The 114,711-nt window shown below is 65.5% G+C and carries 103 protein-coding genes, 1 other RNA gene, 4 pseudogenes and 1 riboswitch (1 of these 109 only partly in view); of the genes and pseudogenes, 49 read left to right on the plus strand and 59 right to left on the minus strand.

What is annotated here, in order from left to right; translation table 11 throughout:
- Nucleotides 1-197 precede the first annotated feature (197 nt).
- From OKW29_RS38895 to OKW29_RS38920, 6 genes are all read left to right on the plus strand, one after another.
- A complete protein-coding gene (locus OKW29_RS38895; RefSeq protein ID WP_429294626.1) occupies nt 198-329 on the plus strand; it encodes a hypothetical protein in 132 nt (43 codons plus the stop codon).
- The gene (locus OKW29_RS38900; protein WP_429294627.1) at nt 326-1,285 is read left to right on the plus strand and encodes an NAD-dependent epimerase/dehydratase family protein; all 960 of its coding nucleotides are present in this window, start codon (nt 326-328) and stop codon (nt 1,283-1,285) included. Before OKW29_RS38895 ends, OKW29_RS38900 begins: the two co-directional genes overlap by 4 nt.
- 49 nt (nt 1,286-1,334) lie before the next feature.
- A complete protein-coding gene (locus OKW29_RS38905) occupies nt 1,335-2,357 on the plus strand; it encodes an MraY family glycosyltransferase (protein ID WP_184065189.1) in 1,023 nt (340 codons plus the stop codon).
- Between the two features lie 11 nt (nt 2,358-2,368).
- Nucleotides 2,369-4,249: a polysaccharide biosynthesis protein gene (locus OKW29_RS38910; protein WP_090803332.1), complete on the plus strand. Its 1,881-nt coding sequence runs from the start codon at nt 2,369-2,371 to the stop codon at nt 4,247-4,249.
- A gap of 465 nt (nt 4,250-4,714) precedes the next feature.
- Nucleotides 4,715-5,242, plus strand: coding sequence for a DUF2778 domain-containing protein (locus OKW29_RS38915; RefSeq protein ID WP_429294628.1), 528 nt, complete (start codon nt 4,715-4,717; stop codon nt 5,240-5,242).
- A gap of 79 nt (nt 5,243-5,321) precedes the next feature.
- Nucleotides 5,322-5,471 (plus strand): hypothetical protein, encoded by a 150-nt coding sequence (locus tag OKW29_RS38920; RefSeq protein ID WP_311539619.1) that lies wholly within the window; start codon nt 5,322-5,324, stop codon nt 5,469-5,471.
- A 214-nt stretch (nt 5,472-5,685) separates the two neighbouring features.
- Here the strand turns inward: OKW29_RS38920 and OKW29_RS38925 are convergent, their stop codons facing one another.
- Nucleotides 5,686-6,786, minus strand: coding sequence for an MraY family glycosyltransferase (locus OKW29_RS38925; RefSeq protein WP_090803345.1), 1,101 nt, complete (start codon nt 6,784-6,786; stop codon nt 5,686-5,688).
- A 248-nt stretch (nt 6,787-7,034) separates the two neighbouring features.
- On the opposite strand from OKW29_RS38925, the gene OKW29_RS38930 reads away from it, so the two are divergent.
- Nucleotides 7,035-8,594 (plus strand): methyl-accepting chemotaxis protein, encoded by a 1,560-nt coding sequence (locus OKW29_RS38930; protein ID WP_429294629.1) that lies wholly within the window; start codon nt 7,035-7,037, stop codon nt 8,592-8,594.
- A 125-nt stretch (nt 8,595-8,719) separates the two neighbouring features.
- Here OKW29_RS38930 and galE read toward each other — a convergent pair whose 3' ends face one another.
- From galE to OKW29_RS38950, 4 genes are all read right to left on the minus strand, one after another.
- Nucleotides 8,720-9,742: a UDP-glucose 4-epimerase GalE gene (galE, locus tag OKW29_RS38935; protein WP_429294630.1), complete on the minus strand. Its 1,023-nt coding sequence runs from the start codon at nt 9,740-9,742 to the stop codon at nt 8,720-8,722.
- A 13-nt stretch (nt 9,743-9,755) separates the two neighbouring features.
- The gene (locus OKW29_RS38940; protein ID WP_429294631.1) at nt 9,756-10,904 is read right to left on the minus strand and encodes a glycosyltransferase family 4 protein; all 1,149 of its coding nucleotides are present in this window, start codon (nt 10,902-10,904) and stop codon (nt 9,756-9,758) included.
- A 161-nt stretch (nt 10,905-11,065) separates the two neighbouring features.
- A complete protein-coding gene (locus OKW29_RS38945) occupies nt 11,066-11,896 on the minus strand; it encodes a glycosyltransferase (RefSeq protein WP_429294632.1) in 831 nt (276 codons plus the stop codon).
- The gene (locus OKW29_RS38950) at nt 11,893-13,155 is read right to left on the minus strand and encodes an oligosaccharide flippase family protein (RefSeq protein WP_429294633.1); all 1,263 of its coding nucleotides are present in this window, start codon (nt 13,153-13,155) and stop codon (nt 11,893-11,895) included. The genes OKW29_RS38945 and OKW29_RS38950 overlap by 4 nt, the downstream gene beginning before the upstream one ends.
- Nucleotides 13,156-13,497: 342 nt before the next feature.
- On the opposite strand from OKW29_RS38950, the gene OKW29_RS38955 reads away from it, so the two are divergent.
- The 5 genes from OKW29_RS38955 (at nt 13,498) to OKW29_RS38975 (ending at nt 18,712) form a co-directional block, all read left to right on the plus strand.
- Nucleotides 13,498-14,892, plus strand: coding sequence for a phosphomannomutase/phosphoglucomutase (locus OKW29_RS38955; protein ID WP_187615958.1), 1,395 nt, complete (start codon nt 13,498-13,500; stop codon nt 14,890-14,892).
- Between the two features lie 175 nt (nt 14,893-15,067).
- Nucleotides 15,068-16,069 (plus strand): lipopolysaccharide heptosyltransferase I, encoded by a 1,002-nt coding sequence (gene waaC, locus OKW29_RS38960; protein WP_429294634.1) that lies wholly within the window; start codon nt 15,068-15,070, stop codon nt 16,067-16,069.
- Nucleotides 16,070-16,149: 80 nt separating this feature from the next.
- Entirely contained in the window at nt 16,150-17,034 is an 885-nt protein-coding gene (locus tag OKW29_RS38965) for a Kdo hydroxylase family protein (RefSeq protein WP_184020906.1), read from the plus strand.
- An 88-nt stretch (nt 17,035-17,122) separates the two neighbouring features.
- Nucleotides 17,123-18,436 (plus strand): lipid IV(A) 3-deoxy-D-manno-octulosonic acid transferase, encoded by a 1,314-nt coding sequence (gene waaA / locus OKW29_RS38970; protein WP_429294635.1) that lies wholly within the window; start codon nt 17,123-17,125, stop codon nt 18,434-18,436.
- A gap of 75 nt (nt 18,437-18,511) precedes the next feature.
- Nucleotides 18,512-18,712 carry a hypothetical protein gene (locus OKW29_RS38975; protein ID WP_429294636.1) on the plus strand — a complete coding sequence of 67 codons (201 nt, stop codon included), beginning with the start codon at nt 18,512-18,514 and terminating at the stop codon, nt 18,710-18,712.
- Between the two features lie 12 nt (nt 18,713-18,724).
- On the opposite strand, the gene ureG is transcribed toward OKW29_RS38975, so the two are convergent.
- From ureG to OKW29_RS39070, 19 genes and pseudogenes are all read right to left on the minus strand, one after another.
- Nucleotides 18,725-19,387, minus strand: a complete 663-nt coding sequence (gene ureG, locus OKW29_RS38980; RefSeq protein ID WP_184020910.1) for an urease accessory protein UreG — start codon at nt 19,385-19,387, stop codon at nt 18,725-18,727.
- Between the two features lie 20 nt (nt 19,388-19,407).
- Nucleotides 19,408-20,088 (minus strand): urease accessory protein UreF, encoded by a 681-nt coding sequence (locus OKW29_RS38985; RefSeq protein WP_429295009.1) that lies wholly within the window; start codon nt 20,086-20,088, stop codon nt 19,408-19,410.
- A pseudogene (gene ureE, locus OKW29_RS38990) lies at nt 20,075-20,711 on the minus strand (urease accessory protein UreE). Before ureE ends, OKW29_RS38985 begins: the two are co-directional and overlap by 14 nt.
- A gap of 2 nt (nt 20,712-20,713) precedes the next feature.
- The gene (gene ureC, locus OKW29_RS38995) at nt 20,714-22,420 is read right to left on the minus strand and encodes an urease subunit alpha (RefSeq protein ID WP_187611811.1); all 1,707 of its coding nucleotides are present in this window, start codon (nt 22,418-22,420) and stop codon (nt 20,714-20,716) included.
- Nucleotides 22,421-22,507: 87 nt separating this feature from the next.
- Nucleotides 22,508-22,813, minus strand: coding sequence for an urease subunit beta (locus OKW29_RS39000; protein WP_018419648.1), 306 nt, complete (start codon nt 22,811-22,813; stop codon nt 22,508-22,510).
- A gap of 25 nt (nt 22,814-22,838) precedes the next feature.
- Entirely contained in the window at nt 22,839-23,141 is a 303-nt protein-coding gene (ureA, locus tag OKW29_RS39005) for an urease subunit gamma (RefSeq protein ID WP_008923043.1), read from the minus strand.
- Nucleotides 23,142-23,302: 161 nt separating this feature from the next.
- The gene (locus tag OKW29_RS39010; RefSeq protein WP_429295010.1) at nt 23,303-24,115 is read right to left on the minus strand and encodes a transporter substrate-binding domain-containing protein; all 813 of its coding nucleotides are present in this window, start codon (nt 24,113-24,115) and stop codon (nt 23,303-23,305) included.
- Nucleotides 24,116-24,329: 214 nt separating this feature from the next.
- Nucleotides 24,330-25,199, minus strand: coding sequence for an urease accessory protein UreD (locus OKW29_RS39015; protein WP_429294637.1), 870 nt, complete (start codon nt 25,197-25,199; stop codon nt 24,330-24,332).
- Nucleotides 25,200-25,270: 71 nt separating this feature from the next.
- Nucleotides 25,271-25,468 carry a hypothetical protein gene (locus OKW29_RS39020; RefSeq protein WP_184059700.1) on the minus strand — a complete coding sequence of 66 codons (198 nt, stop codon included), beginning with the start codon at nt 25,466-25,468 and terminating at the stop codon, nt 25,271-25,273.
- A gap of 52 nt (nt 25,469-25,520) precedes the next feature.
- Nucleotides 25,521-25,880 carry a hypothetical protein gene (locus tag OKW29_RS39025; RefSeq protein WP_429294638.1) on the minus strand — a complete coding sequence of 120 codons (360 nt, stop codon included), beginning with the start codon at nt 25,878-25,880 and terminating at the stop codon, nt 25,521-25,523.
- Nucleotides 25,881-25,955: 75 nt separating this feature from the next.
- Complete coding sequence (gene urtE / locus OKW29_RS39030; protein ID WP_429294639.1) at nt 25,956-26,648, minus strand: urea ABC transporter ATP-binding subunit UrtE; 693 nt, start codon at nt 26,646-26,648, stop codon at nt 25,956-25,958.
- A gap of 50 nt (nt 26,649-26,698) precedes the next feature.
- Nucleotides 26,699-27,562 carry an urea ABC transporter ATP-binding protein UrtD gene (gene urtD / locus OKW29_RS39035; RefSeq protein WP_429294640.1) on the minus strand — a complete coding sequence of 288 codons (864 nt, stop codon included), beginning with the start codon at nt 27,560-27,562 and terminating at the stop codon, nt 26,699-26,701.
- Nucleotides 27,562-28,761 carry an urea ABC transporter permease subunit UrtC gene (gene urtC, locus OKW29_RS39040; RefSeq protein ID WP_429294641.1) on the minus strand — a complete coding sequence of 400 codons (1,200 nt, stop codon included), beginning with the start codon at nt 28,759-28,761 and terminating at the stop codon, nt 27,562-27,564. The genes urtD and urtC overlap by 1 nt, the downstream gene beginning before the upstream one ends.
- A 1-nt stretch (nt 28,762) precedes the next feature.
- On the minus strand, nt 28,763-30,397 hold the full coding sequence (urtB, locus tag OKW29_RS39045; protein ID WP_429294642.1) for an urea ABC transporter permease subunit UrtB: 1,635 nt from the start codon (nt 30,395-30,397) through the stop codon (nt 28,763-28,765).
- Nucleotides 30,398-30,677: 280 nt separating this feature from the next.
- Nucleotides 30,678-31,976: an urea ABC transporter substrate-binding protein gene (gene urtA / locus OKW29_RS39050; RefSeq protein WP_429294643.1), complete on the minus strand. Its 1,299-nt coding sequence runs from the start codon at nt 31,974-31,976 to the stop codon at nt 30,678-30,680.
- Nucleotides 31,977-32,448: 472 nt separating this feature from the next.
- Nucleotides 32,449-32,676, minus strand: coding sequence for a hypothetical protein (locus tag OKW29_RS39055; protein WP_184020941.1), 228 nt, complete (start codon nt 32,674-32,676; stop codon nt 32,449-32,451).
- A 108-nt stretch (nt 32,677-32,784) separates the two neighbouring features.
- The gene (locus tag OKW29_RS39060) at nt 32,785-33,567 is read right to left on the minus strand and encodes a hypothetical protein (protein WP_429294644.1); all 783 of its coding nucleotides are present in this window, start codon (nt 33,565-33,567) and stop codon (nt 32,785-32,787) included.
- Between the two features lie 334 nt (nt 33,568-33,901).
- Entirely contained in the window at nt 33,902-34,225 is a 324-nt protein-coding gene (locus OKW29_RS39065) for a rhodanese-like domain-containing protein (protein ID WP_018419659.1), read from the minus strand.
- Between the two features lie 89 nt (nt 34,226-34,314).
- Nucleotides 34,315-34,968 carry a protein-L-isoaspartate O-methyltransferase family protein gene (locus tag OKW29_RS39070; protein ID WP_429294645.1) on the minus strand — a complete coding sequence of 218 codons (654 nt, stop codon included), beginning with the start codon at nt 34,966-34,968 and terminating at the stop codon, nt 34,315-34,317.
- Between the two features lie 289 nt (nt 34,969-35,257).
- On the opposite strand from OKW29_RS39070, the gene OKW29_RS39075 reads away from it, so the two are divergent.
- The 6 genes from OKW29_RS39075 to OKW29_RS39100 all read left to right on the plus strand — a co-directional run bounded on the left by OKW29_RS39075 (nt 35,258) and on the right by OKW29_RS39100 (nt 42,255).
- Nucleotides 35,258-36,346, plus strand: coding sequence for a LacI family DNA-binding transcriptional regulator (locus tag OKW29_RS39075; protein WP_429294646.1), 1,089 nt, complete (start codon nt 35,258-35,260; stop codon nt 36,344-36,346).
- Nucleotides 36,347-36,349: 3 nt separating this feature from the next.
- On the plus strand, nt 36,350-37,837 hold the full coding sequence (locus OKW29_RS39080; protein ID WP_018419662.1) for a sugar ABC transporter ATP-binding protein: 1,488 nt from the start codon (nt 36,350-36,352) through the stop codon (nt 37,835-37,837).
- Nucleotides 37,818-38,831, plus strand: coding sequence for an ABC transporter permease (locus OKW29_RS39085; RefSeq protein WP_184045512.1), 1,014 nt, complete (start codon nt 37,818-37,820; stop codon nt 38,829-38,831). The genes OKW29_RS39080 and OKW29_RS39085 overlap by 20 nt, the downstream gene beginning before the upstream one ends.
- A gap of 148 nt (nt 38,832-38,979) precedes the next feature.
- Nucleotides 38,980-39,942 (plus strand): substrate-binding domain-containing protein, encoded by a 963-nt coding sequence (locus tag OKW29_RS39090; RefSeq protein ID WP_090803384.1) that lies wholly within the window; start codon nt 38,980-38,982, stop codon nt 39,940-39,942.
- A 67-nt stretch (nt 39,943-40,009) separates the two neighbouring features.
- Nucleotides 40,010-41,059: a sugar phosphate isomerase/epimerase family protein gene (locus OKW29_RS39095; protein ID WP_429294647.1), complete on the plus strand. Its 1,050-nt coding sequence runs from the start codon at nt 40,010-40,012 to the stop codon at nt 41,057-41,059.
- Between the two features lie 44 nt (nt 41,060-41,103).
- On the plus strand, nt 41,104-42,255 hold the full coding sequence (locus OKW29_RS39100) for a Gfo/Idh/MocA family protein (protein ID WP_429294648.1): 1,152 nt from the start codon (nt 41,104-41,106) through the stop codon (nt 42,253-42,255).
- Nucleotides 42,256-42,297: 42 nt separating this feature from the next.
- Here the strand turns inward: OKW29_RS39100 and OKW29_RS39105 are convergent, their stop codons facing one another.
- The 6 genes and pseudogenes from OKW29_RS39105 to OKW29_RS39130 form a co-directional block, all read right to left on the minus strand.
- Nucleotides 42,298-42,558 carry a hypothetical protein gene (locus tag OKW29_RS39105; protein ID WP_184045518.1) on the minus strand — a complete coding sequence of 87 codons (261 nt, stop codon included), beginning with the start codon at nt 42,556-42,558 and terminating at the stop codon, nt 42,298-42,300.
- Nucleotides 42,559-42,715: 157 nt separating this feature from the next.
- Nucleotides 42,716-43,481, minus strand: a pseudogene (locus OKW29_RS39110) (ParA family protein).
- Nucleotides 43,482-43,571: 90 nt separating this feature from the next.
- Nucleotides 43,572-44,570 (minus strand): zinc-dependent alcohol dehydrogenase family protein, encoded by a 999-nt coding sequence (locus OKW29_RS39115; RefSeq protein ID WP_429294649.1) that lies wholly within the window; start codon nt 44,568-44,570, stop codon nt 43,572-43,574.
- Between the two features lie 23 nt (nt 44,571-44,593).
- Nucleotides 44,594-45,100, minus strand: coding sequence for a DUF302 domain-containing protein (locus tag OKW29_RS39120; RefSeq protein ID WP_429294650.1), 507 nt, complete (start codon nt 45,098-45,100; stop codon nt 44,594-44,596).
- 202 nt (nt 45,101-45,302) lie between these two features.
- Entirely contained in the window at nt 45,303-46,472 is a 1,170-nt protein-coding gene (locus tag OKW29_RS39125) for an ABC transporter substrate-binding protein (RefSeq protein WP_187615978.1), read from the minus strand.
- A 39-nt stretch (nt 46,473-46,511) separates the two neighbouring features.
- Nucleotides 46,512-47,453, minus strand: coding sequence for a CysB family HTH-type transcriptional regulator (locus tag OKW29_RS39130; protein ID WP_184065266.1), 942 nt, complete (start codon nt 47,451-47,453; stop codon nt 46,512-46,514).
- 226 nt (nt 47,454-47,679) lie between these two features.
- Here OKW29_RS39130 and OKW29_RS39135 point away from each other — a divergent pair, with 226 nt between their 5' ends.
- From OKW29_RS39135 to cobA, 6 genes and pseudogenes are all read left to right on the plus strand, one after another.
- Nucleotides 47,680-49,359: a nitrite/sulfite reductase gene (locus OKW29_RS39135; RefSeq protein WP_429294651.1), complete on the plus strand. Its 1,680-nt coding sequence runs from the start codon at nt 47,680-47,682 to the stop codon at nt 49,357-49,359.
- 21 nt (nt 49,360-49,380) lie between these two features.
- Nucleotides 49,381-49,923: a DUF934 domain-containing protein gene (locus OKW29_RS39140; RefSeq protein WP_429294652.1), complete on the plus strand. Its 543-nt coding sequence runs from the start codon at nt 49,381-49,383 to the stop codon at nt 49,921-49,923.
- Nucleotides 49,920-50,666, plus strand: coding sequence for a phosphoadenylyl-sulfate reductase (locus OKW29_RS39145; RefSeq protein ID WP_429294653.1), 747 nt, complete (start codon nt 49,920-49,922; stop codon nt 50,664-50,666). The genes OKW29_RS39140 and OKW29_RS39145 overlap by 4 nt, the downstream gene beginning before the upstream one ends.
- A gap of 101 nt (nt 50,667-50,767) precedes the next feature.
- A pseudogene (cysD, locus tag OKW29_RS39150) lies at nt 50,768-51,735 on the plus strand (sulfate adenylyltransferase subunit CysD).
- 24 nt (nt 51,736-51,759) lie between these two features.
- Nucleotides 51,760-53,076, plus strand: a complete 1,317-nt coding sequence (locus OKW29_RS39155; protein ID WP_429294654.1) for a sulfate adenylyltransferase subunit 1 — start codon at nt 51,760-51,762, stop codon at nt 53,074-53,076.
- A gap of 86 nt (nt 53,077-53,162) precedes the next feature.
- Nucleotides 53,163-53,918 (plus strand): uroporphyrinogen-III C-methyltransferase, encoded by a 756-nt coding sequence (gene cobA / locus OKW29_RS39160; protein ID WP_090803404.1) that lies wholly within the window; start codon nt 53,163-53,165, stop codon nt 53,916-53,918.
- A gap of 57 nt (nt 53,919-53,975) precedes the next feature.
- Here cobA and OKW29_RS39165 read toward each other — a convergent pair whose 3' ends face one another.
- From OKW29_RS39165 to lptF, 3 genes are read right to left on the minus strand one after another with little or no spacing between them, the layout of a single operon-like run.
- Nucleotides 53,976-54,356, minus strand: a complete 381-nt coding sequence (locus tag OKW29_RS39165) for a sirohydrochlorin chelatase (RefSeq protein ID WP_429294655.1) — start codon at nt 54,354-54,356, stop codon at nt 53,976-53,978.
- Between the two features lie 38 nt (nt 54,357-54,394).
- A complete protein-coding gene (gene lptG / locus OKW29_RS39170; protein ID WP_429294656.1) occupies nt 54,395-55,543 on the minus strand; it encodes an LPS export ABC transporter permease LptG in 1,149 nt (382 codons plus the stop codon).
- Between the two features lie 3 nt (nt 55,544-55,546).
- On the minus strand, nt 55,547-56,644 hold the full coding sequence (gene lptF, locus OKW29_RS39175) for an LPS export ABC transporter permease LptF (protein ID WP_429294657.1): 1,098 nt from the start codon (nt 56,642-56,644) through the stop codon (nt 55,547-55,549).
- 139 nt (nt 56,645-56,783) lie between these two features.
- On the opposite strand from lptF, the gene OKW29_RS39180 reads away from it, so the two are divergent.
- From OKW29_RS39180 to OKW29_RS39190, 3 genes are all read left to right on the plus strand, one after another.
- Nucleotides 56,784-58,295 carry a leucyl aminopeptidase gene (locus OKW29_RS39180; protein ID WP_429294658.1) on the plus strand — a complete coding sequence of 504 codons (1,512 nt, stop codon included), beginning with the start codon at nt 56,784-56,786 and terminating at the stop codon, nt 58,293-58,295.
- 52 nt (nt 58,296-58,347) lie between these two features.
- On the plus strand, nt 58,348-58,764 hold the full coding sequence (locus tag OKW29_RS39185; protein WP_187628559.1) for a DNA polymerase III subunit chi: 417 nt from the start codon (nt 58,348-58,350) through the stop codon (nt 58,762-58,764).
- A gap of 84 nt (nt 58,765-58,848) precedes the next feature.
- Nucleotides 58,849-59,667 (plus strand): DUF2486 family protein, encoded by an 819-nt coding sequence (locus OKW29_RS39190; RefSeq protein ID WP_429294659.1) that lies wholly within the window; start codon nt 58,849-58,851, stop codon nt 59,665-59,667.
- Nucleotides 59,668-59,691: 24 nt separating this feature from the next.
- Here OKW29_RS39190 and OKW29_RS39195 read toward each other — a convergent pair whose 3' ends face one another.
- A complete protein-coding gene (locus tag OKW29_RS39195; RefSeq protein WP_184021035.1) occupies nt 59,692-60,030 on the minus strand; it encodes a c-type cytochrome in 339 nt (112 codons plus the stop codon).
- A 147-nt stretch (nt 60,031-60,177) separates the two neighbouring features.
- Complete coding sequence (ilvD, locus tag OKW29_RS39200; protein ID WP_184065298.1) at nt 60,178-61,851, minus strand: dihydroxy-acid dehydratase; 1,674 nt, start codon at nt 61,849-61,851, stop codon at nt 60,178-60,180.
- 158 nt (nt 61,852-62,009) lie between these two features.
- Between ilvD and OKW29_RS39205 the strand changes: the two genes are divergently transcribed.
- Together OKW29_RS39205 and lgt are read left to right on the plus strand one after the other, a co-directional pair.
- Nucleotides 62,010-62,996: a LysR family transcriptional regulator gene (locus OKW29_RS39205; RefSeq protein ID WP_090803415.1), complete on the plus strand. Its 987-nt coding sequence runs from the start codon at nt 62,010-62,012 to the stop codon at nt 62,994-62,996.
- Nucleotides 62,997-63,056: 60 nt separating this feature from the next.
- A complete protein-coding gene (lgt, locus tag OKW29_RS39210) occupies nt 63,057-63,962 on the plus strand; it encodes a prolipoprotein diacylglyceryl transferase (protein WP_429294660.1) in 906 nt (301 codons plus the stop codon).
- 94 nt (nt 63,963-64,056) lie between these two features.
- On the opposite strand, the gene OKW29_RS39215 is transcribed toward lgt, so the two are convergent.
- The 5 genes from OKW29_RS39215 to OKW29_RS39235 form a co-directional block, all read right to left on the minus strand.
- A complete protein-coding gene (locus tag OKW29_RS39215) occupies nt 64,057-64,782 on the minus strand; it encodes an SIMPL domain-containing protein (protein WP_429294661.1) in 726 nt (241 codons plus the stop codon).
- Between the two features lie 245 nt (nt 64,783-65,027).
- Nucleotides 65,028-65,486, minus strand: coding sequence for an EVE domain-containing protein (locus OKW29_RS39220; RefSeq protein ID WP_429294662.1), 459 nt, complete (start codon nt 65,484-65,486; stop codon nt 65,028-65,030).
- Between the two features lie 141 nt (nt 65,487-65,627).
- Nucleotides 65,628-65,809, minus strand: a non-coding RNA gene (ssrS, locus tag OKW29_RS39225) — 6S RNA.
- Between the two features lie 66 nt (nt 65,810-65,875).
- Nucleotides 65,876-66,190: a cell division protein ZapA gene (locus OKW29_RS39230; RefSeq protein ID WP_184021048.1), complete on the minus strand. Its 315-nt coding sequence runs from the start codon at nt 66,188-66,190 to the stop codon at nt 65,876-65,878.
- Nucleotides 66,187-66,546, minus strand: coding sequence for an ATPase (locus OKW29_RS39235; protein WP_184007785.1), 360 nt, complete (start codon nt 66,544-66,546; stop codon nt 66,187-66,189). The genes OKW29_RS39230 and OKW29_RS39235 overlap by 4 nt, the downstream gene beginning before the upstream one ends.
- 219 nt (nt 66,547-66,765) lie before the next feature.
- A riboswitch (cobalamin riboswitch) is annotated at nt 66,766-67,029 on the plus strand.
- 91 nt (nt 67,030-67,120) lie between these two features.
- On the opposite strand from OKW29_RS39235, the gene OKW29_RS39240 reads away from it, so the two are divergent.
- The 6 genes and pseudogenes from OKW29_RS39240 to cobC all read left to right on the plus strand — a co-directional run bounded on the left by OKW29_RS39240 (nt 67,121) and on the right by cobC (nt 73,502).
- A complete protein-coding gene (locus OKW29_RS39240) occupies nt 67,121-69,052 on the plus strand; it encodes a TonB-dependent receptor domain-containing protein (protein WP_429294663.1) in 1,932 nt (643 codons plus the stop codon).
- Nucleotides 69,053-69,091: 39 nt separating this feature from the next.
- Complete coding sequence (locus tag OKW29_RS39245) at nt 69,092-70,156, plus strand: FecCD family ABC transporter permease (protein WP_184045557.1); 1,065 nt, start codon at nt 69,092-69,094, stop codon at nt 70,154-70,156.
- Nucleotides 70,153-70,993: pseudogene (locus OKW29_RS39250) on the plus strand (ABC transporter ATP-binding protein). The gene OKW29_RS39245 and the pseudogene OKW29_RS39250 overlap by 4 nt, the downstream one beginning before the upstream one ends.
- A 22-nt stretch (nt 70,994-71,015) precedes the next feature.
- Nucleotides 71,016-72,077, plus strand: a complete 1,062-nt coding sequence (cobT, locus tag OKW29_RS39255; protein WP_429294664.1) for a nicotinate-nucleotide--dimethylbenzimidazole phosphoribosyltransferase — start codon at nt 71,016-71,018, stop codon at nt 72,075-72,077.
- A 73-nt stretch (nt 72,078-72,150) separates the two neighbouring features.
- Nucleotides 72,151-72,927 (plus strand): adenosylcobinamide-GDP ribazoletransferase, encoded by a 777-nt coding sequence (locus OKW29_RS39260; RefSeq protein ID WP_429294665.1) that lies wholly within the window; start codon nt 72,151-72,153, stop codon nt 72,925-72,927.
- Nucleotides 72,912-73,502: an alpha-ribazole phosphatase gene (gene cobC / locus OKW29_RS39265; protein WP_184021063.1), complete on the plus strand. Its 591-nt coding sequence runs from the start codon at nt 72,912-72,914 to the stop codon at nt 73,500-73,502. The genes OKW29_RS39260 and cobC overlap by 16 nt, the downstream gene beginning before the upstream one ends.
- Before the next feature lie 53 nt (nt 73,503-73,555).
- Here cobC and OKW29_RS39270 read toward each other — a convergent pair whose 3' ends face one another.
- The 4 genes from OKW29_RS39270 to cobU are packed head-to-tail and all read right to left on the minus strand — an operon-like array spanning nt 73,556 to nt 77,166.
- Nucleotides 73,556-74,506: a cobalamin-binding protein gene (locus tag OKW29_RS39270; RefSeq protein ID WP_429294666.1), complete on the minus strand. Its 951-nt coding sequence runs from the start codon at nt 74,504-74,506 to the stop codon at nt 73,556-73,558.
- A gap of 54 nt (nt 74,507-74,560) precedes the next feature.
- Nucleotides 74,561-75,637, minus strand: coding sequence for a threonine-phosphate decarboxylase CobD (gene cobD, locus OKW29_RS39275; RefSeq protein ID WP_429294667.1), 1,077 nt, complete (start codon nt 75,635-75,637; stop codon nt 74,561-74,563).
- 33 nt (nt 75,638-75,670) lie between these two features.
- Entirely contained in the window at nt 75,671-76,612 is a 942-nt protein-coding gene (gene cbiB / locus OKW29_RS39280; RefSeq protein ID WP_429294668.1) for an adenosylcobinamide-phosphate synthase CbiB, read from the minus strand.
- Entirely contained in the window at nt 76,612-77,166 is a 555-nt protein-coding gene (gene cobU / locus OKW29_RS39285) for a bifunctional adenosylcobinamide kinase/adenosylcobinamide-phosphate guanylyltransferase (RefSeq protein ID WP_187615999.1), read from the minus strand. Before cobU ends, cbiB begins: the two co-directional genes overlap by 1 nt.
- An 89-nt stretch (nt 77,167-77,255) precedes the next feature.
- Here cobU and OKW29_RS39290 point away from each other — a divergent pair, with 89 nt between their 5' ends.
- Entirely contained in the window at nt 77,256-78,782 is a 1,527-nt protein-coding gene (locus OKW29_RS39290; protein WP_429294669.1) for a cobyric acid synthase, read from the plus strand.
- Between the two features lie 57 nt (nt 78,783-78,839).
- Here the strand turns inward: OKW29_RS39290 and OKW29_RS39295 are convergent, their stop codons facing one another.
- Complete coding sequence (locus OKW29_RS39295; RefSeq protein WP_429294670.1) at nt 78,840-79,259, minus strand: PaaI family thioesterase; 420 nt, start codon at nt 79,257-79,259, stop codon at nt 78,840-78,842.
- Between the two features lie 243 nt (nt 79,260-79,502).
- Between OKW29_RS39295 and OKW29_RS39300 the strand changes: the two genes are divergently transcribed.
- Nucleotides 79,503-80,141, plus strand: a complete 639-nt coding sequence (locus OKW29_RS39300) for a ParA family protein (protein ID WP_184059634.1) — start codon at nt 79,503-79,505, stop codon at nt 80,139-80,141.
- Between the two features lie 52 nt (nt 80,142-80,193).
- Here the strand turns inward: OKW29_RS39300 and panD are convergent, their stop codons facing one another.
- The 4 genes from panD to OKW29_RS39320 form a co-directional block, all read right to left on the minus strand.
- On the minus strand, nt 80,194-80,580 hold the full coding sequence (panD, locus tag OKW29_RS39305) for an aspartate 1-decarboxylase (RefSeq protein ID WP_018431692.1): 387 nt from the start codon (nt 80,578-80,580) through the stop codon (nt 80,194-80,196).
- 60 nt (nt 80,581-80,640) lie between these two features.
- Nucleotides 80,641-81,474 (minus strand): pantoate--beta-alanine ligase, encoded by an 834-nt coding sequence (gene panC / locus OKW29_RS39310; protein WP_184022806.1) that lies wholly within the window; start codon nt 81,472-81,474, stop codon nt 80,641-80,643.
- A gap of 294 nt (nt 81,475-81,768) precedes the next feature.
- Complete coding sequence (locus OKW29_RS39315) at nt 81,769-82,692, minus strand: segregation and condensation protein A (protein ID WP_429294671.1); 924 nt, start codon at nt 82,690-82,692, stop codon at nt 81,769-81,771.
- Nucleotides 82,693-82,712: 20 nt separating this feature from the next.
- Entirely contained in the window at nt 82,713-82,898 is a 186-nt protein-coding gene (locus tag OKW29_RS39320; protein ID WP_429294672.1) for a DUF3460 family protein, read from the minus strand.
- 267 nt (nt 82,899-83,165) lie between these two features.
- Here OKW29_RS39320 and OKW29_RS39325 point away from each other — a divergent pair, with 267 nt between their 5' ends.
- Nucleotides 83,166-85,019 carry an autotransporter assembly complex protein TamA gene (locus OKW29_RS39325; protein ID WP_429294673.1) on the plus strand — a complete coding sequence of 618 codons (1,854 nt, stop codon included), beginning with the start codon at nt 83,166-83,168 and terminating at the stop codon, nt 85,017-85,019.
- 45 nt (nt 85,020-85,064) lie between these two features.
- Nucleotides 85,065-89,402, plus strand: coding sequence for a translocation/assembly module TamB domain-containing protein (locus OKW29_RS39330; protein ID WP_429294674.1), 4,338 nt, complete (start codon nt 85,065-85,067; stop codon nt 89,400-89,402).
- A gap of 97 nt (nt 89,403-89,499) precedes the next feature.
- On the opposite strand, the gene metG is transcribed toward OKW29_RS39330, so the two are convergent.
- Both metG and OKW29_RS39340 read right to left on the minus strand, forming a co-directional pair.
- On the minus strand, nt 89,500-91,632 hold the full coding sequence (metG, locus tag OKW29_RS39335) for a methionine--tRNA ligase (protein ID WP_429294675.1): 2,133 nt from the start codon (nt 91,630-91,632) through the stop codon (nt 89,500-89,502).
- A 408-nt stretch (nt 91,633-92,040) separates the two neighbouring features.
- A complete protein-coding gene (locus OKW29_RS39340; protein WP_429294676.1) occupies nt 92,041-92,694 on the minus strand; it encodes an OmpA family protein in 654 nt (217 codons plus the stop codon).
- 340 nt (nt 92,695-93,034) lie between these two features.
- Here OKW29_RS39340 and apbC point away from each other — a divergent pair, with 340 nt between their 5' ends.
- From apbC to OKW29_RS39365, 5 genes are all read left to right on the plus strand, one after another.
- Nucleotides 93,035-94,123, plus strand: coding sequence for an iron-sulfur cluster carrier protein ApbC (gene apbC, locus OKW29_RS39345; RefSeq protein WP_184021091.1), 1,089 nt, complete (start codon nt 93,035-93,037; stop codon nt 94,121-94,123).
- Nucleotides 94,124-94,253: 130 nt separating this feature from the next.
- Entirely contained in the window at nt 94,254-94,790 is a 537-nt protein-coding gene (locus OKW29_RS39350; RefSeq protein WP_090803451.1) for a superoxide dismutase family protein, read from the plus strand.
- Nucleotides 94,791-94,995: 205 nt separating this feature from the next.
- Nucleotides 94,996-95,565 (plus strand): dCTP deaminase, encoded by a 570-nt coding sequence (gene dcd, locus OKW29_RS39355; RefSeq protein ID WP_008924193.1) that lies wholly within the window; start codon nt 94,996-94,998, stop codon nt 95,563-95,565.
- 91 nt (nt 95,566-95,656) lie between these two features.
- Nucleotides 95,657-97,942: an arginine/lysine/ornithine decarboxylase gene (locus OKW29_RS39360; protein ID WP_184065359.1), complete on the plus strand. Its 2,286-nt coding sequence runs from the start codon at nt 95,657-95,659 to the stop codon at nt 97,940-97,942.
- Nucleotides 97,927-98,691, plus strand: coding sequence for a lysozyme inhibitor LprI family protein (locus OKW29_RS39365; protein ID WP_429294677.1), 765 nt, complete (start codon nt 97,927-97,929; stop codon nt 98,689-98,691). Before OKW29_RS39360 ends, OKW29_RS39365 begins: the two co-directional genes overlap by 16 nt.
- Before the next feature lie 31 nt (nt 98,692-98,722).
- On the opposite strand, the gene OKW29_RS39370 is transcribed toward OKW29_RS39365, so the two are convergent.
- The 4 genes from OKW29_RS39370 to zwf all read right to left on the minus strand — a co-directional run bounded on the left by OKW29_RS39370 (nt 98,723) and on the right by zwf (nt 104,068).
- The gene (locus OKW29_RS39370) at nt 98,723-99,649 is read right to left on the minus strand and encodes a bestrophin family protein (protein ID WP_429294678.1); all 927 of its coding nucleotides are present in this window, start codon (nt 99,647-99,649) and stop codon (nt 98,723-98,725) included.
- 151 nt (nt 99,650-99,800) lie between these two features.
- Entirely contained in the window at nt 99,801-101,717 is a 1,917-nt protein-coding gene (locus OKW29_RS39375; RefSeq protein WP_429294679.1) for a bifunctional transcriptional regulator/glucokinase, read from the minus strand.
- On the minus strand, nt 101,695-102,411 hold the full coding sequence (gene pgl / locus OKW29_RS39380) for a 6-phosphogluconolactonase (protein ID WP_090803460.1): 717 nt from the start codon (nt 102,409-102,411) through the stop codon (nt 101,695-101,697). Before pgl ends, OKW29_RS39375 begins: the two co-directional genes overlap by 23 nt.
- Before the next feature lie 193 nt (nt 102,412-102,604).
- Nucleotides 102,605-104,068 (minus strand): glucose-6-phosphate dehydrogenase, encoded by a 1,464-nt coding sequence (gene zwf, locus OKW29_RS39385; RefSeq protein WP_429294680.1) that lies wholly within the window; start codon nt 104,066-104,068, stop codon nt 102,605-102,607.
- Between the two features lie 597 nt (nt 104,069-104,665).
- Between zwf and OKW29_RS39390 the strand changes: the two genes are divergently transcribed.
- The 4 genes from OKW29_RS39390 to OKW29_RS39405 all read left to right on the plus strand — a co-directional run bounded on the left by OKW29_RS39390 (nt 104,666) and on the right by OKW29_RS39405 (nt 109,126).
- Nucleotides 104,666-105,913 (plus strand): ABC transporter substrate-binding protein, encoded by a 1,248-nt coding sequence (locus tag OKW29_RS39390; RefSeq protein WP_429294681.1) that lies wholly within the window; start codon nt 104,666-104,668, stop codon nt 105,911-105,913.
- A gap of 218 nt (nt 105,914-106,131) precedes the next feature.
- Nucleotides 106,132-107,070, plus strand: coding sequence for a carbohydrate ABC transporter permease (locus tag OKW29_RS39395; protein ID WP_184065377.1), 939 nt, complete (start codon nt 106,132-106,134; stop codon nt 107,068-107,070).
- Nucleotides 107,060-107,917: a carbohydrate ABC transporter permease gene (locus OKW29_RS39400; RefSeq protein ID WP_167368627.1), complete on the plus strand. Its 858-nt coding sequence runs from the start codon at nt 107,060-107,062 to the stop codon at nt 107,915-107,917. Before OKW29_RS39395 ends, OKW29_RS39400 begins: the two co-directional genes overlap by 11 nt.
- Before the next feature lie 93 nt (nt 107,918-108,010).
- A complete protein-coding gene (locus tag OKW29_RS39405) occupies nt 108,011-109,126 on the plus strand; it encodes an ABC transporter ATP-binding protein (protein WP_184065380.1) in 1,116 nt (371 codons plus the stop codon).
- An 84-nt stretch (nt 109,127-109,210) separates the two neighbouring features.
- On the opposite strand, the gene OKW29_RS39410 is transcribed toward OKW29_RS39405, so the two are convergent.
- From OKW29_RS39410 to trxB, 4 genes are all read right to left on the minus strand, one after another.
- Nucleotides 109,211-110,131 (minus strand): LysR family transcriptional regulator, encoded by a 921-nt coding sequence (locus tag OKW29_RS39410; protein ID WP_429294682.1) that lies wholly within the window; start codon nt 110,129-110,131, stop codon nt 109,211-109,213.
- A gap of 136 nt (nt 110,132-110,267) precedes the next feature.
- Nucleotides 110,268-110,927 carry a glutathione S-transferase family protein gene (locus OKW29_RS39415; RefSeq protein WP_429294683.1) on the minus strand — a complete coding sequence of 220 codons (660 nt, stop codon included), beginning with the start codon at nt 110,925-110,927 and terminating at the stop codon, nt 110,268-110,270.
- Nucleotides 110,928-111,043: 116 nt separating this feature from the next.
- A complete protein-coding gene (locus OKW29_RS39420) occupies nt 111,044-111,811 on the minus strand; it encodes a Smr/MutS family protein (RefSeq protein WP_184059794.1) in 768 nt (255 codons plus the stop codon).
- Between the two features lie 203 nt (nt 111,812-112,014).
- Nucleotides 112,015-113,016, minus strand: a complete 1,002-nt coding sequence (trxB, locus tag OKW29_RS39425; protein ID WP_184021156.1) for a thioredoxin-disulfide reductase — start codon at nt 113,014-113,016, stop codon at nt 112,015-112,017.
- A 391-nt stretch (nt 113,017-113,407) separates the two neighbouring features.
- Between trxB and OKW29_RS39430 the strand changes: the two genes are divergently transcribed.
- On the plus strand, nt 113,408-114,711 hold the 5' portion of the coding sequence (locus OKW29_RS39430; protein ID WP_429294684.1) for a DNA translocase FtsK. The gene runs 1,006 nt beyond the window's last position; the window shows 1,304 of its 2,310 coding nt (coding positions 1-1,304); the start codon lies at nt 113,408-113,410; the stop codon falls past the right edge of the window.

Consider the following 114,711-nt stretch of genomic DNA (forward strand, 5'->3'; position numbering starts at 1 on the left):
CGAGCAGGCCGGCGTGTGCTGTTGTCGAGCACGTCGGATCGATACCACGAATTCCACATGCGCGAATATGTTTGAGTTGTTACGAAGTGTACGAACGACGCGCCAGCAGGCGCAGGTCCGTTTTATTATCACGGCCCGAATACAATACGTTCCCAGCCAGACTTCCTGAGAAAGCACCGCCGATGCCAGATTGTATCGTGTCTGATCCGCCTTTCCCGCCGCTTGCGGCCGCGTCGAGTCCTGACGGCGATCGTCTGTTTGCGTGGGTCGCGCGGCATGGCGTGGGCGTAATCGTGCGCCGCGAAGTGCATGACGGAGCATTGCGATGAGTCTGCAGATCCTCGTCACCGGCGCCAACGGTTTCGTCGGCCAGGTGGTGTCCCGCGCGTTGCTGCGGCGGGGCGATCGCGTGACTGGCGTGGTGCGCCGGCCGCAGACGGCCGCCGAAGGCGTGCGCGAATGGCTGCTCGATACCGAAGACTTTGCGGGCATCGACCAGCGCTGGCCGGTCGCGCTCACTTGCGATGCGGTGATCCATCTGGCGTCGCGCGTGCACGTGATGCGGGAGACCCTGACCGAGCCGCTCGCCGCCTATCGCGCGACCAATGTCGAGGGCAGCTTGCGCGTCGCGGCCGCGGCGCGGCGCGCGGGCGTGAGGCGCTTCGTGTTCGTCAGCAGCATCAAGGCGATGGGCGAGGCGAGCAGCGGCCGGCCGATCGCTGAAACGGATCAGCCCGCGCCGTCCGATGCGTATGGCATCTCGAAACTGGAAGCCGAGCGCGCGCTGTTCGACTACGGCCGCTCGACGGGTCTCGAAGTCGTCGTGGTGCGGCCGCCGCTGGTCTACGGGCCGCGCGTGCGCGCGAACTTCCTGCAGCTGATGAACGCGGTCGCGAGAGGCATTCCGTTGCCGCTCGGCGCGCTCAGCGCGCTGCGCAGCCTCGTGTTCGTCGATAACCTCGCGGACGCGCTCGTGCATTGCGCGAACGATCCGCGCGCGGCCGGCGAAACCTTCCATGTGACCGACGGCCGCGACCTCAGCGTGCCGGAACTCGCGCGTCTGCTGGCCACGCAGCTTCACGTGCCCGCGCGGCTCGTGCCGGTGCCGGCCAGCCTGCTGCGTCTCGCGGGTCGCCTGACCGGCCGCTCGGCGCAGATCGATCGATTGATCGGCGAGCTGCGCGTCGACAGTTCGCATATCCGCGAATGTCTGAACTGGTCTGCGCCGCATACGGTCGAGCATGGGCTGCTCGAAACCGCGGCGTGGTATCGCTCAACGCATTGACCACGGGTTGAACCCGCCTTGACTCCGACCTGACCCGCTAACGCTATCGATGCCGCTCGCTGCACACTCTGCCTCTTCCGTCGTCTCTCTACTGCCGTGGGGCGTCGCCGCGCTCGCCGCCTGCGCGGCGATCCTGTGGACGCTGCTGCGCACCGGCCTCGCGTGGCGGCTCGCCACCGACATTCCCAACGACCGCTCGCTGCACACGCGCCCGACGCCGCGCGTCGGCGGCTGGGGCATCGTGCCGGTCGCGGTGCTGCTGATCGCGCTGGCGGCGCCGTCGCTGTGGCTGCCCGCGCTTGCCGCGGCGCTGCTCGCGGCGCTATCGCAGCTCGACGATCGACGTGGCCTGCCCGCACGCGTGCGCTTCGGCGGTCATGCGGCGGCGGTGGCGGCACTGATCGCCGTCTATCCGGCCGACGTGCCGTGGTGGGCGCTCGCGTGCATGGCGGTTCTACTCGTGTGGCTCGTCAATCTCTACAACTTCATGGACGGCTCGGACGGCCTCGCGGGCGGCATGGCGCTGTTCGGCTTCGGCGGCTATGCGGTGGCCGCCTCGCTGTCGTCGCACGCGGACCCGGCGCTCGCGACGGCGAGCCTGATCGTCACAGGCGCGGCCGCGGGCTTTCTGCTGTTCAACTTTCACCCGGCGCGCATTTTTCTCGGTGACGCCGGCTCGATCCCGCTCGGCTTTCTGGCCGGCGCGCTCGGCTATTGGGGGTGGCGCGAGGGTGTATGGCCGGTGTGGTTTCCGGCGCTGTGCTTCGCGCCGTTCATCGGCGATGCGTCGGTCACGCTGCTCAAGCGCCTGCTGCGCGGTGAAAAATTTTGGCAGGCGCATCGTGAACACTACTATCAAAGACTGGTGCAGTCGGGTTTCGGGCACGCATCGACCGCGTGGATTTGGTATTTGTTCATGGCGGCGGGCATAATACTTGCTGTTTGGGCGCTACAATTGGCTCTTCTGTATCAATGGCTGGTTGTCGTCGCATGGGCTGCCGTGCTGGTCGTCGCGGGCCTGTGTATTGATCGCCGCTGGCGGCGCCATGTGTCCCGTTCCGGGCCAATCTGAGGTTCTGCGCAATGAAAAGCTTCAAAGCCAGATGGCTTTCGTTCAGTGCGTTTGCGTTCGACCTGTGCGCGGTGGCAATGGCCTGGCTGCTGGCCTATGTGATCCGGTTCAACGGACCGGTGCCCGCGCCGTTCTGGTCGAGCGGGCTGCATGCGCTCGTGTGGGTGCTGCTGATCTACGCGGTGATGTTCCGCGGCTACGGCCTCTATCGCGGCATGTGGGTGTTCGCGAGCCTGCCCGATCTCGTGCGGATCGCGAAAGCGATCGGCGTCGGCGCGCTCGTCGTCGTGATCGGCTCGGCGCTGTTGCAGCCGGCGCCGGTCGTGCCGCGCTCGGTGCTGATCGTGTCGCCGATGCTGCTGTTCCTGACGATGGGCGGCTCACGCGCGCTGTATCGCGCGGCCAAGGAGTTCTATCGCTACGGCGGACTGGTCGGCCAGGGCAAGCCGGTGCTCGTGCTCGGCGCGGGCAATGCCGGCGCGAATCTCGTGCGCGAGCTGAAGCGCTCGGGCCAATGGCGCCTCGTCGGTCTGCTCGACGACGATCCGATCAAGCAGGGCCGTGAAATCTACGGCTATCGCGTGGTTGGTGCGATCAGCGATCTGCAGAAAATCTGCACGGAGCTGAAGGTCGAGCATGTGATCATCGCGGTGCCGTCGGCGTCGGTGGAGGCGCATCGGCGCATCGCCACGCTGTGCGTGCGCGCCGGCGTACGCGCGATGACGCTGCCCGCGCTCACGCCGCTCACGCAAGGTCAGGCGTTCCTGTCGCGCGTGCGGCAGATCGATCTCGAAGACCTGCTCGGCCGTGACCCGGTGACGATCGACACCGAGCACGTCGCCGCGCTGCTGAAAAACCGCGTCGTGATGGTGACGGGCGCGGGCGGCTCGATCGGCTCGGAGCTATGCCGGCAGATCCTGCGCTTCGGTCCGGTGCAACTGGTCGCGTTCGACATCTCCGAGTTCTCGATCTATCGGCTGAACGAAGAGCTGCGCGACAAATATCCGGAAGTGTCGGTGGTGCCGATCGTCGGCGACGTGAAGGACTCGCTGCTGCTCGATCAGGTGATGGCGCGCTACTGTCCGCACATCGTGTTTCATGCGGCGGCCTACAAGCATGTGCCGTTGATGGAAGAGGTCAACACGTGGCAGGCGGTGCGCAACAACGTGCTTGGCACGTACCGCGTCGCGCGCGCGGCGATCCGCCACGACGTCGCGCATTTCGTGCTGATCTCGACCGACAAGGCGGTCAACCCGACCAACGTGATGGGCGCGAGCAAGCGGCTCGCGGAGATGGCGTGCTCGGCGCTGCAGCAGCAGGGCGCGCGGCGCACGCAGTTCGAGACGGTGCGCTTCGGCAACGTGCTCGGCAGCGCGGGCAGCGTGATTCCGAAGTTCCAGGAGCAGATCGCGCGCGGCGGGCCGGTGACCGTCACGCATCCGGAAATCACGCGTTTCTTCATGACGATTCCGGAGGCGTCGCAACTCGTGTTGCAGGCGTCGAGCATGGGGCGCGGCGGCGAGATTTTCATTCTCGACATGGGCAAGCCGGTGCGAATCGCCGATCTCGCGCACGATCTGATCCGCCTGTACGGTTTCACCGAAGAGCAGATTCGCGTCGTGTTCACGGGTTTGCGTCCGGGCGAGAAGCTTTACGAAGAACTGCTCGCGGACGACGAAACCACCACGCGCACGCCGCACCCGAAGCTGCGCATCGCACAGGCGCGCGAGGTGCCGGACAGCCTGATCGACAATCTGCTGCCGTGGCTGATGCAGCATCGCGTGCCGGCCGACGACGAAGTGCGGCGCGATCTGCGGCGCTGGGTGCCGGAGTATTTGCCGGCGACCGCGACGACGCTGCGTAGTGTGGCGCCGGCGACGCGGGTGTCGTAGGCGTTCCGCCGCCGCGAGTCATCGGAGTAGTCGAAGCATTGAATCAGTACCCGCGAAGGCAGGTCATTTGACCCGTTGAAATTGGCCGTCGGATGTTGATCGATAAAAGCCCCTGCAGACCTGCTGGGGCTTTTTTTTGCCCTGGAGAGGTGACAACCATCGTGCACGCCCCGGCGTTTCGGAATTGTCTGAAGCCTGCGCCCGGCACATACACCTAGCATTGAACCATCGCCGCCCGGTATGTCGTTCCCGCTGAGGTGGCGGCTCTGTTGGCTCTTTTTCTGTGATGCAAAGGTTTTGCGCGCCCTTGAGGCGCGTTTTTTTGTCCAGGCGAAAGAGGCGGCAATTCCGGAATCGACCTGTAGCGCGCCAGCGGCACGCGCGCTTACGGTCAAGGTTCACCAACGGGAGGAACCTATGCAGGACGCAATGACTTACAGCCAGCGCAATCAGGAGGCGTGAAACATGGCTTACTTCGGCAAATTTCTCGTGAACAACGCGCCGCTGTCACCGCTCACCATTAATGGCATCGGCACATTCGACGCCTATTCCGGCAACGGCCAATACCGCAATCGGGGCGGCTGCACAATGGTTCCCAATAACGGGCCGATCCCCGCTGGCAAGTACTGGATCGTCCCGCGCCCTACTGGCGGCGTGCGCTCTGCGGTAGAAACGTGGTTAAAAGATGAGTTCAATTACTACTCGTCGCACCCGACCGATCACAGTGAATGGTTTGCACTGTATCGTGATGATGGGCTAATCGACGAATACACATGGATCAACGGCGTGCGGCGTGGAAACTTCAGGTTGCATCCGGCAGGTGGTCGGGGTGTTTCGCTTGGCTGCATTACCCTGCCGAGACGTACGGATTTCCTGAGAATCCGCAACTCACTCCTGCACACCATGACGATCCCTGCCGGCAATTCGGGGCTTCGCGCCTACGGAACAATTGAGGTCATCACATATGGCAACACCTGTCCGAAGGGTGCTTAAAGTCCTGCTGTTTATAGCTCTGTACCTTCTGTCATTCCGATTTGTCCGACCGTACGACGATGGGTGGACCGAGTCCGAGATGCGTGCATGGATACACGCTTCGGAGGTGCTAGGTATCGGCGATCCCGAAAACCTGTATATCGGCCTGTGGATGACTATCGAACTGCTCGTGGCGGTGCTGGCGTATGTGGCGATCATGAAGCTATGGCGGTGGTACCGCACGAAGTAGACGAAAGCCCTGGGGAGGGGGCCTTTTTTTATCCCGTGCATTGATGAATTTCGAGGAATCTCGGTGACGAGAGGGTCTTATTGCTACATTCCGAGCCGAGTGAACGGATTTCGAATTTTCGGCCGATGCCCATGGCATATACGAGCCACTTTCGAGGCGGCTATCGCTATTTCGACCAACAAAAAAGCGCCCTCGCTGCCTTTGTCGCTTCTGCTCACCGCTTCCCCTTCCTCACCACCATCCACCGCGGCGACTTGAACCGCACGATGCTCACGTAAAGCCACACATAAGTCGCCGCGAACACCACGACGAAGCAGAACAGATGCAGCGTGTGCCGCCAGAACAGCGTCGCCGGCACGACCGCAATCAGGCACAGCAGCCACAGATACGGCGACGTCAGCGAGTTGCGGCGCGTCAGCTCGCGCGCGGTGCGCGCGCCGACCGCCCAGCGCATCAGCCGCTTGTAGACCAGCATATGCAGATGCACGCCATCCGGAATGCCCGGCGACATGCCGCGAATGAACTTCTTGCGGTAGATCGAGAAGCAGGTCTCGAAGATCGGGTACATGAAGAGCAGCACCGGATACCACGCGGATACGTCGCGATTGCGCATCACGAGCAGGATCGACAGCTCGGCGAGCATGAAGCCGATGAAGTAAGCACCGCCGTCGCCGAGAAAAATCAGCCCGGCCGGGAAGTTCCAGATGAAGAAGCCGAGCACCGCGCCCATCATCATGAACGACGCGGACAGCACGACCGGGTCGTGCACCTGGAACGCCACATACGCGAGCGACGCGAACATCATGAACGCGACCATCGACGCGAGGCCGTTGAAGCCGTCGATGATATTGATCGCGTTGGCGAGCGCCGCGACCGCGAGCACCGTGACCACGAACGAGATCGCCGCATATGACAGCAGAAAGTCGAGCGGCGGCACGCTGATGCGCGTGACCGCGATGTCGAGAAAGAACCAGGCGAGCGCGGCGGCCGCCATCGTGCAGATGAGGCGTGCGAGCGGCGACACGCGCTTGGTCAGATCCTCGACGAGCCCCGAGCCGAACGCCGGCATGCCGCACGCGATCAACCCGAGAATGCTGCCCGATACGGCCGGATACGCGCGATGCAATTGCACCGCGGAGACGATCAGCCCGACCAGAATCCCAGTCCCGCCGATGCGCGGCACCGGACGCACGTGGAATTTCTGGACGCCGGCCAGATCGGTGTCGGTCGAGAACTTTTCATGCAGATGCGCATAGCGCACGATCAACAGCGTGATCAGCAGAGAGACGAGAAAGCCGAGCGCAAAACTAAGCATGAAAGTGGGCCTGAGCGAAGACGCGGAATTATACAAACGAAACGTGCGGCGGCCGGCGCGCGGCACGGGCGCGAAGCTTTCATCCAGGCCGGCAAAAAATCCCAGATAGCGAGACCGAAGCGGCCTGCACAGGCCCGTGAGCGCTCGCTCCTCATGGATTCCCCCTATGCGGCGCGCGCGCGCCGCAACCGTAAACCTGGATGCGACGAAGTGTAAGTCGCGCGCAACAAAGGCGTTCCGGAGACCCAATGCTAAATAACATCACAATTCGTGGCGGACTGACGCTCGTGATCAGCGTATTCGTCGCCTTCCTTCTGACGGTGATCGCTGTCGGCTACGGCGCGCTGAAGCTCGCCAACGACAGCCTCGACGACACGCAGCGCAGTGCGGTCGCGCTGTCGCATCTGAAGGCGAGTTCCGAGAAGCTTCTGCAGGTGCAGCTCGCATTGGGCACCTATCAGACGTTGTTCAGCGTCGGCAAGCAGACCGACGATCTGCTGCCGGCCGCGCACGAGGTGCTGCTCGAATCGAACAACGACTTCCGCAACTACATGGCCGGCCCGTTCGCGAGCGACGCAGAGCGCAAGCTCGCGCAGAGCGTCGGCGACGCGCGCGCGGCGCTCGTCGACAAGGCGATCGAACCGGAATTCAAGGCATTGACCGACTTCGACTTCAATACCTTCCGCAACATCCAGGGCGACACGGCGAACAGCCTGTATGCGTCCTACTCGAAAGCGATCGACGCGCTCGAAAAAGCGCAGATGGACAATCAGCATCAGCAGGCCGCGACCGGCGCGCGACGCTTCCAGCTCGCGACAGTGCTGTTCGGCGCGATCGCGGTGATCGCGCTCGTGATCGCGGTGGGCGCTCGGGTCGCGTTGTCGTCGGCGCTGATCAAGCCGGTCAACGCGACGGTCAAGCACTTCGAGCGCATCGCGGCCGGCGACCTGAGCGTCGCGATCAAGGTGAAATCGCGCAACGAGATGGGCCAGCTGCTCGGCGCGCTGACGCGGATGCGCGACGGCCTCGTCGAAACGGTCGGCAAGGTGCGCGGCAACACGAGCGCGATCACGCAGGGCGCGAACGAAATCGCGTCGGGCAATGCCGATCTGTCGGCGCGCACCGAGCAGCAGGCGGCCGCGCTGCAGCAGACCGCGGCGAGCATGGAGCAGCTGTCGGCGACCGTGAAACAGAACGCCGACAACGCCAGGCAGGCGAACCGCCTCGCGCACGGCGCGCTCGATACGGTCACGCGCGGCGGCAAGGTGGTGTCGCGCGTGACGGAGACGATGGACGGCATCAGCGAGTCGTCGCGCAAGGTCACGGAGATCATCGGCATGATCGAGGGGATCGCGTTTCAGACCAACATTCTCGCGTTGAACGCGGCCGTCGAAGCGGCGCGCGCGGGCGAGCAGGGACGCGGCTTCGCGGTGGTCGCCTCGGAAGTGCGCAGTCTCGCGCAGCGCTCGGGCGCGGCGGCCAAGGAGATCAAGGAGCTGATCGGCGAGTCGGCGGCGAAGGTCGAGGAGGGTGCCTCGCTGGTGTCGGATGCGCAGAAGACGATTCAGGAAGCGCTGAAGGCCGTCGAGCGCGTGACCGGCGTGATGAGCGAGATCGAGGCGTCGGCGCTCGAACAGAGCGACGGCATCGAGCAGGTCAACAAGGCGGTGTCGCAGATCGACGAGGTCACGCAGCACAACGCGGCGCTCGTCGAGCAGGCGGCGGCCGCGGCGAAGTCGCTGGAAGAGCATGCGATGGCGTTGCGTGATGCGGTCGCGGTGTTCCAGCTGGAAGGGGCAACGGCGTAACGCGTTCAGCAGCCACGGCGCTCACCGTTCTGACGAGGTGAGCGCCAAAGCAAACGGCGGCGGCATCCGCGCTACGCGAATGCCGCCGCCATTTTTTTAACGGGATGCGCTGGTGCCGAAGCGCTTTATGCAAACCCCTGCGGATTCGTCGACTGCCAGCGCCAGTGGTCCGCGCACATGCGCTCGATGCCGAACTGCGCGCGCCAGCCGATGATTTTCTCGGCCGCGCTCGGGTCCGCGAAACACTGCGCGACATCGCCCGGGCGGCGCGCGACGATCTCGTACGGCACCGGCCGCCCCGACGCCTTCTCGAACGAGCGCACCACGTCGAGCACGCTATAGCCCTGGCCCGTGCCGAGATTGACGACGAAGCTCGCATCGCGCTCGACGAGCGCATCGAGCGCGGCGAGATGCCCGCGCGCGAGATCGACCACGTGGATGTAGTCGCGCACGCCGGTGCCGTCGGGCGTCTCGTAGTCGCCGCCGAACACGCGCAGCTTGTCGAGCTTGCCGACCGCGACCTGTGCGACGTACGGCATCAGGTTGTTCGGAATGCCGGCCGGATCTTCGCCGATCAGGCCACTTTCATGCGCGCCGACCGGATTGAAGTAGCGCAGCGTCGCGATGCGCCACGACGGGTCCGACACTTCGAGATCGCGCAGGATCTGCTCGGCGATCAGCTTCGATTGACCATACGGATTGGTCGCCGACAGCGGGAACGATTCGTCGATAGGCGAGCTCTTCGGCACGCCGTACACCGTTGCCGACGAACTGAACACGAACTGCTTGACGTTGCGATCGCGCATCACGCCGAGCAGCGTCAGCAGGCTGCCGACGTTGTTCGCGTAGTACTCGATCGGCTTCGCGACCGACTCGCCGACCGCTTTCAGCGCCGCGAAATGAATCGCGCCGGTGATCGGATGCGCATCGAAAATCCGCTGCAGCGCGGCTGCGTCGCGCGCGTCGTCGTCATAGAAGCTCACCGCACGGCCGGTGATTTTCTCGACGCGCCGCACCGCTTCGCGCTTGCTGTTCACGAGGTTGTCGATCACCACGACGTCGTAGCCGCCGTTCAGCAGTTCGACGCAGGTGTGCGAGCCGATGAAGCCCGCGCCGCCCGTTACCAGAATCGTGCCCTTCGTGGTCATGCTGTTGCTCCCATTAAAGTAAAACACCCGTGATTTTTTGCACCAGGTCTTTGTACGTTTCGACGACCATGCGTTCGTCGAATTCGGTTGCGACTTTCTGCCGGCCGCGTTCCGCCATCGCGCGCCGCTCTGCGCCGCTCATCTCGAGCATGCGCGCGAGACTCGCGGCGAGGCTCTGCGCATTGCGCGCTTCGCACAACAAGCCGTTGACGCCGTCGGCCACCACCTCGCGGCAGCCGGGCACGTCGGTCGCGACGATCGGCCGGCCCATCGCCGACGCTTCCATCAGCGTGCGCGGCACGCCTTCGCGATACGACGGCAGCACCACGCAATCGGCATCGGCGATGAACGGCCGCACGTCGTGCGCCTCGCCCAGATATTCGATCACGCCTTCCTGTTCCCACGCGGCGACTTCGTCGCGCGTGATCGCGCTCGGATTGTCGACGCCGACCGGCCCGAGCAGCTGAAAGCGCGCGTGGCGGTAGCGCGCGCGCAATTGCCGCGCCGCCTCGACGTATTCGCCGACGCCTTTATCCCACAGCAGCCGCCCGATCAGCACGAAGCGAAACTCCGCGCGCTCGCGCAGCGGCGTGAACGCGAACTGATCGAGATCGACGCCCTCGCCGTGCAACAGCCGCGCGCGCTCCGGATGCACGAGCAGCTTGCCGTCGATGAACGCGGCCTGATCGTCGCGATTCAGGAACCACACTTCACGCGGAAAGCGGAACGCAAAACGATACAGCCTTTTGGCGATCTGCGCGGCGCGGCTGTGCTGGATGAACACATAGCCGAGCCCGGTGGTGACCGCCACCGACTGCACGCCAGCCAGCTTCGCCGCGATCGAGCCGTAGATGTTCGGCTTGATCGTGTAGTGAAACACGACATGCGGACGGATGGTCCTGTACTGCCGATACAGCGCGACGAGCGTGCGCAGATCTTCGCCCGGACTCGTGCCCTTCGACGCCATCGGCAGCTCGATGCAACGGCAGCCCATCGCGGCGAGCAACTCGAACGTGCGGTCGCGCGGCGCGAGCACCGTCACGTCGACGCCGCGCCCGATCAGCGTGCGGATCAGCCCTTGCCGATAGGTATAGATTGCCCAGGCCGTGTTGCAAACGAGTGTAATGCGTAGCGCGGGCGTCGACTTGAAAGAGGGCTTCATGCGAAGAAATGCCGGGCGTTGAATGAAGTGTGGACCATTGATACGAAGACAGCACCCTACGATGCGGCGCGAACCTCAGCGAATGAAGCGACAGCGACAGCGGCAACGACAGCGGCAACGACAGCGACAGCGACAACGACAGCGCTCACACGCGGCGCGACTCAACGGTTCGCGCGCGGCGTGAGCAGCGCGCGCTTGACCCGCTGCAACGTGCGATAAGGCAGCATCAGATGCAACAGATTCTTCGCGAGGCCCAACCAGTCGTACGGGTTGGCCACGTTGAAGTAGCGCAACTGCAAACGCAGCGTCGAACCGATCTGCCGGCGCCGTTTCGTCGCGCTGATGCCGCCTTCGTTCAGCTCATAGAAAAGGCCGAGTTCCGGCAGATTCGCGCAGTCATAGCGTTCCATCAGACGTACGAACAGATCGAGGTCCTCCGCCGAACGATACGCGGCGCGGTAGTTGCCGACTGTGCGGACGGCATCGATACGCAGCATCATCGACGGATGCGCGAGGCACGAGCGGAAAAAGCGCTGGCGCCGGATCACGTTCGGCTCGGCCGGCGGCGTCAGCATGAAAAGCGGCTCGCCCGCGCGCGTGACGACCTGGGTCCACATGCCGAGGCCCGCCACGTTCGGATGCGCTTGCATGAACGCGCGCTGCTTCGCGAGCCGCCGCGGCACCGCGCGATCGCCCGCGTCGATACGCGCCGCATAGCGAAAGCCGCGCTGCGCGAGCGCGTCGATGCCGGTTCGCAGCGCACGCTCGATACCGCCGTTCTGCGCCATGCGCAGCACTTCGATCTTCAGGTTCGGCAGCGTGGGCGCGATGATCGGCGGCGTGCTGCCGTCATCGACGATCAGTACGTGCACCAGCGCACTTTCTTCGAACGACGCGAGCGTAGAATCGACGTCCGCCTGGCCGTTATAGGCGGGTATCAGCACCGCGACGTCGTCGAGCGTGGTTTGCGCGGTGGCGGATGAATTCGTCATGGGCGCAATTTGAAACGGATGTAATAAAGATTGACCGAGGCGGCCGCCAGATAGCCGGCCGCAAGGCCGACGAGCGCGCCATACGCGCCGAGCCGCGGGATCGCCAGCAGATTGACCGCGAACGCGATGGCGAGCGCGAGCAGCCACTTGGCGAGCAACACGAACTTGGCCTGATATTTGAGCACGACCAGATTGCCGATCGCCTCGACGCCGGCCGGCACCGACAGCCACACGGCCCAGCGGAAGATTTCGATCGCGCCTTCGAAGTCCGGCCCGAACACACGGCGGATGATGAAGCCCGCGAGCAGATCGAGCACGAACGCGCCGCACACCATCAGCACGGCGGTCAGCGCGGTGAGCCGCCACATGTTGCGGCGCAGTTGCGCGATGCCTTGCACGCGGTAGACGAATGCGGGCGCAATGGTTTGCGCGAGCATCAGCGCGAGCGTGATCCAGTTTTCATTCAACTGCTGGGCGGCCGAGTAGCGACCGAGGTCGGCGAACGAAATCGCGCGCTCGAGCATCAGCCGGTCCAGTTTCAGAAATAGATACATACAGATGAGCCCGAGCCAGAACACGGTGCCCGCGGTCGCGAAGTGCCTGAAGAGCGAACGTTCGACATGCCAGCCCAGCTTGCCGCCATGCCGGCGCATGAAGTAGAGCAACAGCACCGCGCCGATCGCCGCCGATTCGAGCGCCCACAGCCAGCCGAAACGCGCGGGCGCGGCCGTCGCGCGCACCAGCAGATAGACGAGAGCCGCCTTGATCACCGCGGTGCTCATGCTGGTCAGCAATTGCGGCTTGCTGTAGGTCATGCTTTGCAGCCACGCGTTGATCACGCCGACGAACGGCTCGCGAAACAGCATCGTCACCGCAAGGCCGGCGAGCATCGCACCGACGAGCGGTTCGAAGAAGTGCAGCGCAATGCCGAGCCACGTGAGCAGCAGCGCAACGGCCGAGACGGAGAAGCGCAACGCGAACGCGCTGCCGAGGACGGTGCCGAGTTGTTCGGGCGGCCGGTTGACGATGGTCGGTACGAGGATTTCCGCGCCGCAGACCCAGGTGATCGGCGAGAGCACCAGCAGCAGCGTATTCGCGTACTGCCATTTGCCGAAAGTTTCGGGCCCGAAGTAACGCGCGAGCATGCCGCTGATCACGATTGCGACGCCGATCTGCGTGAGCCGCTCGAGACCCAGCCAGACGATGTTCGTAAACGCTCGGGTGACGTCGGGATTGGCGAAGCGCTTGACTGTCAGCATCCGTTGGCCGCTCGCCGCTGCGCGTCGGTCAAGCCGCCTCGCACGGCCATGCATGCGGCGCTATGCGCATTCGCCCGCCCGGCCGGCAGCCACGGCAACTTTACAAAGGGAGGGCGTCTAAGCATTAGAATGGCGGTATTCAGGCTGGTCAGAAAAACGCAATTATAAGTTGGAACCGGACCGCTTCCGGCAAGGGCGCATCGAGGCGCGGTAACCGGTGTTTTTAACGTGAGTATTACCGTGGTTTTTAGCGCGAATTTTTACCGCGTTTTAACCGGCGATTGTTACCGGTCGAGATCGGTGCGCAGGTCAAAATTTTCCATTGCACGCAAGTGAGCCAACATGATCTCCAAATCCATTTTCAAGGCGTATGACATTCGTGGCGTCATTGGCAAGACGCTTGACGCCGACGCCGCGCGTTCCATCGGTCGCGCATTCGGCAGCGAAGTGCGCGCGCAGGGCGGCGACGCGGTCGTGGTCGCGCGCGACGGACGCCTGTCGGGCCCCGAGCTGATCGGGGCGCTGTCCGACGGCCTGCGTGCGGCCGGCGTCGATGTCGTGAACGTGGGCATGGTGCCCACACCGGTCGGCTACTTCGCGGCGAGCGTACCGTTGAAGCTGGCGGGCGGCGAGCGCCGCGTCGACTCGTGCATCGTCGTGACGGGTAGCCATAATCCGCCGGACTACAACGGCTTCAAGATGGTGCTGCGCGGCGCGGCCATTTACGGCGAGCAGATTCTCGCGCTGCATCAGCGCATCGTCGACGAGAACTTCGCCGACGGCAGCGGCAGCTACGCCGAGTACGACATCGCCGACGCGTATCTCGAGCGCATCGCGAGCGACGTGAAGCTCGCGCGTCCGATCAAGATCGTCGTCGATACCGGCAACGGCGTGGCCGGTGGGCTCGCGCCGAAGCTGTTCAGGAAGCTCGGCTGCGAACTCGTCGAACTGTTCACCGAAGTCGACGGCAACTTCCCGAATCACCACCCGGACCCGGCGCACCCGGAGAACCTCGTAGACGTGATTCGCGCGTTGAAGGAAACGGATGCGGAAATCGGCTTCGCGTTCGACGGCGACGGCGACCGCCTCGGCGTCGTCACCAAAGATGGCCAGATCATCTACCCGGACCGTCAGCTGATGCTGTTCGCCGAAGAAGTGCTGTCGCGCAACAAGGGCGCGCAGATCATTTACGACGTGAAGTGCACGCGCAATCTCGCGAAGTGGGTCAAGGACAAGGGCGGCGAGCCGCTGATGTGGAAGACCGGCCACTCGCTCGTGAAGGCGAAGCTGCGCGAAACCGGCGCGCCGCTGGCTGGCGAAATGAGTGGCCACGTGTTCTTCAAGGACCGCTGGTATGGTTTCGACGACGGCCTGTACACGGGAGCGCGTCTGCTCGAGATCCTCACGCGTGTCGCCGACCCGAGCAAGCTGCTGAACTCGCTGCCGAACTCGCACTCCACGCCCGAGCTGCAGCTGAAACTCGAGGAAGGCGAGAACTTCGAGCTGATCGCGCGTATGCAGCAGAACGCGAAGTTCACCGGCGCGGACAACGTCGTGAAGATCGACGGTCTGCGCGTCGAGTATCCGGACGGCTTCGGCCTCGCGCGTTCGTCGAACACGACGCCGGTCGTGGTGATGCGTTTCGAGGCCGACAACGACGCGGCGCTCAAACGCATCCAGGACGACTTCCGCCGCGTGATTCTCGCGGAGAAGGCCGATGCGAAACTGCCGTTCTGACGGCTGATGCGGCGCTGCGCTTCGAAGGTCGTTAAGACAGCTCGAAGCGTCGCCCCTACCGAACGCGGCGCGGGTTGCCTTACCGCGCCGCGTTTTTCATGTCTTTCATGGACGGCGCGCTAGAATTGCGGTCCTTTCAACGCATCTTCGAGCCGGATAGCCGGTTTTCTCACTCTTGAGCGCGCAAAAGATACTGATCGTGAGGGTGTCGTCGCTGGGCGACGTCGTTCACAACATGCCCGTGATCGCCGACATCCGGCGCCGTCATCCCGACGCGCAGATCGACTGGCTCGTCGAGGAAAGCTTCGTCGGGCTCGTGGAACTCGTGAGCGGCGTGCGGCGCGCGATTCCGGTGTCGCTGCGGCGCTGGCGCAAGCGCATCCTGTCCGTCGACAACTGGCGCGAGATCGGCGCGTTTCGCCGCGCGCTCGCCGCCGAGCACTACGATCTGGTGATCGACTGCCAGGGCCTCATCAAGACCGCGTGGCTCGCGAACATGGCGCGCGGACCGCTCGTCGGCCTCGGCAACCGTACCGAAGGCGCCGGCTACGAATGGCCGGTGCGCTTTTTCTACGGGCGGCGCGTGCCGATCGCGCCGCGCACGCACGTGGTCGAACGCACGCGTCAACTGGTGGCCGCGGCGCTGAACGATCCGCCGCCGCAACCCACCGACGACATCGACTTCGGTCTCGACACGGGCCGTGCCGCGCTCGCGCTGTCGCAGGCGAATCTGAATCTGCCGGTGCCGTACGTGGTGTTCGTGCACGCGACTTCGCGCGCCGACAAGCAGTGGCCCGATGCCGTGTGGATCGAACTCGGGCAGGCGCTGGTGCGGCGCGGCGCGTCGATCGTGCTGCCGTGGGGCAGCGACGCCGAGCGCGCGACCAGCGAGCGGCTCGCGAAGGAGTTCGGCGCGGCCGCGATCGTGCCGCCGAAGCTGTCGCTGCCGGCGGTGGTGGGGCTGATCGATGGCGCGGCCGCGACGGTCGGGGTTGACACAGGTCTGGTCCATATCGCGGCGGCGCTGAAGCGGCCCACGGTCGAGTTGTACAATTTCTCGACCGCGTGGCGCACCGGCGGCTACTGGTCGCCGAACGTCGTCAATCTCGGCGCGGCGGGGCAGCCGCCTACGCTGCAGCAGGTGAAGTCGGTGCTTGCCGGCTTCGGGCTGTTGTAACCCGGGCCGGCCGGCATCAGCACCTGCTGCATCCTGTCGGTGCGCTTCGCCTTGCGCACCCTCCGTTCCAAAGGGCGACCATGAACGAAACCCAGATCATCGAAGTAGCGAACGCCGACTGGCACGGCTGCAACCTGTCCGTGCCTCGAGAGACGCTGCTCGCCGGCGTCGAGCGCGGCAAGGTGCTGTACTTCCCGAACCTGCGCTTCGCGATCGACGGTGGCGAGCAGGCGCTGCTCGACCCGGCGCTCGCCGATCCGAACCGCAAGAACATCAGCCTCGAACCGAACGGCGGCGCGCTGCATGGCGTGGCCGGCGATGCGGTCACGCAATCGGCGGTGCGCGCGTTGATCGCGCGTTATCAGGCGAATGCGCGCACGCTCGTCGACGGGCTCTTTCCCGAGTACAGCGGCAAGCTGCGGGTCGCGCCGACGAGCCTGCGGCTGCATCAGGTCGAGACTCGCGAAACCTCGTGGCGCAAGGACGATAGCCGTCTGCACGTCGACGCGTTTCCGTCGCGGCCGAACTACGGCGAGCGCATCCTGCGCGTGTTCACCAACGTCAATCCGCATGGCGTGCCGCGCGTATGGCGCGTCGGCGAGCCGTTCGAGGACATGGCGCAGCGCTTCCTGCCGCGTATCAAGCCGCAGATGCCCGGCTCCGCGTGGCTGCTGAACCTGCTGCACGTGACCAAATCGCTGCGCAGCGAATACGATCATCTGATGCTCAGTCTGCACGACGGCATGAAGGCCGACCTCGACTATCAGAAGACGAGCCCGCAACAGACCATGCCGTTTCCACCGGGCAGCGTGTGGGTGTGCTTCTCCGACCAGACCTCGCATGCGGTGATGTCCGGCCAGTTCATGCTGGAGCAGACTTTCTTCCTGCCAGTGAAGGCGATGGCGCAGCCGGAATGCGCGCCGCTCGGCATTCTCGAGCGCCTGAAGGGCAGGGCGCTGGTTTGAGCGCGGCGGTCGATTCGAGGGCCGGGCAGATGCCGGCCCGCATCGCGCGCGTGAGCGCGCTGCGCTTTCCGAATCACGCGGGGCGCCGATGCTAAGGGCGATCTATCGCGCGCTCTGGTGGCTCATCGCGCCGCTGGCGGTGCTGCGTCTGTTGATCCGTTCGCGTAAGGAGCGCGGTTATCGCGAGCATATCGGCGAGCGCTTCGGTTATTCGCGCGGACGCTTGCCGGAGGACAGCGCGCCGTTGATCTGGGTGCATGCGGTGTCGGTCGGCGAGACGCGCGCCGCGCAGCCGCTGATCGATGCGCTGACGAAGGCGCGCCCCGACGCGCGCATTCTGCTTACGCACATGACGCCGAGCGGTCGCGCGACCGGCATTGAGATTTTCGGCGACCGGGTGTTGCGCAGTTATCTACCGTACGACATGCCGCATGCGGTACGGCGCTTCTTGCGCGGGTGGCGGCCGTCGCTCGGTCTCGTGATGGAAACCGAGGTGTGGCCGACCCTGATCGACGAGTGCCGTCGCGCCGACGTGCCGCTCGTGCTGACCAACGCGCGGATGTCGGCACGTTCGTTCAAGCGCGCGGCGAAATTCGGCGGTGCGACGAAGGACGTGTTCGGCGGCTTCGCGCGCGTGCTCGCGCAGAGTCCGTCCGACGCCGAGCGGTTGACCTCGCTCGGCGCGCGCAATGTCGCGGTGCTCGGCAATCTGAAGTTCGACATGAGCACGCCGCCCGAACTCGCGGCACGCGGCCACGCGTGGCGCGCGGCGATCGGCACGCGGCCCGTGTGGGTCGCGGCGAGCACGCGCGAGGGCGAAGAAGCGCTCGTGCTCGAGGCGTTCGCGGCGCTCGGCATCGACGATGCGCTGCTGATTCTGGTGCCGCGTCATCCGCAGCGCTTCAATGAAGTCGCGGCGCTCGTCGAGAAAGCGGGGTTGCGGCTCGAACGCCGATCGAGTTGGGCGCCCGATGCGAAGGTCGCGTCGGCGGCGCGCATCGCCGACGATGGCGCGGCGCCGCTGCCTCGCGACGTGAACGTGCTGCTCGGCGATTCGATGGGCGAGTTGGGCGCTTACTACGCGGCGTCGGATCTTGCGTTTATCGGCGGCAGTCTGTTGCCGCTTGGCGGACAGAACCTGATCGAAGCGTGCGCGGTCGGCGTGCCGGTGCTGATCGGGCCGCACGTTTTCAACTTCACGCAAGCCACCGCCGATGCGGTCGCGGCCGGTGCCGCCGTGCAGGTGCAGGACCCGGCCGATCTGTCGCGCGCGCTGCGCGAGCTGTTCGGCGACAAGTCGCGGCGGCTCGCGATGGGCGGTGCGGCTGCCGCGTTTGCGGCGAGGCATCGCGGGGCGACGGCGAGGACGGTGGATGTGTTGGCGGCGTTGTTGCCGGAGTAGGGGTGACTGTGATGCCGCGGTTAGCAAAAAAGGGACGCCCGAGAACGCGGCTGCGCGTTCTTCCTGTTCGGCGCGTTGCAGCAGTTTTTCTTCGACGGCAACAAGCGCAAGTCGCGCTTCATGATGAACGGCGTGCTGATGGCAAACGGTATCGATGTGATCAGCGTGCCCGCTCATCGCGCGGCCGACTTCAACGAAAAGATGGTGCGCTTCTATCTATCGAAGGATGGCACCGAAATGATGGCATTCCTGCGCGAATGCCATCCTGGCGAGTGAAGCGTCACTTGCTTACACCTTCAACAACCCCTTCTTTTCAATAAACTTCACCACATCATCAAGACCCTCGAGCGCCTTCAGATTACACATCACAAACGGTCGCTCGCCGCGCATCTTCTTCGCGTCCGATGCCATCACGTCGAGGTTCGCGCCAACCAGCGGCGCGAGATCGGTCTTATTGATCACGAGCAGATCCGACTTCGTGATGCCGGGTCCGCCCTTGCGCGGAATCTTCTCGCCGCCCGCGACGTCGATCACGTAGATCGTCAGGTCCGACAGCTCCGGGCTGAAAGTCGCCGCGAGGTTGTCGCCGCCCGATTCGATGAACACGATGTCCGCATCCGGAAAACGCGTGAGCATGCGGTCGACCGCTTCGAGGTTGATCGATGCGTCCTCGCGGATCGCGGTGTGCGGGCAGCCGCCCGTCTCGACGCCCATGATGCGCTCGGCCGGCAGCGCGCCCGCGACGGTCAGCAGACGCTGATCCTCTTTCGTATAGATGTCGTTCGTGATCGCGACGAGGTCGTACTGGTCGCGCATCGCCTTGCACAGCATTTCGAGCAGCGTGGTCTTGCCCGAGCCAACCGGGCCGCCGACGCCCACGCGCAGCGGCGGCAGCTTCTTCGTGCGGATCTGGCTCGCGGTATGGGAAGCGGAATGATGAGATGCGTTCATGATGGATCGTGGGAATCGTGCTACGAGCGGAAGAGCCGCGAATACTGCGACTCGTGGCGCGCCGACAGAATGCCGAGCTGCGGCGCGAACGTGTTGAGGTCGTCACGCGAGGTCGCGAGCGCGCGCGCGACGGCCGCATCGATCGGCTCACGCAGCGCGACGATGATGCGTTGCCCCGCGAGTTGGCCGAGCGGCACCGCCTTCAACGCGGCGGCGGCCTGGTTCTCGACCCAGCTGAACGCATAGGCGGCGAGCGCGGCATCGACCGGAGCATCGTGCGCGTGAGCGGCGAATGCGAACGCGCTCGGCTGCGCGAGTGGCGTCAGCGACGCGAGCGTTTCGCGCCTCGCCACGTCGCCCCATTCGAGCGACACACACAGCTGTCGCAGCGACCAGCCCATCTGCTCCGTTTCGCGGCGCAATTCGGCGGACTCGCGACTCGCGAGGAATTCGGCGTTGGCGTCGGCGAGTTCCACGGCGTCGTGCGTGCGCCAGCGTTCAATCTGCTGCGCGAGGAACGGCAACTCGCCGCGCGCGAGCACGTCGGTCAGGCCGCGTTCGATCCATATGCGCGCGGAGTTGGCATCGGTGATGAGCTGCGCTTCAATCGCCGCTTCGAGACCCTGCGAATAGCTGAACGCGCCAATCGGCAGTGCTGGCGACGCGAGATGCAGCAGCGCGGTGAATTCAGCGATGCGCATGACGATGCGGGTGGTGTCCATGTCCGCACGATTCGTCGTGCACGTGGTCATGGTCGTGATCGTGCGAGTGCGAAGAGCCATCATGGGCATGAGCATGCTCATGCCCATGATGCTCACCAAACACCTGCTGCGCGATCGCATAGTCCTCGGCGAACGTCTCGTCGTGCCCATGCTTATGTCCACCGCCATACGCCCCGGCTTCAGGCTGAAACGGCAGCGACACCTGCTCGACCGTCGCGCCGATGCGCTTGAGCATGTCGGCGAGCACCGGATCGTATTCGAGTTTCAGATAATCGGCGCCCACTTCGACCGGCGCATGACGATTACCGAGGTGATAGGCGGGCGCGCGTCAACGTCAACGCGTCCGATGCGCGTACGACAAGCACGGCTTCATCAGCCGCAACGACACGCACGAGCCCGCCATCATCGGCGACGAGCACGTCGCCATCGCGCAGCACGGTGCCGCGCGGCAACAGCAATGCGACTTCCTCGCCGTCATCGAGCGTCGCGGCAAGACGGCTCTTGCGACGTTCATCGAACGCGAGCGTCAAGGTCGGCGCGCGCTTGACGAGTACCGGCGCGATCTTCAGATGCGGCGCGAGAAGTTTGTTCAGTGTACGCATGATCAGAACAGGAAATAGCGTTGCGCCATCGGCAGCACGGTGGCCGGATCGCAGGTCAGCAACTGGCCGTCGGCGATCACCTGATAGGTTTCCGGATCGACGCTGATGTTCGGGCGCCACGCGTTGTGAATCATGTCGGCCTTCGTCACGTTGCGGCAGTTCTTCACCGCGACGATGCGCTTGTGCAAACCATAGCGTTCGGCCACATTCGCATCGGCGGCCAACTGCGACACGAAGGTCAGCGACGTGCGGCCCAGCGCTCCGCCGCGGGTCGCGAACATCTCGCGATAGTGCACGGGCTGCGGCGTCGGAATCGATGCATTCGGATCGCCCATCTGCGCCATCGCGATCATGCCGCCCTTCAGGATCAGCGACGGCTTGATGCCAAAGAACGCCGGCTCCCAGAACACGAGGTCGGCCCACTTGCCCGGTTCGATCGAACCGACTTCATGCGCGATGCCGTGCGTGATCGCCGGATTGATCGTGTACTTCGCGACATAGCGTTTCGCGCGGAAATTGTCGTGACGCGCGTTGTCCTCGGGCAGCGCGCCGCGTTGCACCTTCATCTTGTGCGCGGTCTGCCACGTGCGGATGATCACTTCGCCGACGCGGCCCATCGCCTGCGAATCCGAAGAAAGCATCGACAGCGCGCCGAGATCGTGCAGGATGTCCTCGGCGGCGATCGTCTCGCGGCGAATCCGCGATTCGGCGAACGCGATGTCTTCGGCAATCGACGGATCGAGGTGATGGCACACCATCAGCATGTCGAGATGCTCGTCGAGCGTGTTGACCGTGTAGGGCCGCGTCGGATTCGTCGACGACGGCAGCACGTTCGCTTCGCCGCACACCTTGATGATGTCCGGGGCGTGGCCGCCGCCCGCGCCTTCGGTGTGATACGTGTGGATCGTGCGGCCCTTGAACGCGGCGACGGTCGCTTCGACGAAGCCCGCTTCGTTTAGCGTATCCGTGTGGATCGCGACCTGCGTGTCGGTATCGTCGGCGACGCCAAGGCAGTTGTCGATCGCCGCGGGCGTCGTGCCCCAGTCTTCGTGCAGCTTCAAACCGATCGCGCCCGCGGCGATCTGTTCGGTCAGCGGGGCCGGCTGGCTCACGTTGCCCTTGCCGAGAAAGCCGAGGTTCATCGGATAGCCGTCGGCCGCTTGCAGCATGCGTTCGAGATGCCATGGCCCCGGTGTGCAGGTGGTCGCATTCGTACCGGTCGCGGGGCCGGTGCCGCCGCCGAGCATCGTCGTCACGCCGCTCGCGAGCGCTTCCTCGATCTGCTGCGGGCTGATGAAGTGGATGTGCGTATCGATGCCGCCCGCGGTCACGATCAGCCCTTCGCCCGCGATCACTTCGGTGGCCGCGCCAATCGCGATCGTCACGTTCGGCTGGATGTCGGGATTGCCGGCCTTGCCGATCGCCGCGATGCGGCCGTCCTTGATGCCGATGTCGGCCTTCACGACGCCCCAGTGATCGAGGATCACCGCGTTCGTCACGACGGTATCGACGACCTCGGCATGCACGCGCTGCGACTGGCCCATGCCGTCGCGAATCACCTTGCCGCCGCCGAACTTGACCTCTTCGCCGTAGGTCGTGAAGTCGCGCTCGATCTCGATCAGCAGTTCGGTGTCGGCGAGGCGCACGCGGTCGCCGGTGGTGGGGCCGAACATCTCCGCGTACGCGCGGCGGCCAATGCGTAGTGTCATGGTGTGGGTCCGGAATGAGCTACAAGCGAGCGACAGGCAAGGCAAGGCGGAGCAGGGCGGTCGAAACGCCAGGGCGCGGGCAGCGCATCACAGCTTGCCCATCACCTTGCCGTTGAAGCCGTAGACGATGCGCTCGCCGGCCAGCGCGACGAGTTCGACCGTGCGCTCCTGACCGGGCTCGAAGCGCACCGCGGTGCCCGCCGCGATATTCAGGCGAAAGCCGCGCGCCGCTTCGCGATCGAACGACAGCGCGTCGTTCACCTCGTAGAAATGATAATGCGAGCCGATCTGCACGGGACGGTCGCCGGTATTCGACACGACCACCGTGACCGTCGCGCGGCCCGCGTTCAGTTCGTGCTCGCCGTCGTCGATGAGGAGTTCGCCGGGAATCATGGGGCCTGCCTTGACGAAGAGGAGTTCAGGGAATCGGGTGATGGACGGTGACGAGCTTGGTGCCGTCGGGAAACGTCGCTTCGACCTGGATGTCGGGGATCATCTCGGGCACGCCCTCCATCACGTCGGCGCGCGTGAGCAGCGTGGTGCCATAGTGCATCACCTCGGCGACGCTCTTGCCGTCGCGTGCGGCTTCCATCAGCGCGGCGGTGATGAAGGCGACCGCCTCCGGATAGTTCAGCTTGAGGCCGCGCGCGCGGCGCCGTTCGGCGAGCAGCGCGGCGGTGAAGATCAGCAGCTTGTCCTTCTCGCGAGGTGTCAGCTTCATCGGGTGTGGGTCTCGGCGTTTGATGTGTCGTGGCGGCGTCGTGGTCGCGTCGCGGAGACGGGGTCCTGGCGTCGCGCGATCAGCCGGTCACGGTATCAAGTCCGGCTAACGGCGCGCTTACAACTACGTTTGCGACCGCGCATGCCACCGCGTCTGCAAAATTACAGGTCGGCGGGCAGCGGTGCGCCGAACCACTTCTTCGACATCGCACCGAGCGTGCCGTCGTGTTTGGCCTGGGCGATCGCGGCATCGACCTTCTGTTGCAGGCGCGGCTCGTTCTTGTTCATGCCGACGAAGCACGGCGAGTTCTTGATCACGAACTTCGGCTCCGGACGGCGCGGCGGATTTTTCGCCAGGATCGCGGCCGCGACGATGTTGCCGGCCGCGATCAACTGCACCTGGCCGGACAGGAACGCGGCGATCGTCGCGTTGTTGTCCTCGAAGCGCTTGATCGTCGCGTTCGGCGCCATCTGCGTGAGACCGATTTCTTCGAGCGCGCCGCGCGTCGCGCCGACGGTCTTCCCGGTGAGATCGGCGGGACCGCTCACCTTGATGTCGGCGGGACCGAACACGCCCTGGTAGTACGGCGCGTACGCGCTCGAAAAGTCGATCACCTTCTCGCGCTCGGGCGTTTTGCCGAGCGACGAGATCACGAGGTCGACCTTGCCCGTTTGCAGATACGGAATGCGGTTCGCGCTGTTGACCGGCACGAGTTCGAGCTTCACGTTCATCGCTTTGGCGAGCAGCGCGGCCGTGTCGATGTCATAGCCCTGCGGCTTCATGTCGGGGCCGACCGAGCCGAACGGCGGATAGTCCTCAGGCACGGCGACCTTCAGCACGCCGGTCTTGGCGATGTTGTCGAGCGTGTCGGCGTGCGCGGGGCCCGCATGAAACGCGAGATCGGCGACGATGGGCAGGGCGAGCAATGCGGCCAGCAAGGCGCGGCGCGCGGAGCGGGAGGGAGTGCGGGTCATGGGCGTGAGCAGTGGTGGTGTCGTGGGTGTCGGGTCGTCGCTGGCTTCATCGTGGCCGGCCGCGAAGTGGCGAGTGCCATGCAAGCTGTGTGCCATCCCTCTGCCGCGTGGCGCGGCGGCGTGCTACGCCAGTTCGCGCACATGGTTGGGGCGTGCGCGTGCGCCGCCTTGGTGCGCAAAGAGCGTGATGAAGACGACAGCGGGAAGCGCGCTGTCAGGTCGACCAGATCCGCAACGGCACCGCCGCGACACCATGCACGACCGGCCGCAATTGCAGCCAACAGCGCGTGAGCGCGTGCTGCAGCGTTTCCATCGAGCGCGACACCGCGCGCACGAGCAGCACGCCGTTCGTCACGCACGAGGCGGCCGCTCGCAACGTGTCGTCGAACGGCAGTTGCGCGCTCAGCGATTCGGCGAGCGCATCGTCGCAAGCGGCGCCTACGGCCCACAGCGTGCCATAGGCCGGAAAGCCGGCGAGCCCCTGCGGCGCGTCGCGCAGCGGATCGTCGGCGGTGAGGCTCGCGCGTTCGAACCACAGCAGCTCGCCATTCGCGCCGACGATGCGCGACACCGCGCGCAAGCTACCCGCCGACCAGCGTTCGCCGGCCGCCTGGCGTCCGAGTTGGGTCGCGTCCCAGCCGATTGCGCTCGCGCCGTCGGCGAGCGTCAGCGAAAAATCGAGGTGCGCGTTCGCGTGATCGAACACGATGTTGTTCTGCGGCAGCCAGTCGAGCTTCGCGTGCTCACCGACACGCAGCGCGATGCGCTGCCGCGCCGCGCGGCCGTTCGACTTGTACCACTTGGTTGCGCCCGGCGTCGTCAGCACCGCATGCGTTTGCGCGGCGAGCGTGATGTCGATGTCGAGCTGATCGCCACCCGCGACGCCGCCGGGCGGATGCACGATCACCGCGTGACAGATCGCCGGGCCTTCCGGATAGAGCGGCCGTTGCACGCGCAGCGGTCCGTCGTGCAGCCGGTGCGCTAGCGTCGTGCGAGCGTCGCCGCCGACGAAGCCGAGTTCGAGTCGCGCGCGCCACGGCGTGTGCGCGGCGGCGAGCGTGGCGTGGTTTTCGTGAAGCGACATGCGGATGGAGGGGGGAATCGGCGTGCGACGAGGATAGCACGCGTGTCGAAGCGCGGAAGCCGCGGCAGCGGCTACGACGCGGTACTCTCGGGCGAGGCTTCGGTCACCGACAGCACCTTGATGCCCTCCCACTGCGGATGCAACAGTCGCAGCAACGCAAGGATCGCGCGGGGGGTGTTTTCCTGGACGGTCAACGAGTCGCTGCCTGTCTGGATTGCTTTCTTGCCATGTTGGCAATACTGATATTCGACGTGAACCGTCACGGACATGCTTTTCTCCCTCGATGTTGTGTCGCCGACCCAGGCCGTATCGCGGCGGCCTCTAGGGTACGAGTGTCGCCTCGGCGTGATCGTCCACACCCCGTTCCGCGCGATTGATGAATCCGCAGTCGAGCAATAGCTGACAGAAAGCTTCCGGCGAACACGACGGCCCGGTCGTCCCGGCCATTCTCGCGAGAACGTCGGGGAACGACGCGAGCACGTGCCAGCTGTCGTAATACGCGTGCAGCTGCGGCGCGAGTTCGTTGCCGAGCTTCTCCCAGCGCACCGACAGCATGCCCACCGTACCGCCGCTGTCCACTTCGAATAGACCAAAAGTGACCGCCGACACGACGTTCATCACCCTGCAATAGGAGGCTGGGTTTCTGTAAAACTCGCGTCTGACCTGCTTGTTGTCGTCCATGGTGTCCACCTCGTCGAACCGTTGCGGCGTTGCCTAGCCTGTGTAACGGTTGCGCGGCGGATAACTTGAGCTCGCTTACACGGCAATCAACCCCCTTACTCCGTCCGCATCCATGTTCGCCCCCTCGCCGCCCGCGACGATCTCGCCGCGACTCATCACCCAATAACGATCGGCGATCGCTTTGGCGAAGTCGTAGTACTGCTCGACCAGCAGCACCGTCATGCCCATGTCCTCGACGAGCTGCCGCAGCGTGCGGCCGATGTCGTGAATGATCGACGGCTGGATGCCCTCGGTCGGCTCATCGAGGATCAGCAGTTGCGGCTCGCTCATCAGCGCGCGGCCGATCGCGAGCTGTTGCTGCTGACCGCCGGAGAGATCGCCGCCGCGCCGATTGCGCATGTCCTTCAGTACCGGGAAAAGCTCGTAGATGCGCTCGGGGATTGTCTTCGGCGCCTTTCTGCTCGCGGCGCCCACCAGCAGATTTTCCTCGACGGTGAGGCGCGGAAAGATATCGCGGCCCTGCGGCACGTAGGCGAGCCCCTGAGCGACGCGGGCATGGGTCGGCAGTTTCATCAACTGTTCGCCGCGCCATGCGATCGCGCCGCTTTTCGCGGGCACGACGCCCATCAGGCAGCGCAGCAGCGTGGTCTTACCGACGCCGTTGCGCCCGAGCAGCACCGTCAGCTTGCCGTCGGGCACCGTGAGCTTCACGTCGCGCAGAATATGGCTGCCGCCGTAGTATTGGTTCAGTCGGTCTACTTCGAGCATTGTTCAGTCGTCCTGTCGGGTTGACGATGCGGTGCCGCTTCCAGCAGCAATCAGCGGCCTAGATAAGACTCGATCACCGTCTCGTCGCGCTTGACTTCGTCGAGCGTGCCGTGCGCGAGCACGCGGCCTTCGGCCATCACCGTCACCTTGCCTGTGTCGCCCGCGAGCGCCGCGACGAACTCCATGTCGTGCTCGACGACCATCATCGAGCAGGTGCCACGCAGGTGGTTGAGCAATTCGGCGAGTTGCATCGTTTCGTCATCGGTCATGCCGGCCGCGGGTTCGTCGAGCAGGAGCAGCGCCGGTTGCTGCATCAGCAGCATGCCGATTTCGAGGCGCTGCTTCTGGCCGTGCGATAGCTCGCCGGCGAGCCTTCGCGCTTCGCTTTCCAGCCCGATCAGCGCGAGCGTTTCCTCGATGCGGGCCTGCGCGTCGCCATCGAGCCGCGCGCGCAGCGACGCCCACCAGCCCTTGTCGGTCTTCATCGCGAGTTCGAGGTTTTCCCACACCGGATGCTGCTCGAACACGGTCGGCTTCTGGAACTTGCGGCCGATGCCGGCGCGCGCGATCGCCGGTTCGTTCATGCGCGTGAGATCGATCGACTGGCCGAGAAACACCTTGCCGTGATCGGGCGCGGTCTTGCCCGTGATCACGTCCATCATCGTCGTCTTGCCCGCGCCGTTCGGGCCGATGATGCAGCGCAGTTCGCCCGCGTCGATCGCGAGCGACAGCGCGTTCAGCGCGCGAAAGCCGTCGAAGCTGACCGTCACGTCTTCGAGGTAGAGGATCGTGCCGTGCGATACGTCGATCTCGCCGGGCACGACCGCGTGTCCCATGCTCGCGACGCCGCTCAGCGAGCGTTCCGGTGGTGCTTCGGGTAAAGCCAGATCGGGAACCATCGGGTTTTCGTTCATCAGCGGTTCCTTTTGCGCGTCAGCAGATCGGCGAGCCCCATGATGCCGTTCGGCAGCAGCAGCGGCACCAGCACGAAGATCAGGCCGAGAAAGAACAGCCAGTATTCGGGGAAGTTCGCCGTGAAGAAGCTCTTCGCACCGTTCACGGCGAACGCGCCGATGATGGGGCCGATCAGCGTGCCGCGTCCGCCGACCGCCACCCAGATCGCCATTTCGATCGAGTTGCCCGGCGACATCTCGCCCGGATTGATGATGCCGACCTGCGGCACGTACAACGCGCCCGCGATGCCGCACAGCACCGCCGACACGGTCCACACGAACAGCTTGTACGCGAGCGGGCTGTAGCCGAGGAACATCAGCCGCGTTTCGCCGTCGCGCACCGCGGTCACCACGCGGCCGAGCTTCGACGTGACGATCGCGCGCGCGCCGATGAACGCGGCGATCAGCACCGCGAACGTAATGAGCAGCAATGCGGCGCGCGTGCCCTGATGCGTGATCGGAAAACCGCCGATGCGCTTGAAGTCGGTAAAGCCGTTATTGCCGCCGAAGCCCGTCTCGTTGCGAAAGAACAGCAGCATCGCGGCGAAGGTCATGGCCTGCGTGATGATCGACAGATAGACACCCTTCACGCGCGAGCGGAACGTGAAGAAGCCGAATACCCACGCGAGCACGGCGGGTACCAGCACGACGAGCAAGAGCGCGTAGCCGAGATGTTGCGTGCCCTGCCAGTACCACGGCAACTGGTGCCAGTCGAGAAACACCATGAAGTCGGGCAGATCGCTGCCGTACTTGCCATCGTGGCCGATCGCGCGCATCAGGTACATGCCGATCGCGTAGCCGCCGAGCGCGAAGAACAAAGCGTGACCCAAACTCAGGATGCCGCAGTAGCCCCACACCAGATCGAGTGCGAGCGCGGCGATCGCATAGCACATGAACTTGCCGGTCAGCGTCATCGCATACGCGGACAGATGCAAGGCGCTCGTCTCCGGAATCACCAGCGCGGCGAACGGCACGCCGAGGCCGAACACGATGATCAGCGCGATCAGCGCGAGCCACGCGCGACGCGACAACAGCGCGGGCCGCGGTGGCAGGCCGAGCGCGAAGCCGGTGTTGGAGTCGCGCGCGCCGCCAGCGCCAGCGGCACCGGCGCGCGCCGACGAAGCGGAAGCGGGGTCTGCCGATGAAGTAGCCGATGTCATCTCATGCCTCCGCGCTACGGCCCTTCAAGGCGAACATGCCCTGCGGACGCTTCTGGATGAACAGCACGATCAGCACGAGCACCGCGATCTTCGCGAGCACCGCGCCCCAGAACGGTTCGATCGCCTTGCTGACGAGCCCCAGCCCGAAGCCGCCGAGCACGGTGCCCGCGAGCTGGCCGACGCCGCCGAGCACGACCGCCATGAACGAATCGATGATATAGCTCTGGCCGAGGTCCGGCCCGACATTGCCGATTTGCGACAGCGCGCAGCCGCCGAGCCCCGCGATACCCGCGCCGAACGCGAACGCATACGAATCGACGCGCGCGGTCTTCACGCCGACGCACGCGGCCATGCGACGGTTCTGCGTGACCGCGCGCACGAACAGACCCAGCCGCGTGCGCGTGAGCACGGCCCACGCGATCGCGACGACGATCAGCGAGAACGCGAGAATCGCGAGCCGGTTGTACGGCAGGATCAGATTCGGCAGCACGGTGACGCCGCCGCTCATCCACGACGGATTGACGACCTGGACGTTCTGCGCGCCGAACAGCATGCGGGTGGCCTGAATCAGGATCAGGCTCACGCCGAAGGTGGTGAGCAGCGTTTCGAGCGGGCGGCCGTACAGGTGCTTCAGCACGAGCCGTTCGAGCACGATGCCGACCAGCGCCGCCGCGACGAACGCGGCCGGTATCGCGAGTAGTGGATACCAGTCGAACGCGTTAGGCGCGAAACGCTGAACGAGGTTCTGCACGACATAGGTCGCGTACGCGCCGATCATCAGGAATTCGCCGTGCGCCATGTTGATCACGCCGATCAGGCCATATGTGATGGCGAGGCCGAGCGCGGCGAGCAGCAGCACGCTGCCGAGCGACAGTCCCGCGAACAGCGTGCCCGCGATCTGGCTGCGGCGCTGGATCGCATCGAGCTCATCGATGCCGCTTTGCGCGGCCGCGCGCACGCGTTCGTCGGCTTCGGCAAACGTGCCGTCGGCTTTCTTCGCGACCAGCGGGCGCAGCAGTTCGTTCATTTCGAGGTCGTGGCGCGCGGCGACCAGTTGCACCGCTTCGAGGCGCCTGGCCGGATCCGGGTCGTGCAATGCGCTCATCGCCCACAGCGTGTCGAGACGTTTCTTCAGAGCGGGATCGGTTTCTTTGGCGCGCGCCGCGTCGACGAGTGGCTTGATCGACGGATCGGGGTTGCGCAGCAGCGCATCGACGGCGGCTGCGCGTGTCGCCTGGTCGGGCGAGGCGAGTTGCAGACCCGACAGCGCGCCCGCCACTTTCGAGCGCAGCAGGTTGTTCAGCGTGACCGGTTGCGCGTCGCTCGTGGCGACGGGCTGGCCGGTGACGGCATCGCGGGTGGCGTCGCCGTCCTGCAGCAGTACCGCGCCTGCGTCGGTGGCGAGCGCGTTGTCGTCGGCGAGCGCCTTGAGCACCGCGAGCGACGCGGCATCGTGCGTCGAGATCAGCTTGTCGATTGCGGCGGACTTCGCCTCGAAGTCGTCGCCCGCGAGCGGCGCGACGTCGGCCTGGGTCAGCGCGAATGCGGCGCCCGGCGCCGCGGCGAGAAGGACCGCGAGCGGCAGCAGGAGCGTCGCGCCGCGTCGTCGTACGGAAGTCGGAAATGAAAACGCCATGATGGCCTTTTGCACTGGGTTGAATCGATGACCCGCTCGAGAGCGCGAGGGCGTCGCGTCAGACGTCGCCGCCGCTTCAGCGGGACGTTGCCGCGCATTGGCGTGCGCGGTCACGCCGCGCGACACAGCGAACGCGCGGCGGCGGCGCGAAGCGCAGGGCGTCCGGGTTACGCGCGAGCCGCGCGCGCGTCGGCACGCAGGTCGCGCGTCGCGACCGGAGCGGCGATACCCGCGCGCCACACCGCGGCCGGCGAGCCGCAACGAGGCTCACGCCGACACGTCATGCGACGCGCGAGCGCCGCAGGAACGCCGGAATCGAGCTGACCACATCCGGCTTGCCAGCATTGCCGGCGATGAACGGGCTCCACGGTTGCGCGCGAATCGGTCCCTTGGTGTGCCACACGACGTTGAACTGGCCATCCGCGCGTACCTCGCCGATCATCACCGGCTTGTGCAGATGGTGGTTGCCGTCCATCTCCAGCGTGAAGCCCGACGGTGCGGCGAAAGTCTGGCCGACCATCGCGACGCGGACCTTGTCGACGTTGGTGCTCTTTGCTTTCTCGACCGCCTGCTTCCACATATGCATGCCGACGAAGGTCGCTTCCATCGGATCGTTGGTCACGCGCTTCGTGCCGCCCGGCAGGTTGTTGTCCTTGACCCACGTGGCCCATTGCTTCTTGAACTTCTCGTTGGTCGGATTGCGCAACGACATGAAGTAGTTCCAGGCCGCGAGATTGCCGACGAGCGGCTTCGTATCGATGCCGCGCAGCTCCTCTTCGCCGACCGAGAACGCGACGACCGGCACATCCGACGCCTTCAGCCCCTGGTTGCCGAGCTCCTTGTAGAACGGCACGTTCGAATCGCCGTTCACGGTCGAAATCACCGCGGTCTTGCCGCCTTGCGAAAAGGTCTTGATGTTCGCGACGATGGTCTGATAGTCGCTGTGACCGAACGGTGTATAGACCTCCTGAATGTCGGCTTCCTGCACGCCCTTCGATTTGAGGAATGCGCGCAGGATCTTGTTGGTCGTGCGCGGATACACATAGTCGGTGCCGAGCAGGAAGAAGCGCTTCGCGGCGCCGCCTTCGGCGCTCATCAGGTATTCGGTCGCGGGAATCGCCTGCTGGTTCGGCGCGGCGCCCGTATAGAACACGTTGCGCGACATTTCCTCGCCTTCGTACTGCACCGGATAGAACAGCAGGCCGTTCAGTTCCTCGAACACCGGCAGCACCGACTTGCGCGACACCGAGGTCCAGCAGCCGAACACGACCGCGCACTTGTCCTGCGTCAGAAGCTGGCGCGCCTTCTCGGCGAACAGCGGCCAGTTCGACGCCGGGTCGACGACCACCGGCTGGATCTGACGGCCCATCACACCGCCGTTCTTGTTGATGTCGGCGATCGTCATCAACGCGGTGTCTTTCAGCGACGTTTCGGAGATCGCCATCGTGCCGGACAGCGAATGCAGGATGCCCACCTTGATCGGGCCGCTATCGGACTGCGCGTGCGCGAACGGCACACGGCCCGCGAGCGCGAGCGCGCCGGACATGGAGCCGAACTTCAACAGACTGCGACGTTTCATGTGCTTTCCCCTTGTCATTGATGGTCACTATTTATGAGCGTCGATTTCAGCCAGCCTGGCTGAGCTCGCACGACTAGCCAATCGTCTTCTGCAAGGCACATGCCATGTGACACATTCGGTGCGATGCGCGTGCGATGCCCGTTGCGGCGCGGCTATCGGCGCGAGGGCGGCGCGTCGGGGCATCGATGCCGCGGCGCGAAAGTGGTGCAGTCGCGCGCGCCGCGCCTCGTTCGGGTGCGTGTCGCGCCGCGACGAAGCGCACTTCGCCGCCAGCGAAGCGCCGCTGGCGCGCGCTGGGCATCGGCGGTGCATGGGCGGCATCGGCACGCCGCGTCTTTGTGCATGTCGTGCGCTCTGCCTACTCTGGATGGCCACTGATGCGGAACAAGGAGGCTCGACATGAGCGAACGCGCCGCGGGTGCTCGCGAGCGCGAAGGGGATGTATTACACGACGCACGATGGCCGCGCGAGCTTAGCCAAGAGCAATGATTGAGTCGATCAATTCCGCGCCACCCTCGATGTCTTCGTGGCCAATAAAACGAGACACTTCCATATGCCCATCGCCGAATACATCAATTTCGACGCGCTGGCCGACCACGGTGATGGAAAGAAGCACGCTACCCAGTCGTTGTCGGCTTAAGGAATAGTGAATTTTGGCATCGTCAAGCTTGTCGAGCAGGTCATACAGTGGATGAGGCATGGCTGTCGTCCTATTTCTTGAATCTTCCGTCATTGAGTAGCTTGAGCGCCTTCCGGGCATCTTTTACCCCGTCCTGCGCATCGCTCCGAATATCGTCCAGTGTTGAGTTTAGGTATTGGCCAGGAAACTCACGCAACACGACCCTTTGCACTCTGCTGAAATGATGTCGCATGCATACATGTCGCCGCGACTGCCAATACCGGCCAGATACGCGGCGTCACCACTCACCGCGTCCTGCCTATACTCGAACGGCTCTGCATCGCCGAGCAGCGTTAAGGTGAGCCCATCATTGGCCAGGCCGCTGCCATTTGCGCTATCCGCGTCACTCTCAGCGGCCGGCGCACCGACCATGTCGACAGCCGCTTCGAGCAGGGCGCCCACGTCGCTGCTACCGACATGCATTGCTGCGCGTGCGGTTGTCAACCCCGTTTGCCGTGTGGCCGGATGATACGGGCCGACCAACATGGGTCCGCCGTTCGTGAGATCGACTGCCCTCGCCGCGAGAGTCCTGATTGGCGTGACGTGTGACTGCGAAAACAGGTCGGTACGACGCCCCTTAATGGCAAGCAGGGAGCCCCTGCGCACCTCGTCGAGAAGCGCACTGATAACCCACCAGCCATCTGTCTCGGGGTTCCGGTCCCGCACATTATGAAACCACAGCCAGCGATGCTTCATGATGCGCTCGACCAGCCCCCGGTCCTCCCCCCAGTCGCGACAGTTCAGTTCGGCAATACCGAGAAATTCCCGCGTATCTACTTTGGCCTTCTCGGCGTCCGCTGCCTTGCGCAGGCACGCCTTGTAGTGCCACTCGTCACAGATCACATAACATGCACCCAGAGGCCTATGGCAGAACATGTCCAACGAGTGCATCTCGAATACTGACAAGGACATAGGCGTGCCGACGATCTATTTGAAGGCGCTGCCCGGATCGGCAGCGATCAGATAATCACCGCGCGATCGGTTGTCCGTATATGGGCGACGGCCCAAAATTTCCGCTTGCTTTTGCCAGCGTGCGCAATAGTCATCAGTCGGCAGGGACGTCCACGAACAACCGTTAGTCCCTGCTCAATGATGGGCTGAACGTTCGCTCACAAAAAACAAAACACCCCACAAGCCGTCGATCTTGCGGGGTGTTCGCCACCATTTCTGGCGTAGCGCCAACGAAAAGCGGCGCAAGGACCGTCAGCCCTTGCGCCGCTTCAACGCGCTACCTTCGCGCCGAATCTCAGTAAGTCGGAACCGACGGATCGACCTGACGCGACCACGCGTCGATCCCGCCTTGCAGATTGAACACGTTGGTGTGTCCGCGCGATTCGAGGAACATCGCGACCTGCGCGCTGCGCGCACCGTGATGGCAGATGCAGACGATCTGCGCGTCGTCATCGAGTTCTTCGCTGCGCGCGGGAATCTCGCGCATCGGAATCGACACGATGCCGGCGATCGACGCCGTTTGCAGTTCCCACGGCTCGCGTACGTCGAGCAGCACGGGTGCGGGGCGCGAGGTATCGGCGAGCCATTCGGCGAGTGCGGGAGCGGTCAGGTTTTGCATCAGCGAGACATCCAGTTCGTGGGACGGCGGCTTACTCGCCGCCCGTCCAGATCAACAATACAGCGCGAAGCGCAGCGAAAAAGAGCCGCTTAGAACCTGAACCGCGCCGGCTGCACCGCGTTGGCGAGCGGCTCGACATAGGTTTCGAACACGTCGGAGATGCGGTATTGCTTCTCGTCGATGCGCGTGATGATTTGCGCCTTCATCACCGGCGCGCTGCCGACGAACGCCGCGAGACGGCCGCCGACCTTCAGCTGTTCGAGGATTTCCTGCGGCAGCACCGGCAGACCGCCCGACACGCAGATCACGTCGTACGGTGCCGCGCCGGTCCAGCCGCGCGCGGCGTCGCCGGTCGCGACTTCGACGTTCAGCACGCCGTTGGCGATCAGGTTGCTCTTCGCGAACTCGGCCAGTTCCGGTTCGATGTCGACGGTCAACACGTGTTGCGCGCGATGCGCGAGCAGCGCCGCCATGTAACCCGAGCCCGCGCCGATTTCCAGCACGCTTTCGTGCTTCTTCACCGCGAGTTCCTGCAGCACGCGCGCCTCGACGCGCGGCGCCAGCATGTGCTGGCCGGCCGGCAGCGGCACTTCGAAGTCCGCAAAAGCCAGGTCGCGGTAAGCGGCGGGGACGAAATTCTCACGTTTGACGATCGACAGCAGATTCAGCACGTCCTGGTCGAGCACTTCCCAGGGGCGGATCTGCTGTTCGATCATGTTGAAACGCGCTTGCTCGATGTTCATGGTGGATTCGGCGGTTTTGGTTTGGCGAGCGGGCGGCGGTTGCCGCAGACTTTTGTCCTGACCCGGCCCCGGCGGATTGCCGGCGGCCGCGGCTTCGGAGCAAGGCATTCGCATCGCAAGCCGCGTCAGGGGAACTGCGGGATTGTACCAAATGGCGGACTCGCGCCGGCCGCTCGCGGACAAGCGCCAGGTCGGGCGGCCCCCGTGTTAATCCCTAGCGATCCGTCCTTGCGATTCGCATCGCCATCGCCACAAAATGTAATCGATTACATTTTTGCTGCGAGGTCGTGTGTCCCGAACGCCGTCCCGATCGTCGCCGGCCGTGGTGTCCGGCGCGAGCAGTCAACCGCAACCTCAGCCGCAGAGGCGCTCGCCGCGCGCGGCCGACGGGCCGTCGATCGCCGGCGTGGCCGAGCAGGCGGGCGTGTCAGTCGCGACGGTGTCGCGCGTGCTGAACGGCCACGAGAACGTGCGGCCCGCCACCCGCGACAGGGTGCTCGCCGCGATCGACGCGAGCGGCTACCGCGTCAACGAACTTGCGCGCAATCTGCGCACCGCCGAAAGCCGCCTGCTGCTGACGATGGTGCCGGACTTCGGCAATCCGTTTTACGCGGAGATCGTGCGCGGTATCGACAGCGTCGCGCGTCAGCACGGCTATTTCATGCTGCTATGCGACACCGGCGCGGACCCGGGGCGTGAGCGCAGCTACTTCGACATGCTGCGGCGGCGCCGCGCGGACGGCGCGATCTGCCTCGATCCGGCGACGATCCAGCTGGCGCTCGGCGAAGCGTCGCAGGCGCTGCCGTGGGTCGCGTGCTGCGAGTTCGATCCGCAGATGGGCGTGCCCTACGTCGGCATCGACAACTACCGCGCGGCCGGCGACGCGGTGCGCCACCTGCTCACGCGCGGCCACCGGCGCATCGGCTTGATCAATTCCGACGTCGACTATCTGTATGCGCGCCAGCGTCAGCAGGGCTACCTCGACGCCTTGAGCGACGCGGGCATCGCGCCCGACCCGCGCTGGCGCATGAATCTGAACAGCCTCGATTACGAGGCGGGTGCCTCGGCCGCGGCTGCGTTGATGCGCCAGCCCGATGCGCCGAGCGCGATCTTCGCGGTGTCGGACACGCTCGCGATCGGCGTGATCCACGGCTTGCGCAGCGTCGGCAAGCGCGTGCCCGACGACGTCGCCGTGGCCGGCTTCGACGACATCTCGCTCGCCGCGCAGATCGATCCGCCGCTCACGACGATCGCGCAGCCGATGCGCGAGCTCGGCGAGACCGCCGCGCGTCTGCTGCTGCAACGCCTCGCGAATCCGCAGGCCAACGTGCCGGGCGTGCTGCTGCCGCATCGCCTCGTGATCCGTGGGAGTGCGTGAGCCATGAGCCTCGCGATCCGTTTCGACGACATCCGCAAGGACTTCGGGCCCGTGCGCGTGCTGCACGGCGTGAGCTTCGAACTCGCACCCGGCCGCATTTACGGTCTGCTCGGCGAGAACGGCGCGGGCAAGTCGACGCTGATGAAAATCCTCGCCGGTTATGAAACGGCAACGTCAGGCAGCGTGCTGGTCGACGGCCACGCGCAGCGCTTCGCCGGCTCACGCGACGCCGAGGCGCAGGGCATCGTGCTGATTCACCAGGAGTTCAACCTCGCTGAGCATCTGACGATCGCGCAGAACATGTACCTCGGTCACGAGAAGCGCCGCGGCTGGTTAGTCGACGATGCCGCGATGCGCAGCGACGCCGCGCGCTATCTCGCGCAGGTCGGGCTCGAGCGCGCGCCGGACACGAAGGTGCGCGAGCTGATCGTCGCGGAAAAGCAGATGGTCGAGATCGCGAAGGCGCTGTCGCGCCGCGCACGTCTCCTGATCATGGACGAGCCGACCGCGACGCTGACGCCCGCCGAAACCGACCGGCTCTTCGCGCTGATGCTGAAGCTCAAGGCCGATGGCGTGACGATCGTCTACATCTCCCACAAGCTCGATGAAGTGGAGCGCATCACCGACGAAGTGATCGTGATGCGCGATGGCCGCTTCGTCGCGCGCGGTGAAACCGCGGGGCTCGCGCGCCAGCAGATGGCGAACCTGATGGTCGGGCGCGACGTGTCCGACATGTTCCCCGACAAGCAGACGGTGCCCGCCGACACGCCGATCGCGTTGCGTGTGAACGGCCTGACGGTGCCCGACTGGGTCGAGGATCTGAGCTTCGAGGTGCGCGCGGGCGAAGTGCTCGGCTTCGCGGGCCTCGTCGGCGCGGGCCGCACCGAGGCGTTCGAGGCGATCATCGGCTTGCGCAAACGCACGGGCGGCACAATTGAAATCGCCGGCCGGGCAGTCGATCTGAAGAACCCGCGCGACGCGATGCGCCACGGTCTCACGTATCTGAGCGAGGACCGTAAGGGCAAGGGTCTGCACGTCGACCTGAGCCTGCAGGACAACGTCACGCTGATGACGCTCGAACGCTACGCGCATCCGCTGCTCGACATGAAAGCGGGGCGCGCAGCCTTGCAGAAGGCCGTCGGCGAATTCGGCATTCGTACCGGCGACCTGTCGAGCCGCGCGCGCATGCTGTCGGGCGGCAACCAGCAGAAGCTCGCGCTTGCGAAGTTCCTGCAGCCCGACCCGAACGTGATCGTGCTCGACGAGCCGACGCGCGGCGTCGACGTCGGCGCGAAACGCGACATCTACTTCCTGATTCATCGTCTCGCCGCGCAGGGCCGCGCGGTGATCGTCATTTCATCCGAACTGGTCGAGCTGATCGGCTTGTGCCATCGCGTCGCCGTCATGCGCGCGGGACATCTGCAAGCGACGCTGACGCTCGAGCATCTGACTGAAGAGGAGTTGATCGCTCATGCGACCGGCACCCACTGAAGCCGTGCAATCACGGCGCGCGCTGCGTGTCGCGCAGCGGCTCTACACGCTCGGGCCGCTCGCCGGGCTGATCGTGCTGTGCATCGTCGGCACGCTGCTCAATCGCGACTTCGCGACGCTCGACAACCTGATGAACGTGCTTACGCGCACGTCGTTCATCGGCATCATCGCGGTCGGCATGACCTTCGTGATCATCTCGGGCGGCATCGATCTGTCGGTCGGCTCGATGGCCGCGCTGATCGCGGGCATCATGATCTGGCTGATGAACGGGCTCGCGGCGGGCGCGGCCGGTCATGCGTTGCCGCCGCTCGTGATCGTGACGATCGGCATCGTCGCGGCGTTCGTGCTCGGCGCGCTGTTCGGCTGCGCGCATGGGCTGTTGATCACCAAAGGGCGCATCGAGCCGTTCATCGTCACCCTGGGCACGCTCGGGATTTTTCGCGCGGTGCTGACATGGCTGGCCGATGGCGGCGCGCTGACGCTCAATGATTCGCTATCGGACCTCTATGGTCCGGTCTATTACGCGAGCCTGTTCGGCGTGCCGGTGCCGATCTGGGTGTTTCTCGTGGTCGCGGCCGGCGGCGCGCTGATCCTCAATCGCACCGCGTTCGGCCGGCACGTGCAGGCGATCGGTTCGAACGAACAGGTCGCGCGTTATGCGGCGATTCGCGTCGATACGGTGAAGATCGTCACTTATGTGCTGCTGGGGATTTGCGTGGGCGTGGCCACCGTGCTCTACGTGCCGCGCCTCGGCTCCGCCACGCCGACCACGGGCCTGTTGTGGGAGCTCGAAGCGATCGCGTCGGTGGTGGTCGGCGGCACCGCGCTCAAGGGCGGCGAGGGACGCGTGATCGGCACCGTGATCGGCGCGATCCTGCTGTCGGTGATCGCGAACATCCTGAACCTGACCAGCATCATCAGCGTGTATCTGAACGCGGCGGTGCAGGGCGTCGTGATTATTTTCGTCGCGTTCGTGCAGCGTGGGCGGCGCTAGCCGCGCACTTCCAGGCGGCGCGAGCGCAGTGAAAAAAGCGCGCTGAACAAATCGCAGCGAAGCAGGCGTAGCAAAGCAGGTGCGGTAAACCAACGGCAGGTCCGAAAAATCGGGGCGAGCGAACGCCTCATGATTGGAGACACACACCATGAAGCAAGTCATTCGAGCGATCGGCGCCGGCGTGCTGGCGTTGGGGATACTGGGCACGAGCGGCGCGGCGCGCGCCGACGACAAGGTCACGCTGGGCGTCGCGATTCCTACGGCCGATCACGGCTTCACCGGCGGCATCGTCTGGTGGGCGAACAAGGCGAAGGCGGATCTCGAGAAGGCGCATCCCGATCTGAAAGTGATCGTGAAAACGGCCGCCAACGCGCCCGAGCAGGCGAACCAGTTGCAGGATCTCGTGACGGTCAACAAGATCAACGCGCTCGTGATCTTCCCGTACGAATCGGCGACGCTGACACAGCCGGTCGAGCAGGTGAAGAAGAAAGGCGTGTACGTGACGGTGGTCGATCGCGGCCTGACGAACACGAGCGCGCAGGACGCCTACGTGGCCGGCGACAACACCGCGTTCGGCAAGATTCCGGCCGAGTACCTGGCAAAGGCACTTGATGGCAAGGGCAACGTCGTCGCGCTGCGCGGCATTCCGACCACGCTCGACAACGAGCGCTGGACCGCCTTCACCGGCGTGATGAAAAACTATCCGGACATCAAGATTCTCGACGCCAGGTACGCGAACTGGAATCGCGACGACGCGTTCAAGGTGATGCAGGACTACCTGACGCGTTTCAAGCACATCGACGCCGTATGGGCCGCCGACGACGACATGGCGGTCGGCGTGCTGAAGGCGATCGATCAGGCGAAGCGCAACGACATCAAGATCGTGTTCGGCGGCGCGGGCTCGAAGGGCATGGTGAAGAACGTGATGGACGGCGCGCCGATGATCAAGGCCGACGTGTCGTACTCGCCGAAATTCATCTACGACGCGATCAAGCTGACGGCCGAAGCGCGGCTGAAGGGCGACAAGCTGCCGGCCACCACGATCATTCCGTCGGTGCTGATCACGAAGGAAAACGCCCAGCAGTTCTATTTCCCCGACTCGCCGTTCTGAGCGGCGCGCCGGGCATCGTCTAGCACGCGCGGGCGCGGCCCGCGCGCAAATTTCGAGGAACCGTACGATGAAAACCATCAAAGGGCCGGCGATTTTTCTCGCGCAGTTCGTGGGCGACGACGTGCCGTTCGACAACCTCGGGCATCTCGCGGATTGGGCCGCGGGTCTCGGCTTCAAGGGCATCCAGGTGCCGTGCGACTCGCGCCTGATCGATCTCGACAAGGCGGCCGCGAGCGACGCGTATTGCGACGAACTGCGCGAGAGCGTCGACAACGCGGGGGTCGCGATCACCGAACTATCGACCCATCTGCAAGGGCAACTGGTCGCCGTGCATCCGGCTTACGACACGCTGTTCGACGGCTTCGCCGCGCCGCAGGTGCGCGGCAATCCGGCGGCGCGCACCGAATGGGCGATCGCGCAGATGAAGCTCGCGGCGCAGGCGTCGCGTCGTTTGGGCCTGAGCACGCACGTGTCGTTTTCGGGCGCGCTCGCGTGGCCGTATCTGTACCCGTGGCCGCAGCGGCCGGCCGGTCTCGTCGAAGCCGCGTTCGAAGAGCTCGCGCGCCGCTGGACGCCGATTCTCGATGCGTTCGACGCGGCCGGCGTCGATGTCTGCTACGAACTGCATCCGGGCGAAGACCTGCACGACGGCCTGACGTTCGAGCGCTTTCTCGCGGCGGTCGATCAGCATCCGCGCGCGAACATCCTGTACGACCCGAGCCACTTCGTGCTGCAACAGCTCGACTATCTCGCGTTCATCGATATCTACCACGAGCGCATCAAGGCATTTCATGTGAAGGACGCGGAGTTTCGTCCGACCGGCAAGCAGGGCGTGTACGGCGGCTACAGCGGCTGGGTCGAACGCGCGGGGCGGTTTCGCTCGCTCGGCGATGGGCAGATCGACTTCGGCGCGATCTTCTCGAAGATGGCGCAGTTCGATTTTCCGGGCTGGGCCGTGCTCGAATGGGAATGCGCATTGAAGCATCCGCACGACGGCGCGCGCGAAGGCGCGGCGTTCATTCGCCGGCACATCATCCACGTGGCCGAGCGTGCGTTCGATGACTTCGCGGGAAGCGGTGTCGATACCGCGCAGTTAAAAAGCGTGCTCGGCATCTGACGGCCGGGCGGTGACAGCCGACGCAACACATGGGAGCGCAAACAATGCAGCGAAGAAGGCTCAGGCTGGGGATGGTCGGCGGCGGGCAGGGCGCGTTCATCGGCGCCGTGCATCGGATCGCCGCGCGGCTCGACGATCGTTTCGAACTGGTGGCGGGCGCATTGTCGTCCGATTCCGAGCGCGCGCGGGCGAGCGCCGTCGAAGCGGGCATCGCGCGCAGCTATGCGGATTGGCGCGAGATGGCGCGCGCCGAGGCCGCGCGCGAGGACGGCATCGACGCGGTCGCGATCGTCACGCCGAATCATCTGCACGCGCCGGTCGCGACGGCGTTTCTCGAAGCCGGCATCCACGTGATCTGCGACAAGCCGCTCGCGGTTTCGCTCGCCGAAGGTGAAGCGCTCGCGAAGCTCGCGCAGTCAAAAAAGCGGCTGTTTGCGTTGACGCATACCTATTCGGGCTACCCGCTCGTGCGGCATGCGCGCGAGCTGGTCGAACGTGGCGAACTGGGCGAGATTCGCGTCGTGCAGGTCGAGTATGCGCAGGACTGGCTCGCCGAGCCGGTCGAAACAGGCGGCGCGAACAGGCAGGCGGGCTGGCGCACCGATCCGGCGTTGGCGGGACCGGCCGGGTGCCTCGGCGATATCGGCACGCACGCGTATCAACTGGCCGCTTTCGTGACGGGGATGATGCCGAGCGCGCTGTCGGCCGAGTTGCACACGTTCGTACCGGGGCGTCGTGTCGACGATCACGTGCAGGCGATGCTGCGTTATGCGAACGGCGCGCGCGGCATGTTGTGGGCGAGCCAGGTGGCGAGCGGCGCGGAGAACGCGCTGCGCTTGCGCGTGTATGGCACGAAGGCGGGACTCGCGTTCGATCAGGAGGAGCCGAACGCCTTGTGGTTCACGCCGTTGGGCGGCGCTGCCGAACGATTGACGCGCGCTCGGGTGAATAGTCAGGTTGCCGCGCATGCGACGCGTGTGCCGGCCGGGCATCCGGAAGGCTATCTGGAAGCGTTCGCGCAGTTGTACCAGGATGCGGCGTTGCAGATCGATGCGTTGAACGATGGTCGCGCGCCGCCAGCCGAGAGCCTGCTGTTGACGACGGTCGATGATGGCGTCGACGGTTTGCGGTTTATCGACGCTGTGCTGAAAAGCAGTGCGGCGGATGGGCGGTGGGTGCAGATGGAAGGGGCATGAAGCGTTGCAACAAAACGCCGGGTCGGCGAAGCTGCCGAAGCGTCAGCCGCCCTTGCTTTTCTTGATCTGCGCTTCGAACGCGATATCGAGCTTGCTGGCCTTGCGCGGCTTCTGCGGGCCGTACGCGTCGACGAACTTGACGAAGTCGTCGAGCGTCAGCGGGTCGGACACTTTCTGGTCGACTCCGCTCGATTTGTCGACCAGATAGAACAGGCCGCCGGACAGACTGATCGCGGCGAAGCGCGGGTTGCCGCTGCGCGTTTTCAGGCGCTCGACGGCGTGGATGGCTCGGGTGGTGCGCATGATGGGGACTGCGGCGGCTGATTGAGGAGAGCGTTACTTTAACAATATTGGCGACGGTACGCGGTTGGGGACTACGAACGAAAACACGCGATGAACCACGGCCCGCTCAGCGACGGCAAGATCATCGCTTGCTGGCAGCGCAACGCGTCGCTCCGGCTTACTCGCTCAACTCCCGATGCAACGCCCGATACTCCTGCGCGAGCTTATGCCCCGGATCGAGATGAATGACGGGTGTCGCCAGCTGATGCGACTCACGGATCTTCACCGACGATGACAAGCGCGACCCCAGCACCGGCAGGCCTTCGCCGATCAGTTCGTCGACGAGCTTTTGCGGCAGGCTCGCGCGAGGCTGGAACTGGTTGATGACGATGCCCCTCCACCTGCAGCGCGTGGTTGTGATCCTGCTGGATCTCCTTGACGTTTTCGAGCAGCGTGTAGAGCGCGCGACGCGAGAAGTCGTCGCAGTCGAACGGAATCAGACAACGCTCGACGGCGATCAGCGCCGAGCGCGTGTAGAAGTTCAGCGCGGGCGGCGTGTCGATGTAAATCGCGTCGTACATGTCGAGTTCGTTCAGCGCGTCGCGCAGCTTGTAGATCTTGTAGCGCGATTCGAGCTTGCCGTGCAGCGTGTCGAGGTCCGGATGGGCGGGCATCACGTCGAGATTCTCGAAGCGCGTCGGATGGATGAACGAGGTCGCTTCCACGGGTTTGAAGCTGAAGCCGAGTGCGGTTTCGAAGAAGCCCGCGACGGTGGGGTGGACTTCGCTCGCCTGCGGGCCGAGCAGGTACTGGGTCGAATTCGCCTGGGCATCGAGGTCGATCACCAGCGTGCGCAGCCCTTCGCTCGCGCTGATGGCCGCCAGGTTGCAGACGATGGTCGATTTGCCTACGCCACCTTTCTGATTGAATACAACGCGCCGCATGGTCTCCCCTTGATCGGAAGCGGTTACAAAGGGCCCAGCATACCTGAGTCGGGTGACGGCGCTGATTTCGATGGGTTGTTAGTGACCGGGTCAGCGTTGCGCGGTATCCACGTCGACCACCACCTTCACACGTCCAGTCCCACTGTCGACGAGCTGATAGGCCTCGTCCGCACTGCGTAAATCGAACCGTGTTTCATCGACCACGGGCGCGAGCGCGCCGCTTTCCACGAGCCGCGTCGCTTCGCGCATCATCTCGCCGAGGTGCGCGCGATATCGACCGGTCAGCAACGGATACAGCGTGAAGATCCCTGAATAGCTGGCTTCACGAAACGACAGCGGCGCAAGCGCATGCGTCCCCCAGCCAAGCGCACTGACCACGTGCCCAAAATGCCGGACCGCGGCGAACGACGCATCGAGCGAGGCCCCCCCTACCGTATCGACGACCAGATCGAAGCCTTCGCCATCGGTCAAACTCGCCACATACTGTTCGACCGTCTGCGCGCGGTAGTCGATCGGTGTCGCGCCGAGCCGCCGCACCAGCTCGGCATTGTGTGCGCTCGCGGTTGCATAGACGTCGGCGCCGAGCGCGCGCGCCAGTTGCACGGCGATGTGGCCGACCCCTCCGGCGCCACCCTGGACCAGCACTTTGGTTCCGCCTTGCAGATGCGCGCGATCGACGATACCCGCATACGACGTGATGAACGCGAGCGGCAACGCGGCGGCCTCGCGCATCGACAGATTGCGCGGCGCATGGGCGAGCAGGGCGGCATCGACCGCAGCGTACTCGGCGAGTGCCCCCTGGATGCCGCCGACGCCGCCGGTCATGCCATACACGTTGTCGCCGACAGCGAACCCGCCGACGCCATCGCCGAGCGCCTCCACCGTGCCCGCGAGGTCGATACCGAGGACGAGCGGCAACGGGTGTTGCGCGTGCCCGGACTCGCCCGCGCGAATCTTGATGTCGAGCGGATTGAGGCCGCTCGCGGCGACGCGCACCAGCACCTGGCCGGCAGCGGGTTCCGGGCGGGGCAGCGTCGTGTATTCGAGCGGGCCGTTGTATTGGCTGAGGACCAGAGCGTGCATGGACATGGCGGTCTCCTTCGTTCGACGCGTTACCGCGCGGCCGCATCGGCGAGGGCGGCCACACCGCTCACCGGCTTCATCAAGTCGTCCGGCAGACGATGCCGCTCACGAAGATAGGCCGTCGAGTTGAACGATAGCCACGCACGGCCGTCCGCGTCCTCCCAGACAAGCACCTTCAAAGGAAGATCGAGCGCGGCGGTCGGCGCGAGTTGCATCAGCGGTGTACCGGCTTTGGGATTGCCGAAGATCAGGAGCCGGCTGAACGGCATCGCCAGTCCCTCGCGCCCAGCGTCACCGCTGAAATCGATGCACGCGAAAACCTTCAGCCCTCGCTCCAGAATCAAGGTTAGAAGACGCTCGGCGGTCGCGTCGCCCGCATGGGTGCTTGCAACGGTGACGATGCCAGCGCTGGCGTTCTCTGCGATCGAAGCGGTGGCCATCATGCCTCCCGTGCGGATGTTGTGCTCCGGCAGCGTTCGCGTGATCAGGTCTGCCGGACGGGCAACGCGTTGACCGTGACGCAGCATGCGTCGCATGCGTGCAATTCGCCAACGGAGAAGCGGTTCCATGCAGTGTAGGCGTTCGCTGGCGCGGTGTGGCCGATCGTGCGGACGCGCTGTGAGGGAAGTTCTACCGAAAGGCGAAAGAAAGCGGATGGGGTGCCCGCTGAACGAACGGCGGCTTGCACATTCGCGAAGCCGCCGTCAGGGGCGCCTGAATCGGCGCCCCGATGCCAGATTACTGGCTCAGGTAAACAAACTTGCCATTCTTGATGGTGCCCATCACGCTCGCCCGCTGATCGAGACCGACGTGATCCTTCGGGCTCGTATTGACGACCCCGTTCGGCACCACCAGCTCATGCGCGTGTTCGAGCTCGTCGCGCAATGCGACGCGAAACGCCGGCGTACCCGGCTGCGCGGTCTTCAACGCGCGCGCGACGGCGTCCTGCAGGCGCGGGTACACGCCGGCCGCGTCGCCCGCGAACTGCGTGACGCTGCCGGGGCCGTACTTCGCCTCGTACGCGTCGACGAACGCGAGCGCCGCCTTCTTCGACGGATGATCGGCCGGCAGCGTGCGCGCGACGACGACCGGTTGCGTCGGAAACAGCGTGCCTTCCACGTCTTTACCGCCGAGCTTGATGAACTCCGGCGTCGCGATGCCATGCGTCTGATAGATCGGGCCCTTGTAGCCGCGCTCGATCAGCGTGCGCTGCGGCAGTACCGTTGGGGTGCCCGCGCCGGCGATCAGGATCGCGTCGGGCTTCGCGGCCATCAGCTTCAGGATCTGGCCGGTCACGCTCGCGTCGGTGCGGTTGTAGCGCTCGGTCGCGACCAGCTGGATATGGCGCAGCGCAGCGAACTTGCTGAACTCGTTGAGCCAGCTTTCGCCGTAGCCATCCGCGAAACCGATGAAGCCGACCGTCTTCACGTCGTGGTTCGACATGTAGCGCGTCATCACGTCGGCCATCGCGCTATCGGTCTGCGCCATCTTGTAGGCCCAGATCTTTTTGCCTTCCTGCGGCTCGACGACGATCGCCGAGCCGATCAGCGTGATCATCGGCGTCTGGCTGTCGGCGACCGGATCGAGCGCGGCCATCGCGGCCGGCGTGATGTTCGGGCCGACGACCACGTCGACGTGGTCCTCGTCGATCAGCTTGCGGATGTTGCGCACGGCGTTGCCGGGGTCGGACGCGTCGTCGAGGAAGATGTAGTCGGCTTTCTGGCCGGCGATCGTCTGCGGCCACATCAGCATCGCGTTCTTGCTCGTGATGCCGATCACGGCGGCTGGTCCGGTGTACGACAGATCGATGCCGACTTTCAGGTCGGCGTGCGCCGCGCCGGCGACGAGCAGCGCCGCGGCCGCGAGGCCGCGCAGGGTGTTGCGTACTTTATTGTTATGCAACTTCATCGGAAGGTCTCCGTAGCGAGAGAGCGGTATGGAAGCGGTTCAAAGCTCATAGGTTTCGTGTTCGCCCTTCAGCGCCTGCTCGATCAGCTTGCGGCTCAGGCTCGGCGACAGCAGCTCGACGAGCGTGTACACGTAGCTGCGCAGATACGCGCCCTGTTTCAGCGCGACGCGCGTCACGTTGCTGCCGAACAGATGGCCGACCGGCATCGCGCGCAAATGGCGGTCGCGCTCGGCGTTGAACGCGATGTCGGCCATGATGCCGACGCCGAGGCCCAGCTCGACGTAGGTCTTGATCACGTCGGCGTCGATCGCCTCGAGCACGATGTCCGGATGCAGCCCGCGCAGGCGGAACGCCTCGTTGATCTTGGTGCGGCCGGCGAACGCGTTGTCGTACGTAATCAGCGGGTACTGGGTCAGGTCGTCGAGCGACAGCAGCTTGCGCTCGAGCAGCGGATGGTCGGGCTGCAGCACCGCGACGTGGTGCCACTGGAAGCAGGGCAGCGACACCAGATCCTTGTAGTTCGAGATCGCCTCGGTCGCGATCGCGAGGTCGGCCTGGTCGTGCAGCACCATTTCGGCGACCTGGGTGGGGCTGCCTTGCAGAATTGAAAGGTGAACCTTCGGAAAGCGCTTCTTGAACTCCGCGATCGCCGCGGGCAGCGAGTAGCGCGCCTGCGTGTGGGTCGCGGCGATCGTCAGGTTGCCCTGATCCTGCGCCGCGAAGTCCTTGCCGACCCGCTTCAGGCTTTCCACTTCCTGCAGGATTTTTTCGACCGACTCCAATATGATGCGGCCCGGCTCGGTCAGCGAGCGCACGCGCTTGCCGTGGCGGGTGAAGATTTCGACGCCAAGTTCGTCCTCCAGCTCGATGATCGCCTTCGAGACGCCCGGCTGGCTCGTAAACAACGCCTTGGCCGCTTCGGTGAGGTTGAAGTTCTGCCGCACAGCCTCGCGGACGAAGCGGAATTGGTGCAGGTTCATATATAACCTCGCCGCATATAAAAAGAATTTTTTAGTCGTTTGAAATATAAGGCGAGTTTATTACGATCTGTCCATCTTTTTCAATATGGATATCTGTATTTGTTATAAGCAAATGAGCGATGGGTCTAAACGCTCGCTTGCGATAGCTGACAAAGCCGGTATTCAAGCCGCGGCCGATCCGGACGGTCGCGTGTCACGCAAGTTTCGAAAAAATTGGGGCCCCCGAATGTACCAATACGATCAGTACGACCAGACCATCGTCGATGAACGGGTCGCGCAGTACGCCGATCAGGTTCGCCGCCGCTTGTCGGGCGAATTGAGCGAAGAGGAATTCCGTCCGCTGCGCCTGCAGAACGGTCTGTATTACCAGCGCCACGCGTACATGCACCGCATCGCGATTCCGTACGGCAACTTGCGCAGCGACCAGATGCGCGTGCTCGCGCAGATCGCGCGCGAACACGACCGCGGCTACGGCCATTTCTCGACGCGTTCGAACATCCAGTACAACTGGATCAAGCTCGAAGAAACGCCGGAGATTCTGCGCAAGCTCGCCTCGGTGCAGATGCACGGCATTCAGACCTCGGGCAACTGCATTCGCAACATCACCGCCGATCAATTCGCCGGCGTCGCGCCCGACGAAGTCGTCGATCCGCGTCCGTGGGCCGAAATCCTGCGTCAATGGTCGACGTTCCACCCCGAATTCGCGTGGCTGCCGCGCAAGTTCAAGATCGCGGTGTCGGGTTCGAAGGAAGACCGCGCGGCCGTGCAGATCCACGACATGGGCGTGTATCTGCGCAAGAACGCACAGGGCGAACTGGTGGCCGACATCCTCGCCGGTGGTGGTCTGGGCCGCACGCCGATCGTCGGCGCGGTGATCCGCCGCGATCTGCCGTGGCAGCACCTGCTGACCTATAGCGAAGCCGTGTTGCGTGTGTACAACCGCTACGGCCGCCGCGACAACATGTACAAGGCGCGTATCAAGATTCTGGTGAAGGCGCTGTCGCCGGAGAAGTTCGCCGCGCAGGTCGAAGAAGAGTGGCAGCACCTGAAGGACGGCCCGTCGACGCTCACGCAGGCCGAAGTCGATCGCGTGACGCAATACTTCGCGCCGCCCGCTTACGACAAGCTGCCGGACACCGATACGCCGTTCGAAAAGCATCTGCTGGAAAACCGCGCGTTCGCGCGCTGGGTCGAGCGTAACGTGCGTCCGCACAAGGTGGCGGGCTACGCGTCGGTCACGCTGTCGCTGAAGCCGACCACGGTTGCGCCGGGCGACGCGACGGACGTGCAGATGGACGCGGTCGCCGACTGGGCCGACGAATACTCGTTCGGCAAGGTCCGCGTGTCGCACGAACAGAACCTGATCCTCGCCGACGTCAAGAAGCGCGACCTGTTCGCGCTGTGGGAAAAGGCCAGGGCGCAGGGTTTCGCGACGCCGAACATCGGCTTGTTGACCGACATCATCTCGTGCCCGGGCGGTGACTTCTGCTCGCTCGCGAATGCGAAGTCGATTCCGATCGCGCTCGCGATCCAGGAACGTTTCAACGATCTCGACTACGTGTACGACCTCGGCGACGTGTCGCTGAACATCTCGGGCTGCATCAACGCGTGCGGTCACCATCACGTCGGCAACATCGGCATTCTGGGCGTCGACAAGGACGGCTCCGAGTGGTACCAGGTGACGCTCGGCGGCGAGCAGGGCACCGGCGCGACCGGCGCTCACCTTGGCCGTGTGATCGGCCCGTCGTTCTCGGCCGAGGAAATGCCCGACGTGATGACGAAAGTGATCGATACGTTCGTGGAAAACCGCCTGGAAGGCGAGCGTTTCATCGATACGTACACCCGCATCGGCATCGCGCCGTTCAAGGAGCGCGTGTACGCCGCGCGTCAACCGGCTCACGCGTAACCGCGAAAGGATACTGAACAGATGGCTTCAATCATCAAGAACCGCGCGATCGTCAACGACGACTGGAGCGTCGTGCGTGCCGCGGAAGACGGCGCTTTGCCGGCAGTGGCCGAACTGCCGGCCGGCAAGGTCATCGTGCCGCTGGCGCTGTGGCAGGCCGAGCGTGAAGCGCTCGTGGCCGCGCGTCAAGCCGCCGACATCGGCGTGTGGCTCGCGCCGGATAACGAACCGGCGGACCTCGTCAGCGACTTCGACAAGCTCGCGCTGATCGCCGTGGACTTCCCGGTGTTCCGCGACGGCCGTGGCTACAGCATCGGCCGTCTGCTGCGCGAGCGCTATGGCTACCAGGGCGAACTGCGCGCGATCGGCGACGTGCTGCGCGACCAGATCACGTTCATGTTCCGCTGCGGCTTCGACGCGTATGCACTGCGCGCCGACAAGGACATCAACGACGCGTTGAAAGCGTTCGACGACTTTAGCGTGCAGTACCAGGGCGCCGTGGACACGTCGCCGCTGTTCCGCCGCCGTGCCGCGCAGGCTGGCGCCGCCAAGGTCCCGGCATGAGCACCGCCCAATCGTTGAGCCCGGAGCTCGCAGCGAAGGTCGAGCGTCTCGACGCGCTGCTCGACTCGATCGCCGCGCGTCACGCGAACGTGAAGCTCGCGAGCAGCCTCGCGGCCGAAGACATGCTGCTCACGCATGCGATCCTGTCGCGCGGCGTGAAGATCGGCATCTTTTCGCTGAACACGGGGCGTCTGCATGCGGAAACGCTCGGCATGCTCGACCGCGTGAAAGAGCGCTACGGCTACGACATCGAGCAGTTTCATCCGCAGGCGGCCGCGGTCGAGCAGTATGTGAACGGGCACGGCCTGAACGCATTCTATGAAAGCGTCGAGCTGCGCAAGCGCTGCTGCGAGATCCGCAAGGTCGAGCCGCTCAATCGCGCGCTTGCCGAGGTCAGCGCCTGGGTGACCGGACAGCGTCGCGAGCAATCGGTCACCCGTGCCGAGCTGCACGAGGAAGAGCACGACGGCGCGCGCAATATCGTCAAGTTCAATCCACTCGCGGACTGGACCGAAGCCGAAGTCTGGGATTATCTTAGTGCGTTCGACGTGCCGGTCAATCCGCTGCATGCGCGCGGTTATCCGAGCATCGGCTGCGAGCCGTGTACGCGTGCGATCCTCCCCGGCGAAGACAGCCGGGCGGGGCGCTGGTGGTGGGAGTCGCGCGATACGAAGGAATGCGGCTTGCATATCACGGCGATTACTCCGATTGCGGTCGAGCGCAACGAAAACGCGTCGGCCTGAGCGGCGCGTACCGAGCTTGCGGCGCATTACCGCCGAAACCGATCTGAATATTTTCGCCCGTGCGAGCAGCGCTTGCCGGGCGAACCAACGAAGGACCCGCTATGAGCACCACGCTCGATTCCACTGTCAACGCTCCGCTTGCCAACACGGTCAACCGGATGGATCACCTCGATTGGCTCGAAGCCGAGTCGATTCACATCCTGCGCGAACTGGTTGCCGAATGCAGCAAGCCGGCGCTGCTGTTTTCGGGCGGCAAGGATTCGGTCGTGTCGTGGTGCTCGCGCTCGCGCTGAAGGCGTTCGGCCTCGGCGCGAACCGCAAAACGCAGCTACCGTTCCCGCTCGTGCATATCGACACGGGCCACAACTACGACGAAGTGATCGACTTCCGCGATCGTCGCGCGCAAGAGATCGGTGCTGAACTGGTGGTCGGCCATGTTGAAGATTCGATCAAGCGCGGCACCGTGCGTCTGCGTCGCGAAACGGATTCGCGCAATGCCGCGCAGGCGGTGACGCTGCTCGAAACCATCGAGCAGTACGGCTATACCGCGATGATCGGCGGCGCGCGCCGCGACGAGGAAAAGGCCCGCGCGAAAGAGCGCATCTTCTCGTTCCGTGACGAATTCGGCCAGTGGGACCCGAAGGCGCAGCGCCCGGAACTGTGGAGCCTGTACAACGCGCGTCTGCACAACGGCGAACACATGCGCGTGTTCCCGATCTCGAACTGGACCGAGCTCGACGTATGGCAATACATCGCGCGTGAACAGCTCGAACTGCCGTCGATCTACTACGCGCACCAGCGCGAGATCGTGCGCCGCAACGGCCTGCTCGTGCCGGTCACGCCGCTCACGCCGATGCGCGAGGGTGAGACGAGCGAACAGGCGCTCGTGCGTTTCCGCACGGTCGGCGACATCAGCTGCACGTGCCCGGTCGAAAGCGACGCGGACGTCATCGAGAAGATCATCGCCGAGACGGCCGTCACCGAAATCACGGAACGCGGCGCGACGCGGATGGACGACCAGGTGTCGGAAGCGGCGATGGAGCAGCGCAAGAAGCAGGGTTATTTCTAAGCACACGACGAGGGCAATGCAACCATGAGCAGTATTCATCAACCAGAAGACCTCGGCGTGCTGCGTTTCATCACCGCGGGCAGCGTCGACGACGGCAAGAGCACACTGATCGGCCGCCTGCTGTACGACAGCAAGGCGGTATTGAGCGACCAGCTCTCGGCGCTGTCGCGCGCGAAGAACAAGCGCACCGTCGGCGACGAAATCGATCTGTCGCTGTTGACCGACGGCCTCGAAGCCGAGCGCGAGCAGGGCATCACGATCGACGTCGCCTACCGCTACTTCGCCACCGCCAAGCGTAAGTTCATCATCGCCGATACGCCGGGCCATGAGCAGTACACGCGCAACATGGTGACGGGCGCGTCGACCGCGCATGCGGCGATCATTCTCGTCGACGCGACGCGCGTGACGTTCGAAAACGGCGTCGCGCAACTGCTGCCGCAAACCAAGCGTCATAGCGCGATCGTCAAGCTGCTCGGTCTGCAGCACGTGATCGTCGCGATCAACAAGATGGACCTCGTCGACTACAGCGAAGCGCGCTTCAACGAGATCCGCGACGCCTACGTCGAGCTCGCGCGTCACCTCGGTCTGCAGGACGTGCGCTTCGTGCCGGTGTCGGCGCTGAAGGGCGACAACATCGTCACGGCGAGCGAGCGCATGCCGTGGTACGCGGGCGAGCCGCTACTCGACGTGCTCGAAGCGCTGCCGGTCGAAACCGCGAGCGGCGAGGCGCTGCGCTTTCCAGTGCAGTGGGTCGCGCGCCAGGACGGCAGCCAGGCCGACGATTTCCGTGGCTACATGGGTCGGGTCGAATCGGGCGAAGTGAAGCTCGGCGACACGATCGTCGTGTTGCCGGCCAATCGCGAAGCGACCGTGGCCGAGATCATCGCGCCGGTGGTCGGCGGCACCGCGCAGGTGGACCGTGCGTTCGCCGGTCAGACGGTGACGATCCGTCTCGCGGAAGACGTCGACGTGTCGCGCGGCGACACCTTCGTGCTGCGCGAAGCGGCGCCGGAGCCGGCGAAGAAGCTCGAAGCGGACCTCTGCTGGTTCGACGACACGCCGCTGTCGACGCAGCGCAAGTATCTGCTGAAGCAGACCACCAGCACGGTGTTCGCCAAGATCGGCGCGATCAAGGAAGTGCTCGACGTGCATACGCTGTCGCAGGCGACCGATCGCAAGGAACTGGCGATGAACGACATCGGTCGTGTCGCGCTGACCTTGCAGAAGCCGCTCGTGTGCGACGCGTACGACTCGCATCAGGGCACCGGCGCGTTCGTGCTGATCGACGAGGCGACGAACCACACGGTCGCCGCCGGCATGATCCGCGCGTTTTCCGCCTGAGCACGGCAAGGCTAGCAGGCGACGGATGGGCCACACAGGCGGCGCAACGCGCCGCCGCGTACGCTCCAACGAACAGGTTGATGTCAATGGGTAAGGTTTATCTGATCGGCGCGGGACCCGGTGCCGCGGACCTGATTACGGTGCGCGGCGCGCGGCTGCTCGGCGCCGCCGACGTCGTGCTGCACGACGCGCTGGTCGAGCCGGCGATGCTCGACTACGCGCCCGCGCGCGCGAAGCGCATTGCGGTCGGCAAGCGCTGCGGCCAGCTATCGACGGCCCAACAGTTCATCAACAAGCAGATCGTCGATGCGGCTTTGGAGCACGACGTAGTCGTGCGTTTGAAGGGCGGCGATCCGATGCTGTTCGGCCGCGCCGACGAAGAGATGCGCGCGCTCGAAGCCGCGGGCATCGAGTATGAAGTCGTGCCGGGTATCACCGCCGCACTGGCGAGCGCGGCCACGCTGAAGCGTTCGCTGACGCTGCGCGGCGTGTCGCGCAGCGTCGCGCTCGCGACGTTCAGCCGCGCGCCAGGTTCCGATGAGATCCGCGAGCAGGTCAACGCCGATTCGCTGGTGTTCTACATGGGCCGCGACAGCGGCGTCGAAATCGCGCAGCAACTGATCGATGCTGGCAAGCCCGCGACGACGCCCGTGGCGATCGTCGAGGCGTGCAGCACGCCGCGCGAACGCATGCTGACACTGACGTTGGAAGATCTTGCGGCCGGCGAAGCGCAGCGCTGGGTCGATGCGTCGCAGCCGAGTCTGTTGATGATCGGCGAGGCGTTCGCGGCGCGGCAGACCGAGGCGAAGCGCTCGTCGAACGGGATGCTGGTCGCGGCCTGAATATCCTCGGCAGGGCCGAGCCGAGAGCGGCGAATCTGAGCAACCAGAACGAAAAAATCAGAGCTGCCGCAGGCAATACTGCGCGAGCGCATCCAGCACCGAATCATCCTCGCCGACTGCCACCGCGCAGCGAATCTCGACACCGGGATGCGCGGCGCGGCAAAGATCGACGATCGCGGGCAAATCCTTGCGGACATGACCGCCTTGCCCGAAGAACACCGGCACCACGGTGATCGCATCGCAGCCTTGCGTGACGAGTTGCGCGACGGCCGTCGGCAGGTCGGGTTCCATCAGTTCGAGAAAGGCGAGCGTAACCGCAGGAGCTTCGCCCGTCGCCGCGCGCGCGGCGCGCAGCTTGTCGGCGAGCCGTTCGAACGGCTCGCGCCAGCGCGCATCGCGCGCGCCGTGGCCAAACAGAATCAGTCCGTGCATAGCCATCGCATCAGCTCCTGACGATGCCCCTCAACGCACTGGCGTTAGTGCCGGTCGACCCACTTCAAGCCGACGAGCCCCAGCACCAGGTAGACGAGCCCAGGTGTCGCCGCGGTCAACGGCGCGGGCCACGTATTGAGCGTGCCGATATGCGAGAACAGCGTGTTGAACAGCTGGAAGCTCATGCCGAGCATGATGCCGCCGAACACCTTCACGCCGACCACGCCCGCGCGCGTATGCAGATACGCGAACGGCAGCGACAGCACCAGCATCACGAACACCGCGAACGGATACAGCACCTTGCGCCACAGCGCGATTTCATAGCGCTGCGTGTCCTGATGGTTTTCGGTCAGATGCTGGATATAGCGGAACAGATTGAACATCGACATCCGGTCCGGCGACACCAGCAGCACCGACAGGATCTGCGGCGTCAGCTCCGAGCGCAGCGAATACTCGGGCAGCGTGACCTGCTTCGCGCGATAGACCGGATTGAGCGCATCTGCCGGCGTACCCGGAGCGGGGGCCACGTTGAGCAGTTGCGTATCGGTCACGCCGGTCAGCAGCCAGTGGCCCGGCGGCTGATAGCGGCCGCTCTGCGCGATGCGAATGTTCGACAGGCGGAACTTCGAATCGAACTCGTAGATGCGCACGTTGCTGATCGTCGCGTCGGGCTTCAGCTCGCCGACGTTGACGAAGCGCGTGACCTGCTCGCCGTCGGCGCGCTCGGTCAGCGTGTCCTTGACCCACACGCCCGACTGGAAGTTGCTCGACACCGACGAGCCGAGCGCCTCGAGCCGCACGCGCTCGGAGAGCTGATCCGTATACGGGCCGACCACTTCGCCGATCAGATAGGTGACGATCACGAGCGGAATGCCGATCTTCAGCAGCGAGCGCAGCGCCTGATTCGTCGCGAGGCCTGATACGCGGAAGATCGTGTATTCGGAGTTCGCCGCCATCTGCGCGAACACGTAGATCGCGCTGATCAGCGCCGCGACCGGAATGATTTCGTAGAAACGCGACGGCGTTTGCAGCGCGACGCGCAGCACCGCGTACTGAAACTTGTAGTTGCCGTGGCCGACCGAGTTCAGTTCGTTGATCAGGTCGAAGAAGAAGAACAGACCTGAAAATGCAAACAGGATGAAGACGAACGTGAGATAGATCTGACGCGCGAAATACCTTTCATAAATGCGCATCGGTCAGGCTCCCTGCGAACGGCTGAACATGGCGCGCGTAAATAGTGGCCGGTTGCGCACCCGCATCCAGAAGATGAACGCGACGATCCCGAGCACGATCACGTGCAGGATCACGAGCCCGACGCCGAACGACATCTTGCCCTGCTCGATCCACGCCTGCACGACGTTCAGCAGATTCGAATAAGTGAGGTAGATCAACACGGCCATCACGAGGTTGATCGTGCGGCTGCGCCGCGGGTTCTGGTGCGCGAGCGGAATCGCGAGCAGCATCAGGTTGATCGCGATCAACGGAAGACCCGCGCGCCACGCGAATTCGGCGAGGTTCTCTTTAGTGGGATTGCGCAGCAGCGTGAGCGTCGGCAAGCCGGTGGTGGTCGGCGTATTGACGACCGGCTGGCTCTGGATCTTCACGCCGTAGCGCTCGAACTCCATGATGCGGAAATCGGGGTGGCCCGGTTCGCCCTCGTAGCGGCGGCCGTTTTCCAGCACGACGAAGCGGTCGCCGTTCTTGTGCGTCTCGATGTGGCCGTTCTTCGACACCACGACGTTGACCTTGCCGCCCTCGGTGCTCGTCACGAACACGTTTTCCACATGCCCCTGGTCGGGCGACATCTTCTCGATGAAGAACACGCGGTGCGTGGTCGGTGATTCGCGGAACTGCCCCGGCGCGAGCAGCGAGACTTCGTCGCGCTGCTGGAAGCGCGCGCGGATCAGCTTGCTCTGCTGGTTCGACCACGGCCAGCCGACGAACACGAAGAACATGATCATGATGATGATCGGCGTGGCGAAAATGCCGATCGGCTTGATGAATTGCGTGAGACTGACGCCCGAGGACAGCCACACGACCATCTCGGAGTCCTGGTACCAACGCGTGAGCACGAACAGGATCGACACGAACAGCGTCGCGACGAGCATGATGGCCAGATAGCCGATCACGGTGAGGCCGATCAGGACCAGCACGTCGCGCGGGTCGACCTCGCCCGAGGCCGCGAAGCCGACGATGCGGATCATCATCGTCGTCAGCACGAGCGTGAGGAGAACCATGAACACGGCGCCAGCCGTGTACGCGAGCTCGCGCTGGAGGGAGCGTTCAAAGATCATTGTTGATGACGAGAGGGGGCGCTCACGGCGACGCGGGGGTGTTCGTTCCCGTCACGCCTCCGGTGCAGCCGCCGCGGGAAAAATAGCGGATAATTGCGGCTTTCATCTTAAGCCCAGATTTTATCCGAGGACAAGCGCGATGGACTTTAGCATAAAAGCCTGTGATTGGACCAAAGGCTCGACGAACGGTTTCCTGACCGGGAAATCCGATTGCATCGTGATCGGCGTGTTCGAGTCGCAAACGCTGTCGGGCGCCGCGCTGGAGATCGACGCGGCCGCCAAGGGCCTGCTCACCCGCGTCATCAAGGCAGGCGACATGGACGGCAAGGCGGGTACCACGCTGTTCCTGCACGAGGTGTCGGGCATCGGCGCGTCGCGCGTGCTGCTCGTCGGGCTCGGCAAACAGGACGCTTTCAGTCAGAAAGCCTACGGCGAGGCGGTCCGCGCCGCATGGCGCGCGCTGCTCGGCACGAAGATCGTGCAGGTCACGTTCACGCTCGCGCAACTGCCGGTGCTCGAACGCACGGCCGACTGGTGTGTGCGCGCCGCGATCCTCGCGCTGCGCGAGTTGACCTACCGCTTCACGCAACTGAAGAGCAAGCCGGACAACACGCCGCGCGCGTTGAAGCGCATCGTGTTCAGCGTCAACACCGGTGACGAGAAGGCCGCCAAGCTCGCCGTCAGGCAGGGCGGCGCGCTCGCCAACGGCATGGACCTGACGCGCGAGCTCGGCAATCTGCCGAGCAACGTCTGCACGCCGACCTATCTGGCGAACACCGCGAAGAAGCTCGCGAAAGACTGGAAGCTGAAGGTCGAGGTGCTCGGCGAGAAACAGTGTGAAGCGCTGAAGATGGGCTCGTTCCTGTCGGTCACCGCGGGCGCGGTCGAGCCGGCGCAGTTCATCGTGCTGCAGTACCAGGGCGCCGCCGCGAAGGCCGCGCCGGTCGTGCTGGTCGGCAAGGGCGTCACGTTCGACACGGGCGGCATCTCGCTGAAGCCGGGCGAGGGCATGGACGAGATGAAATACGACATGTGCGGCGCGGGCTCGGTGCTCGGCACGCTGCGCGCGGTCGCCGAGTTGGGCTTGAAGATCAACGTGGTCGGCATCATTCCGGCCGTCGAGAACATGCCGTCGGGCACGGCCACCAAGCCGGGCGACATCGTCACCAGCATGAAGGGCCTCACGATCGAGGTGCTGAACACCGACGCCGAGGGCCGCCTGATTCTGTGCGACGCGCTCACCTACGCGGAGCGCTTCAAGCCGGCCGCGGTCATCGACATCGCGACGCTGACGGGCGCCTGCATCATCGCGCTCGGCCATCACAACAGCGGCCTGTTCTCGAAGGACGACGCGCTCGCCGGAGAACTGCTCGACGCGTCGCGCGAAGCGGCCGACCCGGCATGGCGCCTGCCGCTCGACGACGAGTACCAGGACCAGCTGAAGTCGAATTTCGCGGACGTCGCGAATATCGGCGGGCGTCCGGCGGGCAGCGTGACGGCCGCGTGCTTCCTGTCGCGTTTCACGGATTCGTACCCGTGGGCGCATCTCGACATCGCCGGCACCGCGTGGAAGAGCGGCACCGCGAAGGGCGCGACGGGCCGTCCGGTGCCGCTGCTCGCGCAGTTCCTGATCGACCGCGCCGGCCAATGACGCAGTGCGGTAAGCGCGCGCACGGCGCGCGGCAAGCGGCGCGGAGCGGCCGATGACGAGAATCGACTTTCACTCGAACGTCGGCGATTCGCTGCTGTACGCGTGTCGCCTCGTGCGCAAGGCGTATCTGGCGGGCCAGCCGCTCGTCGTGCTGGCCGAGCCCGCGCGCCTGCGCGCCTTCGACGAAATGCTGTGGACCTTCTCGCCGCTCGACTTCGTGCCGCACTGCATGGCGGGCGCGCCGCTTGCCACCGACACGCCCGTCGTGCTGGCCACGAATCTCGACGACGTGCCGCATCATCAGGTGCTGCTCAATCTGGGCGCAACGGTGCCGGCGCAGTTCGCGCGCTTCGAAAGATTGCTCGAAGTGGTCGGTAACGCACACGAGGAACTCGCTGCGGGCCGCGAGCGCTATCGCTTCTATCGCGATCGCGGCTATGCTTTGAACAACTACAAGCAGGGCGGCTAGTTCGTTGCGCTGCGCGTCATGGCCGCGAGGAACGCGGCATGCGGACCGCCTGCCCTGGTTTCGACTCAAACACGGAGAGCGCACGTGTCCGATCCCCACGACAATTCGATTCCGGTCCTGAACGAGGTCCTCGTGCCGGGCCGCGCGCGCGAGACGCGCGAGGCGTCGACCGATGCCGCCGCGCCTGCATCCCGGCCGGGTGCCGAGCCCGCAAGCCCAGCCGTCGCGCAACCGGCGGCGGTGCCCGAGCCCGCTTCCCGCACGGAGCCCGCGTTCGTGCCACCGCCCGCGCATCGAGCCGACCCGACGCTGGCGCCCGAGCCGGTACTCGCGCCCCAACCGGTGCCCACGCCCGAGCAACTGAGTTCGCCGGAGCCCGTGCTTGTGCCGGAGCCGATGCCGACGCGAGAAGCCCCGCATGCGGCGGAGCATGAGCCTCTTACGCAGACCGAGCTTCATCAGCCGCACGTGGCTGATCACACGCGCCCGAGAAAACACGCACGGCCGCATCACGGCATTCATGTGCGACATGGGCATGACGACTTGCATGAGGACGTGGAGGTGTCGCCCGGCGTGTTCGATCGTACCGAGCCCTTCATACCGCTCGAAGCCGGCGCGACCGTGCCGCCGGATATCGACCATGAAGGCGCGCACGAAGCCGCTCCCGCTCAGCCCACACTCGATGCCGACGCGCTCGCCGCACGTTTGCACGGACGCTTCCAGCGTTTTCTGACGGGCGAGGGGCGCGGCATCATCGAGGCGCGCTGCCGTGATGCAGTGCAGCAGCACACCAGTCTGCTCGTGAGCCAGATCACGCGCGAGGTCGCGCAGACGCTCGAAGCCGAGATGACCGACTGGGTACGTGAAGCGGTGGAAGAAGAAATCGCGCGGCGCTCGCGTTGACGCCGCGGTGACCTGAGAGCGCCGTTATTTGAGCGTCAGCACCCAAGCCGCCAGCGTGGCCGCCTGATCGGGCGTCAGTTGCGTGTTCGCGGGCATTGGCACGGTTCCCCATACGCCGGTGCCGCCATCGAGGATCTTGCGCTTCAGATAGGAGGCGGCGTCGTTGCGTCCCGCATAGCGGGCTGCAACGTCGTGCAGCGCCGGCCCCATGAACGGGCGAGTGACCGAGTGGCAGCTCATGCAGTTCTTCTGCTGGGCGAGCGCGAGCCCGGCTGTTTCGGCTCGGGCTGCGGGACTGGCGGCGCTCAATGCGGCGGCGAGCGCAACAGTGGCTGCCACGGCTGCGTACGACATCGATTTCATTATGGTCTCCGCCAGTGCAGATGCCCGGCTCGTGGTGCACGCATTATAAGAGCAATGGGGCGCACGGATTTTCGTGCGCCCCTTGCGTTTTCGCGTAACGTGGCGGCGGGTTATCCCTGTCGGGGCGGGCCACGCCGGCCGCGGTCATTACCCCGTCACCGCCCCTCGATTCGCCGGCTGCGCGAGCGCGAAATACTTGGCCATCACGCCGCGTGTGTAGCGCGGTTTCGGCGCCTGCCATGCGGCGCGGCGGCGCTGCAGCTCGGCATCGTCGATGTTCAGTTGCAGCAGCAGCCGGTGCGCGTCGATCGTGATCGAATCGCCTTCCTGCACGAGCGCGATCGTGCCGCCGACGAACGCCTCCGGTGCGACGTGCCCAACCACCATGCCCCAGGTGCCGCCCGAGAAGCGGCCGTCGGTGATGAGCCCGACCGATTCGCCGAGCCCCTTGCCGATGATCGCCGAGGTCGGCGCGAGCATTTCCGGCATGCCGGGGCCGCCCTTCGGGCCAAGATAGCGCAGCACGACGACGTCGCCGGCGACGATCTTGTCGGCGAGGATCGCCTCGAGCGCGCTCTGCTCGTCGTCGAATACGCGCGCCGGGCCCGTGATGACCGGGTTCTTGAGCCCGGTGATCTTGGCGACCGCGCCGTCTTCGGCCAGATTGCCCTTCAGGATCGCGAGATGGCCTTCGGCGTAGAGCGCCTTGTCGATCGGGAAGATCACCTGCTGATCGCTGCGCGGCTTGGCTGGTACGTCCTTCAACTCCTCGGCGATCGTTTTGCCGGTGATCGTCATGCAATCGCCGTGCAGAAGCCCGGCGTCGAGCAGGATCTTCAGCACCTGCGGAATGCCGCCCGCCTTGTGCAGATCGGTGGCGACGTACTGGCCGGACGGCTTCAGGTTGCAGATCACCGGCACTTTTTTGCGCATGCGCTCGAAGTCCTCGATCGTCCATTCGATCTCGGCCGCGTGCGCGATCGCCAGGTAGTGCAGCACCGCGTTGGTCGAGCCGCCGGTCGCCATGATCAAAGCAACCGCGTTTTCGATCGACTGCTTCGTGATGATGTCGCGCGGCTTCAGATCCTTCTTGACGGCTTCGACGAGCACACGCGCCGATTCGGCGGCCGAGTCGACCTTCTCCTGGTCGGGATTCGCCATCGTCGACGAATACATGAGCGACATGCCGAGCGCCTCGAACGACGAGCTCATCGTATTGGCCGTGTACATGCCGCCGCACGAACCGGTCGACGGACACGCATTTTTCTCGATGCCCTCGAAATCCTCCTGCGACATGCGGCCCGCCGTGAATTCGCCGACCGCCTCGAACGACGACACGATCGTCAGATCGGTGCCTTTCCAGTTGCCCGGCCGGATCGTGCCGCCGTACACGTAGATGCCCGGCACGTTCATGCGCGCGAGGCCGATCATGCCGCCCGGCATGTTCTTGTCGCAGCCGCCGATCACGACCACGCCGTCCATCCATTGCCCTTGCACGCAGGTCTCGATGCAATCGGCGATCACCTCGCGCGACACGAGCGAGTACTTCATGCCCTCGGTGCCCATCGACATGCCGTCCGAGATCGTCGGCGTGCCGAAGGTCTGCGGGTTCGCGTCGGCGCGCCTGATCGCGGTGACGGCCGCGTCGGCGAGACGCTGCAGGCCGGCGTTGCACGGCGTAATCGTCGAGTGGCCGTTGGCGACGCCGATCATCGGTTTGTCGAAATCCTCTTTCTGGTAGCCGAGCGCGTAGTACATCGAGCGATTCGGTGAACGCGCGATGCCTTGCGTGATGTTCTTCGAACGACGGTTGTAGGCCATGGGGAGCTCCAGTCTGGCTGTTCTGATGAAAGCGCGCGACGGCGTCCGCGCGCGCATCCGTTCAGTGTAGTTCCGCCAGACCGTGCAAACCGGCGGTTTTGCGTGACACGCGTCGTGTGTATTATTCTCGGTTGTTCAGGTCGTAAAATATATTAATCATGCTGCCGACGATCCCCGACCTGCGTCAGTTGCGCTATTTCGTCACCGTCGCCGAGGAAAAGCACTTCGGGCGCGCGGCCGCGCGTCTGTCGATGACGCAGCCGCCGCTGTCGCAGGCGATCCGCGCGCTCGAGGAGACGCTCGGCGTCGAACTGTTCGCGCGCACCAAGCGCTCGGTCGAGTTGACGGCGGTCGGCGCCGATCTGTTGCCGGAGGTGCAGCGGCTGCTCGCGGCCGCGGAAGGGCTCAGGCCGCTCGCGCAGAGCCTCGCGCGCGGCGAGGCGGGCGTGCTGTCGCTCGCGTTCGTGTCGACTGCGGATTACGGCCTGCTGCCGCTGCTGCTGCGCGATTTCGGCGCGCGGCATCCGCGCGTGCGGCTCGAACTGACCGAGGCGACCAGCGACGTGCAGGTCGAGGAACTGGTGGCCGGGCGTATCGACGCGGGTCTGGTGATCGCGCCGCTGCCGTCGCGGCATGCGGCGCAGCTGTCGTGGCTGCCGATCGCGCGCGAGCCGCTCGTGATCGCGATGTCGACGGAGATGGCGCAAGGCTTGCGGGGCAGCGTGAACGCAAACGGCAAGGGCAGCGCCGCCGAAGACCCCGCCGCCGAATGGCTCGACATGCCCGTCAGCCTGCGCGATGTCGCCGACGCGCCGCTCGTGATCTTCCCAAGGCGTCTCGCGCCAGGCTTTTATGACATCATTATGGATTGCTACGGCGTTGCGGGCCTCGCGCCACGGATCGGCCAGGAGGCGATCCAGATGCAGACCATCGTGAGTCTCGTGTCGGCCGGCATGGGCGTCGCGCTGGTGCCGCAATCGTTGCGTAACCTGCGGCGCACGGGCGTCGTGTACCGGCCGCTGTCCGAGTCGGTGCCCGCGATCGAGACGGGCCTCGTCTGGCGCAGCGACGAGGTCAGCCCGGTGCTGGCGGGCTTCATCGACATCGTGCGCGCGCATGCGGCGAGCGTCGCGTCGCGTGTCTAGATCCCGCTTCTGATTCCCTGTAAAAACTGCTTTCGAACCTGAACTGCCCATAACTACACGATGCTCATTCACCCCAATTTCGACCCTGTCGCCATCCATCTGGGGCCGCTCGCCGTGCGCTGGTATGGCTTGATGTACCTCGTCGCGTTCGTCGCGGCGATCGTCGTCGCCCGGTTGCGGCTGCGGCTGCCGTACGTCGCCGCGCAAGGCTGGACCGCGAAGGATATCGACGACATGCTGTTCTACGGCGTGCTAGGTACGATCCTCGGCGGCCGGCTCGGCTATGTGCTGTTCTACAAGGCGAGCTTTTATTTCGCGCATCCGCTCGACATCTTCAAGGTGTGGGAAGGCGGCATGTCGTTTCACGGCGGCTTTCTCGGCGTGACGATCGCGATGATGCTGTTCGCTTATCAGCGCAAGCGCTCGTGGCTGCAAGTCACCGACTTCGTCGCGCCGATGGTGCCCACGGGCCTCGCGGCGGGGCGCCTCGGCAACTTCATCAACGGCGAGCTGTGGGGCCGCGTGACCGAGCCGTCGGCGCCGTGGGCGATGCTGTTTCCCGGCGCCGCGCCTGACGACGCCACATGGCTCGCCGCGCATCCGCAACTGGCCGCGCAATGGCATCTGAACGAAGTGTTCGCGCAATATCACATGCTGCCGCGACATCCGTCGGAGCTGTACGAGATCGCGCTCGAAGGCGTGGCGCTGTTCTTCGTGCTGATCTTTTTCTCGCGCAAACCGAAGCCGCTCGGCGCGATTTCCGCGATGTTCCTGATCGGCTACGGCCTGGCGCGCTTCACGGTCGAATTCGCGCGCGAGCCGGACGATTTCCTCGGCTTGCTCGCGATGGGGCTGTCGATGGGTCAATGGCTGTCGCTGCCCATGATTCTCGCGGGCATCGGCCTGATGGTGTGGGCGTATCGCCGTGGGCGTCGCGAGCAGGCGCAGGCGGTTGGCGCGAACTGAGCGGCGCTCGGCTAGCGTAGCGAGTGTTGCATGAAAAAACGCCACGGCATCGATGGATGCCGTGGCGTTTTCTGTTTGGGCTTGCGCTTGCGCGTCACTTCATCTGCACCGACCCCGACACGTTGACCGTCACCGTCGACGTGCCGCCTTCGAGCGACAGCGGCGCGTTCTTCGCGTCGGCGCCCATCGCGCGTGCGCTCATCATCATCATCGGACGCGGCATCACGCCGCTGTGATTCACGTTGACCTCGCGGATCGAATAGCCGCTAAAGCCGAACGCCTGCGAGGACGCCGCGGCCTGCTCGCGAAACGATTTGATCGCCTCGCCGCTGAGCCGCTGCTCGGCCGCGCGCTGCGCTTGCGGCGACAGCGAGAAACGCACGTTGCCAACCTGCATGATCGATGCCATCTGTCCGGCGAGCTTCGATGCCGCGGCGAAGTCGCGCGATTCGAGCACGACTTCCGTGCGGCCGCGCCACGTCGTGATGCGTCCGTCGCGGTCCGTCGACGGGAAGATCGAGAACGCGCCCGAGCGCGCGGTCACGCCGCTGACGCCGCGCGCTTTCTGCAATGCCGCGTCGGCGCGTTCGTTCAGCGTCGACGTCAGCGACGACGGCTCGCTCGCTTCCTGCTCGTAAAACAGCGTGATTTCGACTTCGTCCTGCGGGACTTCCGCGCTCGCCTGCGCATTCAGCGACAGCACGCCCGAGGGCTGCGGCATCATGGTCTGCGCTCGAGCGGGCGCAGGGTTCAGTGCGAGTGCCACAGGCGCGCCCAAGGCGAGCGCAAGTGCGAGGGACCGTGCGGTTTTTGTCGTCATGACTGGAATCCTTGTTTGAACAGGTTGTGCACGTTCGACGCGAGTGCCGGGTGGTGGCGCGCGGTTTGACGGATGCGCTGGCGAATGCATCGGCTTGCCGTCGAGCGGCCGGTTCGAGCTCACGCTTTCGTCGACCGATTAGGCGCGTTTTACCGACGCTTGGTTCCCCAATTAGTGCTTCGCCGCCGCATCGGAAACGATGACCTGGATGCGATCACGACAGGTGCCGCGTCGCGCGTTCGCCCTTAAACCAGCTGTTTAGTGATGAAGCGCCATTCGGCTTCGGTCACCGGCGTGATCGACAGGCGGTTGCCTTTGGCGAGCACGCGCATGTCCTGCAATTCGGCATGCTCGCGCAGCGCGGCAAGCGGAATCAGCGCGATTTTCTTTTTGAACACGACGTCGACGAGCATCCAGCGCGGCGTTGCCGGCGACGATTTCGCGTCGTAGTACGAGCTCTTTTTATCGAACTGCGTAGGGTCCGGATACGCGGTCGACGAGACCTCCGCGATGCCCGCGATGCCGGGCTCCGGACAGCTCGAATGATAGAAGAGCACGCCGTCGCCGACCTGCATCACGTCGCGCATGAAGTTGCGCGCCTGATAGTTGCGTACGCCGGTCCACGGCAAGGTGCGATGAGGTGCGTTGGCGAGGTCGTCGATGCTTGCTTCGTCCGGTTCGGACTTCATCAGCCAGTAGCGCATGAATCGGAGTGAGCGTGTGAGAGTGAACGAAGCGCAACAACAGCAGGTGCGTACGGAAAAGCCCCTGAAAAAGGCGCTCAAACGAAAAAACGACGACCAAAGAAAAACGGCATCGAACCGAAGTCCGATGCCGTTCCAGATAAGATCCCCGCCTTAGCCGCTAGGCCGGCATCCTGAACCGAGGGTTCAGAATTGGTCGCAGTTAGCAACACTTCGGGTACATCAGACTGAGTGACGCGCACACCCGTGCTACAAATTTCCGCAACCGTGCACATGGCATTGGTTCAAGGAATGTATGACCTTGGCGAACCAGGCAGGGAAGCTAAACCGATGAAGCTACAACCCAAACCGTTTAACAAGTGACCGGTTCGAAACCGGCCCACTACTGCTTACTGCAAGCTGTACTGCTCGATCACAGTACCTAGCTGTTCGTTCATTTGTTGCATTGTACGCCGGATTTCTTCAGCAGGAAATGCTTCTCCGTGTCGCACGCTGCTTTGCAGCTTAAGCAGTTCCGATGCCAGCGACAGCGCAGCCATCACCGCGATGCGATCGGTGCCGCGCACGTTGCTGCCGCTGCGGATTTTCTGCATCTCGGCGTCGACGCGCGCGACCGCCTCGAGCAGCGCGCCTTCCGTTTCCGGCGAGCAGGCGAGACGATAGGGCACTTCGAGAATCGATACTTCGATCTGCTTGGTGGTCATGCGCTTTCTCCGTGTCGGCTCACGTCGCTTTCCGCTTCCTCGTGTTCGGGCTGGGCGGACTCGAGCAGATCGAGCTGGTTATCCGGTTCGCTGCTCGCGCGTGCGCGCGGCAATTTTTCGAGAATCGCATTCAGGCGCACCTGAGCGTCGTCGATCTTGGCGGACAGCGCGTCGCGTTCCGCCTGCAGTGCGTCGCGCTCTTCGCGCAATTGCGCGAGTTCCGCATGCGTGGCTTGCACTTCGGCACGCGTTTGCGCGAGCTGCTCTTCGAGCGCGAGCCGCGCTTCGTTGTGGCGCTGGCTGATCGCAATCAGCTTGCCGATGTTCTGGGAGAGTGATTCGAGTTCGGTGAGCATGTGCTGCGTCCTCTAAAGACATCGCATTTTAGCGCGGAATATTACAGGTTCCGACAATTGTCTCGTTTCGAGACGTAACAGCATCGCTTCGTGCACGTTCGTTGCGTGTCGCGTCGTCGACCATAAGATAAAAACCGGCAATCCATCCGACAATAACCTGCATTCAACAGAACCGATTGCGCTCCGGTCGACCTTTCTTGACGCCCCGCGACGCCGCTCCTAAACTTCCCGCACTCTGGTGCCCGCGCGCGCTTTTCGGCGCGCGCAGTTAAACGGGAAGCAGGGCGCGCGCGGTGCCAAAACCGGATGCGCGAACCTGCGCTGCCCCCGCAACGGTAAGCGACCGCATGTGATGTGCTCATGCAGGTCGGTCCTGGTCGCAAGGTTGGAAGTTCAACGTGCGAGTGTGCCACTGCGCGTCACGCGTGGGAAGGCGGATCGATGTGTCGTAGCCCGGATACCGGCCAGAAAAGAGGGACGTCCCCCCGCGAAAACGCTAAACAAGGGGGCGCCTCGTGACGCGTCGGCCTGCGGGGAAGCAGGCCGCGCACGCTATCCACAGGAATGTCATCCCATGCTGTCCCCCATCGCCCGCGCAACGCTCCTCGCGTTCGCGAGCCTGCCGCTCGTCGTGAATGCGCAAAGCGCCGAGCCCGCGTCTTCATCGTCCGCGACGGATGCAACCGCTGCAAGCGCCGCAAACGTTGCCGACGCGGCCAATCTCACTTCCACCGATGCGCCGGGCAACCTGCTGTCGCCGATCGTCGTGACCGCGCAACGCGGACCGCAAGCGTTGCGCGATGCGATCCCGCAGACTACGCGGTTCGATCAGCAGGACATCGCCGACACGACCGCGACCGATCTGCCCGGCCTGCTGCAACTCGCGCCAGGCGCGCAAATCTCGCGCACGGGTGGCCCCGGTTCGACCACGAGCCTCTTTCTGCGCGGCGCATCGTCGACGCAATCGCTGCTGCTGATCGACGGCGTGCGCGTCGATTCGGTGAGTCTCGGCTCAGCTCAACTCGCACAGATTCCGCTCGATCAGGTCGATCACGTCGAAGTGGTGAACGGCAACGTGTCGGCGTTGTATGGCTCGGGCGCGATCGGCGGCGTCGTGCAGGTGTTCACGAAAGACGGCGGCGATCATCCGCCGCGTTTCAATTTCTCGGTCGGCTACGGCAGCTATCGCACGCAGACGCAAACGGCCGGCGTGAACGGCGCGCTCGATCAGGACGGCCGCACGACCTTCAACATCTCGCTCGCGCGCACGAAGGACGACGGCTTTTCGTCGCTCAATCCGCTCGAGGCGCCGAACGCGAATCCGAACGCAAACGGCAATCTGAACGAGAGCATCAGCGCGTCGCTGCGTCACAAGTTCACCGACAGGTGGGACGCGGGCGTCAGCTACTTCCAGTCGAACAACGACAACAGCTACGACAATGCGTACGGCGAGCCCACCGATCTGAACAATCTCTATAGCAAGGTGCGTCAGGTGTCGGTATTCGCGAACGGCAAGCTGACCGACTGGTGGACCACCCACGTCACGCTCGCCGAGGGCGACGACCGCAGCGTGTCGAACACCAATGGCATCTACAACGGCCGCTTCGATACCGACAATCGCCAGTACACGTGGCAGAACGATTTCGCGCTCGCCGCGAACCAGAAGCTGCAACTCGGCTACGAGCATCTCGACCAGACGCTCGACTCCGACACGTTCGGCGCGCCCGACCGTCACGTCGATTCGGTCTTCGCGGGCTACAGCGCGCGCTTCGGCCGCAACCAGATTCAGGCCAACGTGCGACGCGACCAGTACTCCGATTTCGGTGGAGCGAACAGTTACTATCTCGGCTACGGATTCGACATCACGTCGCGCTGGAAGGTAACCGCAAGCTATTCGGATGCGTTCCGCGCGCCGAGCTTCGACGATCTGTACTATCCGATCAGCGGCAACCCGTCGATCCAGCCCGAGCGCAGTCATTCGGTCGAAGCCGGTTTGCAGTACGCGACCGATGCGCTCGGCGTGATGCGTCTGAACGCATTCCAGACGCGCTATACGAATCTGATCGACTACGTGCAGACGATCCCCGGCATCTACCTCGCGGAGAACGTCGGCCATGCGAAGGTGCAGGGACTCGAGGGATCGTGGAGCGGTCATGTCGGCAAGACCGACGTGCGCGCAACGGTGACGCTGCAGAACCCGGTCGATCTCGACAACGGTACCGACCTCGTGCGGCGCGCGCGTCGGTTCGGGTCGTTCGCGGTGAACCGCAGCATCGGTGGCTGGCGGGTTGGCGGCGAGTGGATCGTCAGCGGTCCGCGTACCGATAGCACCGGCAACCTCGGCGGTTATGGCATCGTGAATCTGTCGGCGCGCTACAACGTCACCAAAGCGTGGTACGTCAGTGCGCAAATCGACAATCTGTTCAACAAGGATTATGAAACGGCCTACTCGTATCACTCGCCGCGACGCGGTGCGTATCTCACGCTCGGCTGGCAGCAGCAGTGACGCGCGCGCCGGGTTGGCCGCATGCGTGAGCGCATGCGGATGAGTCGCGCGTCCGCTTCGCTGCGCGCCGCGATGGCGACGCCGCGCCCGATGAACGCGAAACGCGCGGCCGCGATCTGGCTCGGGCTCGCGCTCGCCGCCGTGGCGGTGCTCGGCGCGTCGCTGGTGCTCGGCAGCGTGCCGCTCGCGCCGTCGCGCGTGCTTGCGGCGCTCGTGCCGACGCACACGTTCGGCGGCACGGGCAGCGACGATCTCGCCGGCGAAATCGTGCGTACGTTGCGTTTGCCGCGCGCGCTCGCGGGCTTCGCGTGCGGCGCGTTGCTCGCGCTCGCCGGCGCGCTGCTGCAGGTGCTGCTGCGCAATCCGCTGGCCGAGCCATACGTGCTCGGCGTGTCGGGCGGCGCGGCGACGTTCGCGCTCGTCGCGATGATCGCGGGCGGCGCATGGTGGCTCGTCGATGCGAGCGCGTTCGCGGGTGCGTTCGTGTCGATCCTGCTGGTGCTCGGCCTCGCGCGTCGCGAGCTATGGCGCGGCGAGCCGCAGGACACGTCGCCCCGTTTGCTATTGACCGGCGCGGTGATCGCGGCCGGGTGGGGCGCGCTGATCACGCTGCTGCTCAATCTCGCGCCCGACAGCCGTCTGCGCGGCATGCTGTTCTGGCTCACCGGCGACCTCAACGGCGGCGCGCTGCCGTGGACCGCGCTGATGGCGCTCGCGCTCGTGCTGCTTGCGATCGTGCCGGCCGCGCCGCGTCTGAACGTGTTGCTGCGCGGCGACGCGGCCGCGCAGGCGTTGGGCGTCGCCGTGATGCCGCTGCGTTTGCGTGTGTACCTGGTCGCGTCGCTCGCGGCGGCCGCGGCGGTGACGACCGCGGGCACGATCGGCTTCGTCGGTCTCGTCGTGCCGCACATGTTGCGGCTCGCGTTCGGCAACGATCAGCGCATGCTGCTGCCGGCGGCCGCGCTCGGCGGCGGTGTCGCGGTGATGGGCGCGGATCTGATCGCGCGGACCGTGATCGCGCCCGCGCAATTGCCGGTCGGCGTGATCACGTCGCTGGTCGGCGTACCGGTGTTCCTGTGGATGCTGCTCAAACGCCGCCGATGATACGAGCCAAACCCAGCCCCACCTGTTCGATGCTGAGCACGCAGCGCCTGACGTTGCGCGCCGGCGCGCGCACCTTGCTCGACGCGTTCACGCACACGTTCCATGCGGGCGAAATCTGGTGCATCGCCGGGCCGAACGGCGCGGGCAAGACCACCTTGCTATCGACGCTGGCGGGGCTGTTGCATCCGGCGGCGGGCCATGTCGAACTCGATGGCGTGCGCGTGGCCGGCTGGCAGCCGCTGCCGCTCGCACGGCGCCGCGCGCTGATGCCGCAAAGCGCGGCCGATGCGTTCAACGCAAGCGTGCTCGACATCGTGCTGCTGAACCGCTTCCCGCATCTGGGCGGCTGGGGCTGGGAGCGCGCCGAGGATCGCGCGGCCGCGCGGGCGGCGCTCGAACGGCTCGGCCTTGCGGACTTTGCGGCGCGCGACGTGCTGTCGCTATCGGGCGGCGAGCGTCAGCGCGTTGCCCTCGCGGCGGTGCTGTGCCAGGACGCGCCGCTGTTGCTGCTCGACGAACCGTTGTCGCATCTCGACCTGCATCATCAGGTCGACTGTCTCGAAGCGCTCGTCGCATGGACGCGCGAACCGCGCCGTAGTGTGCTGTTCTCGTGCCACGACCTGAACCTCGCGCGCCGCTTCGCGACGCACGCGTTGCTGCTCGACGGCGCGGGCGGCGCGTATGCGGGCCCAGTGCGCGACGTGCTGACGCCCGCGTTGACGAGCCGCGCGTTCGGCTATCCGCTGATTCTGATTCGCGACGGCGAGCACGAGGCGCTGATACCCGCGCCGCGCGCGTCACGAATCGCCTGCCGGCCATGACGCACAGTCAGGCTGATATTCATTCCTATCCCACACCTATGACTCGCATCCCACACCCAGCCGGTTTGCCCGAAGTCGCGCCGCTCGATCAGACGCTACGCGCCGAGCTGCAGCGGATCATCGATACGCGCACCAAACCGCCCGGCAGCCTCGGCCGGCTCGAAACGCTCGCGTGCCAGATGGGCCTGATCCAGCGCAGTACGCGTCCCACCGTGCAGCGTGCCGCGATGATCGTTTTCGCGGGCGACCACGGCATCGCCGCCGAAGGCGTGAGCCCCTATCCGCAAGCGGTGACCGCGCAGATGGTCGCGAACTTCATCGCGGGCGGCGCGGCGATCAACGCGCTCAGTCGCGTCGCGGGTCTCGAACTCGAAGTGGTCAACGCGGGCATCGCGACGCCGCTGCCGTCCACGGACCGACTCGTCGACATTCCGGTCGGGCCCGGCACGCGCAACTTCGCACACGAAGCCGCGATGACGCACGCCGAAGCGCTCGCCGCGATGCAGGCGGGCGCCGCGCGCGTGTGTCATCACGCGGCGCTCGGCACGAACGTGATCGGCTTCGGCGAGATGGGCATCGCGAACACCTCGGCGGCCGCGTGTCTGATGAGCCGCCTGTGCGGTGTGCCCATCGACGACTGCGTCGGCCGCGGCACGGGTCTCGACAATGCCGGACTCGCGAAGAAGCGCAACGTGCTCGCGGCGGCGCTCGCGCGCCATGCGGATGCACGCGCGCCGCTCGACGTGCTCGCGACCTTCGGCGGCTTCGAAATCGCGATGATGGCGGGCGCGTATCTGGCGGCCGCCGAGGCGCGCATGACCATCCTCGTCGATGGCTTCATCGCGACGTCCGCGCTGCTGGTCGCCGATGCGTTCTCGCCGGACGTACGCGAGTACTGCGTGTTCGCGCATGCGTCGAACGAGGCCGGGCATCGGCGCATGCTCGATCATTTCGACGCGCAGCCGCTGCTGTCGCTCGACATGCGGCTCGGCGAAGGCACGGGCGCCGCGCTCGCGGTGCCGTTGCTGCGCGCGGCGGTGGCCTTCGTCAACGAAATGGCCAGCTTCGATTCGGCGGGCGTCGCCGATCGCGAACCGTGAAGCGCACGAGCACGCGCTTCGCGATAACGCGAAGCTCGGCCCGCAGCGCCGTGAACCTGCACTCGCCGCGTTCATGAACCCGCTCGCGGAACTGCGCTATTTCTTCACGGCGCTCGGTTACTTCACGCGCGTGCCCGTGCCCCGCTGGGTCGGTTTCGAGCCGCATTATCTGAACGCCGCGGCGCGCTATTTTCCGCTCGTCGGCGTGTTGGTCGGCGGCTTCAGCGCGCTCGTCTATCTGGCCGCGCTGCGCGTGTTTCCGGCGAGTGTCGCGGTGCTGCTGTCGATGGCCGCGTCGCTCGTGGTCACGGGCGCATTTCACGAGGACGGTCTCGCCGATTGCATCGATGCGTTCGGTGGCGCCTATACGCGCGACGATGCGTTGCGCATCATGCAAGACTCGCGCATCGGTGCTTTTGGTGCCATCGCGCTCGTGATCGCCCTGGCGATCAAGTGGCAAACGCTCGCGGCGTTGCCACCGCTGCGTGCCGCAAGCCTGATGCTTGCGGCGCATGGCGCGAGCCGCGCGTGCGCGATCAGTTACCTGGCCACGCTCGACTATGTGCGCGCGGCCGGCAAAGCCAAGCCGGTCGCGCAGCGTTTGAGCGGGCCGGCGCTGCTGTGCGCCGCGCTGTTCGGGCTGCCCTGGCTGCTGTGGCCGAACGGCCCCGGCATGCCCGACTGGCGTTTTGCCGCGCTCACGTGTGCTGTGCTGTTCGCGCTGCGCTTTGCGATGGGCCGTTATTTCGCCAGACGCATCGGCGGCTATACCGGCGATTGCCTCGGCTTCGCGCAGCAGATCTTCGAATTGAGCATTTACCTGGTGGGGCTTGCATGGATATCGTCCTGATTCGACATCCCGCTGTCGCGCTCGAGGCGGGGATTTGTTACGGCCATAGTGATGTCGCGTTGGCGGAAAGCGCCGAGGTCACGTCCAATGCGTTGGCGGTGAAGCTCGCGAGCTTGCAGGTGCCGGCGCCGCGTGTGCTGATCACGAGTCCGCTTACGCGCTGCGCCGCGCTAGCGACCGAGATCGCGAACGACTTCGGCTGCGTGGTCAGCCACGACGAGCGCTTGAAGGAAATGGATTTCGGCGAGTGGGAAGCACAGCGCTGGGATACGATCGATCGCGCGCTGCTCGACGACTGGGCCGCCAATTTCGAACATGCGCGCGCGCACGGCGGCGAGAGCGTCGCGCAATTCGTCGCGCGGGTGCGAGCGTGGTTCGATGCGTTCGCGCTGACGCGCGAGCTGTCGCCCGCATACGTGGTCACGCACGCGGGCGTGATGCGCGCGATCGCGTCGTGGGTGCTGGAGGTGCCGCTCGCGCATTGCCTGCAGTGGTCGCTAGATATGACGGGGATCGTCTGGTTGCGACGTAACGACGAGACGCTGCAGTGGTCGCTCGTGCGATGGAATGCGTGACCCGCGTGGTCATCCGGAAAGCCGATCTTTTTTTCTCGCCACACGCGGCGCCGTCATGGCGCGGGCTGCTTGCTGCGCGAGCGCGCCAGTTCGAGGTCCTCGCACAGTTGCCGCGCGCCTTGCGCGATGCGCGGCGCGGGGCGATTGATCAGATCGCCGTCGATCGCAAACAGGTTGTTGTTCGCGACGGCCGCGAGGCCCGGCCATGCGCGCCATGTGTCGAGTTGCGGCAGCATCGTGTCGGGCCGCGTCGCGCCGGGCGCGGCGGTGACGATCGCCTGCGGATTCGCCGCGAGCACCGCTTCGATCGACACGGTCGGCACGAGCGGCTGCAGGTCCGCGAACACATTGCGGCCGCCGCATAGCGTGATCACGTCGCTGATCATGTGCTCGCCGTTGAGCGTCATCAGCGGCCGGTCCCATACCTGATAAAAGACGCTGACGGCCGGGCGGTTCGCATACCGCGCGCGCAGACGGGCGATGTCGTCGCGGAAGGCGGCCGCCGCCGCATCCGCGCTCGCCGATGTGCCGAGCAGCGGGCCGAGCCTGGTCAGCGACACGGCGATATCGTCGAGACGGCGCGGCTCGCTGAAAAAGAGCGGCACGTGTAGCTCGCGCAAGCGTTCGAGCTGGCGCTGCGCGTTGCCATGCCGCCATACGACGATCAGGTCCGGTTTCAGCGCGACGATGCGTTCGAGGTCGAGCGCCTTGTTGTCGCCGACGCGCGGGAGTTGCTTCGCTTCGGGCGGATAGTCGCTGTACGACACGGCGCCGACCATCTTCGGGCCGCCGCCCGCGGCGTACAGCAATTCGGTCACGTGCGGGGCGAGGCTGATCACGCGCTGCGCGGGCGCGGCGAGCGTGACGGTCGCGCCGCTGTCGTCGGTGACGGTGATCGCGGCGTGCGCGCTCAGTGCGCTCAGCGCGAGCGCTGCGGCGCCGAACCAATGGATGAAGCCATGCGCGGGCGGGGCAAAGCGGATGGAACGTGCAAAGCGGATCATCGGACGAGGGCGGATCACGAAGCGTTGAGCGGCTTGGGTGCGAAGGTCACTGCGCTAACTCGACCGCGCGGTATCGATCGAGTCAACCGCCTGTTGCAACTGTTGCTCGAAGCGGGTCCATTCGGCTTCGTCGCCCGGCAGCCCGAAGCGCACACTGGCCGATGGCACCCGAAGCGATGGCGGAAACAGGCGCGTCCACACGCCGCGCCGCGCGAGCGCTTCATGCAACGCGGCGGCGCGCGCATCGTCGGTCCATGCGAAAAGCGGCGTGCCCCGTGTCGCGAAACCGTGCGCATGCAACAGCCCGGCAAGCCGTGCGCTGTCGCCGATGAGCCGCTCACGCATCCGCGTTTGCCACGCGGCATCGTCGAACGCGGCGCTCACCGCATGACGCGCGGGACCGCTGACGGTCCACGCCCCCAGCCTGTCGCGCAACGCGGTGAGCAATGCGGGCGCGCCCAGCACGAAGCCGGCGCGCACACCCGCGAGCCCGAAGAACTTGCCGGGCGAGCGCAACACGACGAGCCCGTCCCGATGCGTATGCGCCGCCAGCGACGCGACCCGCGCGGCCGGCAGCGTATCGGCGAACGCTTCGTCGACGAGCAGCGTGCCGCCGCGTTCGCGCAGCTGCGCGTGCCAGTGCAGCAGCCTGGCGGCATCGATATGCGTGGCGGTCGGATTGTCGGGGTTGACGATCGCGACGTGCGTGAGCGCGGCGGGCAGCGTGTCGCGATGCACGTCGAGCGGCGCGACCGCGTGTCCGGCGCGCGCGAACGCGGGCGCGTACTCGCCGTAGGTCAGCGGCGCGATGCCGACCGTCGCAGGCGACAGCAACGCGGGCAGCGCGCGAATCGCCGCCTGGCTGCCGGCGACGGGCAGCACGTGCGCGGCATCGGGCGCGCCGTAGTAGCGCGCGGCCCGCTCGGCGAAGCCGTCGCCTTCGTCGGGCAAACGGCGCCACGCGTCGGCGGGCAGCGGCGGCACCGGATAGCCGTGTGGATTGATGCCGGTCGACAGATCGAGCCACTGCGCGTACGCAATGCCGTAGCGCGCCGCCGCTTCGTGCAGGTTGCCGCCGTGCGCGATCGGGCCGCTTGCGGCGTGCTCGCGCGGTTGCGTCCAGTCGCTCATGCGCTCATCCCATCGCTACGCGCGTCGTTCCGTTCAGCCATGAAACGGCACGCTCAACAACGCCAGCACGATCAGCACGGCCAGCCAGAGAATCACCGTGCGTTCGACCAGCATCAACGCGGCGCCCACATGACGCGCCTCGGCGGGACGCCCGAAGCCCAGCGTCGGCCGATGCTCGAGCGTGCCGTGATACACGGCCGGCCCGCCGATCAGCACGTTCAGGCTGCCGGCGCCGGCGGCCATCACCGGGCCCGCGTTCGGGCTGTCCCAGCGCGGCGCCTGGTCGCGCCAGCAGCGCCAGGCGGTCAGCGTGTCGCCGAGCAGCGCGTAGCTCGTGGCAGTCAGGCGCGCGGGAATCCAGTTCAGCACGTCGTCGATGCGCGCGGCGGCCCAGCCGAAGCGCAGATAGCGCGGCGTGCGATAACCCCACATCGCGTCGAGCGTATTGGCGAGGCGAAAGCCGAGCGCGCCAGGCCCGCCCGCGAGCGCGAACCAGAACAGCGCGCCGAAGATCGCGTCGTTGCCGTTTTCGAGCGCCGATTCGACCGCGGCGCGCGCGAGCGCGGCCTCGTCCGACTGCGCGGTGTCGCGCGAGACGATCCGTGCGGTCAACTCACGTGCCGTGGCCAGATCGCGTTGGCCGAGCGCCCGCGCGATCGGCGCGATGTGATCGCGCAGGCTGCGCGCGCCGAGCGCGAACCACAGCAGCGCGACATGCAGCGCGCAGGCCGCGAACAACGGCAGCACGGCGACGAGCCACCACGCGATCAACACCGGCGGCAGAACCGCGAGCGCCCATGCGAGCAGGCCCCTGAGCCGCAGACGCCGGTCGTGATTGAAGCGCGCCTCGATACGCGCCGCCCAATTGCCGAACCCGATCAGCGGATGCCGGCGGCTCGGCTCGCCGAACCAGCGGTCGACGGCGACGCCCGCGACCGCGAGCGTCGCGACCAGCGGCATGGTCAGCGGCGGCATCACGCGCGGCTCGCGCTTTTCAGCGCGAGCGGCAGTCCCGCGACCATCAGCGTGGCCGCGCTGCTCAACGCGGCGATGCGCTGATTGAGGCGGCCGAGTTCGTCGACGTAAAGACGCGTAGCTTCGCCGAGCGGCACGACGCCGAGGCCGATCTCGTTGCTGACGACGATGATCTTGCCGCGCGCGCCGGCGAGCGCCGCTTCGAACGCGGCGGCCTGCTCGTAGTAGTGCGACAGCGGCGCCGCCGCGCCGTCGGCGGGACATAGCAGGTTTGCGAGCCACAGCGTCAGGCAGTCGATCAGCAGACACTGGCCCGGCGCGTCGTGTTGCGCGAGCGCGCCGGCGAGGTCGTCGTCCGCTTCGACGAGCCCCCAATGCGCGGGCCGCCGCTCGCGATGATGCGCAATGCGCGCGTTGAATTCGGCGTCGTCGGTGACGCGGGCGGTGGCGATGTAGGTGACGGGGAAGGCGCTGTCGCTGGCGAGCCGCTCGGCATGCGCGCTCTTGCCCGAGCGGGCGCCGCCGAGGACGAAGGTGAGGTCGCGGGGAGTCATCCTATGATTGTACTGGCGCGATGGGATAATGCCGCTCGATTGCATTGCAACGCCACTGTCCATCTTCCACCTGCACCGCCGTGACCCGAATGACCATTCCTCCCGACACCCTGCCCGTGCCGCGCGGCACGCTGATGATCCAGGGCACCACTTCCGACGCGGGCAAGAGCACGCTGGTTGCGGGACTGTGCCGCCTCGCGCGCCGCGCGGGTGCGCGGGTCGCGCCGTTCAAGCCGCAGAACATGGCGTTGAACAGCGCGGTGACCGTCGACGGCGGCGAGATCGGCCGCGCGCAGGCATTGCAGGCGCTCGCCGCGGGCATCGACGCGCACACCGATCTGAATCCGGTGCTGCTGAAGCCGACCAGCGATCGCGGCGCGCAGGTGATCATCCACGGCAAGGCGCGCATCAATCTCGACGCGCGCGCGTATCACGACTACAAGCCAGTCGCGTTCGAGGCGGTGCTGGAGTCGTATGCGCGGCTGCGCGCGTCGTACGACACGATTTTCGTCGAAGGCGCGGGCAGTCCGGCCGAGATCAATCTGCGCGAGCGCGACATCGCGAACATGGGTTTCGCGGAGGCGGTCGACTGCCCGGTCGTGCTGGTCGCCGACATCGATCGCGGCGGCGTGTTCGCGCACCTGACCGGCACGCTCGCGTGTCTGTCCGACAGCGAGCAGGCGCGCGTGCGCGGCTTCATCATCAACCGCTTTCGCGGCGACATCGGTCTGCTGAAGCCCGGGCTCGACTGGCTGGAAGCGAAGACCGGCAAGCCGGTGCTCGGTGTCGTGCCGTATCTGCATGGCCTGACGCTCGACGCCGAGGACATGCTGCCGCCCGAGCTGCGCGCGGCGGCGAGCGTTGATTCGCGCCGTCTGCTGCGCGTGGTCGTGCCGGTGCTGCCGCACATCAGCAATCACACCGACTTCGACGCGTTGCGCGCGCATCCGCAGGTCGATTTTCACTATGTGCGCGCGGGTACGCCGCCGACGGCCGCCGATCTGATCATCCTGCCGGGCTCGAAGAACGTGCCGGACGACCTCGCGTTTCTGCGCGCACAGGGCTGGGACGACGTGCTCGCGCGGCATCTGCGCTACGGCGGCCGCGTGATCGGCATCTGCGGCGGCATGCAGATGCTGGGCCGCGAGATCGCCGATCCGCATGGCGTCGAGGGCGCACCCGGCACCTTCGCGGGCTTCGGCTGGCTCGACTATGCGACGGTGCTCACGCGCGACAAGGCGCTGAAGAATGTGACCGGGCGCCTGGCGCTGCCCGGCACGCCTGACGTCGCCGGCTACGAGATTCATATGGGCGAGACGCGCGGGCCGGCATTGGACACGCCGGCGCTGCGACTCGACCACGCTGGCCCGCACGAGGGCGGCGCGGACTTTGGCCGTCCCGATGGCGCGATGTCCGCCGATGGCCAGATTCTCACGACCTACGTGCATGGCCTGTTCGACACGCCGGCCGCGTGCGCGGCGCTGCTCGCGTGGGCGGGTTTGAGCGATCCCGAAGCGCTCGACTATCCGGCGTTGCGCGAGGCGTCGCTGGAGCGGCTGGCCGATACGCTGGCCGGGCACGTCGATATGCGCAGGCTGTTCGCGGCGCTGGGGTGACGCTTTGCGCCGGCCTCCTTCATCGGCTTGAACGCAATTGCTGCGCGGGCGGTTCGCTCAGTACAACACCATCTGTGTGCAACGAAACAGTGCGATGGTCTTACCATCCGGACCGGTGACCGTCGCGTCCCAGACCTGCGTGCTGCGCCCAAGGTGCACACCCTTCGCGACCGCGCGGATCGTGCCCTGCGTCGCGGTGCCGAGGAAGTTGCTCTTCAGCTCGATCGTCGTGAAGTTGCGCGAGTTTTCGGGCAGATGCGCGATGCACGCGTAGCCGCACGCGGTGTCGGCGAGGCCGATCACCGTGGCCGCGTGCAGGAAGCCGTTCGGCGCGAGCAGCGCCTCGCGCACGGTCAGTTCGGCGACCAGCGTGCCTTGTTCCAAGTTCAGCACGCGCAGGCCCAGCAGGTCCGGCAGCGTGCCCTTCTGGCGCTCCAGCAGGCGTTCGACGGTGTATTCCGGGCGCAGTTTGCTCATGAGATTCAGGTCCTTGTCGAAAAAAACGGCGGGTTAGAGCGGCCGATTCGCGATGCGGGGGCTTCGGCCGCGCTGAATTTGTCGATATTATCAACGGCTGGACCGGTGGGCGTCCCTGGAAACCGAACTTCGAACGGCAGCGATCGTGGAGCCCGCCGATGCCGGTCACAGCGGATCGGCGGGGACGGAGCAATAGCGCGGCAAACCGGCTGGCGGTGTCCAGCCTTCTTTCCGGGAGATTTCATGTCGGTGATCGTAGTGGCGAATCCGAAGGGCGGCGTGGGCAAGAGCACGCTATCGACCAATCTGGCCGGCTATTTCGCCGCGGCGGGCGAATGGGTCGCGCTGGCCGACCTCGACAAGCAGCACTCCGCGCATGCGTGGCTCGAATTACGGCCCGCCACGCTGCCGAACATCGAAACCTGGGAGGTCAATCCCGACACCCCGGCCAAGCCACCGAAAGGCCTCGAGCACGCGGTCGTCGACACGCCGGCCGGCCTGCACGGCAATCGCCTGAACATCGCGCTCGATCTCGCCGACAAGGTGATCGTGCCGTTGCAGCCGTCGCTGTTCGATATTCTCGCGACCCAGGAATTTCTCGAGCGGCTGGCGAAGGAAAAGGCGGTCAGGAAGGGCGCGATCGAGGTCGGCGTGGTCGGCATGCGCGTCGATGCGCGCACGCGCTCGGCCGAGCAGCTGCATCGCTTCGTCGAGGGATTGAAGCTGCCGGTGCTCGGTTTTCTGCGCGACACGCAGAACTACGTGCAGCTCGCGGCGCACGGCCTGACGCTGTGGGACGTCGCGAAAAGCCGTGTGGAGAAGGATCTGGAGCAGTGGCAGCCGATCGTCGAGTGGACGAACGGCGCGGGGAAGAAGGGCTGAGGCGGGGGCTGTCCGCCATCAGTCAAGCGTCAAGCGTCAAGCTGAGCTTCGCTCAGCTCCAGGCCTGCGTGGGCACGTGGTCGCGGCTGCCCTTGATCTTGTTGTTTTCATCGACGAACACGAGGTCCGGCTTCCAGCCCGCCTTCAACTCCGCCTCGTCGACCACCGCGAACGCCGCGATGATGACCAGATCGCCAAGCTGCGCGCGACGCGCGGCCGAGCCGTTCAGCGAAATCATGCCGCTGCCGCGCTCGCCCTTGATCGCGTAGGTCGAGAAGCGCTCGCCGTTGTTGATGTTCCAGATGTCGATACGCTCGTTTTCGACGATGTTCGCCGCTTCGAGCAGATCTTCGTCGATCGCGCACGAGCCCTCGTAGTGGAGCTCGCAGTGCGTGACCGCGACGCGGTGAATCTTCGACTTCAGCATATTGCGTTGCATGATCAATCCAATCCTGTGTGACTGCGCAGTGTAACTGTGTTCGCGCGGGCGGTTGCGGCGTCAGATTTCGAGGTTGTCGATGAGCCGGGTCGCGCCGAGCTTCGCGGCGGCCAGCACCACGAGCGGTGCGCTGGCGTCCTGCGCGCCGGGCGCGATCAGGTTCGAGCGCTTGCGGATCGCGATGTAATCGGGATTCCAGCCGCGCGCCGCGAGCGTCGCTTTGGCCGACTCTTCGAGTTTCGCGAAGTCGCGCTCGCCCGCGAGCACCGCGTCGCGCACCCGATTGAGTTCGGCGGCCAGCATCGGCGCCTCGGCGCGTTCGGCGGCGGAAAGGAACCGGTTGCGCGAGCTGAGCGCGAGGCCGTCGGTGTCGCGCACGGTTTCGGCGGCGACGATGTCGGTCGGCAGCGCGAACTGGTGGCACATCTGGCGCACGATCATCAGCTGCTGGTAATCCTTCTTGCCGAACACCGCGACGCGCGGCTGCACGCACGACATCAGCTTCATCACGACCGTGCACACACCGTGGAAGAAGCCGGGGCGGAATTCGCCTTCGAGGATGTCGCCGAGATCGTGCGGCGGATGCACGCGGTATTCCTGCGGCTCCGGATACATGTCCCTTTCGGTCGGCGCGAACAGCACGTAGACACCTTCCTTCTGCAGCTTCTCGATGTCGGCTTCGAGCGTGCGCGGATATTTGTCGAAATCCTCGTTCGGGCCGAACTGCAGGCGGTTGACGAAGATGCTCGCCACGACCGGGTCGCCGTGCTGGCGCGCGAGGCGCATCAGCGACAGATGGCCCTCGTGCAGGTTGCCCATCGTCGGCACGAAGGCCGTGCGATTCTGGCCGCGCAACTGGTCGCGCAATTCATGGATCGAGCTGATGACTTTCATGATCGGACAGGGATAGGCTCGCGCGGCGCGCGATCCGGTTGGCGCGACACCTGGCGGAATCGCGCGGGTCATCGCCTCACCGGCAAATGACGGGTTCGGAGCGCGGATTGTAGTGGATTTGGGCAGCGGACGCACCCAAACGCGGCGGCACTTCCGAGCGGCACGCGACGAGCTTGCCGCGCACTCCCCGCTGAGGCCCGCCAAGCTTCGTTGCGACGGTGTTCGTAGCGAGATTTCCACGGTCCGGCCGCGGTCCGGCCGCGGTCCGGCCGTCAAGCGGCCGTCATTCGGCGCTCAGGCCGGTAGATACGCCAGCCGCACGTAAATCGGCGCGAACGGCTCCGCCTGGGTGATTTCGACGAGCGATTCACGGCACAGCTCGAGCACGGCGATGAAATTCACGATGACGACCGGCACGCCGCGGCTCGTGTCGAACAGATCGGAAAACTCGATGAAGCGCGCATTCTGCAACTGCCGCAGGATCAGGCTCATGTGCTCGCGCACCGACAACTCCTCGCGCGAAATCTTGTGATGCTGGACCAGCTTCGCGCGCTTGATCACGTCGGCCCACGCGGCGCGCAGGTCGTCGCTGTTCACGTCCGGGAAACGCGGGGCGACACTCTGCTCGATGTAGACCTCGGCGCGCAGGAAATCGCGCCCAAGCTGCGGCAACTGGTCGATGCGTTGCGCGGCGAGCTTCATCTGCTCGTATTCGAGCAGGCGGCGCACCAGTTCGGCACGCGGGTCTTCGGCTTCCTCGCCGGTGTCGGCCTTCTTGACCGGCAGCAGCATGCGCGACTTGATTTCGATCAGCATCGCGGCCATCAGCAGATATTCGGACGCGAGTTCGAGATTGGTCTTGCGCAGTTGCTCGACGTAGCCGAGATATTGCACGGTGACATCCGCCATCGGGATGTCGAGCACGTTGAAGTTCTGCTTGCGGATCAGGTACAGCAGCAGGTCGAGCGGCCCCTCGAAGGTCTCGAGGAATACCTCGAGCGCGTCCGGAGGGATGTACAGGTCGTTCGGCAGCTTGAACAGCGGCTCGCCGTACAGACGCGCGAACGCGACGCCGTCGACCGTGTCGGGCGTCGAATCGGTGGCGGGCGTGGAAAGCGCGGTGTCGGACGGTGCCGGCGCTGGGCCGTGAACCGGCCCGTGAACCGGGCCGTGTATCGGGCCGTGAAGCGGACCATGCACCTCGTCAGCGTGACTCATCGTCGGCGTGACTGGGGAGCTTAGAAGTTCTGGTAGTACGAGTAAGGCGTCTGCTGCACGCGCGAACTTTTCTGCTCGGCGCGCTCTTCCAGATCGATCGGCTGTTTGTCCCACAGCAGTGCGCGGCCTTTGCGTTGCTCGGCCTCCAGATTGGGCTTCTGTTGCTTGAGCTGGTTCAGGAACTGGGTGATGTCCGATTGATACATGGCTCGACGTCCGTGGTGGGTAGGGTGGCGGCTCTCGGGCTGGCCGCTGCGCGGTGCCGCGGGGAGGGCGCCGTCGTCCGCGATTTTACCGCATGCGTCGCGGGCGGTCGAAAATCGCCGCGGGCCGCCCATTTTTGAGATGAAGCGCGGAGCTCCGCCAGGGGCACGAGAGGGGCCGATCGGGGTCGCGTTGTGGTCAAATAGCATGCCTCGAACGCATGCGCGGCCGGGGCGCGAGAATTCACTCATTGAGGCCGGAGGTCCTGTTTGGCGGGAGGTACGATCGACATGCCGCGTGCGTTGCGCGGCGAGACCGGCCAGGCGCGCGGGCGCGCGCGTGAGCGCGAGGCGCTCGCGCGGTGCTGGCTGCGTGTGTCGCTCGCCATCGGCCTCGGCCTCCTGATGTTGCTGCTCGCCGCGGGCAAGGCTCAAGCGGCGAGCAAGGCACCGAGCTACAAGGTCGAGGTGGTCGCCGAGCCGCGCGCGCTGCGCCGGCTGCTCGAACAGAACCTCGATATCTCGCGTTTCGCGAAGCGGCCCGACGTCACCGACGACCAGTTTTCGTTCCTGATCACCGCGACGCCACAGCAGGTGCGCGATCTCGCCGCGACGCAGGGCTATTTCTCGCCGCTCGTCAGCACCGACGTGCGCACCGTCGACAACCTGCGGCAGGTCACCGTGCGCGTGGAGCCGGGCCCGCAGACCAAAGTCACGTCGGTCGATCTGTCGTTTCGCGGCGCGGTGCTGACCGAAGACCCATCGCGCGAAAACGCGACGCGCTTCGCGTTCTCGCTGCACGAGGGCGAGCCGTTCTCGCAGGGCGCCTGGGACGACGCGAAGAACGCGTCGCTGCACGAGCTGCAATCGCGCCGCTACCTCGCCGCGAAGATCTACCACTCGGAGGCGCTGATCGATCCGCGCACGCACACGGCGAAGCTGTCGGTGATCTACGACAGCGGGCCGACCTTCACGATGGGCCAACTCGACGTGCAGGGCACGAAGCGCTATCCGGAGCGCATCGTCCACAACGTCAATCCGATCTCGCCGGGCGACATCTACGACACGCGCACTGTCGCCGAACTGCAGCGGCAACTGCAGAACACGCCGTACTTCGCGAGCGTCGCGATCGACCTCGACAACAACCCCGCCAAGCCGCTCGACACGCCGGTGCACGTGAAGGTGTCGGAGTTTCCGTATCACAGCTTCCGCGGCGGCGTCGGCTATTCGACCGACAACGGCCCGCTCGTGCAGGGCGGCTACACGTATCTGAACACGTTCGGCGCGGCGTGGCCGTTCACCGTCGAGGGCCGCGCCGACAAGACGCAGCAATACGGGCAGATCCAGCTGTCGATGCCGCCGGGCCAGCACGGGTGGACCAATAGCGTGCTCGCGTCGTACACGACCACCGACGTCTCCGACACGCGCATCTACAGCATCCGCGGCGGCGTGCAGCGCTCGCGCACGTCGCAGTTCCTCGACTACAGCTATTCGCTGCTGTTCTACGACGATCAGCTCGACCAGAACGCGGCGGCGCCGACCCGCGCGCACGCGCTGGTGCCGGGGTGGTCGTGGACGCGGCGCGACACCGACGACCCGCTGTTCCCGCGCCGCGGCAACCTGATCCACGTCGAGGCGGGCTTCGCGGTGAAAGGTCTGCTCGCCGACCAGTCGTTCATCCGCGGCTACGCGCGCGGCCAGCAGTATTTCCCGATCGGCGTCGACGACATCGTGCTGATCCGCGCCGAACTCGGCGGCGTATTCACGAGCGGCAGCTCGAGGGGCATTCCGGCGTCGCTGCTGTTCCGCGCGGGCGGCTCGAACTCGGTGCGCGGCTACGGCTTCCAGAGCATCGGTAACAACGTCGCCGGCTCGATCCTGCCGACCAAGTACCTGGTGACGAGCGCGGCCGAATACCAGCACTGGTTCTCGCACAACTGGGGCGCGGCCGTGTTTTTCGACATCGGCACCGCGACCGACACCTGGGGCGAAAAAGTTTTCTATCCGGGCGCCGGCGTCGGCGCGCGCTGGCGCAGCCCGGTCGGCCCGGTCAATCTCGATGTCGCTTACGGGATCCGCGATAACCGGGTGCGGCCGTATATCACGCTCGGCATCGCGTTCTGACGTTTTGACGACAACCCACTACCTTATTTGCCACCGTATTCACGCATGACCACCGACGTCACCGCCCCGCCCCCCGCGCAGCCGCCCGGCGCCATGCCGCCAGGACCGCCGGAGGGGCAGCAGCCGCCCGACACGCCGCAGCCGAAGCGGCGCTGGGGCCGGCTGCTGCTGAAGTCGGTCGCGGGCACGGTGCTCATGCTGGTACTGCTCGCCGCACTCGCGGCCGGTCTGCTGTACGGGGCGCTGACGACCGAGCGCGGCACCGCGTACGCGTGGCACGCGGCTGTGAAGCTGCTCGGCGGCCGGCTCGCCGGCACGCTCGACGGCGGCACGCTCGCGCGCGGCGTGCAACTGCGCGACGTGCGCTGGCGCAGCCTCGACGGCAGCGGCACCGACATCGAGATCGACCGCATCGCGGGCAGCTGGGCGCTCGCGCGCGAGCCGTGGCGGTTCACGATCGACTACCTGCACGTCGGCACGATCGAGGCGCGCGTCGGCCCGTCGTCGGCGAGCACCAGCGAGCCGCTGAGCTTGCCGCAGGATCTGCAGCTACCGATGCAGCTGGAGATCCGCGACGTGCAGGTCGAGCGGCTGCTGCTGCACCAGGGCGCGTCGACGACGGAGCTGTCGAGCTTCGCGTTTCATGGGCGCAGCGACGGGCGTCATCACGAGGCCGCGATCGATCGGCTCGATACGCCGTTCGGGGCGCTGACGGCAGCGGCGAAACTCGATGGCGTGCGGCCGTTTCCGCTCACCGGCGAAGTCGGTTATGCGGGCAAGGTCAACGATGAAGCGGTGCAGGTGGCCGGCCACCTGAGCGGCACGCTCGAGCAGCTCGTCGCCGAGCTCGATGCGAGCGGCATGAAGCTCGCCGGCCACGCGCGGGTCGAAGCGGCGCCGTTCGCCGCGGTGCCGTTGCAGCGCGCGACGCTGAGCTTCGATCATGTGAATCCGCAGGCTTTCGCGCCGGGTGCGCCGCTGGCCGATCTGGCGGTGCGCGCGGAGCTGCAGCCGGTCGAGCAGGGCGCGGCGACCGCCCCTGGCACAGCCAGCGCGGCGAAACCGTCGGCCGCCAGCCATCCGCACCACATCTTCGGGGGCCACCACGCGCCGGCCAAACCGGCGGCGGGTTTCGCCGTCGCCGGCCATGTCTCGATCGTCAACGCGAAACCCGGCGCAATCGACCAGAAACTGCTGCCGCTGATCGATGCGAACGCCGACGTGCGCCTCGACGCCCACACGCAGAGCATCTCGAACCTGAACGTGCGGCTCGTGCGCAACGCGACGCTCACCGGCGGCGGCGCGCTGAGCGGCCGGCACGGCCGGCTCGATCTGAGCGTCGCGCGGCTCGACCTGAACGCGCTGCAGGCGACCGTGCGGCCGACGCAGCTGTCCGGCCCGATCGGCATCCGCCTGAACGACGACATCCAGACCCTGACGCTCGATCTCGCCGACCCCGCCGCCGCGCTGCGCGCCCAGGGCAAGATTACGTTCGACCCCGCACGCATCAGCTTCAACGACGTGCGCGTCACGTCGGGCCGTGGCCGCATCGATCTATCGGGCGCGCTGAAGCACGATGAGAACTCGACCTACAACCTGAAGGCGCAACTGACCGATTTCGATCCGCTGTCGCTGACCTCGCAGATGCCCGCCCGCACGCCTGTCACGACATCCGGCGCGTCCGCCGCGAGCGGCGCGCAACGCGAGCGGCAAGCGCAAGCCGCGGCGCTCGTAGGCAGCACCGCCGGCGCGAAGAGCGCGGCGCCCGGCGATCAGGCCGCCGCCATCGCGAAGAACACCGCGCAGGCCGCGGTGCAGACCGAAGTGCTCGAGCGCAGGACGCCACCGCCCGCGCATCGCGCGGGCCCTGCGCCACGCGCAGCTGCGCAGGCAGGTCCGCCAGCGCGCAGGATCGAGGCGCGCGTGAACGCCACGGTCACGGCAGCAGGTGTGCTCGCGCCGGTCTTCACGACGCGCGCCGAATTCACGCTCGGTCCGAGCGTCTACAACGACCTGCCGCTCACGGGCGGCGGCATGATCCAGCTGGCCGGCTCGCGAATCCTGCCGAGCCACGCGAATCTTTCGGTGGCGGGCAACCGGGTGAATCTGCAAGGCAGCTTCGGCGCGGCCGGCGACCGGCTGCGCTTCGGCATCGACGCGCCGCAGCTCGATCGGCTCGGCTTCGGCCTCGCGGGCGCGGTCGCCGCGGACGGCGACGTTACCGGCTCATTCGCGCATCCGAACGTCACGCTGAATTACAAGGCCGACAGCGTCGTGTTCGCGAGCAACCGCATCGGCCATGCGGAAGGCCACGCCGAGTTGCGCGACGGCGCGAACGGCGCGCTCGCGTTCACGACCGACGCGCGCAATGTCAACGCGGGCGGCGTCGACCTCGCCACGCTGACCGCCCGCCTGTCCGGCACACGCGCGAACCACACGCTCGAAGCCGCCGCGACCGGCAAGCTGCAGGACCGACCGCTCGATCTGACGCTCGCCGCCAACGGCAAGCTGACCGACACGCGCGACGGCTCGCGCTGGGACGGCACCGTCACGCGTCTGCAAAATCGCGGCACGCCGGCGCTCAATCTCGAATCGCCGCTCGCGCTCAGCGCCGGGCCGGGGCACCTCACGCTCGGCGCAACGCGCCTGACGATCGAAGGCTCGGTGCTGACCCTGAAGTCATTCGCGTTCGATCACGGCCGCATCCAGTCGGCCGGCAGCCTGACCGATGTGTCGCTCGCGCACTTGCAGGAGCTGCGTCGCCAGATCACCGGCGAGCCGCCCGCCGTGCGCACCGACCTCGTGTTCGACGGCGACTGGGACTTCTCGCTCGGCGCGACGGCGAGCGGCCACATCGAGCTGCGCCGGCGCAGCGGCGACGTGACGGTCGAGATCGGCCGCGGGCTCTCGTCGATGGGCATTGGCGACATCCGAGCGCGCGCCGAATTCACCGGCGGCAACCGGCTCAATGCGACCGTGCATGCGCAGGCGAGCCGCGTCGGCGTGATCGATGCCGACGCGCACACGCCGCTCGTACTGCGCGACGGCATGTTGAGCGTCGATCCGCAAAGCGCGCTGTCGGGCAACGTGAACGCGAACGTGCCGTCGCTGCGCACGACGGGCGGCCTGCTCGGCCCCAGCTATCTGCTCGACGGCCATCTCGCGCTGAAGCTCGCGCTCGGCGGCACGGTCGCGAAACCGAACGTGACCGGCTCGCTGACCGGCGACGGTCTGTCCGCGACGGTCGTGAGCCAGGGCGTGCAACTGAAGGACGGGGTCGTGCGCATCGCGCTGTCGCAGAACATGGTGGACTTCCAGCAGGTCGAGTTCCACGGCGCGAGCGGCACGCTGCGCGCGACCGGCCGCGTGCGTCTCGACAGCTCGGAGCCCGACATGACCGCGAGCATCGTCGCGGACAAGCTCGATGTGTTCGCGTCGCCGGACCGCCATCTGTCGCTGTCGGGCAGTGCGAACATCTCGAACGGCGGCGTGGAGCGCGGCCCCGTGATCGACGGCAAGTTCGTGGTCGACAGCGCGCGGTTCGATCTGCCCGAGCAGGCCGCGCCGAGCCTCGGCGACGACGTCGTGATCATCCGCCCGGACGGCACGCGCTCGGGCGGCCAGCCGCGTCCGAGTGAAGGCGGCCAGCCGCCGGCGAGCCCGTTCGCGCCACGCGCGAACATCGAGATCGGCCTCGGCAACGACTTCCGCTTCCGTGGGAAGGGCGCCGATCTCGGCCTCGCCGGCACGATCACCGCGACGAGCGCGCCGAATACGCCGCTGCGCGCGGTCGGCAACGTGCGCGTCACGCCGGGTTCGACCTACACCGCATTCGGCCGCAAGCTCGCGATCGAGAACGGCTTCTTCACGTTCAACGGGCCAGTCACGAATCCGGGCATCAACATTCTCGCGATGCGCCGCAACCAGCAGGTCGAAGCCGGCGTACAGGTAACGGGCACGCTGCAGGCGCCGGTCGCGCGGCTCGTGTCGGAGCCAAGCGTGCCGGACAACGAAAAACTGTCGTGGCTGCTGTTCGGCCACGGCACCGACCAGGGCAATAACCTCGGCCAGCAGAGCACGATGACGACCGCGCTCGCGCTGCTCGGCAGCGCGACGGGTCAGCGGATCGCGCAGACCGTCGGGCTCGACGAGTTTTCGATCGGCCGCAGCGAGGTCGGCCTGACCGATCCGCAAGTCGTGATGGTGTCGAAGGCGATCAACGAGCGGCTCGTGATCGGCTACGAGCAGGGGTTGCAGTCGGCGAGCAATGCGATCAAGGCGACGATCAATCTGACGCGATACTGGTCGCTGGTCGTGTATGGCGGCACGTTCTATGGCGCCGACGTGCTGTACACGCGGCGCTTCGACCGGATCTCGTGGTGACGCGGGCAACATAAAAAAACGGCACGCCTGGAAGCGTGCCGTTTTCGTCATACCTGCCTGCGGCGAGGTGGGGTGAGGCGCCCAAAGGCGCCGCGCGTTACTTCACGCGCATGCCGGGCTTCGCGCCGCTATGCGGCTCAAGCACGTAGAGGCCCGGTTCGGCCTTCTCGTCCGCCGCCGATGCCGCCAGCACCATGCCCTCGGACATGCCGAACTTCATCTTGCGCGGCGCCAGGTTCGCGACCATCACGGTCAGCTTGCCGATCAGCTGCTCCGGCTGATACGCGGACTTGATGCCCGAGAACACGTTGCGGGTCTTCTCTTCGCCGACGTCGAGCGTCAGTTGCAGCAGCTTGTCCGAGCCTTCCACCGCCTTGCAGTCGACGATCTTCGCGATGCGCAGATCGACCTTCGCGAAGTCGTCGATCGTGATGATGCCGGCCTCTTCTTCCTTCGCGGCGACGGCCTTGGCGTGGGCCTTCGCCTTGGCCTTCGCGTCGGCCGGCGCCGCTTCCGGCGTGGCCTGCAGCGAGTCGCGATTGGCCGCGAGCAGCGCCTCGATCTGCTTCGGATCGACGCGCGTCATCAGATGCTTGTACGCGTTGATCGGGCGCGCCGAGCTGAGCGGCACGGTGGCGTCGGCCCACACGAGCGGCTCGACGCCGAGGAAAGCCTCGACCGCTTCGGCGAGCTTCGGCAGCACCGGCTTCAGGGCCAGCGACAGCAGACGGAACGCCTCGATGCTGACACTGCAGGTCTCGTGCAGCGCGACCGCGTTGGCCGGGTCTTTCGCCTGATCCCAGGGCTTCGCGGTATCGACGTAGGCGTTGACCGAGTCGGCGAGCTCCATGGTCTGACGCAGCGCGCGGCTGTACTCGCGCGCCTCGTAGTGCGCGGCGATCTGCGGCAGCGCGGCGCGCAGCGTGCCGAGCAGCGGATGATGCATCGCGCTGTCCTGCACGCGGCCGTCGAAGCGCTTGATCAGGAAGCCGGCCGCGCGGCTCGCGATGTTCACGTACTTGCCGACCAGATCGCTGTTCACGCGCGCCTGGAAGTCGTCGAGATTCAGGTCGAGGTCTTCCATCGTGCTGTTCAGCTTGGCCGCGAAGTAGTAGCGCAGCCATTCCGGATTCAGGCCGGTGTCGATCACGCTTTGCGCGGTGATGAAGGTGCCGCGCGACTTCGACATCTTCGCGCCGTCGACCGTCAAAAAGCCGTGCGCGAACACGTTGGTCGGCGTGCGATGGTCCGAGAACTCGAGCATCGCGGGCCAGAACAGCGTGTGGAAATACAGGATGTCCTTGCCGATGAAGTGGTACTGCTCGGCCGTCGAGCCCTTGCGGACCCACGCGTCGAAGTCGAGGCCGCGCTTTTCGGCGAGGTTCCTGAAGCTTGCGTAGTAGCCGACCGGCGCGTCGAGCCACACGTAGAAATACTTACCGGGCGCGCCCGGAATCTCGAAGCCGAAGTACGGCGCGTCGCGCGAGATGTCCCAGTCGGCGAGCTTGGCTTCGCCGGCGTCGCCGAGCCATTCGCGCATCTTGTTGGTCGCTTCCGGCTGCGCGAGGCCGCCGACCCAGGCGCGCAGGAAGTTCTCGCAGCGCGGATCGGACAGGCGGAAGAAGTAGTGCGTCGAGGTCTTGCGAATCGGCGTCGCGCCCGAGACGACCGAGTACGGATTGACGAGCTCGGTGGGCTGGTAGGTCGAGCCGCAGACCTCGCAGCTGTCGCCGTACTGGTCTTTGGCGCCGCATTTGGGGCACTCGCCCTTGATGAAGCGGTCCGGCAGGAACATTTCCTTGACCGGGTCATACGCCTGTTCGATCTCGCGCGCGTCGATCAGCCCCGCTTCCTTCAGCGCGAGGTAGACGTTTTCGCTGAGCACGCGGTTTTCGTCGGAGTCCGTCGAGTAGTAGTTGTCGAACGAAATGCCGAAGCTGTCAAAGTCGCGCTTGTGTTCCAGCCAGACGCGATCGATCAGCTGTTTCGGCGTCAGACCTTCCTGTTCCGCGCGCAGCATCACCGGCGTGCCGTGCGTGTCGTCAGCGCCGACGTAGTAGACCTCGTGGCCGTGCATTCGCAGCGCCCGGACCCAGATGTCCGTCTGGATATATTCGACCAGATGGCCGATATGAATCTGCCCGTTCGCATAAGGAAGGGCCGACGTGACGAGAATCTGACGGCGGCCGGGCGGCGCGCCTGCTGGGAGGTCGGTGGCGGGTGCTGACATAAGGATCGGGGGTGCCTGCGGTGGGACGAAACGGTGATTTTAGCAGGGCGCACGCCGCACGCGGACCGGGCGCGGCGGGCTGGACGCGCGGAACAGAGGGGGATGGGGGCGGGCGCTGCGGTGGGGGACAGCCAGGAACGATGCCAGGCGAAGCGGGGTGCAAAACCGCGCGGGCAAAAAAAAACCGGGGTCGATAAACCCCGGAGCAACAACGACAAGAGGAGAATGGTGACGTGATGGCTTCGCCAGCCACGTACCGTAAAGACAGACCGCGGATTTTCCGCAGAGTTCGAAATTTTTTTCGATCCGTCGACAAACCGGTCCGGCGGCTCGTCCGGCCCGCAAGCCGGGCCGCGTGCGGCTGAAACGTCGGCCGGCCCGGCGGCGCCTTCTCCTTGAGAGTTGCCCTTATTGGGTCGCGTGCTGGGCCGTGGCGCGCAGATAGATCTCGACGCGACGGTTGGCCGCACGGCCGGCTTCGGTGTTGTTGTCGGCGATCGGCTGGTTCGGGCCCATGCCGGTGGCCGACAGACGCTGCGGCGCGATGCCGCGTTGCGCCAGATAGCCGGTCACGCTCTGCGCGCGATTGACCGACAGCGTCTCGTTGTATTGCAGCGAGCCGGTGCTGTCCGTATGGCCGACGACCGACGCGACGACTTCCGGATTCTGCTGCAGCGTCTGTGCGAGCTGGTCGAGCACCGGTGCGAACGACGGCTTGATCGCGTAGCTGCTGGTGTCGAACGTGACCGAACTCGGGATGTTCAGCTTGAGCGAGCCGTCAGGTTGCTCGGTGATCTGCGTGCCGGTGCCCTTGGTCGCGCCCGACATGCGGTTGCGGATGTTGTCCCAGTTGTAGCCGGTGATGCCACCCACCGCGGCGCCGGTGGCCGCGCCGATCGCCGCGCCCTTGCCGCCGCCGAAGATCGCGCCGATCGCCGCGCCGGCACCAGCGCCCACGCCGGTGCCGACTGCTGTGTTGGTGCCCTGTTGGGTTGCGCAGCCTGCCACCAGCGAGCCGACCACGGCGAATACGGCCACGCGAGTCATGATTCTTGCATTCATTTTGGTTTCCTTTCGAGTGCGAATGAGCTAGCGGGTAGCGGTCAGTCTATGCAGCGAACATTACGGCAATGCACCGACCACTCAGAAAGTTCGGGAACGATTCCTGCGCCTTGCTTCGCGCGGTCCTACAGCGAAGAAGGGTCTTCGGGCACCGTGTGCCGTCAGACACTACAATAGTGCCTGAAACACACAGCGATGCGACCCTACGGCGTCCCGCGTGCCCCGAAGGGTGCCCGGCACGTTCGATTTTCGCAATGCCGCATAACAATTTCTTGCAAATTCCGCCGCGTGGCCGATCGGTCCATCTCGCCGCGCCGCACCTCTTCCCCACGGAGTATCAATGAGTATCGATCGGGCTTTGGTCGACGCCGCCGTCGCGGCCGTCACTGACCCCAACACGGGCGCGCCGTACGCGGCCGCGAAGAGCATCCGCAACGTGGTTGTGGAGGGCGACGCGGTCAACCTTCAGGTGACGCTCGGCTACCCGGCGAAAAGCCAGTTCGACGCGATCCGCCAGCGGTTCGCCGACGCGTTGCGCGCGGTGCCCGGCGTCGCGAACGTGCGCGTCGAGGTTTCGCAACAGATTGCCGCGCACACCGTGCAGCGCGGCGTGAAACTGCTGCCCGGCGTGAAGAACATCGTCGCGGTTGCCTCGGGCAAGGGCGGGGTCGGCAAGAGCACGACCGCCGTGAATCTCGCGCTCGCGCTCGCGAGCGAGGGCGCGGCGGTCGGCATTCTCGACGCCGACATCTACGGCCCGTCGCTGCCCACCATGCTCGGCATCGAGGGCCGCCCCGAATCGCCCGACGACAAATCGATGAACCCGATGACCGGCCACGGCGTGCAGGCCAGCTCGATAGGTTTCCTGATCGAGGCGGACAACCCGATGGTGTGGCGCGGCCCGATGGCGACCTCGGCGCTCGAACAGCTGCTGCGCCAGACCAACTGGCACGAACTCGACTATCTGATCGTCGACATGCCGCCGGGCACCGGCGACATCCAGCTGACGCTCGCGCAGCGCGTGCCGGTTACGGGCGCCGTGATCGTCACGACGCCGCAGGACATCGCGCTGCTCGACGCGAAGAAGGGCCTCAAGATGTTCGAAAAGGTCGGCATCCCGATTCTCGGCATCGTCGAGAACATGGGCCTGCACATCTGTTCGAATTGCGGGCACGAGGAGCACATCTTCGGCGCCGGCGGCGGCGAGCGCATGGGCAAGGAGTATGGCGTCGACGTGCTCGGCAGCCTGCCGCTCGACATCACGATCCGCGAGCAGGCCGACTCGGGCCGTCCCACGGTCGTCGCGGACCCGAACGGGCGCATTGCGGAGCTCTATCGCTCGATCGCGCGCAAGGTCGCGGTGCATATCGCCGAACGCGCGCGCGACATGAGCTCGAAGTTTCCGAACATCGTCGTGCAGAACACCTGAGCGGCCGTTCGGGCGAGGGATTAGGGGTGATCTCGATCCCTATTTTCACGAACTCTCGCGGTATCATGTCGACTTCACGAGTTCGGCTCGGCGGCCGCAGGGGCGGCCGCCAGGCCGACAAGAGGATCGCATGGGAAAACGAATCGACGGGCACGCGGTACATGCGTTCATCGTCCTGACTGCCGGCTGTGTGCTGTTGAGCGGCTGTGGCGTATTCCTGAGACCACAGGAAAAGCGCGCCGACGCGCAACTGCTGCCCACCGTGGGCAATCAGGCGCACGGTCTCGTGACCTTTATCGAGCGCTCGGACGGCGTCCAGGTCACCTACAATCTCACGGGCTTGCCGCCCAATAGCGACCACGCGCTGCAGGTGCACGAGCGCGGCGACTGCAACGCCGCCGACGGCTCCAGCGCCGGTCCGGTGTTTTCGCCGGCGGCCGAACGGCTCAAGGCCGGCGCGCGCGTCGAGGGCGATCTCGGCAACATCCATGCGGACGCGAACGGCGTGGCCACCGGCTTCATCGTCGCGCCGGACGTGTCGCTCGATGGCATCCGCTCGGTGCTGCAGCGCGCGGTACTGCTCCACCGCGATGCGACCGATCCCTACGCTTACCCTCAGCATGGCGCGGGCGCGGCGATCGCCTGCGGCGTGATTCGCCAGCAGTGAAGCGCGAGCGCGCTTTCGCCGCGCCCGTCCCGCAACGGCGTCGTGCCAGTCGGCGGACCCCCTTCATCGGGCGCGCCTCGCGCCATCTGCGGCAGCGTCTCCGTGATCGCGTAAAATAAGCGGCCTTTGCCGGCTGGGCGCCGCCGCCGGCCGTTTTCATCTATCTTTCGTCACACCTGATATTCACGTCGAGCAGCTCTCACCTATGACCATCAAATCTGACAAGTGGATCCGGCGCATGGCCGAGTCGCACAAGATGATCGAGCCGTTTGCGCCCGATCAGGTTCGCGTCTCCGAAGACGGCCGGAAGATTGTCAGCTACGGCACCTCGAGCTACGGCTACGACATCCGCTGCGCCGACGAATTCAAGATCTTCACCAACATCAACTCGACGATCGTCGATCCGAAGAACTTCGACGAGAAGTCGTTTGTCGATTTCAAGGGCGACGTCTGCATCATCCCGCCGAACTCGTTCGCGCTCGCGCGCACGGTCGAGTATTTCCGTATTCCGCGCAGCGTGCTGACCGTGTGCCTCGGCAAATCGACCTACGCGCGCTGCGGGATCATCGTCAACGTGACGCCGTTCGAGCCGGAATGGGAAGGCCACGTCACGCTCGAATTCTCGAATACGACACCTTTGCCTGCGAAAATTTACGCGAACGAAGGCGTCGCCCAGGTGCTGTTTTTCGAAAGCGACGAGATTTGTGAAACGTCGTACGCGGATCGCGGCGGCAAGTATCAAGGTCAGCACGGCGTCACGTTGCCGAAAACGTGACGCCGGCAGCGTCTTGACCCACCAGTTATTCGGGTGACCGCTGCGCTTTTTTGCGTAACGCAGCGGTCGTTTTCTTTTTGGAGAATCGCCCATGAAGTTCCGTTTCCCCGTCGTCATCATCGACGAAGATTTCCGCTCCGAGAACATCTCGGGTTCCGGCATCCGGGCTTTGGCCGAAGCCATCGAGAAAGAAGGCGCGGAAGTGCTCGGGTTGACGAGCTACGGCGATCTGACCTCGTTCGCGCAGCAGTCGAGCCGCGCGTCGTGCTTCATCCTGTCGATCGACGACGACGAGCTGCTGCCGTACGTCGATAACGTGGTCGTCGAAGGCGAGACGCCCGAGCTTGCCGCCGCGATCGTCGCGCTGCGCGCGTTCGTGACCGAAGTGCGCCGCCGCAACGCCGATATTCCGATCTTTCTGTACGGCGAAACGCGCACTTCGCGCCATCTGCCGAACGACATCCTGCGCGAGCTGCACGGCTTCATCCATATGTTCGAGGACACGCCGGAGTTCGTCGCGCGCCATATCATCCGCGAGGCGAAGGTGTATCTGGACTCGCTGGCGCCGCCGTTCTTCAAGGAACTGGTGCAGTACGCGGAAGAAGGTTCGTACTCGTGGCACTGCCCGGGTCACTCGGGCGGCGTCGCGTTCCTGAAGAGCCCGCTCGGCCAGATGTTCCACCAGTTCTTCGGCGAGAACATGCTGCGCGCCGACGTCTGCAACGCTGTCGACGAACTGGGCCAGCTGCTCGACCATACCGGTCCGGTCGCGGCCTCGGAGCGCAACGCCGCGCGCATCTTCAGCGCCGACCACGTGTTCTTCGTGACCAACGGCACCTCCACCTCGAACAAGATCGTCTGGCACGGCACGGTGGCGCCGGGCGACATCGTGCTGGTCGACCGCAACTGCCACAAGTCGATCCTGCACGCGATCACGATGACCGGCGCGATACCGGTGTTCCTGACGCCGACCCGCAACAACTTCGGCATCATTGGCCCGATTCCGCGCAGCGAGTTCGAACCGGAGAACATCCGCAAGAAGATCGAGGCGAACCCGTTCGCGCGCGAAGCGCTCGCGAAGAACCCGAACCTGAAGCCGCGCATTCTGACGATCACGCAAAGCACCTACGACGGCGTGATCTACAACGTCGAGATGATCAAGGAGATGTTGGGCGAATGGCTCGACACGCTGCACTTCGACGAAGCGTGGCTGCCGCACGCCGAATTCCACGAGTTCTATCAGGACATGCACGCCATCGGCGCGGGCCGTCCGCGCATCGGCGCGATGGTGTACGCGACGCACTCCACGCACAAGCTGCTCGCCGGTATCTCGCAGGCGTCGCAGATCGTCGTGCAGGATTCGAAGAACAGCCGCTTCGACAAGCATCGCTTCAACGAGGCGTATCTGATGCATACGTCGACGAGCCCGCAGTACGCGATCATCGCGTCGTGCGACGTGGCCGCGGCGATGATGGAAGCGCCGGGCGGCACCGCGCTCGTCGAGGAGTCGATCGCTGAAGCGCTCGACTTCCGCCGCGCGATGACCAAGGTCGACACCGAATACGGCGACGACTGGTTCTTCAAGGTGTGGGGCCCGGACCAGTTCGCCGAGGAAGGCATCGGCTCGCGCGACGACTGGATGCTGCGCCCCAACGACGCGTGGCACGGCTTTGGCCCTCTCGCCGAAGGCTTCAACATGCTCGACCCGATCAAGGCGACGATCGTCACGCCGGGTCTCGACATGGACGGCGGCTTCGGCGAAACCGGCATTCCGGCCGCGATCGTCACGAAGTACCTGGCCGAGCACGGCATCATCGTCGAGAAGACGGGCCTGTACTCGTTCTTCATCATGTTTACGATCGGCATCACGAAGGGCCGCTGGAACTCGATGGTGACCGAGCTGCAGCAGTTCAAGGACGACTACGACAACAACCAGCCGCTGTGGCGTGTGCTGCCCGAGTTCGTGCAGCATCATCCGATGTACGAGCGTGTCGGCCTGCGCGACCTGTGCCAGCAGATCCACAGCGTGTATCGCGCGAACGACATCGCGCGTCTGACGACCGAGATGTACCTGTCGAGCATGGAGCCGGCGATGAAGCCCTCCGACGCGTTCGCGAAGCTCGCGCACCGCGACATCGATCGGGTACCGATCGACGAGCTCGAAGGCCGTGTCACGTCGATCCTGTTGACGCCGTATCCGCCGGGCATTCCGCTGCTGATTCCGGGCGAGCGTTTCAACAGGACCATCGTCAACTATCTGCGTTTCGCGCGCGAGTTCAACGAGCGCTTCCCGGGCTTCCATACGGATATCCACGGGCTCGTCGGCGAAATGGTCAACGGGCGCATCGAATACTTCGTCGATTGCGTGCGCATCTGACGATGGCGTGGGTGACGTTTCTGCCGGGCCTGGCAGCGATCGGCCGCTGGCGGCGCGGGGCCGGCGTGCTGGCCTTCGCGCTGGCGGCCGGCACGGTGGTGTTCGGCGGCATCGCGAGTCCGGCGGCGCATGCCGAGGTGGCCGCCGCCGATCCGATCGACGCGTCGATGCGCGCATGTCTCGCGCGCGCCGACATGTCGACGACGATGGGGCAGGTGCAGTGCATGGACGCTGCGCGCATCGGCTGGAAGGTCGCGGTCGACAACGCGTACCAGCAGTTGCTCGCGAAGCTGCCGCCCGCGCGGCGCAGGCTGTGGGAAAGGAGCCAGTCGAGCTGGCTCGCGTCGCGCGATGCCGAGAAGCAGTTGCTTGCCGCGGTCTTCGCCACGACCCAAGGTTCGATGTACGTGCTTTCCGAAGCCGACATGCAGCTGCAGCCGGTGCGCGACCGCGCGCTCGCGCTGCGCAGCGCGCTCGCCGATGCGAACGGTCCGGCGCCGCGCCGGCCGCGCGCCTGCAACGCCGACGCGCGCTGCGAACACGCGATGTTCGATCTGAAGCGCTACTATCGTGTGCTCGAATCGAAGATGCCGGCGCAATCGCGGCCGACGCTCGTGCACGCGCAACGCGCGTGGAGCGCGTATCTGACGGCGGCGACGCGGCTCGTCGACGAGCACGGGCGTATCGACATCATCGGCGCGCGCGTCGCGACGATCAAACGGCTCTCCGAAACGGCCGGCAACCACTGACGGCCGCCGACCGGCGCGGCCCACCGCGCATTCAATCCCATCGATAACGGTCTTCGCGCGGCTGCGGCGGCGCGAGCGCCGGCTCGCCGAGCAGATCGCGCATCGCATCCTCGATCATCGCGGACATCGTGTTGAGCGCGAGGTCATTGTCGTCGGTGCCGAACGGTTCTTCGAGCTGCGACGCGATCGCCTCGTGCGCCATGAACGTGTACGCGACGAACACCGCGAACACCGGCGTGAAAATGCCGATGCTATTGACGAGTCCGAATGGCAGCGACGCGCAGAAGAAGTACACGGTGCGGTGGATCATCACCGAATACGCGAACGGCAGTGGCGTCGACGCGATGCGCTCGCACCCGCCGATCACATCCGACAGCCCGTTCAGATTGCGGTCGAACGCGAGCACCGCCATCGGATCGAGCGCCCCCGCGCGTGCCGCGCGCTGCACCCATTCGCCGAGGCACAGCAACAGCGCGGCTGGCTTGTAGCGCGATCCAATCACACGTTCAAACAGTGCGCGGGGCAGCCGCGCGGCAAGGTCGTCGCGCGGTTCGGTCTTGCGCAACTGATGACGCAGCGCATGCGGGAGCGCGCTCAGCATCGCCAGAAACGCGGCGGCTTCTTCTTTGGGCAACTCGCGCGACGGCAGCGTCAGCGCCTGGCGCGTCAGCGAGCGCGACTCATTGAGCAACTGCCCCCACAGCTTGCGCGCCTCCCACCAGCGGTCGTAGCTCGCGTTGTTGCGAAAGCCGAGAAACACCGCGAGCGCAATGCCGACCAGCGAGAACGGCGCGATCGAGTTCAGGTTCAGGCTGACGGGCAGCAGATGATCGTGTGCGGCGAGCGCAATGATCGAGATGAAGAAGATCAGCAGGAGCCGCGGCAGCAACTGCGGCAGCACCGAGCCGCGCCACGCGAGCAGCATGTGAAACCAGTGGAGATGCGGGCGGATGATCATGGCAAAGCGGTTCGGCCAGGAGATAGAGCGCCTATTATCGGTCGCTTTTCGCGTCCCCAAACAGGAAAACCCGCGGCGGGCGCATCGAAGACGATGCACACGCCGCGGATTCGTTCACCGCGAGCGGATCGGGACAGCCGTTAACGGAGGCTCAGTCGCGCGGCGACGAAGCAGCGCCGTGGCTGAGCCAGTCGAGCACGGCCGTCGCGTCGTCGTCGGCGCCTTCGCGCGCTTTTTCGACCGTCTCGGCGACGTCGTCGCTCGGCACCGCGCGCCGAATCGCCACACCGACCGCGAGAATGTCGATCATCACGAGGTGCAGGATGCGCGAGATCATCGACAGTTGCGACTCGCGAATCTCGATGTGATCGGTTTCCAGCGCGACCGTCGCACGCTTCGCGAGCGGGGTGTTGCTCGACGTGATCGCGATCACCTGCGCGCCGGCCTGCATCGCGACGTCGAGCACGCGCAGCAGCTCGGGCGCGCGCCCCGACTTCGACACCGCGACGATCACGTCGCCCTTGCCGAGCAGCGCGGCCGAGGCCGCCTGCATGTACAGGTCACCGTACGCGATGGTCGGAATGCCGAAGCGGAAGAACTTGTAGTGCGCGTCCTGCGCGACGATGTTCGAATTGCCGAGTCCGTAGAACTCGATGCGCCGCGCGCCGTTCAGCAGGTCGATGGCGCGTTCCACGTGCTCGAAGTTCAGATGCTCGCGCAATTGCAGAATCGCGGACACGGTGTTGTCGAGCACCTTCGCGCCGAAGTCGGTCGCGGTGTCGCCGAGATGCACCTGGCTGTGGCTGACCGGAATCGTGCCGGTCAAACCGGTCGCGAGCTTGAGCTTGAAGTCCGACAGCCCCTGGCAGCCGAGCGAGCGGCAGAAGCGGATCACGGTCGGCTGACTGACGTCGGCCTTGCGCGCGATGTCGACGATCGGATCGTTGATGATCGAACGCGGGTGGTTCAACGCGAGTTCGGCGACGCGGCGCTCGGCCGGCGTCAGCGCGTCGCGCATCTGGCGAATCCGCTCGAACACCGCCGACGAGCTGCCGCCCGCGCGGTTCGACAGCTGCTCCGCCAGAATCGCCGATACGCCGAGGAACGCCGGGTATTCGGCGGTAATCACATAGGTCGGCACGTTCTGCAGATACGCCTCGAAGCGGCCCTTCGCCTCGAAGCGCTGGCGAAACGACGAACGCGCGAAGAACTCGCCGAGGCGTGGCACGACCCCGCCGCCGATATAGATGCCGCCGAGCGCGCCGAGCGTCACCGCGATATTGCCGGCGAAGGTGCCGAGAATGCCGCAGAACACGTCGACCGATTCGGCCGCGAGCGGCTCGCCTTCGAGCGCGCGCTTGACCACATCGGCGGTATTGACGCTGGCCGGCACGCGCTTCTTGTCGCGGCCCGCGAGCGCGCGATAGATCACCTCGATGCCGGGACCCGCGGCCACGCGTTCGAACGACACGTGTGACCACTTCTTGCGCGCGTACTGCAGCACGATATCTTCACGCTCGTCGGCGGGCGCGAAGGTGGCGTGGCCGCCTTCGCTGCCGAGCGCGATCCAGCGGTCGTCGGCGGGGATCAGGCCCGACACCCCCATGCCGGTACCGGGGCCGAGCAGGCCGATCACGCTGTTCGGCCGGCGCTGGCCACCGCCCACCTGCACGCGCTGAGCATCGGTGAGGCCGGGCAGCGCCATCGCGAGCGCGGTGAAGTCGTTGACGACGAGCAGTGTGTCGAAGCCGAGCGCGCGGCGCGTCGCTTCGATCGAAAAGGTCCAGTCGTGATTGGTCATGCTGACCTGGTCGCCGTCGACCGGGTTCGCAATCGCGATCGCCGCGTGATTGACGCGGCCGATCTTCGTGTCCTTCAGATACTTCTTGATGACGTCGGCGACACTCGGGTAGTCGGCGCAAGGATAGATCTGCACCGAGCCGATTTCGCCGGGGCCCGTCTCGAGCGCGAAACGCGCATTGGTACCGCCGATGTCGGCCAGGAGCCTCGGTCCATCGGCGTGCTGGACCGCGCCCGGCACAGCTTTAGTTTGCACACCAGTAGACATCGAGTCTCACTCCCTTGTCGTTTGCCAGCTGCGAGATGGCATTTTTTTGTAGCGCGGCGGACGCGGCGTTGAGCACGTCCATCTTGCGCGGCCCTGCGATCAGCAGAAACAGATGCTTCACGTCCTTCAGCGCGGACAGCGACCAGCTCACGCGCGCGTGCGGCGCCGCGCCCGGATGCACGGCGACGAAACGCTCGGTCGTGTTGATCGCGTGATCCCATTCGGGCGCATCGGCGAAGATCGACGCGGTGTGGCCGTCTTCGCCCATGCCCAGCACCGCGACGTCGGGCGCCGTGGCAAAGCGCGCGTCCGCGTTCAGCGCGGCGACGTGCGAATGCAGATCCTGGGTGGTGTCGACGAGCGGCCAGAAGGTCGCGTGTTGCGCCGCGTTCTGCAGCAACGTGGCGCGCGCGAGCTGCGCGTTGCTCGCGCTATCGGTCTCCGGCACCCAGCGGTCGTCGACCAGCGTGATCGCGATGCGGGGCCAGTCGAACGTCTGCGTCGACAACGTTTGCAGGAACGGACGCGGGCTGCTGCCGCCGGACACCGCCAGCATGGCCGGGCGCGCGAGCGGGGTGGACGTGCCGGTGCCGGCCGCCTGTGCGGCAAGCGACGCATGTAACGCGTCGCCCACCGCTTTCGCCAGCGCGTCGGATTGGGCGCGCTGGTCGTCGAAAGCGTGAAGCTCGATCACTTCTCCTCCGTGCTGCTTTCTTGTTAGGTCTGCGGAATCAGCCTGACTGCTCTCGCACGATGCCTGCAAGGCGGGTGGCCTGCAAACGCATGACGCGATACCGGCGCGACTCCGTTCAGTTCGTCGGTGGTGTTGCCGGCGCCGCGCGCCGAGGTGTTCATCGCGCGCGGCGCCGTCCATCAATTCATCAAACTCAATTCTCTTCCTCGAGCCAGCAGGTGCCGTGCTGGGCGAGCATCGCGCTCGCCGCGGCCGGTCCCCACGTGCCTGCCGCGTACGGCTTGGGCGGCTTGGGCGAGGCCTTCCATTCGTTCAGGATCGGCTCGACCCAACGCCATGCGGCTTCCTGTTCGTCGCGCCGCACGAACAGCGCGAGGCGCCCGTTGATCACGTCGAGGAGCAGCCGCTGATAGGCCTCCATCTGGCCTTCGCGGAAGAACCGGTCGAACGCGAGATCGAGGTATACGCTCGCGAGGTTCATACCCTCGCCGGGCTGCTTCGCGAGACAGTACAGACGAATCGTCTCGTTCGGCTGCAGACGGATCACGAGGCGGTTCGCGCCCGCGCGCAGCGCCGACGCGCCAAGCGCCGAATGCGGCACCGCACGGAAATTCACGACGATCTCGGCGACGCGATCGGCGAGCCGCTTGCCCGTGCGCAGGAAAAACGGCACGCCGGCCCAGCGCCAGTTCTCGATCTCGACCTTCAGCGCGACGAAGGTCTCGGTCGAGCTATCGGGCTTCACGCCGTGCTCGGTCGCGTAGGCCGGGACCGTGTTGCCGCGGATCACGCCCGAATGATACTGGCCGCGCACCGCGACCTTGCCGATTTCCTGCGGCTCGACCGGTTTGAGCGCGCGCAGCACGCGCAGCTTTTCGTCGCGCACCGAGTCGGAATCCATCGAGTGGGGCGGCTCCATCGCGACGATCGACAGCAACTGCAACAGGTGGTTCTGCACCATGTCGCGCAGCGCGCCGGTATTGTCGTAGAAATCGCCGCGCGCTTCGACGCCGAGTTCCTCGGCGATCGTGATCTGGATGCTTTCGACCCACTCGCGGCGCCACAGCGGCTCGAACAGCGCATTGCCGAAGCGCAGCGCGAGCAGGTTCTGCACCGGCTCCTTGCCGAGGTAATGGTCGATCCGGTAGATCTGTTCTTCCGCGAAGATTTCGCCGACCGCATCATTAATTGCGTTCGACGACTTCAGGTCGTAGCCGAGCGGCTTCTCGAGCACGATGCGCGCGTTGTGGTTCAGGCCCACCGCGGCAAGTGCATGGCAGATCGGCACGAACAGCGACGGACCCGTCGCCAGATAGAACACGCGGATGCCGGGCATCTCCTGGATCGCGTCGCGCAGTTGCGCGAAGTCATCCGGATTGCCGAGATCGATCTTCACGAACTCGATGCGCGCGAGGAAGCTCGTCCACGCGGCTTCGTCGAGGCCGTTCTTCGACACATGCGGCTTGACGTGCCCGTCGACCCACTGCAGATACTCGCCGCGATCCTCGACGTGCCGCGCGAGCGCGACGATCTTGCCGCTGTCGGCGAGCATGCCGCCCGCGCGGTGCGCCTCGAACAGCGCGGGCAGGATCTTGCGCATCGACAGATCGCCGGTTCCGCCGAAGAGAACGAAGGTGAAGCTTGAGTCGGTATGCATGAGTCTCCGTCGATGTCCTGAGGGCCGCCGCGCTGATCGGACACTGCACGCGCAGCGCCCCGGAAGAGCGACCGTAGTCCGATAAAATATTTTTTGACACTGAATTGTAGTTTAACTACAATCCAAATCAAGAGGTAGCGTTAATTCGATGAAAAAAGCGTGCGCTGTACTGACGGAATGCACGCTTTTTGCGAATCGGCGGGCGTCCCCGGCACGCTAACGGACAATGGGACAACGCCTTCCGGTACGCGCCAGCAGGGTGCCGGCGGACCTTACGGAAAGCCGGGGAGTCGACGGGCTTGCGGGTCGTTGCCCGCAGCCGACGTCACGCTGGCGTCGAGTTGGCGTATGAGGTACCTCGAGTCTGCAGCGCGATGCGGGCAGGCAAAAATCAAAAGAGGAGACAGTCAGTTGCATCCCGAACCACTCACCTCTTGAGCGTCCAGCGGCCGGACATCGGTCCGCCGGCACATGCCCTCGCGCATGCGCCCGACCGTGCTCGATCGCCAGTGTTTTGCCTGTTTGAACCAACCACAGCACCCTGGCGACATCAGGGGCCATTCGTTTTTTTGTTCAGGTGTCTGGAGGAGATAAGCAATGAAATTTCGCGCGATCATGGGCGCTCTGTGCGCTGCGGGTCTGATGTGTGGCGTGTCGGCCGTGCAGGCCGCCGAGTCGATCGAAGTGCTGCACTGGTGGACTTCGGGCGGCGAATCCAAGGCCGTCGGCGTCCTCAAGGACGACATGACGAAGCAGGGCTACACGTGGAAGGACTTCGCGGTCGCGGGCGGCGCTGGCGCGGCTGCCATGACGGCACTGAAGACGCAGGTGATCTCGGGCAACGCACCGAGCGCCGCGCAGATCAAGGGTCCGCTGATCCAGGAGTGGGCTTCGCAGGGCGTGCTGGTGCCAATCGACTCGGTCGCGGGCGACTGGAAGAAGAACCTGCCGCCGGAAATCGACAAGATCATTCGCGCGGACGGCCACTACGTCGCCGCTCCCTTCTCGGTGCACCGCGTGAACTGGCTGTACATCAACAAGGCAGCGCTGGACAAGGCCGGCGGCAAGGTGCCGACCACGTGGCCTGAGTTCTTCGCGGTGGCCGACAAGATGAAGGCCGCGGGCATTCAGCCGATCGCAATGGGCGGCCAGCCGTGGCAAGACCTGACGCTGTGGGAAGACGTCGTGCTGTCGGAAGGCGCGGACTTCTACAAGAAGGCGCTCGTCGACCTCGACGAGAAGACGCTGACCTCGGACAAGATGGTTCAGGTGTTCGACACGGTCCGCAAGATCCAGGGCTACTTCGACGCGGGCCGTACGGGCCGTGACTGGAACCTCGCCACGGCCATGGTCATCAACGGCAAGGCCGGCATGCAGTTCATGGGCGACTGGGCGAAGGGTGAGTTCACCAACGCTGGCAAGAAGTCGGGCACGGACTACATCTGCGCGGTGGTGCCGAACACCGACAAGGCTTATACGTTCAACGTCGACTCGTTCGTGTTCTTCCAGCAGAAGGGCCAGAAGGCCGCGACGCCGGGCCAGCTCGCGCTCGCGAAGACGATCATGTCGCCGGCGTTCCAGGAGCAGTTCAGCCTGTACAAGGGCTCGATCCCGGTGCGTCTCGGCGTGCCGATGGACAAGTTCGACGACTGCGCGAAGAAGTCGTACGCGGATGAGCAGATTGCGATCAAGGCCGGCGGTTATGTGCCGTCGCTCGCTCACGGCATGGCTCAGCCGGATGCCGCGGCAGGCGCGATCTCCGACGTCGTCACGAAGTTCATGAACTCGCAGGAAGATTCGAAGACCGCGGTTCAGGCTCTCGCGAAGGCAGCGAAGACCAAGTAAGCGTAAGTACGAAGTGTTGCGCCCGGCGGCTTGCATCCGAAGCACCGGGCGCGCCCTTCGGGCCGTGTCGAGTCGGACCTCGAGCTGCTTTCGTTCGCAGCGCAGTCCGGCGCCACCCGGCTCACCCTGGTTTCATGGAGTCACACCCATGACTGTCGCGGTCCCGCGCCATGCGTGCACGGGCAGCCCGACGGCACAGTTTCAGCAGGAGTCGAGTAGTGACTGCTTCCATCAGCGGGAACGGGAAAACGGCCACCGTCACCCGCCGCACGTCGCCCATGGCGGCCCTTGCCGATCGCTATATTCCGAAGCTGGTGCTCGCACCCAGCGTCTTGATCAGCCTGATCTTCGTGTATGGCTTTATCGCAATCACCGGCTATCTGTCGCTGTCTACTTCGCGGCTGATGCCTCGTTGGGAGTTCGCGGGTCTCGACCGCTATCGCGAACTGTTTCAGAACGACGTGTTCTGGACTTCGGCCGCGAACCTCGGCTGGTTCGGCATTCCGTTCATCGGTATCTGCATCGGTCTGGGTCTGTTGCTCGCGATCCTGCTCGATCAGCAGATCCGCAACGAAGGCGCGCTGCGCGCCGTGTTCCTGTATCCGATGGCGCTGTCGTTCATCGTGACCGGCACCGCGTGGCAATGGATTCTGACGCCGAGCATCGGCATCGAGAAGGTGTTTCACGACTGGGGCTGGACGAGCTTCTCGTTCAACTGGCTCGGCGACCCGGACAGGGCGATCTTCTGTATCGTGATCGCGGCGGTCTGGCAGTCCACCGGCTTCGTGATGGCGCTGTTCCTCGCCGGCTTGCGCGGCGTCGACAGCGAGATCTTCAAGGCCGCGCAGATGGACGGCGCGAACCTGCCGACCATCTACCGCAAGATCGTGATACCGAGCATGCGGCCGGTGTTCTTCTCCGTGCTGCTGATCCTTTGTCACATCACCATCAAGACGTTCGACCTGGTCGTCGCGCTGACCGCCGGCGGTCCGGGTACGTCGACGTCGCTGCCGGCCATCTTCATGTACACGTTTTCGTTCAACCGTGGGCAGCTCGGCGTCGGCGCGGCATCGTCGATCATGATGCTCGCTACCGTAGTGGCCGTGCTCGTGCCGCTGATGTATCTGGAATCGAGGAGCACCCGCAATGCAGCCTAAGATGACGATTAGCCGTGCCGTCATTTACGCGGCCCTGGTTCTGTTTGCGCTGTACTTCCTGTTCCCGCTGTACGTGATGCTGTCGACGTCGTTCAAGGACATCGACCAGTTGCGCACTGGCAACCTGCTGACGCCGCCGACGAGCTGGAGCTTCGCGCCGTGGCTCAAGGCGTGGAGCGGCGCGTGTACGGGGGTGCGTTGCGACGGCATGCAGCCGTTCTTCATGAACTCGGTGCGCATGGTGATTCCGGCCGTGCTGATCTCGTCGATCATCGGCGCGTTCAACGGCTACGTGCTCACGCACTGGCGGTTCCGCGGCGCCGATCCGATCTTCACGATGCTGCTGGTCGGCTGCTTCATTCCGTTCCAGGCGATCCTGCTGCCGATGGCGCGCCTCGAAGGCATCCTCGGGCTGGCGAACACGGTGAGCGGCCTCGTGCTCGTGCACGTGATCTACGGTATCGCGTTCACGACGATGTTCTTCCGCAACTTCTACGTGAGCGTGCCGGCTGAACTCGTGAAGGCCGCGCGGATCGACGGCGCGGGTTTCTTCACGATCTTCACGAAGATCCTGCTGCCGGTGTCGCTGCCGATCTTCATGGTGTGCCTGATCTGGCAATTCACGCAGATCTGGAACGACTTCCTGTTCGGTATCGTGTTCTCCGGCGTCGATTCGATGCCGATCACCGTGGCGCTGAACAACCTCGTCAACACCTCGACCGGCGTGAAGGAATACAACGTGGACATGGCCGGCGCGATCATCGCGGCGCTGCCCACGCTGCTCGTCTATATCATCGCCGGACGTTACTTCGTGCGCGGCCTGACCGCGGGCGCGGTGAAGGGCTAAATCACCCTGGAGCGACGGCGTTTCACCGAACGCGTGCCGTCGTCGCCTGACAAGACGTTTTCAAGCAGTACCAGAGACTAGAGGATTCACAGCATGGCAAGCCTTTCCATCCGTGACGTGTACAAGACCTACCCGAACGGGGTGCCGGTTCTGAAGGGTGTCAACATCGACATCGAAGACGGCCAGTTCCTGATTCTGGTCGGCGGCTCAGGCTGCGGTAAGTCGACGCTGCTCAACATGATTGCCGGTCTCGAAACCGTGACCAAGGGCGAGATCCAGATCGACGGCAAGACGGTCAACAACCTGTCGCCGAAAGATCGCGACATCGCGATGGTGTTCCAGTCGTACGCGCTCTATCCGTCGATGACGGTGCGCGACAACATCTCGTTCGGCCTGAACATCCGCAAGGTGCCGAAGCAGCAGCAGACGCAGATTGTCGAGCGTGTGTCGAACACGCTGCAGATCAAGCATCTGCTCGATCGCAAGCCGGGTCAGCTGTCGGGCGGCCAGCGTCAGCGCGTCGCGATGGGCCGCGCGCTCGCGCGCGATCCGGTGATGTTCCTGTTCGACGAGCCGCTGTCGAACCTCGACGCGAAGCTGCGCATCGAGATGCGCTCGGAAATCAAGCTGCTGCATCAACGCCTCGGCACGACGATCGTCTACGTGACGCACGACCAGATCGAAGCGATGACGCTCGGCGACCGCATCGCGGTGATGAAGGACGGCATCGTTCAGCAGTTCGGCGCGCCGCAGGAAATCTACGACTCGCCGTCGAACCTGTTCGTCGCGGGCTTCATCGGCGCACCGCCGATGAACTTCATCGAAGGCAAGCTGGTCGAGCAGGGCTCGGGCGTCGGCATAGAACTCGATACGGGCGTCGCGCGCAAGGTGCTGGTGCTGCCGTTCGATTCGGCGAAGGTGCGCTCGCACGTCGGCAACAACGTGATTCTCGGCCTGCGTCCGGAACGCATCACCGATGCGCGCGGCGCGCACGGCGACGACTCGAAGCTGCAGCCGGTCGAAGTGAAGGTCGACGTGATCGAGCCGACCGGTCCGGACACGCTGGTGTTCGCGCAGATCAACGGCAAGCGCGTGGTGAGCCGCGTGCACCCGGCGTCGAACCCGCAACCGGAGAACAATGCGACGCTGCTGTTCGATACGTCGAAGGCGGTGTTGTTCGATCCGGCGAATGAAGAGCGGATTGCGTAAGTCGTCGCCTAAGCGCTGAATCCGTCGCTCCAGAAAAGCCCCATGTGTTGAATTGCGCATGGGGCTTCTGTTCTTTTGCAGCCGTTACGCCGGCTCGGGCAAACGCAAGTCCGGATTGTTGCGCGCGAGCTCGCTGACCCAGTCGATAAACGCGCGCAGCCGCGAACTCAGATTGCGGCGATGCGCATACAGGATCGACAGCGGTGTACCGGGGCTCGTGTAGTTGCCGAGAATCTCCGTGAGCGCGCCTTGCTCGATCAGCTCGGCGACCATGAAGCGCGACGGCTGGATGATGCCGTGGCCCAACACAGCCGCCGTGATGTACACCGAGCCGTCGTTAACGGCGAGCGTGCTATCCATCGCGACGCGCTCGATTTCGCCGTCCACTTCGTATTCGAACGGGAAGGTCCTGCCGCTGCGCGCGGACACGTAGTTGACCGCGCGATGCTCGCCGAGGTCCGCCAGCGTGGTCGGCGTGCCGAACTTGCGCAGATACGCGGGCGATGCGCACGTGACGATGCGCGCAAGCCCGATGCGCTTCGCAACGAGGCTCGATTCTTCGGGCGTGCCCATGCGGATGACGCAATCGACGGCGTCCTGGATCAGATCGATGTTGCGGTCCGCGAGACCGAGGCGCACGTCGATCGCGGGGTATTGCGCGTAGAAGTCGTCGAGCGCGGGCAGCAGCAGCGAGCGCGCGAGCGTGCCGGAGGTGTCGACGCGGATCGTCCCGGCCGGATTCTCGCGCTTGCTCGACAGCGACGACTCGGCATCGGCGACGTCGGCGAGAATGCGCACGCAGCGCTCGTAGAACGATGCGCCGTCTTCGGTCACGCTGACCTGGCGCGTCGAGCGGTTCAGGAGCCGCACGCCGACGTGTTCCTCGAGCGCCTGGATCGTGCGGCTGACCTTCGCGCGCGGCAGATCGAGCGATTCCGAAACCTTGGTGAAGCTGTTCGCTTCGACCACGCGCGTGAAGATCTCCATCGCTTCGAAACGGTCCATGGTGTGCCTTGTGGGTGGTGAGCCAGAAGAAGGGCGGGGCAGGTTTGCGACACGACAGGAAGTCTACAGCCAGCAAAACTGGTTGTCTGCCGCGCCTCGTTCGCGCGCAACCGCAACCGCCACCGCCGCTCGTGGCTCAATCCCGCTCCGGCGCGCCCAGCGGAAATAGCGGCCGGTAGGGCCGCGCCTCGTCGACCGCGCGTGCGAACGAGGGCCGCGCGAGCAGCCGCTGCCGGTACGCGCGCACGTGCGCGAACGCGGGGTCGATCGGGTGCGTCCAGTCGGCGTAGAACAGGAACGGGGCGGCGCCGCAGTCGGCGAGGCTGAAGCTGTCGCCGGCGGCCCATTCGCGCTCGGCCATGTGACGGTCGAGCCATGCGTACGAAGTGTCGAGCAGCGCGCGCGCATCGGCGACGCCACGCCGGTCGCGCTCGGCTTCGGGACGCAGGCTATCGAACACGACTTTTTGCTGTGGAGTCGAAATGTAGTTGTCGAAGAAGCGGTCCATCGTGCGCACCTCGAGCGCGGCGCGCGGATCGGCGGGCAACAGCGTGACAGGCCCCGGATAATGCAGGCCCAGATATTCGATGATGATGCTCGCCTCGACCACCGTGCGCCCGCCGTCGACGAGCACCGGGAAGCGCCTGATCGGCCACAGCGCGGCCAATTCGGCCATGACCTTCGGGTCGTCATGCGCGAGCACGCGCCTCTCGAACGGCGTACCGTTTTCGTACAGCGCGGTCAGGGCCTTCTGGCAGTAGGACGAGAACGGATGGGCATAAAGCAGCACGGGCATCGCGATCACCTTTGACGGTTGCACAGCACGAGTACGCGGTGACGACGAGAGCCACACCGCGCGACGGCCGGGCTGGCCGTTTACCCCACGACGAACGACGGCCGAAAAAATCGACCTCAGACCTTCGCGCTCGCCCCATGCGGCGGCAACGACCCCGGCTGCAACAGCACGACCACCGCGCCGGCGCCGCCGTCATGCGGGCGCGCCTGACAGAACGCGATCACTTCGGATTTCTGCACGAGCCAGGCGCGCACCTTGCCCTTCAGCACCGGCTCCTTGCCGATCGACCCCAGACCCTTGCCGTGAATCACGCGCAGGCAGCGCAGGCCGCGTTTGGCCGATTCGCGGATGAATTCCGCGAGCGCCTCGCGTGCCTCTTCGCGCCGCATGCCGTGCAGGTCGATCTGCGCCTGCACGATCCAGTCGCCGCGCCGCAGCTTGCGCACTACGTCGCGGCTCAAGCCGGGGCGGCAATACGACAGCGTTTCGTCGGTTTCGAGCAGCACTTCGGGGTCGAATTCGTCGGAGATCGCTTCGTGAAGCACCGCCTCCTCGTCGAGCAGCGTCTGCACCGGCAGCGGCGGCGGGGGATTGCGCGTGAGCGTCGCGCGCGGCGGAATCGCGAGCGGCGCGACTTCGCCGATCTCGCGGCGGAACAGATCGGCGTCGGCGGCCGCTTCGCGCTGCGCCGCTCGCGTCGCCGCCTGTTCGCGCTCGCGCCGCTCGGCTTCGCCCTTCAACGCTTCACGCAACGCACCGAGTCCGGCGAGCCCCGATGCGCGATCGAGCTTCGGTGCGACTGCGGGCGCAGCCGTTGCGGGCGCGGGACGCGTGGCGGCTTGCGGGCGTTTCGGTTCGTTCGGATGGGGCTGATTCTTCGGCATGTCGGCAATACAGGCGGAAAGGTCGGTCGGTGGTGCTGCCAACGCGCTCGACGCACATTGACAAAGCGGCAAAAACGACAAAGGCCGCCGGCATTTCAGCCGCGGCCTTCGTGAGCCAATGACAGCAGCGCTGCGCCACCGTCATTTTACTGTCGCGCCCGTTTGTCGGGACTTCGTCTCGACATAAGGCAGCGCGCTGCGGATCAGCGGTCCGCTTCCGCGCTCATCGCGTGCTCGCCGGCCATCTCGTTGATGGTCTCGAGATAGCGCTGCGCGTCGAGCGCGGCCATACAGCCGGTGCCCGCGCTGGTGATCGCCTGGCGATAGATGTGGTCCTGCACGTCGCCCGCGGCGAACACGCCCGGCACGCTGGTCGCGGTCGCGAAACCGTTCAGGCCGCCCTTCGTGATGATGTAGCCGTTCTTCATCTCGAGCTGGCCTTCGAAGATGTCCGTGTTCGGCTTGTGGCCGATCGCGACGAACAGGCCCTGCAGCGCGATGTCGGTGGTCTCGCCACTCTGCGTGTGCTTGATGCGCAGGCCGGTCACGCCGGAGTTGTCGCCGGTTACTTCTTCGAGCACATGGTTCCACTTGATCTCGACGACGCCTTCCTTCTCCTTCGCGAGCAGACGGTCGATCAGGATCGGCTCGGCGCGGAACTTGTCGCGGCGATGGATCACGGTTACCTTCTTCGCGATGCCGGCGAGGTACAGCGCCTCTTCGACGGCCGTATTGCCGCCGCCGATCACGGCGACGTGCTGCTGCTTGTAGAAGAAGCCGTCGCAGGTCGCGCAGGCCGACACGCCCTTGCCCATGAACGCCTCTTCCGACGGCAGGCCGAGATACTGCGCCGATGCGCCCGTCGAGATGATCAGCGAATCGCACGTGTATTCGCCCGAATCGCCGATCAGGCGAATCGGCTTCTCATCGAGCTTCGCCGTGTGGATGTGGTCGAAGATGATCTCGGTATTGAAGCGCTCGGCGTGCTCGAGGAAGCGCGCCATCAGTTCCGGGCCTTGCACGCCGTTGGCGTCGGCGGGCCAGTTTTCGACGTCGGTCGTGGTCATCAGCTGGCCGCCTTGCGCGATGCCGGTGACGAGCACCGGCGCGAGGTTGGCGCGCGCCGCGTAAACCGCCGCCGTGTAGCCGGCGGGACCGGAACCGAGAATCAGAACCTTGGCGTGTTTCGTTGCAGTTGCGGGCATGATCGAATCCTTGTACGGCGCGCGGCTCGCCGCTGCGTAGCCGTGCGTTTTTGAGCTGAAACTGTAGATGGGTATCAGTCGGGCATTATAAAGGGCGGGGCGTGCCGCTGCGCCATCAAGCTTTCTGATCGCCGCGATAGCGTGGCGGCGTGGGCGCTCGGGGCGAGCCCGCGGCGCGATACGGCGAATTCAGCGCGCCTCGCGCATGCATCTGTGGTCAAACAGCCAGGTTACCGTCATTTACAGCCTCGCGCGGGGCACAGCGTTTACAATAGCCCGGATCGAAGTTTCCGGTAGCCGGGATCGGGCCCGAAGCCGTGCGCGGCGAGGCTCGGGCCGCGTTCCCGGCGGCAGTTTCAGCCTGAACCGGCTACCCCAGGCAACAGGATCAATGGCAAAAGCTCCCTATACCGCGAGCGCGCAGGCATTGCCGCACCGCATGTCGCGCCTCTTCACCGAAATCCGCTGGATTCTGCAGGTGGCCCTCGGCGTGTTCCTGCTGATGTCGCTCGTCAGCTACAGCAGGCACGACCCGAGCTGGACCCATGCTGCGCAGGTCGACCATATCTCGAACTGGGCGGGCCGCGTCGGCGCGTGGACTTCCGACATCCTGCTGCTGCTGTTCGGCCTGTCCGCCTACTGGTGGATCGTGCTGCTCGGCCGCCACATCTCCGCGAACTACAAGCGCATCACTCGCAACGAAGAGCCGCAGGACGACGACGCGCCGCGCGGCGTCAGCTGGCTCGCGGACGCGTTCGCGTTCATGCTCGTGCTGCTGTCGTGCAACGGCCTCGAGGCGCTGCGCATGTGGTCGCTGAAGGTGCAGTTGCCGCGCGCGCCTGGCGGCGTGATCGGCGAGGCTGTCGCGCGCGGCATCTCGCATGCGCTCGGCTTCACCGGTGGCACGCTCGCGCTGCTGCTCGGTCTCGGGATCGGGCTGTCGCTGTACTTCCGTTTTTCGTGGCTGTCGGTCGCGGAGAAGGTCGGCGAATCGATCATTTCCGCGGTGACGTTCGCGAAGCTGCGCCGCGAGGCCGGGCTCGATCGCAAGCTCGGCGAAGCGGCCGCCGTGAAGCGCGGAGGCAAGGTCGAGAAGGGCCGCGTGCGCATCGAGGAGCACGAGCCCGTAGTGATCGTGCCGCCGCTCGCCACGCCGGCGAAGTCGGAGCGTGTCGAGAAGGAACGCCAGGTGCCGCTCTTTACCGATCTGCCCGGCGACTCCACGCTGCCGCCCATCGCGCTGCTCGACCCCGCGCCAGCCGCGCAGGAAACCATTTCCGCGGACACGCTCGAATTCACGTCGCGCCTGATCGAGAAGAAGCTGAAGGACTTCGGTGTCGACGTGAGCGTGGTCGCCGCGTATCCGGGGCCCGTCGTCACGCGCTATGAAATCGAGCCGGCCACGGGCGTGAAGGGCAGTCAGATCGTTAATCTCGCGAAGGATCTCGCGCGCTCGCTGTCGCTCGTGTCGATTCGCGTCGTCGAAACGATTCCGGGCAAGAACTACATGGCGTTGGAGCTGCCGAACCAGCGCCGTCAGACCGTGAGCCTGTCCGAAATTCTCGGCTCGGCCGTGTATGCGGATGCCGCGTCGCCGCTCACAATGGGTCTCGGCAAGGACATCGGCGGCAAGCCCGTGTGCGCGGACCTCGCGAAGATGCCGCATTTGCTCGTCGCCGGCACGACTGGTTCGGG

The organism is Paraburkholderia sp. CI3, from assembly GCF_050436505.1.
GTDB lineage: Bacteria > Pseudomonadota > Gammaproteobacteria > Burkholderiales > Burkholderiaceae > Paraburkholderia > Paraburkholderia tuberum.

Coding starts and splice junctions, on each gene's coding strand:
- OKW29_RS39055 (WP_184020941.1), bottom strand. CDS start 32,676: ATGCCTCATCCACTGTATGACCTGCTCGACAAGCTTGACGATGCCAAA.
- OKW29_RS39410 (WP_429294682.1), bottom strand. CDS start 110,131: ATGGACCGTTTCGAAGCGATGGAGATCTTCACGCGCGTGGTCGAAGCG.
- lgt (WP_429294660.1), top strand. CDS start 63,057: ATGCTCATTCACCCCAATTTCGACCCTGTCGCCATCCATCTGGGGCCG.
- OKW29_RS39245 (WP_184045557.1), top strand. CDS start 69,092: ATGAGTCGCGCGTCCGCTTCGCTGCGCGCCGCGATGGCGACGCCGCGC.
- OKW29_RS39300 (WP_184059634.1), top strand. CDS start 79,503: ATGTCGGTGATCGTAGTGGCGAATCCGAAGGGCGGCGTGGGCAAGAGC.
- OKW29_RS39290 (WP_429294669.1), top strand. CDS start 77,256: ATGACCATTCCTCCCGACACCCTGCCCGTGCCGCGCGGCACGCTGATG.
- OKW29_RS39195 (WP_184021035.1), bottom strand. CDS start 60,030: ATGAAATCGATGTCGTACGCAGCCGTGGCAGCCACTGTTGCGCTCGCC.
- OKW29_RS39090 (WP_090803384.1), top strand. CDS start 38,980: ATGAAGCAAGTCATTCGAGCGATCGGCGCCGGCGTGCTGGCGTTGGGG.
- OKW29_RS38965 (WP_184020906.1), top strand. CDS start 16,150: ATGAACGAAACCCAGATCATCGAAGTAGCGAACGCCGACTGGCACGGC.
- OKW29_RS39155 (WP_429294654.1), top strand. CDS start 51,760: ATGAGCAGTATTCATCAACCAGAAGACCTCGGCGTGCTGCGTTTCATC.
- OKW29_RS38930 (WP_429294629.1), top strand. CDS start 7,035: ATGCTAAATAACATCACAATTCGTGGCGGACTGACGCTCGTGATCAGC.
- OKW29_RS38905 (WP_184065189.1), top strand. CDS start 1,335: ATGCCGCTCGCTGCACACTCTGCCTCTTCCGTCGTCTCTCTACTGCCG.
- OKW29_RS39295 (WP_429294670.1), bottom strand. CDS start 79,259: ATGAGCAAACTGCGCCCGGAATACACCGTCGAACGCCTGCTGGAGCGC.
- OKW29_RS38955 (WP_187615958.1), top strand. CDS start 13,498: ATGATCTCCAAATCCATTTTCAAGGCGTATGACATTCGTGGCGTCATT.
- cobT (WP_429294664.1), top strand. CDS start 71,016: ATGACTCGCATCCCACACCCAGCCGGTTTGCCCGAAGTCGCGCCGCTC.
- OKW29_RS38920 (WP_311539619.1), top strand. CDS start 5,322: ATGCGTGCATGGATACACGCTTCGGAGGTGCTAGGTATCGGCGATCCC.
- OKW29_RS38985 (WP_429295009.1), bottom strand. CDS start 20,088: ATGCGCATCGCTGAATTCACCGCGCTGCTGCATCTCGCGTCGCCAGCA.
- lptG (WP_429294656.1), bottom strand. CDS start 55,543: ATGCGCATTTATGAAAGGTATTTCGCGCGTCAGATCTATCTCACGTTC.
- urtC (WP_429294641.1), bottom strand. CDS start 28,761: ATGACATCGGCTACTTCATCGGCAGACCCCGCTTCCGCTTCGTCGGCG.
- lptF (WP_429294657.1), bottom strand. CDS start 56,644: ATGATCTTTGAACGCTCCCTCCAGCGCGAGCTCGCGTACACGGCTGGC.
- OKW29_RS39320 (WP_429294672.1), bottom strand. CDS start 82,898: ATGTATCAATCGGACATCACCCAGTTCCTGAACCAGCTCAAGCAACAG.
- OKW29_RS39085 (WP_184045512.1), top strand. CDS start 37,818: ATGCGACCGGCACCCACTGAAGCCGTGCAATCACGGCGCGCGCTGCGT.
- OKW29_RS39020 (WP_184059700.1), bottom strand. CDS start 25,468: ATGTCCGTGACGGTTCACGTCGAATATCAGTATTGCCAACATGGCAAG.
- OKW29_RS39070 (WP_429294645.1), bottom strand. CDS start 34,968: ATGAACATCGAGCAAGCGCGTTTCAACATGATCGAACAGCAGATCCGC.
- OKW29_RS39360 (WP_184065359.1), top strand. CDS start 95,657: ATGAAGTTCCGTTTCCCCGTCGTCATCATCGACGAAGATTTCCGCTCC.
- OKW29_RS39350 (WP_090803451.1), top strand. CDS start 94,254: ATGGGAAAACGAATCGACGGGCACGCGGTACATGCGTTCATCGTCCTG.
- urtD (WP_429294640.1), bottom strand. CDS start 27,562: ATGAACGAAAACCCGATGGTTCCCGATCTGGCTTTACCCGAAGCACCA.
- OKW29_RS39260 (WP_429294665.1), top strand. CDS start 72,151: ATGAACCCGCTCGCGGAACTGCGCTATTTCTTCACGGCGCTCGGTTAC.
- galE (WP_429294630.1), bottom strand. CDS start 9,742: ATGACCACGAAGGGCACGATTCTGGTAACGGGCGGCGCGGGCTTCATC.
- urtA (WP_429294643.1), bottom strand. CDS start 31,976: ATGAAACGTCGCAGTCTGTTGAAGTTCGGCTCCATGTCCGGCGCGCTC.
- ilvD (WP_184065298.1), bottom strand. CDS start 61,851: ATGGCCTACAACCGTCGTTCGAAGAACATCACGCAAGGCATCGCGCGT.
- cobD (WP_429294667.1), bottom strand. CDS start 75,637: ATGAGCGACTGGACGCAACCGCGCGAGCACGCCGCAAGCGGCCCGATC.
- OKW29_RS39125 (WP_187615978.1), bottom strand. CDS start 46,472: ATGAAGTTGCATAACAATAAAGTACGCAACACCCTGCGCGGCCTCGCG.
- OKW29_RS39015 (WP_429294637.1), bottom strand. CDS start 25,199: ATGTCGCTTCACGAAAACCACGCCACGCTCGCCGCCGCGCACACGCCG.
- OKW29_RS39420 (WP_184059794.1), bottom strand. CDS start 111,811: ATGCCGAAGAATCAGCCCCATCCGAACGAACCGAAACGCCCGCAAGCC.
- OKW29_RS39205 (WP_090803415.1), top strand. CDS start 62,010: ATGCTGCCGACGATCCCCGACCTGCGTCAGTTGCGCTATTTCGTCACC.
- OKW29_RS39115 (WP_429294649.1), bottom strand. CDS start 44,570: ATGTCCATGCACGCTCTGGTCCTCAGCCAATACAACGGCCCGCTCGAA.
- OKW29_RS39025 (WP_429294638.1), bottom strand. CDS start 25,880: ATGGACGACAACAAGCAGGTCAGACGCGAGTTTTACAGAAACCCAGCC.
- ureG (WP_184020910.1), bottom strand. CDS start 19,387: ATGAACGCATCTCATCATTCCGCTTCCCATACCGCGAGCCAGATCCGC.
- OKW29_RS38940 (WP_429294631.1), bottom strand. CDS start 10,904: ATGAAGCCCTCTTTCAAGTCGACGCCCGCGCTACGCATTACACTCGTT.
- urtE (WP_429294639.1), bottom strand. CDS start 26,648: ATGCTCGAAGTAGACCGACTGAACCAATACTACGGCGGCAGCCATATT.
- OKW29_RS38915 (WP_429294628.1), top strand. CDS start 4,715: ATGGCTTACTTCGGCAAATTTCTCGTGAACAACGCGCCGCTGTCACCG.
- OKW29_RS39375 (WP_429294679.1), bottom strand. CDS start 101,717: ATGTCTACTGGTGTGCAAACTAAAGCTGTGCCGGGCGCGGTCCAGCAC.
- OKW29_RS39270 (WP_429294666.1), bottom strand. CDS start 74,506: ATGATCCGCTTTGCACGTTCCATCCGCTTTGCCCCGCCCGCGCATGGC.
- OKW29_RS39080 (WP_018419662.1), top strand. CDS start 36,350: ATGAGCCTCGCGATCCGTTTCGACGACATCCGCAAGGACTTCGGGCCC.
- OKW29_RS39140 (WP_429294652.1), top strand. CDS start 49,381: ATGGCTTCAATCATCAAGAACCGCGCGATCGTCAACGACGACTGGAGC.
- OKW29_RS39065 (WP_018419659.1), bottom strand. CDS start 34,225: ATGCAAAACCTGACCGCTCCCGCACTCGCCGAATGGCTCGCCGATACC.
- panD (WP_018431692.1), bottom strand. CDS start 80,580: ATGCAACGCAATATGCTGAAGTCGAAGATTCACCGCGTCGCGGTCACG.
- urtB (WP_429294642.1), bottom strand. CDS start 30,397: ATGGCGTTTTCATTTCCGACTTCCGTACGACGACGCGGCGCGACGCTC.
- panC (WP_184022806.1), bottom strand. CDS start 81,474: ATGAAAGTCATCAGCTCGATCCATGAATTGCGCGACCAGTTGCGCGGC.
- OKW29_RS39235 (WP_184007785.1), bottom strand. CDS start 66,546: ATGCTCACCGAACTCGAATCACTCTCCCAGAACATCGGCAAGCTGATT.
- cobA (WP_090803404.1), top strand. CDS start 53,163: ATGGGTAAGGTTTATCTGATCGGCGCGGGACCCGGTGCCGCGGACCTG.
- OKW29_RS39230 (WP_184021048.1), bottom strand. CDS start 66,190: ATGACCACCAAGCAGATCGAAGTATCGATTCTCGAAGTGCCCTATCGT.
- trxB (WP_184021156.1), bottom strand. CDS start 113,016: ATGCCCGCAACTGCAACGAAACACGCCAAGGTTCTGATTCTCGGTTCC.
- zwf (WP_429294680.1), bottom strand. CDS start 104,068: ATGCATACCGACTCAAGCTTCACCTTCGTTCTCTTCGGCGGAACCGGC.
- OKW29_RS38945 (WP_429294632.1), bottom strand. CDS start 11,896: ATGACGAATTCATCCGCCACCGCGCAAACCACGCTCGACGACGTCGCG.
- cbiB (WP_429294668.1), bottom strand. CDS start 76,612: ATGCCGCCGCTGACCATGCCGCTGGTCGCGACGCTCGCGGTCGCGGGC.
- metG (WP_429294675.1), bottom strand. CDS start 91,632: ATGTCAGCACCCGCCACCGACCTCCCAGCAGGCGCGCCGCCCGGCCGC.
- apbC (WP_184021091.1), top strand. CDS start 93,035: ATGAGTATCGATCGGGCTTTGGTCGACGCCGCCGTCGCGGCCGTCACT.
- OKW29_RS39105 (WP_184045518.1), bottom strand. CDS start 42,558: ATGCGCACCACCCGAGCCATCCACGCCGTCGAGCGCCTGAAAACGCGC.
- OKW29_RS39370 (WP_429294678.1), bottom strand. CDS start 99,649: ATGATCATCCGCCCGCATCTCCACTGGTTTCACATGCTGCTCGCGTGG.
- waaA (WP_429294635.1), top strand. CDS start 17,123: ATGCTAAGGGCGATCTATCGCGCGCTCTGGTGGCTCATCGCGCCGCTG.
- OKW29_RS39100 (WP_429294648.1), top strand. CDS start 41,104: ATGCAGCGAAGAAGGCTCAGGCTGGGGATGGTCGGCGGCGGGCAGGGC.
- OKW29_RS39145 (WP_429294653.1), top strand. CDS start 49,920: ATGAGCACCGCCCAATCGTTGAGCCCGGAGCTCGCAGCGAAGGTCGAG.
- OKW29_RS39315 (WP_429294671.1), bottom strand. CDS start 82,692: ATGAGTCACGCTGACGAGGTGCATGGTCCGCTTCACGGCCCGATACAC.
- OKW29_RS39185 (WP_187628559.1), top strand. CDS start 58,348: ATGACGAGAATCGACTTTCACTCGAACGTCGGCGATTCGCTGCTGTAC.
- OKW29_RS39120 (WP_429294650.1), bottom strand. CDS start 45,100: ATGCGACGCATGCTGCGTCACGGTCAACGCGTTGCCCGTCCGGCAGAC.
- OKW29_RS39400 (WP_167368627.1), top strand. CDS start 107,060: ATGCAGCCTAAGATGACGATTAGCCGTGCCGTCATTTACGCGGCCCTG.
- cobU (WP_187615999.1), bottom strand. CDS start 77,166: ATGACTCCCCGCGACCTCACCTTCGTCCTCGGCGGCGCCCGCTCGGGC.
- OKW29_RS39165 (WP_429294655.1), bottom strand. CDS start 54,356: ATGGCTATGCACGGACTGATTCTGTTTGGCCACGGCGCGCGCGATGCG.
- OKW29_RS38910 (WP_090803332.1), top strand. CDS start 2,369: ATGAAAAGCTTCAAAGCCAGATGGCTTTCGTTCAGTGCGTTTGCGTTC.
- OKW29_RS39405 (WP_184065380.1), top strand. CDS start 108,011: ATGGCAAGCCTTTCCATCCGTGACGTGTACAAGACCTACCCGAACGGG.
- OKW29_RS39240 (WP_429294663.1), top strand. CDS start 67,121: ATGCTGTCCCCCATCGCCCGCGCAACGCTCCTCGCGTTCGCGAGCCTG.
- OKW29_RS38950 (WP_429294633.1), bottom strand. CDS start 13,155: ATGCTGACAGTCAAGCGCTTCGCCAATCCCGACGTCACCCGAGCGTTT.
- OKW29_RS39130 (WP_184065266.1), bottom strand. CDS start 47,453: ATGAACCTGCACCAATTCCGCTTCGTCCGCGAGGCTGTGCGGCAGAAC.
- ureC (WP_187611811.1), bottom strand. CDS start 22,420: ATGACACTACGCATTGGCCGCCGCGCGTACGCGGAGATGTTCGGCCCC.
- OKW29_RS39215 (WP_429294661.1), bottom strand. CDS start 64,782: ATGACGACAAAAACCGCACGGTCCCTCGCACTTGCGCTCGCCTTGGGC.
- OKW29_RS39135 (WP_429294651.1), top strand. CDS start 47,680: ATGTACCAATACGATCAGTACGACCAGACCATCGTCGATGAACGGGTC.
- ureA (WP_008923043.1), bottom strand. CDS start 23,141: ATGAAGCTGACACCTCGCGAGAAGGACAAGCTGCTGATCTTCACCGCC.
- OKW29_RS39415 (WP_429294683.1), bottom strand. CDS start 110,927: ATGCCCGTGCTGCTTTATGCCCATCCGTTCTCGTCCTACTGCCAGAAG.
- OKW29_RS39010 (WP_429295010.1), bottom strand. CDS start 24,115: ATGACCCGCACTCCCTCCCGCTCCGCGCGCCGCGCCTTGCTGGCCGCA.
- OKW29_RS39330 (WP_429294674.1), top strand. CDS start 85,065: ATGACCACCGACGTCACCGCCCCGCCCCCCGCGCAGCCGCCCGGCGCC.
- dcd (WP_008924193.1), top strand. CDS start 94,996: ATGACCATCAAATCTGACAAGTGGATCCGGCGCATGGCCGAGTCGCAC.
- OKW29_RS39220 (WP_429294662.1), bottom strand. CDS start 65,486: ATGCGCTACTGGCTGATGAAGTCCGAACCGGACGAAGCAAGCATCGAC.
- cobC (WP_184021063.1), top strand. CDS start 72,912: ATGGATATCGTCCTGATTCGACATCCCGCTGTCGCGCTCGAGGCGGGG.
- OKW29_RS38925 (WP_090803345.1), bottom strand. CDS start 6,786: ATGCTTAGTTTTGCGCTCGGCTTTCTCGTCTCTCTGCTGATCACGCTG.
- OKW29_RS39000 (WP_018419648.1), bottom strand. CDS start 22,813: ATGATTCCCGGCGAACTCCTCATCGACGACGGCGAGCACGAACTGAAC.
- OKW29_RS39390 (WP_429294681.1), top strand. CDS start 104,666: ATGAAATTTCGCGCGATCATGGGCGCTCTGTGCGCTGCGGGTCTGATG.
- OKW29_RS39180 (WP_429294658.1), top strand. CDS start 56,784: ATGGACTTTAGCATAAAAGCCTGTGATTGGACCAAAGGCTCGACGAAC.
- OKW29_RS38900 (WP_429294627.1), top strand. CDS start 326: ATGAGTCTGCAGATCCTCGTCACCGGCGCCAACGGTTTCGTCGGCCAG.
- OKW29_RS39060 (WP_429294644.1), bottom strand. CDS start 33,567: ATGTCCTTGTCAGTATTCGAGATGCACTCGTTGGACATGTTCTGCCAT.
- OKW29_RS39340 (WP_429294676.1), bottom strand. CDS start 92,694: ATGAATGCAAGAATCATGACTCGCGTGGCCGTATTCGCCGTGGTCGGC.
- OKW29_RS39095 (WP_429294647.1), top strand. CDS start 40,010: ATGAAAACCATCAAAGGGCCGGCGATTTTTCTCGCGCAGTTCGTGGGC.